Annotated in this window: 107 protein-coding genes, 1 tRNA gene and 2 pseudogenes (1 of these 110 running past the window's edge); 57 read left to right on the forward strand and 53 right to left on the reverse strand. The window is 53.2% G+C overall.

Features of this window, described 5'->3' with window-relative positions; genetic code table 11:
• Positions 1–304: 304 nt before the first annotated feature.
• On the reverse strand, positions 305–850 hold the full coding sequence (gene orn / locus RTX30_RS12525; RefSeq protein ID WP_312690217.1) for an oligoribonuclease: 546 nt from the start codon (positions 848–850) through the stop codon (positions 305–307).
• A 94-nt stretch (positions 851–944) separates the two neighbouring features.
• Between orn and rsgA the strand changes: the two genes are divergently transcribed.
• From rsgA to mscM, 3 genes are all read left to right on the forward strand, one after another.
• A complete protein-coding gene (gene rsgA, locus RTX30_RS12530) occupies positions 945–2000 on the forward strand; it encodes a small ribosomal subunit biogenesis GTPase RsgA (protein ID WP_312690219.1) in 1056 nt (351 codons plus the stop codon).
• A 100-nt stretch (positions 2001–2100) separates the two neighbouring features.
• Complete coding sequence (gene asd, locus RTX30_RS12535; RefSeq protein WP_312690221.1) at positions 2101–3066, forward strand: archaetidylserine decarboxylase; 966 nt, start codon at positions 2101–2103, stop codon at positions 3064–3066.
• Between the two features lie 22 nt (positions 3067–3088).
• On the forward strand, positions 3089–6421 hold the full coding sequence (gene mscM, locus RTX30_RS12540; RefSeq protein WP_312690223.1) for a miniconductance mechanosensitive channel MscM: 3333 nt from the start codon (positions 3089–3091) through the stop codon (positions 6419–6421).
• Between the two features lie 81 nt (positions 6422–6502).
• Here mscM and epmA read toward each other — a convergent pair whose 3' ends face one another.
• On the reverse strand, positions 6503–7480 hold the full coding sequence (gene epmA, locus RTX30_RS12545) for an elongation factor P--(R)-beta-lysine ligase (RefSeq protein ID WP_312690225.1): 978 nt from the start codon (positions 7478–7480) through the stop codon (positions 6503–6505).
• 306 nt (positions 7481–7786) lie between these two features.
• Between epmA and frdA the strand changes: the two genes are divergently transcribed.
• From frdA to RTX30_RS12570, 5 genes are all read left to right on the forward strand, one after another.
• The gene (frdA, locus tag RTX30_RS12550) at positions 7787–9577 is read left to right on the forward strand and encodes a fumarate reductase (quinol) flavoprotein subunit (protein WP_312690227.1); all 1791 of its coding nucleotides are present in this window, start codon (positions 7787–7789) and stop codon (positions 9575–9577) included.
• Positions 9570–10304, forward strand: a complete 735-nt coding sequence (locus RTX30_RS12555; protein ID WP_312690228.1) for a succinate dehydrogenase/fumarate reductase iron-sulfur subunit — start codon at positions 9570–9572, stop codon at positions 10302–10304. Before frdA ends, RTX30_RS12555 begins: the two co-directional genes overlap by 8 nt.
• A gap of 10 nt (positions 10305–10314) precedes the next feature.
• Complete coding sequence (gene frdC / locus RTX30_RS12560) at positions 10315–10710, forward strand: fumarate reductase subunit FrdC (RefSeq protein WP_312690230.1); 396 nt, start codon at positions 10315–10317, stop codon at positions 10708–10710.
• A gap of 10 nt (positions 10711–10720) precedes the next feature.
• Positions 10721–11080 carry a fumarate reductase subunit FrdD gene (gene frdD / locus RTX30_RS12565; protein ID WP_312690232.1) on the forward strand — a complete coding sequence of 120 codons (360 nt, stop codon included), beginning with the start codon at positions 10721–10723 and terminating at the stop codon, positions 11078–11080.
• Positions 11081–11164: 84 nt separating this feature from the next.
• Complete coding sequence (locus RTX30_RS12570) at positions 11165–11695, forward strand: lipocalin family protein (RefSeq protein WP_312690234.1); 531 nt, start codon at positions 11165–11167, stop codon at positions 11693–11695.
• Here RTX30_RS12570 and sugE read toward each other — a convergent pair.
• Positions 11692–12009 carry a quaternary ammonium compound efflux SMR transporter SugE gene (gene sugE, locus RTX30_RS12575; RefSeq protein WP_312690502.1) on the reverse strand — a complete coding sequence of 106 codons (318 nt, stop codon included), beginning with the start codon at positions 12007–12009 and terminating at the stop codon, positions 11692–11694. The genes RTX30_RS12570 and sugE overlap by 4 nt on opposite strands.
• A 265-nt stretch (positions 12010–12274) precedes the next feature.
• On the opposite strand from sugE, the gene RTX30_RS12580 reads away from it, so the two are divergent.
• Positions 12275–12892: a LuxR C-terminal-related transcriptional regulator gene (locus tag RTX30_RS12580; protein WP_312690236.1), complete on the forward strand. Its 618-nt coding sequence runs from the start codon at positions 12275–12277 to the stop codon at positions 12890–12892.
• Between the two features lie 32 nt (positions 12893–12924).
• Here RTX30_RS12580 and ecnB read toward each other — a convergent pair whose 3' ends face one another.
• The 3 genes from ecnB to efp all read right to left on the reverse strand — a co-directional run bounded on the left by ecnB (position 12925) and on the right by efp (position 13931).
• The gene (gene ecnB / locus RTX30_RS12585; protein ID WP_192466363.1) at positions 12925–13068 is read right to left on the reverse strand and encodes a lipoprotein toxin entericidin B; all 144 of its coding nucleotides are present in this window, start codon (positions 13066–13068) and stop codon (positions 12925–12927) included.
• Between the two features lie 107 nt (positions 13069–13175).
• A complete protein-coding gene (locus RTX30_RS12590; protein ID WP_312690504.1) occupies positions 13176–13307 on the reverse strand; it encodes an entericidin A/B family lipoprotein in 132 nt (43 codons plus the stop codon).
• Positions 13308–13364: 57 nt separating this feature from the next.
• Positions 13365–13931, reverse strand: a complete 567-nt coding sequence (gene efp, locus RTX30_RS12595) for an elongation factor P (RefSeq protein WP_312690240.1) — start codon at positions 13929–13931, stop codon at positions 13365–13367.
• Positions 13932–13971: 40 nt separating this feature from the next.
• On the opposite strand from efp, the gene epmB reads away from it, so the two are divergent.
• Positions 13972–15000 (forward strand): EF-P beta-lysylation protein EpmB, encoded by a 1029-nt coding sequence (epmB, locus tag RTX30_RS12600; protein ID WP_312690242.1) that lies wholly within the window; start codon positions 13972–13974, stop codon positions 14998–15000.
• Between the two features lie 79 nt (positions 15001–15079).
• On the opposite strand, the gene RTX30_RS12605 is transcribed toward epmB, so the two are convergent.
• The 4 genes from RTX30_RS12605 to RTX30_RS12620 all read right to left on the reverse strand — a co-directional run bounded on the left by RTX30_RS12605 (position 15080) and on the right by RTX30_RS12620 (position 19664).
• Positions 15080–16717, reverse strand: a complete 1638-nt coding sequence (locus RTX30_RS12605) for a methyl-accepting chemotaxis protein (protein ID WP_312690244.1) — start codon at positions 16715–16717, stop codon at positions 15080–15082.
• Positions 16718–17009: 292 nt separating this feature from the next.
• On the reverse strand, positions 17010–17363 hold the full coding sequence (locus RTX30_RS12610) for a DUF4156 domain-containing protein (RefSeq protein WP_312690246.1): 354 nt from the start codon (positions 17361–17363) through the stop codon (positions 17010–17012).
• Between the two features lie 321 nt (positions 17364–17684).
• Positions 17685–19331 carry a chaperonin GroEL gene (gene groL, locus RTX30_RS12615; protein WP_312690248.1) on the reverse strand — a complete coding sequence of 549 codons (1647 nt, stop codon included), beginning with the start codon at positions 19329–19331 and terminating at the stop codon, positions 17685–17687.
• Positions 19332–19370: 39 nt separating this feature from the next.
• Entirely contained in the window at positions 19371–19664 is a 294-nt protein-coding gene (locus RTX30_RS12620) for a co-chaperone GroES (RefSeq protein WP_007372708.1), read from the reverse strand.
• Positions 19665–19916: 252 nt separating this feature from the next.
• On the opposite strand from RTX30_RS12620, the gene yjeH reads away from it, so the two are divergent.
• Positions 19917–21173 (forward strand): L-methionine/branched-chain amino acid transporter, encoded by a 1257-nt coding sequence (gene yjeH / locus RTX30_RS12625; protein ID WP_312690250.1) that lies wholly within the window; start codon positions 19917–19919, stop codon positions 21171–21173.
• Between the two features lie 25 nt (positions 21174–21198).
• On the opposite strand, the gene RTX30_RS12630 is transcribed toward yjeH, so the two are convergent.
• Entirely contained in the window at positions 21199–21669 is a 471-nt protein-coding gene (locus tag RTX30_RS12630; protein ID WP_312690252.1) for an FxsA family protein, read from the reverse strand.
• A gap of 339 nt (positions 21670–22008) precedes the next feature.
• Between RTX30_RS12630 and aspA the strand changes: the two genes are divergently transcribed.
• From aspA to RTX30_RS12655, 5 genes are all read left to right on the forward strand, one after another.
• A complete protein-coding gene (aspA, locus tag RTX30_RS12635) occupies positions 22009–23445 on the forward strand; it encodes an aspartate ammonia-lyase (RefSeq protein ID WP_312690254.1) in 1437 nt (478 codons plus the stop codon).
• Positions 23446–23563: 118 nt separating this feature from the next.
• The gene (locus RTX30_RS12640; protein ID WP_312690256.1) at positions 23564–24865 is read left to right on the forward strand and encodes an anaerobic C4-dicarboxylate transporter; all 1302 of its coding nucleotides are present in this window, start codon (positions 23564–23566) and stop codon (positions 24863–24865) included.
• A gap of 82 nt (positions 24866–24947) precedes the next feature.
• Entirely contained in the window at positions 24948–25271 is a 324-nt protein-coding gene (gene cutA / locus RTX30_RS12645) for a divalent cation tolerance protein CutA (protein ID WP_312690258.1), read from the forward strand.
• Entirely contained in the window at positions 25247–26938 is a 1692-nt protein-coding gene (locus tag RTX30_RS12650; RefSeq protein WP_312690260.1) for a protein-disulfide reductase DsbD, read from the forward strand. The genes cutA and RTX30_RS12650 overlap by 25 nt, the downstream gene beginning before the upstream one ends.
• A 48-nt stretch (positions 26939–26986) precedes the next feature.
• Complete coding sequence (locus RTX30_RS12655) at positions 26987–27562, forward strand: transcriptional regulator (RefSeq protein ID WP_312690261.1); 576 nt, start codon at positions 26987–26989, stop codon at positions 27560–27562.
• 746 nt (positions 27563–28308) lie between these two features.
• Here the strand turns inward: RTX30_RS12655 and RTX30_RS12660 are convergent.
• The 4 genes from RTX30_RS12660 to RTX30_RS12675 form a co-directional block, all read right to left on the reverse strand.
• Entirely contained in the window at positions 28309–28710 is a 402-nt protein-coding gene (locus RTX30_RS12660; RefSeq protein ID WP_312690262.1) for a hypothetical protein, read from the reverse strand.
• A 1-nt stretch (position 28711) separates the two neighbouring features.
• Positions 28712–29896, reverse strand: coding sequence for a hypothetical protein (locus RTX30_RS12665; protein ID WP_312690264.1), 1185 nt, complete (start codon positions 29894–29896; stop codon positions 28712–28714).
• Positions 29897–29898: 2 nt separating this feature from the next.
• Positions 29899–30249, reverse strand: coding sequence for a hypothetical protein (locus RTX30_RS12670; protein ID WP_312690266.1), 351 nt, complete (start codon positions 30247–30249; stop codon positions 29899–29901).
• Positions 30250–30431: 182 nt separating this feature from the next.
• Positions 30432–30956, reverse strand: coding sequence for a PAAR domain-containing protein (locus RTX30_RS12675; RefSeq protein ID WP_312690267.1), 525 nt, complete (start codon positions 30954–30956; stop codon positions 30432–30434).
• Positions 30957–31282: 326 nt separating this feature from the next.
• Here RTX30_RS12675 and RTX30_RS12680 point away from each other — a divergent pair.
• Positions 31283–31358, forward strand: a tRNA-Phe gene (locus RTX30_RS12680).
• Between the two features lie 276 nt (positions 31359–31634).
• On the opposite strand, the gene RTX30_RS22385 is transcribed toward RTX30_RS12680, so the two are convergent.
• The 3 genes and pseudogenes from RTX30_RS22385 to RTX30_RS12690 form a co-directional block, all read right to left on the reverse strand.
• Positions 31635–31988, reverse strand: a complete 354-nt coding sequence (locus RTX30_RS22385) for a site-specific integrase (RefSeq protein ID WP_409429816.1) — start codon at positions 31986–31988, stop codon at positions 31635–31637.
• A 446-nt stretch (positions 31989–32434) separates the two neighbouring features.
• Positions 32435–32617 (reverse strand): TIGR03758 family integrating conjugative element protein, encoded by a 183-nt coding sequence (locus tag RTX30_RS12685; RefSeq protein WP_409429817.1) that lies wholly within the window; start codon positions 32615–32617, stop codon positions 32435–32437.
• Positions 32608–32911: pseudogene (locus tag RTX30_RS12690) on the reverse strand (RAQPRD family integrative conjugative element protein). The gene RTX30_RS12685 and the pseudogene RTX30_RS12690 overlap by 10 nt, the downstream one beginning before the upstream one ends.
• 284 nt (positions 32912–33195) lie before the next feature.
• Here RTX30_RS12690 and RTX30_RS12695 point away from each other — a divergent pair.
• Together RTX30_RS12695 and RTX30_RS12700 are read left to right on the forward strand one after the other, a co-directional pair.
• Positions 33196–33564, forward strand: a complete 369-nt coding sequence (locus RTX30_RS12695) for a tlde1 domain-containing protein (protein WP_312690269.1) — start codon at positions 33196–33198, stop codon at positions 33562–33564.
• Positions 33561–33899: a hypothetical protein gene (locus tag RTX30_RS12700; RefSeq protein ID WP_312690271.1), complete on the forward strand. Its 339-nt coding sequence runs from the start codon at positions 33561–33563 to the stop codon at positions 33897–33899. The genes RTX30_RS12695 and RTX30_RS12700 overlap by 4 nt, the downstream gene beginning before the upstream one ends.
• A gap of 133 nt (positions 33900–34032) precedes the next feature.
• Here RTX30_RS12700 and RTX30_RS12705 read toward each other — a convergent pair.
• The 3 genes and pseudogenes from RTX30_RS12705 to RTX30_RS12715 all read right to left on the reverse strand — a co-directional run.
• Positions 34033–34569 (reverse strand): annotated as a pseudogene (locus tag RTX30_RS12705) (TIGR03747 family integrating conjugative element membrane protein); the annotation flags it as partial.
• 19 nt (positions 34570–34588) lie between these two features.
• Positions 34589–35221 (reverse strand): helix-turn-helix domain-containing protein, encoded by a 633-nt coding sequence (locus RTX30_RS12710; protein WP_312690273.1) that lies wholly within the window; start codon positions 35219–35221, stop codon positions 34589–34591.
• 114 nt (positions 35222–35335) lie between these two features.
• Positions 35336–36175: an alpha/beta hydrolase gene (locus tag RTX30_RS12715; RefSeq protein WP_312690275.1), complete on the reverse strand. Its 840-nt coding sequence runs from the start codon at positions 36173–36175 to the stop codon at positions 35336–35338.
• A 194-nt stretch (positions 36176–36369) separates the two neighbouring features.
• On the opposite strand from RTX30_RS12715, the gene RTX30_RS12720 reads away from it, so the two are divergent.
• The 3 genes from RTX30_RS12720 (at position 36370) to RTX30_RS12730 (ending at position 42051) form a co-directional block, all read left to right on the forward strand.
• Positions 36370–39018: an autotransporter domain-containing protein gene (locus RTX30_RS12720; RefSeq protein WP_312690277.1), complete on the forward strand. Its 2649-nt coding sequence runs from the start codon at positions 36370–36372 to the stop codon at positions 39016–39018.
• A 53-nt stretch (positions 39019–39071) separates the two neighbouring features.
• Positions 39072–41024, forward strand: a complete 1953-nt coding sequence (locus RTX30_RS12725; protein WP_312690279.1) for a tetratricopeptide repeat protein — start codon at positions 39072–39074, stop codon at positions 41022–41024.
• Between the two features lie 73 nt (positions 41025–41097).
• Positions 41098–42051 (forward strand): nickel/cobalt transporter, encoded by a 954-nt coding sequence (locus tag RTX30_RS12730; protein WP_312690281.1) that lies wholly within the window; start codon positions 41098–41100, stop codon positions 42049–42051.
• A gap of 38 nt (positions 42052–42089) precedes the next feature.
• Here RTX30_RS12730 and proP read toward each other — a convergent pair whose 3' ends face one another.
• Positions 42090–43592 (reverse strand): glycine betaine/L-proline transporter ProP, encoded by a 1503-nt coding sequence (gene proP / locus RTX30_RS12735; protein WP_312690282.1) that lies wholly within the window; start codon positions 43590–43592, stop codon positions 42090–42092.
• A gap of 606 nt (positions 43593–44198) precedes the next feature.
• On the opposite strand from proP, the gene kdgT reads away from it, so the two are divergent.
• Entirely contained in the window at positions 44199–45197 is a 999-nt protein-coding gene (gene kdgT, locus RTX30_RS12740) for a 2-keto-3-deoxygluconate transporter (RefSeq protein WP_312690506.1), read from the forward strand.
• Positions 45198–45289: 92 nt separating this feature from the next.
• Here the strand turns inward: kdgT and RTX30_RS12745 are convergent, their stop codons facing one another.
• Both RTX30_RS12745 and crfC read right to left on the reverse strand, forming a co-directional pair.
• Positions 45290–46168, reverse strand: a complete 879-nt coding sequence (locus RTX30_RS12745; protein ID WP_312690283.1) for a diguanylate cyclase regulator RdcB family protein — start codon at positions 46166–46168, stop codon at positions 45290–45292.
• Positions 46165–48519 carry a clamp-binding protein CrfC gene (gene crfC, locus RTX30_RS12750; protein ID WP_312690284.1) on the reverse strand — a complete coding sequence of 785 codons (2355 nt, stop codon included), beginning with the start codon at positions 48517–48519 and terminating at the stop codon, positions 46165–46167. The genes RTX30_RS12745 and crfC overlap by 4 nt, the downstream gene beginning before the upstream one ends.
• 609 nt (positions 48520–49128) lie before the next feature.
• Between crfC and RTX30_RS12755 the strand changes: the two genes are divergently transcribed.
• From RTX30_RS12755 to RTX30_RS12815, 13 genes are all read left to right on the forward strand, one after another.
• A complete protein-coding gene (locus RTX30_RS12755; RefSeq protein WP_312690286.1) occupies positions 49129–49464 on the forward strand; it encodes a zinc ribbon domain-containing protein YjdM in 336 nt (111 codons plus the stop codon).
• 90 nt (positions 49465–49554) lie between these two features.
• Complete coding sequence (yjdN, locus tag RTX30_RS12760; RefSeq protein WP_312690288.1) at positions 49555–49980, forward strand: VOC family metalloprotein YjdN; 426 nt, start codon at positions 49555–49557, stop codon at positions 49978–49980.
• A gap of 155 nt (positions 49981–50135) precedes the next feature.
• Positions 50136–50861 carry a phosphonate metabolism transcriptional regulator PhnF gene (gene phnF / locus RTX30_RS12765; RefSeq protein WP_312690508.1) on the forward strand — a complete coding sequence of 242 codons (726 nt, stop codon included), beginning with the start codon at positions 50136–50138 and terminating at the stop codon, positions 50859–50861.
• Entirely contained in the window at positions 50862–51314 is a 453-nt protein-coding gene (gene phnG / locus RTX30_RS12770; RefSeq protein ID WP_312690290.1) for a phosphonate C-P lyase system protein PhnG, read from the forward strand.
• A complete protein-coding gene (phnH, locus tag RTX30_RS12775) occupies positions 51311–51895 on the forward strand; it encodes a phosphonate C-P lyase system protein PhnH (protein WP_312690292.1) in 585 nt (194 codons plus the stop codon). Before phnG ends, phnH begins: the two co-directional genes overlap by 4 nt.
• Complete coding sequence (locus RTX30_RS12780) at positions 51895–52962, forward strand: carbon-phosphorus lyase complex subunit PhnI (RefSeq protein WP_312690294.1); 1068 nt, start codon at positions 51895–51897, stop codon at positions 52960–52962. The genes phnH and RTX30_RS12780 overlap by 1 nt, the downstream gene beginning before the upstream one ends.
• On the forward strand, positions 52955–53803 hold the full coding sequence (locus RTX30_RS12785) for an alpha-D-ribose 1-methylphosphonate 5-phosphate C-P-lyase PhnJ (protein WP_312690296.1): 849 nt from the start codon (positions 52955–52957) through the stop codon (positions 53801–53803). The genes RTX30_RS12780 and RTX30_RS12785 overlap by 8 nt, the downstream gene beginning before the upstream one ends.
• Positions 53800–54558, forward strand: a complete 759-nt coding sequence (gene phnK, locus RTX30_RS12790; protein WP_312690298.1) for a phosphonate C-P lyase system protein PhnK — start codon at positions 53800–53802, stop codon at positions 54556–54558. The genes RTX30_RS12785 and phnK overlap by 4 nt, the downstream gene beginning before the upstream one ends.
• 10 nt (positions 54559–54568) lie before the next feature.
• Positions 54569–55255 carry a phosphonate C-P lyase system protein PhnL gene (phnL, locus tag RTX30_RS12795; protein WP_312690300.1) on the forward strand — a complete coding sequence of 229 codons (687 nt, stop codon included), beginning with the start codon at positions 54569–54571 and terminating at the stop codon, positions 55253–55255.
• A complete protein-coding gene (gene phnM / locus RTX30_RS12800; protein ID WP_312690302.1) occupies positions 55252–56388 on the forward strand; it encodes an alpha-D-ribose 1-methylphosphonate 5-triphosphate diphosphatase in 1137 nt (378 codons plus the stop codon). Before phnL ends, phnM begins: the two co-directional genes overlap by 4 nt.
• Positions 56385–56936: a ribose 1,5-bisphosphokinase gene (phnN, locus tag RTX30_RS12805; RefSeq protein ID WP_312690510.1), complete on the forward strand. Its 552-nt coding sequence runs from the start codon at positions 56385–56387 to the stop codon at positions 56934–56936. The genes phnM and phnN overlap by 4 nt, the downstream gene beginning before the upstream one ends.
• 59 nt (positions 56937–56995) lie before the next feature.
• On the forward strand, positions 56996–57754 hold the full coding sequence (gene phnP, locus RTX30_RS12810) for a phosphonate metabolism protein PhnP (protein WP_312690304.1): 759 nt from the start codon (positions 56996–56998) through the stop codon (positions 57752–57754).
• A 204-nt stretch (positions 57755–57958) separates the two neighbouring features.
• The gene (locus RTX30_RS12815) at positions 57959–58300 is read left to right on the forward strand and encodes a phosphotyrosine protein phosphatase (protein WP_312690306.1); all 342 of its coding nucleotides are present in this window, start codon (positions 57959–57961) and stop codon (positions 58298–58300) included.
• A gap of 4 nt (positions 58301–58304) precedes the next feature.
• Here the strand turns inward: RTX30_RS12815 and yjdP are convergent, their stop codons facing one another.
• The 3 genes from yjdP to RTX30_RS12830 all read right to left on the reverse strand — a co-directional run bounded on the left by yjdP (position 58305) and on the right by RTX30_RS12830 (position 63008).
• The gene (gene yjdP, locus RTX30_RS12820; RefSeq protein WP_312690308.1) at positions 58305–58625 is read right to left on the reverse strand and encodes a DDRRRQL repeat protein YjdP; all 321 of its coding nucleotides are present in this window, start codon (positions 58623–58625) and stop codon (positions 58305–58307) included.
• 84 nt (positions 58626–58709) lie between these two features.
• Positions 58710–60173: a 5'-nucleotidase C-terminal domain-containing protein gene (locus tag RTX30_RS12825; protein WP_312690310.1), complete on the reverse strand. Its 1464-nt coding sequence runs from the start codon at positions 60171–60173 to the stop codon at positions 58710–58712.
• Positions 60174–60452: 279 nt separating this feature from the next.
• On the reverse strand, positions 60453–63008 hold the full coding sequence (locus RTX30_RS12830) for an ATP-binding protein (RefSeq protein ID WP_312690312.1): 2556 nt from the start codon (positions 63006–63008) through the stop codon (positions 60453–60455).
• Positions 63009–63134: 126 nt separating this feature from the next.
• On the opposite strand from RTX30_RS12830, the gene RTX30_RS12835 reads away from it, so the two are divergent.
• Genes RTX30_RS12835 through RTX30_RS12860 form a run of 6 tightly spaced genes read left to right on the forward strand, consistent with a single transcriptional unit; the run spans position 63135 to position 69243 of the window.
• Entirely contained in the window at positions 63135–64658 is a 1524-nt protein-coding gene (locus RTX30_RS12835) for a sugar ABC transporter ATP-binding protein (protein ID WP_312690314.1), read from the forward strand.
• Entirely contained in the window at positions 64651–65640 is a 990-nt protein-coding gene (locus RTX30_RS12840; protein ID WP_312690316.1) for an ABC transporter permease subunit, read from the forward strand. The genes RTX30_RS12835 and RTX30_RS12840 overlap by 8 nt, the downstream gene beginning before the upstream one ends.
• A 34-nt stretch (positions 65641–65674) precedes the next feature.
• On the forward strand, positions 65675–66616 hold the full coding sequence (locus RTX30_RS12845) for an ABC transporter substrate-binding protein (protein WP_312690318.1): 942 nt from the start codon (positions 65675–65677) through the stop codon (positions 66614–66616).
• Positions 66617–66668: 52 nt separating this feature from the next.
• The gene (locus tag RTX30_RS12850) at positions 66669–67355 is read left to right on the forward strand and encodes a D-lyxose/D-mannose family sugar isomerase (protein WP_312690320.1); all 687 of its coding nucleotides are present in this window, start codon (positions 66669–66671) and stop codon (positions 67353–67355) included.
• Positions 67356–67378: 23 nt separating this feature from the next.
• Positions 67379–68239, forward strand: coding sequence for a ketose 1,6-bisphosphate aldolase (locus RTX30_RS12855; RefSeq protein WP_312690322.1), 861 nt, complete (start codon positions 67379–67381; stop codon positions 68237–68239).
• Positions 68236–69243, forward strand: coding sequence for a carbohydrate kinase family protein (locus RTX30_RS12860; protein ID WP_312690512.1), 1008 nt, complete (start codon positions 68236–68238; stop codon positions 69241–69243). The genes RTX30_RS12855 and RTX30_RS12860 overlap by 4 nt, the downstream gene beginning before the upstream one ends.
• A gap of 28 nt (positions 69244–69271) precedes the next feature.
• Here the strand turns inward: RTX30_RS12860 and RTX30_RS12865 are convergent, their stop codons facing one another.
• Positions 69272–70003, reverse strand: a complete 732-nt coding sequence (locus RTX30_RS12865) for a response regulator transcription factor (RefSeq protein ID WP_312690324.1) — start codon at positions 70001–70003, stop codon at positions 69272–69274.
• Positions 70004–70258: 255 nt separating this feature from the next.
• Between RTX30_RS12865 and fdhF the strand changes: the two genes are divergently transcribed.
• The gene (fdhF, locus tag RTX30_RS12870) at positions 70259–72406 is read left to right on the forward strand and encodes a formate dehydrogenase subunit alpha (RefSeq protein ID WP_312690326.1); all 2148 of its coding nucleotides are present in this window, start codon (positions 70259–70261) and stop codon (positions 72404–72406) included.
• 328 nt (positions 72407–72734) lie between these two features.
• The gene (locus tag RTX30_RS12875) at positions 72735–72887 is read left to right on the forward strand and encodes a Hok/Gef family protein (RefSeq protein WP_312690328.1); all 153 of its coding nucleotides are present in this window, start codon (positions 72735–72737) and stop codon (positions 72885–72887) included.
• A gap of 263 nt (positions 72888–73150) precedes the next feature.
• Here RTX30_RS12875 and gltP read toward each other — a convergent pair whose 3' ends face one another.
• The 3 genes from gltP to RTX30_RS12890 all read right to left on the reverse strand — a co-directional run bounded on the left by gltP (position 73151) and on the right by RTX30_RS12890 (position 75704).
• On the reverse strand, positions 73151–74464 hold the full coding sequence (gene gltP, locus RTX30_RS12880; protein ID WP_312690330.1) for a glutamate/aspartate:proton symporter GltP: 1314 nt from the start codon (positions 74462–74464) through the stop codon (positions 73151–73153).
• Between the two features lie 413 nt (positions 74465–74877).
• Entirely contained in the window at positions 74878–75249 is a 372-nt protein-coding gene (locus tag RTX30_RS12885) for a DUF3592 domain-containing protein (protein ID WP_312690331.1), read from the reverse strand.
• A gap of 44 nt (positions 75250–75293) precedes the next feature.
• Complete coding sequence (locus RTX30_RS12890) at positions 75294–75704, reverse strand: hypothetical protein (protein ID WP_312690332.1); 411 nt, start codon at positions 75702–75704, stop codon at positions 75294–75296.
• 333 nt (positions 75705–76037) lie between these two features.
• Between RTX30_RS12890 and acs the strand changes: the two genes are divergently transcribed.
• The 5 genes from acs to RTX30_RS12915 all read left to right on the forward strand — a co-directional run bounded on the left by acs (position 76038) and on the right by RTX30_RS12915 (position 82598).
• Positions 76038–77996 carry an acetate--CoA ligase gene (acs, locus tag RTX30_RS12895; protein ID WP_312690333.1) on the forward strand — a complete coding sequence of 653 codons (1959 nt, stop codon included), beginning with the start codon at positions 76038–76040 and terminating at the stop codon, positions 77994–77996.
• A 184-nt stretch (positions 77997–78180) separates the two neighbouring features.
• Positions 78181–78492, forward strand: coding sequence for a DUF485 domain-containing protein (locus RTX30_RS12900; RefSeq protein WP_312690514.1), 312 nt, complete (start codon positions 78181–78183; stop codon positions 78490–78492).
• Positions 78489–80138: a cation/acetate symporter ActP gene (actP, locus tag RTX30_RS12905; RefSeq protein WP_312690335.1), complete on the forward strand. Its 1650-nt coding sequence runs from the start codon at positions 78489–78491 to the stop codon at positions 80136–80138. Before RTX30_RS12900 ends, actP begins: the two co-directional genes overlap by 4 nt.
• Before the next feature lie 152 nt (positions 80139–80290).
• Positions 80291–81586, forward strand: a complete 1296-nt coding sequence (locus RTX30_RS12910) for a Gfo/Idh/MocA family oxidoreductase (RefSeq protein ID WP_312690337.1) — start codon at positions 80291–80293, stop codon at positions 81584–81586.
• Positions 81587–81701: 115 nt separating this feature from the next.
• Positions 81702–82598, forward strand: a complete 897-nt coding sequence (locus RTX30_RS12915) for a LysR family transcriptional regulator (RefSeq protein WP_312690339.1) — start codon at positions 81702–81704, stop codon at positions 82596–82598.
• A 35-nt stretch (positions 82599–82633) separates the two neighbouring features.
• Here RTX30_RS12915 and RTX30_RS12920 read toward each other — a convergent pair whose 3' ends face one another.
• The 4 genes from RTX30_RS12920 to soxR all read right to left on the reverse strand — a co-directional run bounded on the left by RTX30_RS12920 (position 82634) and on the right by soxR (position 87480).
• A complete protein-coding gene (locus RTX30_RS12920; RefSeq protein ID WP_312690341.1) occupies positions 82634–84280 on the reverse strand; it encodes a Na+/H+ antiporter in 1647 nt (548 codons plus the stop codon).
• A gap of 146 nt (positions 84281–84426) precedes the next feature.
• Positions 84427–85776 (reverse strand): guanine/hypoxanthine transporter GhxP, encoded by a 1350-nt coding sequence (ghxP, locus tag RTX30_RS12925; protein WP_312690343.1) that lies wholly within the window; start codon positions 85774–85776, stop codon positions 84427–84429.
• Positions 85777–86075: 299 nt separating this feature from the next.
• Positions 86076–86744 (reverse strand): glutathione S-transferase, encoded by a 669-nt coding sequence (locus tag RTX30_RS12930; protein WP_312690345.1) that lies wholly within the window; start codon positions 86742–86744, stop codon positions 86076–86078.
• Positions 86745–87021: 277 nt separating this feature from the next.
• Positions 87022–87480 carry a redox-sensitive transcriptional activator SoxR gene (soxR, locus tag RTX30_RS12935; protein WP_312690347.1) on the reverse strand — a complete coding sequence of 153 codons (459 nt, stop codon included), beginning with the start codon at positions 87478–87480 and terminating at the stop codon, positions 87022–87024.
• An 81-nt stretch (positions 87481–87561) separates the two neighbouring features.
• Between soxR and soxS the strand changes: the two genes are divergently transcribed.
• A complete protein-coding gene (soxS, locus tag RTX30_RS12940; RefSeq protein WP_061498717.1) occupies positions 87562–87885 on the forward strand; it encodes a superoxide response transcriptional regulator SoxS in 324 nt (107 codons plus the stop codon).
• A gap of 7 nt (positions 87886–87892) precedes the next feature.
• Here the strand turns inward: soxS and RTX30_RS12945 are convergent, their stop codons facing one another.
• A complete protein-coding gene (locus RTX30_RS12945; protein WP_312690352.1) occupies positions 87893–89464 on the reverse strand; it encodes an EAL domain-containing protein in 1572 nt (523 codons plus the stop codon).
• Positions 89465–89803: 339 nt separating this feature from the next.
• Positions 89804–91207 carry a sensor domain-containing diguanylate cyclase gene (locus RTX30_RS12950; RefSeq protein WP_312690354.1) on the reverse strand — a complete coding sequence of 468 codons (1404 nt, stop codon included), beginning with the start codon at positions 91205–91207 and terminating at the stop codon, positions 89804–89806.
• A gap of 544 nt (positions 91208–91751) precedes the next feature.
• Here RTX30_RS12950 and RTX30_RS12955 point away from each other — a divergent pair.
• On the forward strand, positions 91752–92033 hold the full coding sequence (locus RTX30_RS12955) for a YjcB family protein (RefSeq protein WP_312690356.1): 282 nt from the start codon (positions 91752–91754) through the stop codon (positions 92031–92033).
• A 58-nt stretch (positions 92034–92091) separates the two neighbouring features.
• Here the strand turns inward: RTX30_RS12955 and RTX30_RS12960 are convergent, their stop codons facing one another.
• The 4 genes from RTX30_RS12960 to RTX30_RS12975 form a co-directional block, all read right to left on the reverse strand.
• Positions 92092–92913: an ABC transporter permease subunit gene (locus RTX30_RS12960; protein WP_312690358.1), complete on the reverse strand. Its 822-nt coding sequence runs from the start codon at positions 92911–92913 to the stop codon at positions 92092–92094.
• Positions 92910–93743 (reverse strand): sugar ABC transporter permease, encoded by an 834-nt coding sequence (locus RTX30_RS12965; RefSeq protein WP_312690359.1) that lies wholly within the window; start codon positions 93741–93743, stop codon positions 92910–92912. Before RTX30_RS12965 ends, RTX30_RS12960 begins: the two co-directional genes overlap by 4 nt.
• Before the next feature lie 62 nt (positions 93744–93805).
• A complete protein-coding gene (locus RTX30_RS12970; RefSeq protein WP_312690360.1) occupies positions 93806–94954 on the reverse strand; it encodes an extracellular solute-binding protein in 1149 nt (382 codons plus the stop codon).
• Positions 94955–94989: 35 nt separating this feature from the next.
• Entirely contained in the window at positions 94990–95973 is a 984-nt protein-coding gene (locus tag RTX30_RS12975) for an ABC transporter ATP-binding protein (RefSeq protein ID WP_312690361.1), read from the reverse strand.
• A 151-nt stretch (positions 95974–96124) separates the two neighbouring features.
• On the opposite strand from RTX30_RS12975, the gene RTX30_RS12980 reads away from it, so the two are divergent.
• Genes RTX30_RS12980 through RTX30_RS12990 form a run of 3 tightly spaced genes read left to right on the forward strand, consistent with a single transcriptional unit; the run spans position 96125 to position 98680 of the window.
• Positions 96125–96883 carry a ribonuclease Z gene (locus tag RTX30_RS12980; RefSeq protein WP_312690363.1) on the forward strand — a complete coding sequence of 253 codons (759 nt, stop codon included), beginning with the start codon at positions 96125–96127 and terminating at the stop codon, positions 96881–96883.
• On the forward strand, positions 96880–97902 hold the full coding sequence (locus RTX30_RS12985) for a LacI family DNA-binding transcriptional regulator (RefSeq protein ID WP_312690365.1): 1023 nt from the start codon (positions 96880–96882) through the stop codon (positions 97900–97902). Before RTX30_RS12980 ends, RTX30_RS12985 begins: the two co-directional genes overlap by 4 nt.
• 10 nt (positions 97903–97912) lie before the next feature.
• Positions 97913–98680 (forward strand): inositol monophosphatase, encoded by a 768-nt coding sequence (locus RTX30_RS12990; RefSeq protein WP_312690367.1) that lies wholly within the window; start codon positions 97913–97915, stop codon positions 98678–98680.
• A 10-nt stretch (positions 98681–98690) separates the two neighbouring features.
• Here RTX30_RS12990 and RTX30_RS12995 read toward each other — a convergent pair whose 3' ends face one another.
• From RTX30_RS12995 to RTX30_RS13050, 12 genes are all read right to left on the reverse strand, one after another.
• On the reverse strand, positions 98691–99020 hold the full coding sequence (locus RTX30_RS12995) for a cupin domain-containing protein (protein ID WP_312690369.1): 330 nt from the start codon (positions 99018–99020) through the stop codon (positions 98691–98693).
• Between the two features lie 75 nt (positions 99021–99095).
• A complete protein-coding gene (locus RTX30_RS13000) occupies positions 99096–100565 on the reverse strand; it encodes a SulP family inorganic anion transporter (RefSeq protein WP_312690370.1) in 1470 nt (489 codons plus the stop codon).
• Positions 100562–101188 (reverse strand): carbonic anhydrase, encoded by a 627-nt coding sequence (locus RTX30_RS13005; RefSeq protein ID WP_312690372.1) that lies wholly within the window; start codon positions 101186–101188, stop codon positions 100562–100564. Before RTX30_RS13005 ends, RTX30_RS13000 begins: the two co-directional genes overlap by 4 nt.
• Before the next feature lie 374 nt (positions 101189–101562).
• Positions 101563–101898: a hypothetical protein gene (locus RTX30_RS13010; protein WP_312690374.1), complete on the reverse strand. Its 336-nt coding sequence runs from the start codon at positions 101896–101898 to the stop codon at positions 101563–101565.
• Between the two features lie 39 nt (positions 101899–101937).
• The gene (locus RTX30_RS13015) at positions 101938–102381 is read right to left on the reverse strand and encodes a hypothetical protein (RefSeq protein WP_312690376.1); all 444 of its coding nucleotides are present in this window, start codon (positions 102379–102381) and stop codon (positions 101938–101940) included.
• Positions 102382–103008: 627 nt separating this feature from the next.
• Positions 103009–103527, reverse strand: a complete 519-nt coding sequence (locus tag RTX30_RS13020) for a hypothetical protein (RefSeq protein ID WP_312690378.1) — start codon at positions 103525–103527, stop codon at positions 103009–103011.
• A 120-nt stretch (positions 103528–103647) separates the two neighbouring features.
• Entirely contained in the window at positions 103648–104214 is a 567-nt protein-coding gene (locus tag RTX30_RS13025) for a hypothetical protein (protein ID WP_312690380.1), read from the reverse strand.
• A gap of 241 nt (positions 104215–104455) precedes the next feature.
• Positions 104456–104737, reverse strand: coding sequence for a hypothetical protein (locus tag RTX30_RS13030; RefSeq protein ID WP_312690382.1), 282 nt, complete (start codon positions 104735–104737; stop codon positions 104456–104458).
• Positions 104738–104739: 2 nt separating this feature from the next.
• Complete coding sequence (locus tag RTX30_RS13035) at positions 104740–108810, reverse strand: RHS repeat-associated core domain-containing protein (RefSeq protein WP_312690384.1); 4071 nt, start codon at positions 108808–108810, stop codon at positions 104740–104742.
• 10 nt (positions 108811–108820) lie between these two features.
• A complete protein-coding gene (locus tag RTX30_RS13040; protein WP_312690386.1) occupies positions 108821–108949 on the reverse strand; it encodes a hypothetical protein in 129 nt (42 codons plus the stop codon).
• A complete protein-coding gene (locus RTX30_RS13045; protein WP_312690388.1) occupies positions 108946–110499 on the reverse strand; it encodes a hypothetical protein in 1554 nt (517 codons plus the stop codon). Before RTX30_RS13045 ends, RTX30_RS13040 begins: the two co-directional genes overlap by 4 nt.
• A 12-nt stretch (positions 110500–110511) precedes the next feature.
• The gene (locus RTX30_RS13050; protein WP_312690390.1) at positions 110512–112728 is read right to left on the reverse strand and encodes a type VI secretion system tip protein TssI/VgrG; all 2217 of its coding nucleotides are present in this window, start codon (positions 112726–112728) and stop codon (positions 110512–110514) included.
• A 679-nt stretch (positions 112729–113407) separates the two neighbouring features.
• Here RTX30_RS13050 and RTX30_RS13055 point away from each other — a divergent pair.
• The 3 genes in view from RTX30_RS13055 to RTX30_RS13065 are tightly spaced (at most 22 nt apart) and all read left to right on the forward strand, a layout consistent with a single transcriptional unit that may run on beyond the window.
• A complete protein-coding gene (locus RTX30_RS13055; protein WP_312690392.1) occupies positions 113408–114103 on the forward strand; it encodes an amino acid ABC transporter permease in 696 nt (231 codons plus the stop codon).
• Positions 114081–114851 (forward strand): amino acid ABC transporter ATP-binding protein, encoded by a 771-nt coding sequence (locus RTX30_RS13060; RefSeq protein WP_312690394.1) that lies wholly within the window; start codon positions 114081–114083, stop codon positions 114849–114851. Before RTX30_RS13055 ends, RTX30_RS13060 begins: the two co-directional genes overlap by 23 nt.
• Before the next feature lie 22 nt (positions 114852–114873).
• Positions 114874–115343 carry the 5' portion of an amino acid ABC transporter substrate-binding protein gene (locus tag RTX30_RS13065; protein WP_312690396.1) on the forward strand. Its footprint extends 304 nt past the window's final position, so 470 of the gene's 774 nt are visible here — the first part of the coding sequence; its start codon is at positions 114874–114876; its stop codon lies beyond the right edge, outside the window.

Below are 115343 nucleotides of genomic sequence, written 5' to 3' on the forward strand. Positions count from 1 at the left end.
CGACCCCGACCTTGGCAAGGTCGTGCTCTACCAACTGAGCTATTCCCGCTTATCATCGATTTTTCAGCAACTTACAAACATTTTGCACTGAAATTTCGAGATGCCGTGTTTCACATTTCTGTGTCTTCACGGGAGGCGCATTATACGAGAATTCCTTCTTGCTGCAAGCCCCTGAAAGCAAATTTTCTTTTTTTTTGTTCAAGTGACGATTTAATCGACAAAATGAACATTTTTCCAGCAAACCCGCACCAGTACTGGCCTTGCAGGGCAAGGCAAACACATTCCCTGCCCTGCAAGAAACGCATTACAGCTTAATAAAGTGCTCGCGATAATAAGCCAGCTCCGCCACCGATTCGCGAATATCGTCCAGCGCCTGGTGGGTATTCTGCTTTTTCAGCCCGTCCAACACTTCAGGCTTCCAGCGGCGCGCCAGCTCTTTCAGTGTGCTGACATCCAGGTAGCGATAGTGGAAATAGGCCTCCAGTTCCGGCATGTACTTAAACAGAAAGCGACGATCCTGACCGATACTGTTGCCACAAATCGGCGATTTCCCGGCAGGCACCCACGCTTTTAAGAATTCGAGAGTAGCCTGTTCCGCCGCGCGGTCGTCAAGCTGGCTCGCTTTTACCCGGTCAACCAGTCCGCTACCAGTATGGGTGCGCACGTTCCAGTCATCCATTAATGCCAGTTGCGCATCGGATTGATGGACAGCAATCACCGGCCCTTCTGCCAGAATATTAAGATTGGCATCGGTCACCAGCGTCGCGATCTCAATAATGCGATCGCGCTCGGGATCTAACCCCGTCATCTCCAGATCGATCCAAATGAGGTTGTTTTCATTTGCGCTCATGCTATTTTCCACCCTTCTCGCGTCACTATATTCATCTAGAATTGCGTGTATCATAGTCGTTTTGCCCATCCAGGGCGACCAGGAGCCAGCACGATTGAGTAAAAATAAACTCTCCAAAGGGCAGCAGCGCCGCGTTAAAGAGAATCACCAGCGCCGGCTGAAAACCTCTACGGAGAAAGCTGACTACGATGACAACCTCTTCGGCGACCCGTCCGAAGGTGTGGTTATCAGCCGCTTCGGCATGCATGCTGATGTGGAATCCGCCGATGGCGAAGTGCACCGTTGCAATATTCGCCGCACCATTCGTTCGCTGGTCACGGGTGACCGCGTGGTCTGGCGTCCTGGCAAAGAAGCCGCAGAAGGCGTTACTGTCAAAGGCATTGTTGAAGCCGTGCATGAACGCACCACAGTGCTCACACGCCCCGATTTTTACGACGGCGTCAAACCTATTGCTGCCAATATCAATCAGATTGTGGTGGTCTCAGCTATCCTGCCGGAACTGTCGCTGAACATTATCGACAGATATCTGGTGGCGTGCGAAACGTTGCAAGTCGAACCACTGATCGTGCTGAACAAAATCGATCTGCTGGACAATGACGGCATGGCTTTCGTGAATGAGCAAATGGATATCTATCGCAAGATTGGCTATCGCGTATTAATGGTATCCAGCCATGCGCAAAACGGCCTTACCCCGCTGACAGAAGCGTTGACTAACCGCATCAGTATCTTTGCCGGGCAATCGGGCGTGGGTAAATCAAGCTTACTGAACACACTGCTCGGTTTGCAGGAGACGCAGATCCTCACCAATGATGTGTCCGATGTTTCCGGGCTGGGGCAACACACCACCACCGCAGCGCGCCTCTATCACTTTCCGCACGGCGGCGATGTGATTGACTCGCCGGGCGTGCGCGAGTTTGGGCTCTGGCACCTTGAACCGGAACAAATTTTTAACGGCTTTGTCGAATTCCATGATTATCTGGGCCAGTGCAAATATCGTGACTGCAAGCATGATACCGACCCGGGTTGCGCCATCCGCGAAGCGGTGGAGAAAGGCGAAATCGCTGAGAGCCGTTTCGACAACTATCACCGCATTCTGGAAAGCATGTCGCAGGTAAAAACGCGTAAAAGCTTTTCTGAATCAGATGACTGACAACTAAGCTAAGCATCGCTAGAATCGTCCCCCATTTGGAAAAGGATCCGGCGCACAGCGGCGGATCAGGAACGACAAAAACAATGGCCTGGAGGCTGCTTTGTTAAACTCATTTAAACTTTCGCTACAATACATTCTGCCGAAACTGTGGCTCACTCGCCTGGCGGGCTGGGGCGCAAGTAAGCGAGCGGGCTGGCTGACCAAACTGGTTATCGATCTGTTTGTGAAATACTTCAAGGTCGATATGAAAGAGGCACAAAAGCCAGACACCGCCAGCTATCGCACGTTCAATGACTTCTTTGTTCGTGCGTTGCGCGACGAGGTTCGCCCACTGAACACCGACCCGAACGTGCTGGTGATGCCGGCAGACGGCGTGATCAGCCAGCTTGGTGATATTGAAGAAGATAAAATTCTGCAAGCCAAAGGTCATAACTACAGCCTTGAAGCCTTGCTGGCGGGCAACTACCTGATGGCCGATCTGTTCCGCAATGGTAGCTTTGTCACCACCTATCTGTCGCCACGCGATTATCACCGCGTTCATATGCCCTGCAACGGTATCCTGCGTGAAATGATTTATGTGCCGGGGGATCTCTTCTCCGTCAACCATCTGACCGCACAGAACGTACCGAATCTCTTTGCCCGTAACGAACGCGTCATTTGCTTGTTTGATACCGAGTTTGGCCCGATGGCGCAAATCCTTGTCGGTGCAACCATTGTCGGCAGTATCGAGACGGTATGGGCTGGCACCATTACCCCGCCGCGCGAAGGCGTCATCAAACGCTGGACCTGGCCTGCGGGCGAGAGTGAGGGCGCGGTCGCCTTACTGAAAGGTCAGGAAATGGGCCGCTTCAAACTCGGCTCCACCGTCATCAACTTGTTCGCGCCGGGCAAAGTGAAGCTGGCGGAACAACTGCAAAACCTGTCGGTCACTAAAATTGGCCAGCCGCTGGCCGTATCCAACGAGCCTTTCGTCCCCGCCGCTGAACCGGCACCGTTGCCGGAAGCGGAAATTAAAGCAGAACACGACGCCAGCCCGCTGGTTGACGATAAGAAAGACGAAGGCTAATCCCCAACCCAGGAAGACTGACGTGCGCCTGATTATCACTTTTCTGATGGCCTGGTGCCTCAGCCTGGGGGCCGTAGCTGCTACGGCCCCCGATGCCCGACAAATTTCACAAGAACTGGAGCAGGCCAAAGCGGCGAAGAACACGCCGGAGCAGGCCGAAACCATTGAGGTGCTCCAGGCTGCGTTGAATGCACTCGAAGAACGCAAAGGTTCCCTTGAGCGTGCGCAGCAATATCAGCAAGTCATTGATAACTTCCCCAAGCTTTCCAGGACATTACGTTCGCAGTTGGATAACCTGCGCGACGAACCGAAAGCCGTTCCCACCGACATGAGCAGCGATGCGCTAAATCAGGAGATCCTCCAGGTCAGCAGCCAGTTGCTGGAGAAAACACGCCTGGCACAGCAGGAACAGGAACGTGCGCGGGAAATCAGTGACTCCTTAAACCAGTTGCCGCAACAGCAAACTGATGCCCGCCGCCAGGTGACTGAAGTAGAACGTCGCCTCAGTTCGCAAACGGCAGCCACACCGCTGGCGCAAGCGCAAAATCTTGCCGCGCAGGCAGAGTCAGCGAAGCTGAAAGCGCAGGTCGATGAGCTGGAACTGGCGCAACTCTCAGCCAATAACCGCCAGGAGCTGTCGCGCATGCGTTCAGAGCTGGCGCAGAAGCAGAGCCAGCAGTTGGATACGTACCTGCAGGCCTTGCGCAACCAGCTTAACAGCCAGCGCCAGCGCGAAGCGGAACAGGCGCTTGAAAGCACCGAATTGCTGGCGGAAAACAGCGCCAACTTACCGGCAGGTATCGTCGAACAGTTCCGTATTAACCGTGAGTTGTCGCAAGCGTTGAACCAACAAGCGCAGCGGATGGATCTGGTGGCCTCTCAGCAACGCCAGGCCACCAGCCAGACCTTACAGGTGCGCCAGGCGCTTAATACCCTGCGTGAGCAATCACAATGGCTGGGCGCATCCAATATGTTGGGCGAGGCGTTGCGCGCGCAGGTTGCCCGTCTGCCGGAAATGCCCAAGCCACAGCAACTGGATACCGAAATGGCGCAGTTGCGTGTGCACCGCATGCGTTATGAAGATCTGCAAAACAAGCAGCCACAGCTACGGCAAATCCGTCAGGCTGACGGCCAGCAGCTGACTGCCGAGCAAGGGCGTATTCTGGAAGCGCAACTGCGCACGCAGCGTGAGCTTTTGAATTCCCTGTTGCAGGGCGGGGATACGCTCATCCTTGAACTGACCAAACTGAAGGTCGCCAACAGCCAACTGGAAGACGCACTGAAAGAGGTGAATGAGGCAACCCACCGTTATCTATTCTGGACAGCGGATGTCAGCCCGATAACCTTTAGCTGGCCCATTGAAATCGTTCAGGACCTGCGTCGCTTGCTGTCGCTGGATACCGCCAGTCAGTTGGGGAAAGCCAGCGCCATGATGCTGACCAGCAAAGAGACGCTGTTCCCGCTGTTTGGCGCGTTAATTCTGGTTGGCTTCAGCATCTACTCGCGCCGCCATTTTACCCGCTTTCTGGAGCGTTCCAGCGCCAGAGTGGGTAAAGTCACGCAGGATCATTTCTGGCTCACCATGCGCACCGTGTTCTGGTCGATCCTTGTTGCCTCTCCCTTACCGGTACTGTGGGCGACACTGGGGTATGGTTTGCAGGAAGCCTGGCCCTGGCCGCTGGCGGTGGCCATTGGCGATGGCGTAACGGCCACCGTACCGCTGCTTTGGGTTGTGATGATCTGCGCAACCTTTGCCCGTCCAACGGGGCTGTTTGTCGCCCACTTTGGCTGGCCACGCAACCGTGTTGCTCGTAGTATGCGTTACTACCTGATGAGCATTGGCTTGATTGTCCCGCTGATTATGGCGCTGATCATGTTTGATAACCTTAACGACCGCGAATTTTCCGGATCGCTGGGCAGGCTGTGTTTTATTCTGATCTGCGGCGCGCTGGCGCTGGTGACACTGAGCCTGAAACGAGCCGGTATTCCCCTTTATGTGGATAAAGGCGGCAATGGCGATAATATGCCGAACCACCTGCTGTGGAACCTGCTGATGAGCGCGCCGTTGATTGCCATTCTTGCGGCAGCTGTCGGCTACCTTGCCACAGCGCAGGCACTGCTGGCGCGGCTGGAAACGTCGGTGGCTATCTGGTTCCTGCTGCTGGTGGTGTACCATATTATCCGTCGCTGGATGCTGATTCAGCGTCGCCGTCTGGCCTTTGAGCGCGCACGTCATCGCCGTGCGGAAATCCTCGCGCAGCGCGCACGCGGAGAGGATGAACCCGCCCATCAAACCAGCACGGAAGGTGTGGCCGACGTCGATGAAGCCGAAGTTGATCTGGATGCTATTAGTGTCCAGTCGCTGCGGCTGGTGCGCTCGATCCTGATGCTGATTGCGTTGTTGTCGGTCATTGTGCTGTGGTCGGAGATCCACTCTGCATTCGGTTTCCTCGAAAACATCACGCTGTGGGATGTCACATCTACCGTGCAGGGTGTGGAAAGTCTGGAGCCGATTACGCTGGGCGCGGTGCTGATTGCCATTCTGGTCTTTATTATCACTACCCAACTGGTGCGTAACCTTCCGGCTCTGCTGGAACTGGCTTTGCTACAACACCTGGAGCTGGCGCCGGGAACCGGTTACGCCATCACCACCATCACCAAATATCTGCTGATGCTATTTGGCGGGCTGGTGGGTTTCTCCATGATCGGTATTGAATGGTCGAAATTACAGTGGCTGGTGGCAGCACTGGGGGTAGGTCTTGGGTTTGGTCTGCAGGAAATCTTCGCTAACTTTATCTCTGGCCTGATCATCCTATTCGAAAAACCGATCCGCATTGGCGATACCGTAACAATCCGCGATTTGACGGGCAGTATTACCCGCATCAATACCCGCGCCACAACGATCAGCGACTGGGATCGTAAAGAGATCATCGTACCGAACAAAGCGTTCATCACTGAACAGTTTATAAACTGGTCGCTATCAGATTCAGTAACCCGTGTGGTACTGACGGTGCCAGCGCCAGCAGATGCCAACAGTGAAGAAGTGACGCAAATCCTTAACGCCGCAGCCGAACGCTGCTCGCTGGTGCTCGACAATCCCGCACCGGAGGTGTTCCTGGTTGACCTGCAACAAGGGCTACAACTGTTTGAACTGCGTATCTATGCCGCGGAAATGGGGCACCGCATGCCATTGCGCCATGAGATTCATCAGTTGATTCTGGCGGGCTTCCGCGAACACGGTATTGATCTGCCCTTTCCACCGTTCCAGATGCGTCTGGAGAGTCTGGACGGCAGGCGCAGTGCGAGAACGCTCACCTCAGCAGGTAAGAGCTCACGCCCGGCAGGCAGTTTATAAACATGCTGCGCCGGAAGGCGCAGCATGTTACTGGCAGAGAGTAGCCGTCCGGAGGGAAATCAGCTACGGGTGATGAGACACTTATGCCCGATCGACGGTAAAAGCGATCACGTCCGCCAGGCTTTCTGCCTGCAACGCCAGCATGATCAGGCGATCAACGCCTAACGCCACACCGGAGCAGTCGGGAAGCCCGGCCTTCAGTGCTTCCAGCAGGTTCATATCCACCGGTTGCTGCGGTAAACCCCGCGCCGCACGCTTACGGTTGTCCTGCTCGAAACGCTGTTGTTGTTCACGCGCATCGGTCAGCTCGTGGAAACCATTCGCCAGTTCAATGCCCTTGAAATACACCTCGAAGCGCTCCGCCACCCGATGATCTTCCGTACTGATTTGCGCCAGCGATGCCTGGCTTGCCGGAAAATGGTAAACAAACGTTGGACGATCTTTACCGATCTGCGGCTCTACGCCCATGGTGAAAAGCAGTTGCAGCAACGTATCGCGATCTTCTTCGCTATCGGCGATATTGCTCAGATCGAGCTTTGCCGCGACTTCACGCAGTTGGGTTTTATCGGCAGAGAGCGGATCGATTTCCAGATAGCGCTGGAATGCCTGCTGATAGGAGAGCGATTCCGCCGCCGGGCATTCCAGCACCTGCTGCAGTAAATCATCCACCTCGTTCATCAGACGGTACATGTCGTAATGCGGACGATACCACTCCAGCATGGTGAATTCAGGGTTGTGATGACGACCCATCTCTTCATTGCGAAAGCTTCTGCACAGCTGGAACACCGGGCCGCAACCCGCAGCCAGCAGGCGTTTCATGTGGTATTCCGGGCTGGTCATCAAGTAGAGATTCAGACCCTGAGAGTGGCCGGGACCAACAAAACGGGTTTCAAACGGGAACAGGTGAATATCCGTTACCGTCGCCTGGCTCATACAGGGCGTTTCCACCTCAAGTACGCCACGATCGGCAAAGAATCGACGGATCTCCGCCATCATTGCCGCGCGTTTCAATAGGTTGGGGATGGATGCGCTCGGCTGCCAGGTTGCCGTCTCGCTCATGGTACTTTCTCCATATTCAGACAAGGGGACGAAGTCTACCCGCATCGATCCACAGAGACAAATTTTGCACAGAAAATTTTCAGTTATGTCGTCTATAAATAGAGAGGACGGATTAAGTGATGATATCAATCAACTTCAGTGACGCATCACACGACAGAACAGCAAAAAAATCGAACACATCAAATTTCCCTTCGATCCCTACGGTTATACTGCCCTTACCCAAAAAGGAGCAGTGGAACATTTCCGCAATTACCTAAAGCGCTTCAGGCTTATCGTTGCGGAACAACAATAATCTGGAGGAATGTCGTGCAAACCTTTCAAGCCGATATCGCTGTGATTGGCGCAGGCGGAGCAGGATTACGTACCGCGATCGCCGCGGCGCAAGCCCACCCTAACGCCAAAATCGCATTGATTTCAAAAGTCTACCCCATGCGCAGCCATACGGTTGCCGCAGAAGGCGGCTCTGCCGCCGTGGCCCAGGATCATGACAGCTTCGAGTATCATTTCCACGATACCGTCTCTGGCGGTGACTGGCTTTGCGAACAGGATGTCGTTGACTATTTTGTGCACCATTGCCCGACAGAGATGACTCAGCTTGAGCAGTGGGGCTGTCCGTGGAGTCGTCGCCCGGATGGTACAGTCAACGTGCGCCGCTTCGGTGGGATGAAAATCGAACGCACCTGGTTCGCGGCCGATAAAACCGGCTTCCACATGCTGCATACACTGTTTCAAACCTCGCTGCAGTTCCCGCAGATCCAGCGCTTCGACGAACATTTCGTACTCGATATCCTGGTCGACGATAACCACGCTCGCGGCCTGGTCGCAATGAACATGATGGAAGGCACGCTGGTGCAAATCCGCGCCAATGCCGTTGTGATGGCTACCGGTGGCGCCGGCCGTGTTTACCGCTACAACACCAATGGCGGCATTGTGACCGGTGATGGTATGGGCATGGCGCTGGCACACGGCGTTCCGCTGCGCGACATGGAATTTGTTCAGTATCACCCGACCGGCCTGCCAGGTTCCGGTATTCTCATGACGGAAGGTTGTCGTGGCGAAGGCGGGATCCTCGTGAACAAAAACGGCTATCGCTATTTGCAGGATTACGGCATGGGGCCAGAAACACCCCTTGGCGAGCCGAAAAACAAATATATGGAACTTGGCCCGCGCGACAAAGTGTCGCAGGCATTCTGGCACGAGTGGCGCAAAGGCAACACGATCTCAACACCGCGCGGAGATGTAGTGCATCTGGATTTACGCCACCTTGGCGAGAAAAAAATCAAAGAGCGTCTGCCATTTATTTGCGAACTGGCGAAAGCCTACGTGGGTGTCGATCCTATCAAAGAACCGATTCCAGTTCGCCCGACCGCGCATTACACCATGGGCGGTATCGAAACCAATCAGAACTGTGAATCCCGCATTACCGGTCTGTTTGCCGTTGGTGAATGTTCTTCCGTGGGGCTGCATGGCGCCAACCGTCTCGGCTCGAACTCGCTGGCGGAACTGGTGGTGTTTGGCCGCCTCGCGGGCGAACAGGCGATGGAACGCGCCGCCACGGCAAGCCGTGCCAACGACGATGCCCTCAACGCGCAGGCTGCGGACGTTGAGCAACGGCTGAAAGCGCTGGTTAACCAGAATGGCACCGAAAGCTGGGCGAAAATTCGCGATGAAATGGGTGAGTCAATGGAAGAAGGCTGCGGTATTTACCGTACGCCAGAATTGATGCAGAAAACCGTTGATAAGCTGGCGGAGCTGCAGGAACGCTTTAAACGCGTACGTATCACCGATACTTCCAGCGTCTTCAATACGGATGTGCTTTACACCATTGAACTGGGCCATGGCCTGAACGTTGCCGAATGTATGGCGCACTCTGCGCTGGCGCGTAAAGAGTCCCGCGGCGCGCATCAGCGTCTGGATGAAGGCTGCACAGAACGTGATGATGTCAACTTCCTCAAGCACACTCTTGCCTTCCGCGATGCCGACGGCTCAACGCGACTGGAGTACAGCGACGTGAAAATCACGACACTGCCCCCGGCGAAACGCGTCTACGGTGCAGCGGCTGAAGCGCCCGAGAAGAAGGAGACGAACAATGGCTGAGCTGAAGAATCTAAAAATCGAGATCGTGCGCTATAACCCGGAAGTGGACAATGCGCCGCACAGTGCCTTCTACGATGTCCCCTTCGATGAGGCAACGTCGCTGCTCGACGCGCTGAGCTACATCAAAGACAACCTTGCTCCGGATCTGAGCTATCGCTGGTCGTGCCGTATGGCGATCTGTGGTTCCTGCGGGATGATGGTCAATAAAGTGCCGAAGCTGGCCTGTAAGACCTTCCTGCGTGATTACGAGAAAGGGATGAAAGTGGAAGCACTGGCGAACTTCCCGATTGAGCGCGATTTGGTGGTCGATATGACTCACTTTATCGAGAGTCTCGAAGCCATTAAGCCTTACATTATTGGCAATACGCGCACACCCGATCAGGGACCAGGTACGCAGACGCCGGCACAAATGGCGAAATATCACCAGTTTTCTGGCTGTATTAACTGCGGTTTGTGTTATGCCGCCTGCCCGCAATTCGGCCTCAATCCTGAATTTATTGGCCCGGCAGCGATTACGCTGGCGCACCGCTACAATCTGGATAGCCGCGATAAGGGTAAAGCGGAGCGTATGGGGCAACTGAACAGCAAGAACGGCGTATGGAGCTGTACGTTTGTCGGCTACTGCTCGGAAGTCTGTCCGAAGCATGTCGATCCGGCCGCTGCTATTCAGCAGGGCAAGGTAGAAAGTTCGAAAGACTTTCTTATCGCCACCCTGAAACCACGCTAAGGAGCGCATTATGACGACTAAACGTAAAGCCTGGGTTCGTCCTGTTCCCGCAAGCTGGTGGAAACAGCTGCCGTTTTATCGCTTCTATATGCTGCGTGAAGGCACGGCGGTAGCGGCGGTCTGGTTTAGCATTGTGCTGATCTTTGGGTTGTTTTCCCTCAAACATGGCCCGGAAAGCTGGGCCGGTTTTGTCAGTTTCCTGCAAAACCCGGTTGTTGTGATCCTCAACCTTATTTCACTGGCAGCGGCGTTGCTGCATACCAAAACCTGGTTTGAACTTGCGCCAAAAGCATCGATCATCATCGTAAAAGGCGAAAAAATGGGGCCAGAGCCGGTTGTGAAAGGGCTTTGGGCAGTTACAGCTGTGGTCACGGTAGTGATCCTGTTTGTCGCACTGTTCTGGTAAGGAGGCCAAAGTGATTAACCCGAATCCAAAACGTTCCGACGAACCCGTATTCTGGGGCTTGTTTGGCGCAGGTGGTATGTGGAGCGCTATCGTCGCTCCGGTTATCATCGTGCTGGTTGGCGTGCTGTTACCTCTGGGCTGGTATCCCGGAGAAGCGCTGAGTTACGAACGTATCCTGGCGTTTGCACAAAGCTTTGTCGGTCGCGCTTTTCTCTTGTTAATGATTGCGTTGCCGGTGTGGTGTGGTCTGCATCGTATTCACCATATGATGCATGATTTAAAAATTCACGTGCCGAGCGGCAAATGGGTCTTCTACGGCCTGGCCGCTATCCTGACGGTAGTAACGCTTGTCGGCGTAATTTTTATTTGATACCTGTCGCTCTCCTGCATTCGCAGGAGAGCATATTTCTCGCCAGCGTCTATACCTGAAAGAAACAGCTGGAAGGAAAATACCATGCGTCTGCCGCTCATCATCGTTATGCTTGCCGCTGCGTTTTTGGTTTCTGCCTGCAGTTCCCCTACTCCTCCCGACGGCGTGACAGTGGTTCAGAATTTTGAAACCCAACGTTACCTCGGCAAATGGTATGAAATTGCCCGTTTGGATCACCCCTTCGAGAGCGGTCTGGAAAAAGTCACCGCGACTTACAGCCTGCGTGATGATGGCGCGCTGAATATCATCAACCGTGGCTATAACCCGGATCGCGGCATGTGGCAACAAACCACCGGCGAGGCCTGGTTCACCGGTGACCCGCGCACCGCGGCGCTGAAAGTTTCCTTCTTTGGCCCGTTCTACGGGGGTTATAACATCATCGCGCTGGACGATGACTACCGCTACGCGCTGGTTTGCGGGCCAGACCGCAACTACCTCTGGCTCCTGTCGCGCACGCCAACGCTTCCTGAGAAGGTCAAACAACAGATGTTAGCTATCGCGGCGCGACAAGGCTTCGCCGTTGAAAAATTACTCTGGATTAAACAAGCGCCTTAATGGGTGCTGAGTTTCAGACCGATAATACCTGCGACAATAAGACACAGGCTGACGATACGCGCCAGACTTGCGGATTCACCAAGCAGGACAATGCCGGCAATAGCCGCGCCGACCGCGCCAATACCGGTCCAGATAGCGTATGCCGTTCCTACTGGCAAGGTTTTCATTGCCCATGAGAGCAACAGCACGCTGGCGATCATCGCGGTAACAGTAATGATACTCGGGGTTAAGCGTGTAAATCCCTGCGTGTACTTCAGGCCGATAGCCCAAACCACTTCCAGAAGACCTGCAATAAGAAGAATAAACCAGGACATCATTGGCTCCGTTGCGGGGCCGTCCCCAGTGAGAATTGGCGCAAACGGGTCGTCCCGTTTGGCGTTTGAACAGGGAACAGATTTTGACCGTTTCAGAGTATTATTTCAACATTTTTGCTCTTACCCAATTTTAGGGGGTTAAAGCAAGAAATAGCCACTGTTCGCAGCGCAGTTCAGGCATTTATTAAGCAGATATACATCCTATGATGAATCGCTTTCCTGAATACAGGAAGTCGTGCGCCACCTTCTGACTGCGAATAATGATATGTTCAAAATTCTTGTGATTGACCGTTGTTACTTCACCCGTTCAGGGATGGAATCCTGGCTCAATCAAACTGATTTGTTTCCCGCGTCATTCCTTGTGACCGCACTGCATAACTTAATGTTAGCGAAAGAACATATTGTGCAATGGCAACCGGATTTGATCATCGCCGATCTCCATGGATTTAAAAGCGAAATTCATCATAGTCAGCAGCTTGCTTCACTCTTTTCTGTTTGCGGTGAAGACAACCAGCTTATCTTGCTGGAGTCGGGTGAGGATGCACAACTCTCCACGTTTTACGCGCAATTCAAGGTAAAAGCGAAGCTGCAAAAAACGGAATCATTAGAGTCGCTTGCCCGTACCATTGATACAATGGTGCTGGCCCGCCCGTTACGCGCCATTCCACGTATCGTCACGCCGTTACTCACAAAGCAGGAAGAGAAAGTGTTAACTCTGTGGATGGAGGGGAAAAGTAACCAGATGATTGCCAACAAAATGAGCATTAACGGCAAAACGGTTTATACCTACAAGCGCAATATCAGAATGAAATTGGGAATGGGGAACCGCTTTACACCGTTCCTGTCACTGCCCGAGAACCCACTGCCGGAAAACCCAAATTAACGGTACGGCGTAAGCCGTACCGACAGGGATGACTACTGCGCTCGTGTTGCCGCACCAGAAATCGCGCTACCGCCTTCGGAGATATCCTGACCGACGCCACGCGTCGTGTTACAAGCGGTCAGAACCGAAGAAAGGACCAGTACAGAAAAGATCGCAGCAATTGTCTTCTTAACCATAATATCTTCCTTTTGTGACCAATATTGTTTGTGTATAGCCACTTAAGCATAGACAAGATCCCGGCATATGACCGGAACGGAAGCATTTTTAAGAAGATGTGAAGTTTTTAGTTCGCCGCGCGGGAAATAACATGACCAAGACTCTGGATGTCTTCACCGACGCCGCGCGCGGTATTACAGCCAGAAAGAAAGGCACAACTGATAAGCATTAGTGAGAGGAATTTCGCAAAACGTTTCATCATCCCTGCCTGCAAAGTTCTGCGGCGTAGCACTGCGCTACGCCGACATCGCGATGATTATTTCACGCGGGAAACGTATTCGCCAGAGCGGGTATCAACTTTAATCACTTCACCGATCTGCACGAACAGCGGCACTTTCACCACGGCGCCAGTGCTCAGAGTAGCCGGTTTACCGCCAGTACCGGCAGTGTCGCCTTTCAGACCTGGATCGGTTTCAACGATTTCCAGTTCGACGAAGTTCGGCGGCGTTACGGAGATCGGCTGGCCGTTCCACAGGGTCACGATGCATTCAGCCTGATCCAGCAGCCATTTTTCGTTGTCGCCAATTGCTTTAGCATCAGCAGAGAGTTGTTCGAAGGTTTCGTTGTTCATGAAGTGCCAGAACTCACCGTCGTTGTAAAGGTAAGTCAGGTTCATATCGACAACGTCCGCGCCTTCTGCGGAATCAGTAGATTTGAAGGTTTTCTCAACACGTGTACCGGTCAGCAGGCGACGCAGTTTCACGCGCGCAAATGCCTGGCCTTTGCCTGGTTTTACGAATTCGCTGGCTTCAACCGCGTACGGCTCGCCGTCCATCATGATTTTAAGACCGGCACGAAAATCGTTGCTATAGTAAGTCGCCATAAGGCCCTCTGAAATTGTTAACTGGTAGCTAAGCCACAAAATGGCGCATATTGTAACCCTAAAAACCCCGTCCAGAGAAGATTGGTTATTGCAACTTAACGATGTAATCACCGATCCGGATGAACTGTTACGTCTTTTAAAGATAGACAATGACCCTAATTTAATCGCTGGTAGCGCGGCAAAGCGGCTGTTTCCCCTGCGCGTTCCTCGTGCATTTGCTGCGCGCATGCAGCCTGGCGATCCTAATGATCCACTTTTGCGTCAGGTACTTACCACATCGGAAGAGTTTCTCGCTGCGCCAGGTTTTACCACCGATCCACTGGAAGAACAAAGCAGCGTTGTGCCCGGACTGCTACATAAATACCGCAACCGCGCTCTGCTTCTGGTCAAAGGAGGCTGCGCGGTAAATTGCCGTTACTGCTTCCGCCGCCACTTCCCCTATGCCGAGAACCAGGGTAACAAGCGCAACTGGCAAGGTGCGCTGGATTATATTGCTGCCCATCCGGAACTGGATGAGATCATTTTCTCTGGCGGCGATCCGCTGATGGCCAAAGATCATGAACTGGACTGGCTGATCGAGCAGTTGGAAGCGATCCCGCATATCAAACGGCTGCGCATTCACAGCCGTTTGCCGATTGTTATACCGGCTCGCATTACCGATACGCTGGCAGCACGGTTTGCGCGTTCGTCATTGCAGATTTTGTTGGTTAACCATGTGAATCACGCACAAGAAATTGACGGTGATTTCCGGGCTGCTATGGGTAAATTACGCCAGGCTGGTGTGACATTGCTCAATCAAAGTGTGCTGCTGCGCGATGTCAACGATAACGCCCAGGCGCTGGCGGCATTGAGTAATGCCTTATTCGATGCGGGAGTGATGCCGTACTATTTGCACGTGCTGGATAAAGTTCAGGGCGCGGCACATTTTATGGTGAGCGATGAAGAAGCGCGTAAGATCATGCGCGAATTGCTGACGCTGGTTTCCGGTTATATGGTGCCTAAACTGGCTCGTGAGATTGGCGGTGAGCCCAGTAAAACGCCGCTGGATTTGCAACTGCGCCAGCAATAAAAAAACACGGCTGCGCGCCAGGCGGAGCAACACGCAGCCGTGAAAACAAGCCCCTTTACCGGGGATTCGTTATTCCCTGTTAAAATTTCTCCCACCCTTCATCATCAGCGCTGGAAATAGAGACAACAGACCGACTGTTTTTGGCGGAAAGCGAAGAGGCCTTCATTTCCTGCTGGCCTGGCAGACGGAACACATCCACAAGTTGTTGCAGTTTCATCGCCTGATCCTCAAGGCTACCGGCCGCCGCAGAAGACTCCTGTACTAACGAGGCGTTTTGTTGCGTAGTGGTGTCCAGTTCGGACATGGCCTGCGCAATCTGCGTGATCCCGCGATCCTGCTCATCCGAGGCAGCGGCAATTTCCTGCATCAGATCTTTCACTTGCATGACAGAATGTACGATGCCATTCATTGCTTCACCGGCCAGATCAACCTGTCGGGAACCATCTTCAACATAGCTCACCGACTCTTTGATCAGACTTTCGATCTCTTTCGCTGCCTGGGCGCTACGCTGCGCAAGGGAGCGGACTTCCCCGGCAACAACAGCAAACCCTCTTCCCTGATCGCCCGCACGAGCAGCTTCTACCGCGGCGTTGAGCGCCAGGATGTTGGTCTGGAAAGCAATGCCGTTAATGACAGACGTGATTTCAGAAATTTTATTCGAGCTTTCAATAATGTCTTTCATACGGCTAACGGTGGCGCTAACGACTTCGCCCCCTTGCGACGCCGCCTGTGATGCCGCAATCGCCAACTGGCTCGCCTGATGCGAGTTTTCCGCGTTCTGTTTCACCGTCGAGTTGAGTTCTTCCATACTCGCCGCCGTTTCTACAACCGCAGCGGATTGCTGCTCGGTGCGCGCAGAAAGCTCATTGTTGCCCATGGCAATCTCATTCGCTGCCGTATTGACTGAAGAGGACGCGGAACGCACCATCTTCAACGATTCGGCCATCCGGGCGATGAGCTGGTTGAATGCGCTGGCAGCCTGCCCGATTTCATCCATTTTCCCGGTATTCAGTGAGTAGCTGAGATCCAATTTTTCACTGATATTCACCATGCCGTCTTTCATTTCATTCAGTCGGCGACGAATATTAAGCACCGTCACCAATCCAAACAGACCCAGCGAGATCGTGGCAATAAGAGTGGTTGAAATGGATAATACGATTGAGCGGGAAATAAGTGCACTGCTTTGTTGTTGCGCGGCATCGACCAACTGCGTGTTATAGGCCACCTGGTCGGAAAAATCACTTATTAACAAATTAATATTACTTGCAATCATGCCATCGCTCTGCATGGCGTTTGAAACCGCTACGCGATCATTCGCTTCAGACAGTTTAAAATATTCATCCATCAGCCCTCTGAATTTATCCAGATCGGCAAGAGATTTTTTAGACTGTTCTATATCATGGGCATCAACGGTTAACTCTTTCAAATAATATTGATGCATGTTATACAATTTATTGTATGTCTCTAATGCATCTTTTTTTATTTTCGCCATCTCAACAGCGTCGTCAGACAGTGCGTGGAGGAAAAGCTGCCCACGAACGGCCATTATCTGCAGCATCTCAGAATTCATCGCGTCAAGACTGGGTAAGGTATTCTCCTGAAACGTCTCCTCTGATTTACTGATCTCCTGAAGCGAAATCATCGCAATAAGGTTCGTGCCGATAAGACTGATTATCAGCAAAGAAAAAGAAAGCAATAAGCGCTTGGTAATATTCATGCAAAACTCCCAACACCATCTCAATTAAATTATGAAGCATGCGGGAAATCCATTTCGCAATTCTTCCTGCTTGGGGATATCGGCAGATGGTGAAAACACTTTATCTGTTCCTTTAAAAAAAACAAAAAAGTGAGAGGTATAATGGCTTAAATCATTATTTTAAAAAACAACATTCATGGAGATTATTTAGCAGCAAATAAATATAGGGGAATAATATATATAATAATAAAGTTATTTTCTTTTTATTAAATAAATCACTCCCGTCATGGTTAACGGGAGTCGTCATGCATACTCAGTTTTGGCACTTATAAACCTGGCCGGTCATTTCGCTGGCTGTAGGTACAAAGCTGGACAACAGACCTTGCGTCGGACTGGTTACACCATACAGCACGTTACCGCCCATGGCGGCCGCCTGGTTGCGCAGGGCGTTTGCCGCGCCACGCATAGAGCCGCCTTCTTCCCCGTGCTGTCCAGAAAGCCAGTTGCTCTGCTTACCGGTTGCTGTGCCAAGGTACTGGCAATTAGCAGCAGGTTTATCCTCTACCAGGCGCACATTCTGCCCGCCAGAGGACAAATCGCTACTGCTGCTACACCCAGCCAACAACAGCGCAACACCAACCATCCCCACGAAATGTTTTACGTGCATGTTATTCCCCATAATCAATGAGCTGGACGCAAGTCGTCCGTGTGTAAACCTTATACTAAAAAGATGACCAAAAGAAAAATGCCGTCATCGCAGGCCGCACAATTCGGGACAGATAACGGCAAACAGGGTGTGTTTCACTTTCGTGTTGAGCAATGTTGTTTACGTACCACTTCAACATTCATATTGAGATACAGGCAGGCACCACCGACTCTGACCAACCGCGGTGAGTGGCAAAATGCAATAAAAAAAGAGCGGGGATTAACCCGCTCTTTTTCGATGAACTCACATCAGGGCACGCCCTGACTGTGTGTCCGGCAGCAATTACATCATGCCGCCCATACCACCCATGCCGCCCATACCGCCAGCAGCACCTAAGTCCGGCGCGTCGCCTTTAGGCAGGTCAGTAACCATGCACTCGGTGGTGATCATCAGGCCGGCTACGGAAGCCGCGTACTGCAGTGCAGAACGGGTCACTTTAGTCGGATCCAGAATACCCATGTCGATCATGTTGCCGTATTCTTCGGTCGCTGCGTTGTAACCGTAGTTACCGTCGCCACCTTTCACAGTGTTAGCTACAACTGACGGTTCTTCACCGCAGTTCAGCACGATCTGACGCAGCGGAGCTTCCATTGCGCGCAGCGCAACTTTGATACCCACGTTCTGGTCTTCGTTCTGGCCTTTCAGGTCAGCGATTTTGCTTGCTACGCGAATCAGCGCCACGCCGCCGCCAGCAACCACGCCTTCTTCTACCGCAGCACGGGTCGCGTGCAGGGCATCTTCAACGCGGGCTTTTTTCTCTTTCATTTCAACTTCGGTAGCTGCACCGACTTTGATAACTGCCACGCCGCCTGCCAGTTTCGCTACGCGTTCCTGCAGTTTTTCACGGTCGTAATCGGAGGTCGCTTCTTCGATCTGCTGACGGATCTGAGTAACGCGGCCCTGAATTGCGCTCTCTTCACCCACGCCATCGATGATGGTGGTGGTGTCTTTGTTGATCACAACACGTTTAGCCTGACCCAGGTCTTCCAGAGTTGCTTTTTCCAGTTCCATACCGATTTCTTCAGAAATCACGGTACCACCGGTCAGGGTTGCAATGTCCTGCAGCATGGCTTTACGACGGTCGCCAAAGCCCGGCGCTTTAACCGCAGCCACTTTCACGATACCGCGCATGGTGTTAACCACCAGCGTAGCCAGTGCTTCGCCTTCAACATCTTCAGCGATGATCAGCAGCGGTTTACCCGCTTTAGCTACTGCTTCCAGAACCGGCAGCATTTCGCGGATGTTAGAGACTTTTTTATCTGCCAGCAGGATGAACGGGCTTTCCAGTTCTACTGCGCCCGTTTCCGGCTTGTTGATGAAGTACGGAGACAGGTAGCCGCGATCAAACTGCATACCTTCAACCACGTCCAGTTCGTCCTGCAGACCGGTGCCGTCTTCAACGGTGATCACGCCTTCTTTACCCACTTTGTCCATCGCTTCGGCGATGAGCTTACCAACGGTTTCGTCGGAGTTCGCGGAGATGGTACCAACCTGAGCAATTGCTTTAGAGTCAGAGCACGGTACAGACAGCGCTTTCAGTTCTTCAACCGCAGCAGCGACAGCTTTGTCGATACCACGTTTCAGATCCATCGGGTTCATGCCCGCAGCAACAGCTTTCAGGCCTTCAGTAATGATGGATTGCGCCAACACAGTCGCGGTGGTGGTGCCGTCGCCCGCAGCGTCATTCGCTTTAGAGGCTACTTCTTTCACCATCTGCGCGCCCATGTTTTCGAACTTGTCTTCCAGCTCGATTTCGCGTGCTACAGAAACACCATCTTTGGTGATGGTCGGCGCACCGAAAGATTTATCCAGAACCACGTTACGGCCTTTCGGGCCGAGGGTAACTTTCACTGCATCTGCCAGAACGTTAACGCCGCGCAGCATTTTTACACGAGCGTCGTTACCGAATTTTACGTCTTTAGCTGCCATTTTCTCTTTCCTTAAATTCGTTCAGGTTCGCGCGTGAACTTACGCTTCAACAATTGCCAGAATGTCGCTTTCGGACATGATCAGCACTTCTTCATTGTCGATTTTCTCGGCTTTAACACCGTAGCCGTCGTTGAAAATCACGATATCGCCCACTTTCACGTCCAGCGGTTGCACTGTACCGTTTTCCAGGATGCGGCCCTTACCGACAGCGATGATTTCGCCACGAGTTGATTTGCCTGCTGCAGAACCGGTCAGAACGATGCCGCCAGCGGATTTGGATTCAACTTCTTTACGTTTGACGATCACACGATCATGTAACGGACGAATACTCATTGATAGCTCTCCTTTGAGAAAGTCATTATCAGTTATGGATGACGCCGGGCCGCACAGGGTTTCCGGCTGGTGACCTGAGAGATGGGGTTCGATATTTCCCCCTTCAAGGGGGAAGAACAAAAAAAATTTACGAAAGTGCCTGCTACCCCATAACCCTGCGCTATACCCCCATTGCTGGCAGGTGTCATTAAGCCATAAGTAAAATCGATTGTGATAACATCAAGCCTCTTTACAGCAGGCGGACAAAGGTTCATGAGCGGATTAAAACAAGAGCTGGGATTAGCCCAGGGCATCGGGTTGCTTTCCACCTCCCTACTCGGCACCGGCGTTTTTGCGGTACCCGCGTTGGCGGCACTGGCGGCAGGCAATAACAGCCTGTGGGCGTGGCCGTTGTTGATCCTGTTGGTGTTCCCGGTGGCGATCGTCTTCGCCGTGCTGGGACGGCATTTCCCTAGCGCCGGCGGTGTCGCCTACTTTGTCGGCATGGCCTTCGGTCCGCGTCTGGAACGCGTCACCGGTTGGCTATTTCTCTCTGTTATTCCGGTGGGTCTGCCTGCTGCGCTCCATATTGCCGCAGGTTTCTGGCAAGGAATGTTTGGCTGGCAAGGGCCGCAATTATTGATCACTGAACTGGGTACGCTGGCGCTGATCTGGCTGCTTGGGACGCGCGGTGCAGGCTCCAGCGCTAACCTGCAATCGATCATCGCCGGGCTGATTGTTGCGCTGATTGTCGCCATCTGGTGGCGCGGCGGCATTCATTTCAGCGAAATCCTCTTTCCCCCGCTGTCGCAGGTGCCGGTTTCTGCGATGTCGGCATCGCTGGCGGTGATGTTCTGGTGTTTTGTCGGGCTGGAAGCCTTCGCGCACCTGGCTTCTGAGTTCAAAAACCCCGAGCGCGATTTCCCGCGCGCGTTGATCATCGGTTTGCTGCTCGCAGGCTCAGTGTATTGGGCTTGTACCGTGGTGGTGCTGCATTTCGACGTCTGGCGCCACGACGGAGCCGCCGCCTCCCTGCCGTTGATTGTGGTGGAACTCTTCGGTAAGCAGGCACTGTGGATAGCCTGCATTATTGGTTACCTGGCCTGCTTTGCCAGCCTGAATATTTATATCCAGAGTTTCGCCCGACTGGTCTGGTCGCAGGCGGCCTATAAGCCTGATGGCGCGCTGGCGCGACTGTCAAAGCGCCAGCTACCGCAAAATGCCTTAAGTGCGGTGATCCTCTGCTGTATGGTCTGTACCCTTGCGATTTACGCCTTCAGCATCGATCTCGATACGCTGATCATCTATGCAAACGGCATTTTCATCATGATCTATCTGCTGTGTATGCTGGCAGGATGCCGGCTGTTGAAAGGGCGTTATAAAGGGCTGGCTGTATTGGGTAGCGCGCTGTGTTTGCTGCTGCTGATCGTACCCGGGTGGAAAAGCCTGTATGCGGTGGTGATGTTAGCGGCGCTCTGGATCCTGTTACCCAAACGCCGCTCAACAACTATTCGTTCAGTACAGCCTTAGAACAGGCCCGGCGCCGGGCCTTATATCAGCGATCGTCTTTGTCTTCGAGGCGATTACGTGGATCATCCTTGCGCTGGTACTCCCCTTCAAAAGTGTCTCCACCGCCGCTTCCCGCGCTAAACCCCCCCCCCGGCATGCGCGAGAAGCGCAAATGCGGCATCAGTTTCAGCGTGAGATGTTTTTGCACTGGCGGTAATAATAAGAGCAGCCCGAGGAAATCGGTAAAGAAACCGGGCAGTACCAGCAACAGGCCTGCGATGATCAACGACACGCTTTTGATCATTTCTGCCGCCGGGCTTTCACCTTCCGCCATTTTCTGCTGCATCAGCATAAAATTCTTGAAGCCCTGGTTACGCACCAGCGACATGCCAATCACCGAGGTAAAGATCACCAGAATCAGCGTCATCAGCACCCCAAAGACATGCGCGACCTGAATGAAGATCGAAATCTCAATGTAAACGTATAAAAAAACAGCAATAAAAGGTATCCAGCGCACTGGGGTCTCCTGTCTGCGGACAGACGCCCTGTGGCGTCGTTCTGAATGAGTTTGCGAATTGCGTAATTACTCAGATGGAGACAAATCAGAAAAATTCAATTTCACAAGGGATGAAAATTTTTCTGGCGTCGCGAAGCGGTGACTCAATTCACATATTATTAATTCTGATGTCACGGCGAAGATAATAAGTGATCAAGATTACGGCATTTCGCTATCATCAGCATATCATTCCGGGTATCCGGCCGATTAAGGGGATAATCGTCGGTCGGAAAAGACACATAACCATATTAATACTGTGGTTTTGGTGTATTCATTCGTAGCTTGAAAAAGAAGGTTCACATGTTAAACAACATTCGTATCGAAGAAGACTTGTTAGGTACCAGGGAAGTGCCAGCGGATGCCTACTACGGCGTGCATACTCTGAGAGCGATTGAAAACTTTTATATCAGCAACAGCAAAATCAGCGACATACCTGAATTTGTGCGTGGCATGGTAATGGTGAAAAAAGCGGCGGCGCTGGCGAATAAAGAGCTGCAAACCATCCCTAAAAGTATCGCGAACGCTATCGTTGCCGCATGTGATGAGGTCCTGAACAATGGCAAATGCATGGATCAGTTCCCGGTAGATGTTTACCAGGGCGGCGCAGGCACCTCCGTGAACATGAACACCAACGAAGTGTTGGCTAACATTGGCCTGGAGCTACTGGGTCACCAAAAAGGCGAATACCAGTTCCTTAACCCGAACGATCATGTGAACAAATGCCAGTCCACTAACGATGCCTACCCGACCGGTTTCCGCATTGCGGTCTATACCTCGGTGGTCAAGCTGGTCGACGCGATCAAACAGCTCGGCGAAGGCTTTGAAAATAAAGCCGTTGAGTTCAAAGATATCCTGAAAATGGGCCGCACCCAGTTACAAGACGCGGTACCGATGACGCTCGGTCAGGAGTTCCATGCTTTTAACGTGCTACTGAATGAAGAAACCAAAAACCTGCTGCGTACGTCAGAACTGCTGCTGGAAGTGAACCTCGGCGCGACCGCTATCGGCACCCGCCTCAATACGCCGGATGGCTACCAACAACTGGCGGTACAGAAACTGGCGGAAGTGAGCAACTTGCCGGTCGTCCCGGCGGAAGACCTGATTGAAGCCACCTCTGACTGCGGTGCATATGTCATGGTCCATAGTTCGCTGAAACGCCTGGCAGTGAAGCTCTCCAAAATCTGTAATGACCTGCGTCTGCTCTCCTCCGGTCCGCGCGCCGGGCTGAACGAAATCAACCTGCCGGAATTGCAGGCAGGCTCCTCCATCATGCCGGCCAAAGTGAACCCCGTGGTGCCGGAAGTCGTGAACCAGGTGTGCTTTAAAGTGATCGGTAACGACACCACCGTTACGATGGCCTCTGAAGCGGGCCAGTTGCAGCTTAACGTGATGGAGCCGGTTATCGGTCAGGCGATGTTTGAGTCAATCCATATCCTGACCAACGCCTGCTACAACCTGCTGGAAAAATGCATTAACGGCATTACCGCCAACAAAGAAGTGTGCGAAGGCTACGTCTACAACTCTATCGGCATCGTGACCTACCTCAACCCGTTTATCGGCCATCATAACGGCGATATCGTCGGCAAGATTTGCGCCGAAACCGGCAAGAGCGTGCGTGAAGTCGTGTTGGAGCGCGGTCTGCTGACCGAAGCGGAGCTGGACGATATTTTCTCCGCGCAGAACCTGATGCACCCGGCATATAAAGCGAAACGGTTTACCGATGAAAGCGAACAGTAACAGTAACCCCTACGGTTAACCCGATAAAAGGCACGTCCAATGCGACGTGCCTTTTCTTTTGGATGGTTACTAAAATATAACAAACCGATATCACTTAATTAAACAAGGAAGCCTGATTATGTTTGCTGCAGAACTTGTTCTCGTCCTGCTCGCGATTTATCTGGGAGCCAGACTTGGCGGCATCGGCATTGGTTTTGCCGGTGGATTCGGCGTGCTTGTGCTGACGCTCTTTTTTCAAATCAAACCCGGCGCAATCCCTTTTGATGTCATTGAAATCATTATGGCGGTCATCGCCGCTATCGCCGCGATGCAAGTGGCAGGCGGTATGGACTACCTGGTCAGTCTGGCGGAGCGCATGTTACGCCGTCATCCAAAATACATTACCTTTCTCGCGCCGCTGGTGACCTGGTTTATGACCATTCTGGCGGGAACAGGGCATACGGCATTTTCAACGCTGCCGGTGATCACCGAAGTCGCCAAAGAGCAAGGCATCCGCCCCTCCCGCCCGTTATCGATTGCCGTGGTAGCATCGCAAATTGCCATCACCGCCTCGCCCATTTCGGCGGCAGTAGTCTTTTTTGCCGGAATTCTTGAACCGCTGGGCGTAAGTTACCTGACGTTGCTGGCTATCTGTATTCCGGTCACGCTGATTGCCGTTATGATCACCGCAGTACTGTGTAACTTCCTCGGGTGCGAATTAAAAGATGATCCGGTTTACCAGGAACGTCTGGCCAAAGGCGAAGTGAAGCTGCGTGGTAGCCAGGTGTTTACGCTGAAGCCGCATGCCAGACGCTCGGTGATGCTGTTTCTGATTGGCATTATTGCAGTCATGCTGTATGCCACCGCGATTAGCCCGACTGTGGGGCTGATTGCCAACCCGGTGCTGCCGCGTAACGAAGCGATTGTGGTCTTTATGCTGACCATCGCCACACTGATCTGCCTGACCTGTAAAGTCGATACCGGCGAGATCCTTAACGCCGGTACCTTTAAGTCCGGAATGAGTGCCTGCGTCTGTGTACTGGGCGTAGCATGGCTCGGCGACACCTTTGTTAAGCATCATATTGAAGATATTCAAATGGTTGCTGGTGATTTGCTGCACAGCTACCCGTGGCTGCTGGCGGTGGTGCTGTTCTTCGCGGCGACACTGCTCTACTCTCAGGCGGCAACCACCAAAGCGTTGATGCCTGCGGCGCTGCTGCTTGGCGTGACACCGCTGACGGCCATCGCCTCGTTTGCTGCGGTCTCTGCGCTGTTCGTGCTGCCCACCTACCCGACTCTGCTGGCAGCAGTCGAAATGGATGACACCGGCTCAACACGCATCGGTAAATTTGTCTTTAACCACCCGTTCCTGATACCCGGCGTGATCGCCATTGCCCTGTGCGTGATCCTGGGCTTCGTGTTTGGCGGCATCCTGTTGTAAAAGTGCTTAAAATCGGGCCGCCTGGCGGCCCGATCCGTCTGCGCGTGGTATAGTCCTTGTTTTCGCTGATACGAGGTTGACGATGAACACGCCTGACGCTGTTGTTGTACTCTGTACCGCCCCGGATGAAGCCACCGCCCAGGAGCTGGCGGCAACAGTGCTGGCGGAGAAGCTCGCAGCCTGCGTCACTATTTTGCCCGGCGCAACCTCGCTCTATTACTGGGAAGGCAAGCTGGAACAAGAGTACGAAGTGCAACTGCTGTTGAAAACCGACGTCACGCATCTCGAAGATCTCTTCGCCAGCATCAAAGCTCATCACCCCTATCAAACCCCGGAATTACTGGCTCTACCCGTCACCCACGGAGATTACGACTACCTCACATGGCTCAACGCATCTTTACGCTGATCCTGCTGCTGTGCAGCACATCCGCCTTCGGTGGCCTCTTTGACGCGCCCGGTCGCTCTGACTTTGTGCCTGCAGACCAGGCCTTTGTCTTCGACTTTCAGCAACATCAGCATGATTTAACGCTTAACTGGCAGGTCAAAAAAGGCTACTACCTTTACCGCCAGCAGGTTCACATCACTCCGGCACAAGCCAGCATCGGCTCGCTTTCATTACCCAAAGGGGAGCAGCACAAAGATGAGTTTTACGGCGAAACGGAAATCTATCGCCAGCGGCTGATAGTACCGCTCACGGTGAATCAGGCGGCCAAAGGCGCAACACTCACCGTCACTTACCAGGGCTGCGCCGACGCCGGGTTCTGCTACCCGCCAGAAACTAAAGTGGTTCCGCTGATGGAGGTAGCGTCAGCGCAGGCAGCGCCGGTCCCCCCTGCCGAAAAGCAGAGCGCAGAGCGCGCGCCATTGCCCTTTTCTGCACTATGGGCGCTGTTGATCGGCATTGGCATCGCCTTTACCCCGTGCGTGCTGCCTATGTACCCACTGATTTCCGGTATCGTGCTGGGCGGTAAACAACGCCTCTCTACAGCACGTGCATTGCTGCTGGCGTTTGTCTACGTGCAGGGCATGGCGCTGACGTATACCGCGCTGGGGCTGATTGTCGCCGCTGCGGGATTATCGTTCCAGGCTGCGCTGCAACACCCCTATGTGTTGATCGGTCTGTCTGTGGTGTTTAGTTTGCTGGCGTTGTCGATGTTTGGCCTGTTTACACTGCAATTGCCCTCTGCTTTACAAACCCGCCTGACACTGTGGAGCAATCGCCAGCAAGGCGGCTCGCCAGGCGGCGTATTTGCCATGGGCGCGATTGCCGGGTTGATTTGTTCCCCCTGCACCACCGCGCCGCTCAGCGCTATCCTGCTGTATATCGCCCAAAGCGGTAATCTGTGGCTCGGTGGCGGCACGCTTTATCTTTACGCGCTGGGCATGGGCCTGCCGCTGATTCTGGTTACCGTTTTTGGCAACCGCCTGCTGCCGAAAAGCGGGCCGTGGATGGAGCAGGTCAAAATCGCCTTTGGCTTTGTGATCCTCGCGCTGCCTGTGTTCCTGCTGGAACGTGTACTCGGCGAGAACTGGGGCTTACGCTTGTGGTCGCTGTTAGGCGTGGCGTTTTTCGCCTGGGCGTTTATTACCAGTCTTGCCGCAAAACGCCCTCTGGTACGGGTACTGCAAATTGCGCTGCTCGGCGCTGCGCTGGTTTGCGCACGCCCGTTACAGGACTGGGCCTTTGGCACACCGGCTACGCAGCCCCGCACGCAGCTCCACTTCACGACGGTAAAAACCGTAGACGAGTTAAATCAGGCGCTGGCACAGGCTAACGGGCGACCCGTCATGCTGGATCTGTATGCTGAATGGTGTGTGGCCTGTAAAGAGTTTGAGAAATATACCTTTAGCGATCCGCAGGTGCAGGCGGCGCTGAAAAATACGCTGTTATTGCAGGCCGATGTTACCGCCAATAACGCCGGGGATGCCGCGCTGCTGCAGCATCTGAACGTACTCGGTCTGCCGACCATTCTGTTTTTCGATACGCAGGGGCAGGAGCAGCCCGCAGCCCGGGTGACCGGATTTATGGATGCCGCCGCCTTTACCTCGCATTTGCGCAATCAAGCCAGGTAAACAACACTTGATTGGGGTAATACGCTTCACATAACGGAGGAGAACGCCGTGCAACGCGAAGACGTTTTGAACCAAACTTTACAGTTGCTTGAGTTAAAAGGGATCGCAGAGACCTCGCTGGAGATGGTAGCCGAACGCATTGATTACCCCATTGATGAGTTCCGCCGTTTCTGGCCTGACAAAGAAGCTCTGCTGTATGACGCCCTGCGTTATCTGAGCCAGCAGGTGGATATCTGGCGCCGTCAGTTACTACTGAATGAAGAGCTGAGCAGCGAGCAGAAGCTGCTGGCGCGTTATGGCGCGCTGACTGAGTGCGTCAGCAATAATCGCTACCCCGGCTGCCTGTTTATTGCTGCCTGTACCTTCTTCCCGGACCCGGGCCACCCCATCCATCAACTGGCGGACCAGCAGAAAAAAGAGGCCCACGATTTCACCCATACACTGCTGAGCAAACTGGAAGTGGATGATCCGGCGATGGTGGCGAAACAGATGGAACTGGTACTGGAGGGCTGCCTGAGCAGGATGCTGGTGAACCGCAGCCAGGCGGATGTGGATACCGCGCAGCGGCTGGCGGAAGATATTCTGCGTTTTGCCCGTTGCCGCCAGGGCGGCGCACTGACGTAAACATCGGGAAACACTGCCCATTTAATGTGCCCCATTGCCCGGATAACTCAGTCACCAGAGCTGGGGATATTAAAAGTCCTCGTGTTGTTTAAAGAAAGACAACGCTGCAACCCGTATTTACAAGGCCTCGCTGCAAAGTGGGGCTTTTTCCTTTTATGGCTACGGTAGATTTCTGGTCGTTGCAATACGTTCCTTGTTTGCCAGATCCTTTGTCGTTTTCTTCGTTATTCTTTGCTTTTAAAGACATCTCTACCCTCTGGCAAGCCTCATTCTTACTTCTCAGCTACGGTCTTACCACAGTCAGTTACGGTTGCTCTCATTTATCACTGTTCATAATGATGCAAAAGCATGGGGAACGGGAGAATTAGCATTTAACCTTCATCTGCTGGTCTTAAATGGAATGCTGGCGCGGGGAAAATGGAAAGGAAACCAGACAGGCGGCTGAAAAAGATATGCGTTAAGCAGTTTAGTTTTACCCTCAGAATCGCCTCCCCAACAAAAGGATAAAACATGGATTGCTGATAAATTTTGGCAGGTGTAGAACCAGACAGCTGTCAGGGATTTGTGCAACAGCCTTCAAAATATATCCAACCATTAAACATAAACCAAGCCGACAGCTTTTTAAATGTAAAAGCAACAACGTGTGCTAACTAAACATAAAACAGAAAGCACGGGTTAAATTTATAAGATAACCGCTTTCTAAGTGGTTTTTCATACCCTTGATATGATTTTCAAATCAAACGGTTTTAATAAGGACTGTCTGAATCCTTGATTGTAATAGTATAGATTTTATCGAATTCGCTAGATTTTTGAAACATTGCCACATTGAAAAACCCCGAAACGCTAACTTTAATTACTCCTGTTTTAGTAGGCACCCCTCTAATTTGAAGGCAATTATTATCATATTTATCATTATCACAATAAGTCAAGTATAATCCCATATCACCTGGTGAAATACTACCTAATAACTCCCGATCACCATAAGAGTTTGTCAACGTAGCGACATTCCCACCAAAAATATTTATCTGCGCATAGTAAGATTGACCAACCAATCCATCATTAAGTTCGTTTATTTCTGGAGAAAATTCAGCATGTAATGTACATCCTGAAACAATTAACAAACAAAAAACAGCTAACGATTTCTTCATGCTATTTTAATGGTTTAAAAACCATCCCTCCAAAAAACCTGGAAACAAAGAAAGAAATATCTTTCTTATGTTTTATTTGATCGTAAACATTACCCCATGAGAATAAATTCAAATGCATATAACCGTTGGGATCCTGTGTTGCAGGACTCTCCCAAACAACCCAATGTGTTGGTACTGTTAGATTCGAGTCACTTCTACCTAAAAGTCCGTCATTAATTAATGTAATGACTTTGTATCCATTTTTTGCATATTCATTTAAATCCCGAATGCCTCGAATACCGGCCTGTACAGGGCCTACGTTACTGAACACTTTTTCATAACCGGCTTTTTCAAACCACTCCGTTAGTGTTTGCCACATAGTGATCCCCGCAACTGGAGAATCAAGAGTATCAAAACTTAAAACAGTATTCTCTGAATCTCTAAGCCCAGCCAATGTCATCCAGTCAAGACCTAATATCCTTGGCCGACCATTCTTTGTATAAAAAAAACCTGAAGGATGCTTACATCCTTCTCCAGGAGAAATTGTCAATGCACCTATTTTTGTCTTTCCATATCGCCAGAGTTCCCTGGCAGCCTGTGCATATACATCAGGGCGATCTATTTGGACACAGTAAAAAAATGCGGCAGGCCCACAAGCGCTTGCCGCATTTTGATCTGGAAAAGCATCTGGACAATGATTATATCTTTGATTTATTTGGTGTTCTATTATAACGTTTTCAAAAGGATCCAGAGGATCACCAATTGGATATTCTTTCGCAATAAATGGACGCTCGGGCACGGTGATTTGTATGAGTTTTGTTTCACCCCCCTGACTTTCAGGCTTCATTGTCCCTTTTGACTCAAAATAACAGGGGTTCTCACGCTTCACTGGAGACCTGGCGTTACCTGATGCAAATTCTTCAAGCGTGTACATTTTAGTAAAGGGTACAGGCGTCACGCAGTGTGTATGCAACATGGTTTTACGGTAAAGTCTGACTTCCATAATATAAATGGTGGAGAGAGGCTCATTTATATTTCCTGTCATGTGACTGTGCGTTTCGTAATTACTCTGAAAAGGATGTTGCTTCACATCAATCAGGGTATATTTATTCCTTTCAGAATCCATGCGATAAATGCACAGATCGTACAACAAACAATCGGTCGGAACATTAGAATTTATACGGGTACTAAGATGATACACAGCCATAATTAATCCATTAATATATGCAGTTTAATATTTTCAGCAGATTCAGCAAAATGCCATTCTGCGATTCCCTCGTTATCCGTGCTCCCCTTCTCTGTGTGACCATCCGGGAACATCAGCACATACCGACAGGCGATTATCATTCTGCCATCATCATAATCAGCACACTGAAGAAGTGTGTGATGTGAAGAAAGTTGTTCTGCAGGCTGGCTCTGCGCACAGATAATTTTTGCCGTTAACGGATTGTCTGCAGCAATGGCATCGTTCGTTCCATCGGCACCGTACTGCTGCACCAAAGAAAACCACCGCTCTCCCCTGCGTATTGCTCTGCCAGAGATCGCCTGAAACAATGACACCGGGCTTACCACATCCTGGGCCGGGCGAAATTTTTATCTCCCACCCGGAGCTTTCGCCTTCCGTTTACTGACCAGCCCTGACTCCCGGCATAACAGACAGCTCATGTTGATGTTTTATCACCAACCAGCCCGGAGTTTGTGTCATCTACACCGCTCTAACGATTGTCGGACAGTCGTTTTCCTCAGTCGGTAAGAATATGCATACTGACATCGTCTGCCGATTCGGCATAATGCCACCCTGTAATCCCATGCTCATCAGTAACGCCATCTTCAGAACGTCCGTCCGGGAAAATCAAGGTGTAACGACAACCAGCCATCAGGTGTTCATCGTCATCGGTACACTGAAAGCGAATACAGTTCCTGACGCTGGAACCCTGATCCTGCTGCGCAGACAGGGGGGCCTGGCTCGTATTGCGGGAAGCAAGGGTTCCCGGCATCGTACGGGTATACTGTGTGGCAGAGCCGAAAACATAGTGCTCCGGGCAGCGACATAACACTCTGTCACCTGTGGCAGCATACGTTTTGCCTTCTTCTGCCCAGTCTTGTGCAGAGGCAAGAATATCAAAACACCCGTTACATTTGCTGCAAGAAGCCTTGTCGCCAGTTCTGGCTATTGCTTTATTACCCTCAAACCAAGCCGCTGTAGCGGAAATGATTTGCCCATAACTCGTTTTGTCACCAAGGCAGGCCAGTGCCCTTGCCATCATTAATCCCTTAATAGAAAGTTAGGTTTGAGCATATCCATGCATTTACCAAGGTAATTGTCTTTTAGTTAACCAGCAATAACAAGCCTTTTGCTACCTACAGTTCATTGATAAATCGTCGACTTCCAGTAACTAAACCAAACGCCAGAAATCATATGAAAGTCTTTCAGCAGAACCCTGTTCTTCAATGTCGAAGAGTTTTGGCAGAAGCAAATAGACTAATATTTGAGCTGTTTCACTGTTTTTTGCCGAAAAAACACGCTCCTGAACGATGCAATGAAGATTTTGCATTGACGAGGCCAAGGTAATCCAGTTTAATACGCCCCGTTGCCCGGATAGCTCAGTCGGTAGAGCAGGGGATTGAAAATCCCCGTGTCCTTGGTTCGATTCCGAGTCCGGGCACCACTATTCAGAGCCTGTTCGTTAAGAGATGAAATCCTTAACGGGCATGACAGTAGTCCCCAGCATGATGAAGGTACTTTGCTTACCACATCATTGTTGAACGCGGGACTTAAATCCGGAGGATACTCTAGTATCGTCCGGATTTCTTATGCACATAAAATGACCACGGAGAAGGTATTTCCTCTCAGATGATTCCTGGGTCAATCTTCTGTAAATAAACTGCCCATAAGTTCTCCTCTTTTTGATCCCTTCCGGCTGTATTTCACTTAATTCACTGGTTTAAGCTGCCTCCATCTGTTCCGGCATCTTCCTCACTTTATTCAGATCCGTTTCTACGTACTTTAGTGTTACTGTCGGCGTTGAATGTCCAAGAAGCTCCTGTGCCATTTTGATATTACGATCCGGCATGCTCATCAAATTCGTGTCAATCGTATGTCTGAAACGATGCAGGCTAACACTAAATCCACGCTCTTTTGAAAGACGCCGGAAAAAAGCGCACAGCGGAGGATGATCCATGTTGTCCGAGGTTTCTTTCAGTGCCCCCGTAAAACGCGAAATATTGAAAAGCTGGTCGCCCGGACCGGCAACATGTTCAACAGATTTGTTATAAAGAAATTCGAGACATGGTCGCAATTTCGCCGTGACAGGGTCCCTGTGCTGCTTATGATTTTGGAGCCTTAAGGCCTCAGGCTTATCCAGCCCTTTTCCAATTCAACATCCCGAAGACGAATATGAAGCATCTGATTCTGCCTCATGCCAGTCCTCTGTAGTGCATCCAGTATCGTGAGCCAGAACCATGCTGGCATGAGGGCATAGCGCTGCTTCTCTTTGTTCCATCAGCAGGTGAGAATCACCGAAAGGTGCAAGTGAAATAGCTTTGCCTGGCTTGATACTGACCCGGTTGCTGAACTGGCGGGAGATCTGCCAGAACCTGCCCGGTATAGCAGGACATCAGCCTCATACTGTTGCAACATTGCCGGAAAGCGTTCACAGGAATCGATTTCATAGAGACATATCCTTAACTGAAGAAGAAAAAAGCGTCACGAGGATGGGCACAACGAGGCGTATTGCAAGTTCGGTTAACGGCGCATGCTCACTGAGCGGGAACCGAGTCCGCGATAGGCCTGTACAATGGCCCAGGCAGCAAAAAGGAAGATGACGATGGCTAACGCACCAAGAATGAGGATATTTAACTGCTCGGGCGTCAGGGAAGAAACTGTCCCGGCGCTCCAGCCATTCTGTTGTTGGCCATTCATCGCCATGACGGTTCCTCGGCACGGTATTGCCCGGCAACGGATGCCGGTACGGCTGGCTTCGCCCGGGATGGTTCAAGGTAGGTTGAAATACCCTGCTTCATCGTCGAAATATCGCGGGTCGCCTGCAGAAAATCAAAATAAAACCGGTCATTCTGATTCTGGTTGGCAACCACACAGGCCAGCCTGAACCTGATCCAGTTGCCTCATAACCAGCGCCAGTTCGTCTTTCTCGGAAGCGTTGCACTGAAAAACTGGCAGAATAGCCAGTATCAGCACACAGGTTATTTTTAAATGCTGCATCTATAGCTCTCTCCTTTAACGTTCGTCGTGAGAGTGACGCAAAGCAGAAGTTCAGACAGCATGAAACTCTTTGCGCGTCATCGATAAAAAAGTCGGAGAAATCCTAGGGAATGCGGCATAAACAAAGAGGTTAATATCTCTTAATGGTTGTTTCCAAAGTAATTAAAACAGCCAGTCAGAGACGAATCAAACAACTACGGTCAGGGTCAAAAAACTCTCCGCCACATGAACATACGGGATTCGGCAGAAAGATGCCCGTTTTTTTACGCGATGAAGGATTATGTATGACGTGGGTGTATGAACAAAGCACCGGTAATTTAAGCCACAATGGCAAATTTATAGGCAAGGGTTACGCAGGAAAAGGCACGGGAAAAAACAATGCACAGATGGAAGGGACTCCTGACATGGGTCCTCTACCAAAAGGTAAATATTCAATTACAGGTCATCCCTTTCATCACCCCCATACCGGTGCGTACTCGCTTAGGTTGCATCCAAATGCTGAAAATACCATGTATGGACGCTCTGGCTTCCTGATTCATGGTGATAGCGTAAAGCATCCCGGTACAGCTTCTAATGGTTGTATCATTCTGCCGCTGTTTATTCGCCAGAAAATCTGGAGCAGCGGAGATAAGTCACTTGAGGTTGTAAAATGAACAAATACATCATAGGCCTGATATCTTTATTCCCGCTCGCTGCCATTGCAGCGTCTCCGGATTGTCATTCATGGCCAATGAATATGGCTGAAGCCTGGATGAAGAATGCCGGCATCGTTGACATCGCAAATCTGGATGAATCGAAAACGGAAATAAAACGACTGGCATCAGAAAAAAAGGGAAAGGACCTCTACACTCAAGTTTATCACTTTGTCTTCCATGATAAATCAGGCAGTCGCTATGAAGTTATCACCCAAAGCGATGCATCCAGTACTGAGTGTTCTATAAGCGAAGTGAACAGTTTTTTGGTATCAAAAAAAGACATCACTCACTGAATTGTCTCTGATACAAAGACATTTGACCTACAAAACCATTAACGTAAAAGTATCGTTACTGGTTGTACTAAAAAAGCCCGCGGCATATCCCGCGGGCCAGGCAAAACGCCCAAATCTGACAGAATAAAAATCCTTATAAATATTTTTTAAATGTCGAAGTCACGATTGTCAGAACACCACCAATTAACAGCGCAGAGGGCACTATCAGAAGATTTGTCCATACAGCAGTTGGCCAGGCCAGATAAAGCATGCAGGGACCATAGAGCGCGGGTTTGATTAAACGTTTGGCGTGGTGATAAACGAAACTCGAGTCATAACCTGCTCCGTAACGGCGTAGATCGCGCCTGACCAGGCCTTCCACGATACCGGTGATCGCAACCAGCCCGAAAAGCGGCAGGCTCAAGAACAGAATCTGCACGCGAATAAAGAAAATCAGCGTGACCCAGACCGTAGCCTGCAGATATTCACCGAGCCAGTTCGCGAGCGTGGCACCGGAGCCATTGAGAGCCGGAAGAATACCCGTGCCTTGTTGGTTTTTCAGCCGGAATGACTGTAACCAGTTGTTGAATCCACTGTCGATAAACAACCATTGCCGGGCGGTATGCACCCACCGGCTGGCGGTTTCAACCGGTGCCGACATCAAAAGGCTCTGTGTATATCCTTCTGCCAGCCGATAACCAGCATATGCCCTAATTCACTTCTCGCCGGTAGACTGGAACCCGTCGTGTTGTACCGGTCAGGTTATCGAAGACATCGACTTCTGCAGTGGCAATGCGCAGGCCGGATTTTCTGAGCCGCTGTATATCAGCGGCGATACGCTGGCTACCAAACCAGAACAAGGCATCCAGCGCGGTGACTGGTAATCCCTGCTCCAGCGCCAGTTTCAGGCGTTCGCGTGGCGCGCGTACCTCTTTAGCGATTTGCTGGTAAGGTGCCGCAGTCGTTCCTGAGGCATCAACCCGCCGGATTCGGGTCGACAGACGGTACTGGAAGGCATCCGGGACATCGCTCAGCGTGTTTTTCAGGCTGTACACGCAGCCAAAGCGCTTACCGTTGAAGATGACGTTTTTCTGGCTGATTTGCAGTTCATCGCGCAGGCTGGCAATCAATTGCGGTGCTCTGATCAACAACAAACGGAAGGGCAATTCAAAGCTGGTTACGTAATCCACATTCAGTAATGCAATCCGTAACCGCTCTTCCGCTCCGGCGTGCTGTTGCAGGCACTCTTGCGCTACCTCCGCCCACTGCTGCGTCAGACGCGGTGTTTCAGCGGCTTCCGCAAAGCTGTATTTTTCAATTTGATAATCAATGCGTTCACTCACGCTGAGTGCCCCTCTGCTCGCTTATCCGTACCGGTTGTTTACTGTACCAACACTCGAATATAACCGGAAGATAGCGCGCGGAGAGAAAACAGAAGCCAACCAGACAGGCTACATTTACCGGCACATTGGTGTTTTAGCCAGCAACCCCGGCCACAGCGCGGCCCAGTCACTGCCATGCTTCATGCCCGACACCGTCTCAATTTGTGCACAGCGAGCCCCCGTCGCCTGTTGAAAACGCACCGCCACCGCCTGCGGCACCGTCGCGTCTTCACTACCGCTAAAGTGGATTTGTGGCACGCTGGCCAGCTTCGCTGCAACATCTATCGCGCTCATCGCATCCGGCATTGGCGTAACCTGATGGATCTGATTAACGTAAGCGACATCAAGATTCCCCGCCACGGTGCGCAGAGATCGCACATCGTGGCGCCGTGCCGCCAGTTGCGCAGCAATATTCGCCCCGCCGGAGTAGCCCACCAGTTCGAGCTCAACGCCCGGCATACGGCTAACAACGCGTGTCAGGGCTTCATCCATCGCATCGATTACCACGGGCGAAAAGCGCTGATCGGTCCACCACTTCACCGAACAATCAGCAGGCAGCGGTGGGCCAATGAACTGGCACGGTCGCGCCAGGTAGAGCACGTTGGGCGAGGGATCGGCGGCGGCCAGCTTCAGCCCAACGGGGTTATGCGGCGTGGGATCGCGGGAAGGTTGCGTACGGCTCACCCAGGCAAAACCGTCTCCTTCTATATAGACGCGCAGCACTTTCGCCTGCGGTGACGTTTTACTTAGGGCGCTTAACAGAAACGTTTTTGTTTGCAATGCTTCCTGGGTAAAACCGGCATGTTGAGTCAACTCAACGGCAGAAGTTCGCGCATCGTGCTCGGCGCATCCGGAGAAGCAAAAGACCAACGCAATCAAAGTCCCGGCGAGAAACTGTTTATCGTTCCTAATCATTATCTGTCTCTTTATTAGCAGGTTACGTGTTTTATTTCGCCGTTGAATCGCGTCGCAATTAAGAAATAATTAAGCAGGACTTATTGTTTTTTGCAACCGGATGTATATTCTGCGCATAAATATCATTAGGAAAAATCTTAATGGTATTTACACGCGATCTGTAAAGCATCACGCCTCTATCTCAACGGTAAATCATGACAAAATCACGCCTTAACCAGCATGGGTCTTTGCTGGTGGCTATTACCTCTGCGCAAGGATTGCTCGCCCCCTACGCTCACGCGGTTCCAACAAGCGAAACAATCAGCACAGCGGTAACATCCGGGCGCGTATATACCACAGGTTTTGACACACTGGAGATTACCTCTCAGGGCACATTGACTGCAGCCAGCAACACCGCAGCGCTACAGATAGCCTCTTCCGGCAATCTGGCCTCGCTGGCTAACCACGGACTCCTGTTCGCCACGGGCAATTTCGGCGTGGTGAGCACCGGCACTCTCGGCACCCTAACGAATACGGGCATGATTAACGCGCCAGGCTTTAGCGGTATTTACCTTGATTTAGGCAGTGCCACCAGCGCCATTATTAACAGCGGGACTATCGGTAATACCAGTAGCAACAGCTATGTCGGCTCCGGGATCACCACCGCTGGCGTGCTGGGTACCCTGACTAACACTGCCAGTGGCGTTATCAGCGGCCGCACCGGGGTCTATAACCGGGGTACACTCACTCTGCTGAATAACGCAGGCACAATCACCAATCAGAACAACCTTGGTGTCAGCGATCTCGGTGCGATTTTTAATAATGCTGGCACCATTACAACACTCGTGAACACCGGCACAGTGATTTATGACCATACCGGCACCAATCAGACCGGCGGTGCAGCAGTGCGTAACTTAGGCGTGATCGGCGAGCTGACAAACGCCGGTACGATCCTCAGCGATACCTTTGGTATTCGCAGTGATGACTTTATGAGTACGATCGGCACGATCACCAACAGCGGGTTAATTCAGGCCCCGCAGGCGATTTCGCTGGAAAATTACTTTGCCGCCTCAGAGCCAACGTTGATTAACAGCGGAACCATCGCAGGGGATATTGCTAACCTCACCAATCTGCCGTTCACGATCACAGGTGGGACAGTGACCACCGGTACACTGACAGGCTATGCAAATAGCATCGGTACGCTGCAGACCAACGGCAATGCCCTGACCTTCGCATCAGGATCGCTGCTGCTGAATGACAACATCACCTCACACAATGCGACCATTCTCAACGATGCCGCACAACTGCGGGTGGTGAACCCGATAACGATAACGGGCAACTACCATCAAAACGCCGCCGCAACGTTGCTCCTCGGTGTGGCTGATGGCACCAGTGCCGCCGGCAGTACCCAGAGCGATTACGGTTATGGCCGACTAATCATCAACGGTACCGCCACGCTCGACCAGGGCTCTCATATCTCCCTGGCACGCACGGGCAACACTTACCAGTTTGCGCCGGGCCAGCGTTATGTGGTTATCGACGCCAGCAGCACCGGTACGAATTACAACGCCAGCACACTGAATTACAACGCCGCGGGTTACACAGGCGCAGTATCAGGCACAACAGTCAATGACGGAAGCCGCAGCGCCCTGGTCGTCAGCCTGGCGCGCACCGAGCCTGACGTGACCACTCGCCCGACACCGGGAACTGTCACACCACCGGAACGTGGTCGGGCGACCCGGCCTGGTGCCGCCGCCGCGCTGGGTGGCCTCGGCAATTATGCTGGGATCTCGCCGCAGTTGCTGGAGCTGTACAACGCCTCGCTGGCCATTACTCATACCCAGGAAGCGAACCGTGTCGGCGAAGGGCTCTCCTCCAGCCAGAACATTAACGCCAGTGCGGCGACCGCCACGGCAATTAACAAAGCAATGACTGTCGTTGCCACGCATATGAACAGCGTGCGCAACCCGCACACTGCAGGCGCAAGCGGCGTTGCAACAGGAGATGACTACAGCAGCAACTGGATCTTATGGGGTCAACCGTTTGGTGGGTTTGCCCATCAGGGAACCACTGACAGCGTCAGCGGTTATCATGCAAAATTCGGCGGGATACTGCTTGGCGCGGATCGGGCGCTGGGAAGCCGCTGGCGCGCGGGCGCAGCCGTCAACATCAGTAATACATCGGTACACGGTCAGGACAGCCTGAAGGGCAGCACCTCCACGGCAGATAACTACGGGGTGATTGGCTATGCAGCCTACAGTGGGGAACCCTGGTATCTGAACCTTTCTGCTGGCCTGAACCGCCAGAATTATCACTCGCGGCGCCAGGTGGACTTTACCGGTTTTTCAGGCACCGCACAGAGCACGTTCAATGGTCAGTCCGTTACGCTGCAAAGTGAAGCTGGCTATCCGTTTACTCTGCCGCATGAAGTGGTGCTGACCCCGTTGGCGAGTTTCACTTATGGCTATCAGCACATTGAGGGTTACCAGGAGACAGGCGGTAACGGTATGGCGCTGAACGTGGGCAGTACCCATGGGAAGTCGCTGCAAAGCGATATTGGTCTGCGTGTAGAAAAGAGCGTAGCAACGCGACTCGGCAACCTGACGCCGTTCGCACAAATTACCTGGCTGCACCAGTATGGCAACCGTCAGATGAGCAGCACGGCGAATTACGCGGCAGACACCGTTGGCGAGACGCAATTCACGACCAAAGGTGCGTCACCGGTAAAAGATATGGCGGGTGTCGCCATCGGCAGCACGCTGTATGAAGCCAACGATATGAGTCTGGATGCCCGTTACGATTTACAGGCAGGCCAGCAATATCAGGCCCATACTTTTAGTCTGCGCTTACGAAAAACATTCTAACGAACATCGCAACGGGGGCCGCTACGGCCCCCGTTTTTGCATGGAGGGTTACTATGACGACGTCCCTTTCTTTGCAGCAGGCGCTGGATCTCGCCAGGCAACACTGGAACGCCGGGCAAGCGCCGCAGGCGGAACACTATTGCCGTCTGATCCTCAACCAACTGCCGGGGCAACCGGATGCCCTGCATTTGCTTGGCCTTATCGCACACACCTTCGGTCATATTGATCAAGCTATTGCACATCTGCGTGAAGCCTGCTCTGCCCCGAAATTTCCCGCACTCTATGCCAGCAATCTCGCTGAGATGTGCAGGCAAAAAGGGGCGCTTGAGGAAGGGGAGCGCTGGGCGCGCAAAGCCATCAGCCTCGATGCCACATTGGTGAATGCCTGGAATAACCTCGGCATTTTGCTGCAGGAGCAAAACAAGCTGGTGGAGAGTGTGCTCTGCCTGGAAAAAGTGCAGTCACTGACCCCGCATTCGGCCTGTGCACACGGTAATCTCGCGAATACCCTGCGCCGCCTTGGCCGCTTTGATGAGGCGCTGGCCCACTACCAACACGCCCTGATCCTGGCACCTGATGACGCCGCGATTAATAATAATGTCGCCGGTCTTTTGCTGGAAGCCGGGCGGCTGGACGATGCCCTCGCCCAGTGCCAGCAGGCGCTGCGAATCAACCCCAAGTTTGCAGAAGGCTGGCTCAACCTGGTCACCATTCACATTGCGCGCGGCGATCTCACCCCAGCCGCACAAGCACTCGTACGCCTGCAGGGGTTGGCCCCCTTGCACCCGGCAACCCGGCAAAAACAAGCCCAACTGCAGCAACTCCAGGGATCCGGCAGTACGGAACTCAGTGCGGCAGAATATGCGCCAATTCTGCAACAAGCCTTACAACTATTACAGCAAGGGCGCTTTGCAGATGCCGAAACGCTTCTGCGCCCGCTCGTTGCCTCCGGCAGTGGTCCGCTGGCTGTCTGGCATATGCTCGCCACGGTCCTGCGCGTTCAGGGTAAGCTGAGTGAAACGCTGGCCATTCAGCATATGCTGGTCGACCATCTTCCCGGCGATGCTGTTAGCCGCTTCGACCTGGCAGAAACGCTACTGCTGACTGGCGATTTTGACCGCGGCTGGCAGGAATATCGTCACCGCTATGACATGGCGCACACAAGGCAAATTGCCCGTCATATCAACGCAACCCGCTGGGCGGGGCAGCCGCTGCCCGATAAAACCTTGCTGATTTTTGATGAACAGGGGTTTGGCGACACACTGCAATTTATCCGTTTTGTGCACCAGGCAAAGCGGCAAAGCCAGGCGCGGATTGTCCTTGACGTTACCCCGGAGTTGCTGGCTCTGGTGCGCCGCGCCTTTCCGGAAGAACAGGTCATCGGGCGCGGTGAGCTGCCCCCCGTCTTTGACGCTTACTGTGAATTAATGGATTTACCGCGCCTGTTTCGTCTGCAACCTGGCGATCTGCCGATGGCAACGGGCTATTTGCATGCCGATCCTGAGCGTGTCTCGCAGTGGCAACAACGCCTCGCCAGTGTACCGCGCCCGTGGGTGGCGCTGGTGTGGGCAGGTCGCCCGACACATACCAACGATCACCGTCGCTCCCTGCAGTTGCAACAACTGGCACCGCTGGCGCGCGCAGAGGCCACATTTTTACTGATCCAAAAAGGCGATGCCGCATCGCAATCACCGCCGGAAGGGATGCGTACCGTCGCGCTCAGTCAGGCGATTGCAGACTTTGACGACACCGCGGCGATCCTGACGCTGGCGGATCTGCTTATCTCGGTCGACTCCTCGCCAGTACATCTGGCCGGGGCTCTACAGCGCCCGTGCTGGACGCTGCTACCGTTTATTCCGGATTGGCGCTGGCTGATGACGCGGGACGACTCGCCGTGGTACCCGGGCATGCGCCTGTTCCGCCAGCCTGCCATGGATGACTGGTCGACGACGCTCGACACCGTTGCCGATGCGCTGGTCGCCCGCTTCCCTCCAGCGGGAGATTAACCGACGCGGGGGCTGGAGTCCCCTCTTGCCCCGGCCTATACTTCGGGCATGTTCTGTTCATGCCCGTAGGCCTATGACCACGCAAACCCTCTCCCGCGACTGGCGACTGCCGCTCGTGTTTATCCTTCTGGCCGTGGTGTTGGCGCTCGCTTTTACACTGCACACCCACTGGGGCGCATTTCTGCAATGGTGCCTGGCAACGCAAATTACCCTGCACCGTTATCTGGTGATGTACCTGCTACAACTCAATAATCATCAGTACAGCGGCGGATTATGGCTGCTGACTGGCGCATTTTTTTATGGTGTGTTGCATGCTATCGGGCCTGGACATGGCAAGTTTATTGTTACTACCTGGCTCAGCACTAGCCACGAAAGCCAGATGGCGTCCCGCGTGGTCCCTGTGCTCGGCAGCCTGATGCAGGGCGTCAGTGCCATTCTGTTTGTCTTTATTCTGGCGGTCGGTTTTAACCTTGCCGCAGGCGATCTCAGCGAAAGCCGCTGGTATGTCGAGAAAGCCAGTGCCGTAATGATTGGCAGCTTCGGCGCGTATATCGCATGGCAGGCCATCAACAGTCTGCGCCCACCTAAGCTGACCATTACCGCCCTTTCGCCACTGCATCAGCACAACGGTAACTGCGGCTGCGGCCATCATGGGGTGGGTGCCCGTGTGGGCGGCGACTGGAAGACACGCCTTGGCGTCATTCTCGCCATCGGCGCGCGCCCGTGCAGTGGGGCAATCATGATTTTGCTGTTCTCGAATGCGCTGGGCATTGTGACGTGGGGTATTGCAGCTGTGATGACGATGGCCGTTGGCACTGCGCTGTCGATTGCGGGCTTGTCGCTGGCAGTGCGATATGCTCGTAACACCACGGCGGCGCTGTTTGGCCGTGATAAGCGTCAACTTAGCTGGTTCGTGCCTGTACTAAAGATCGCAGGCGGCGTGGCGCTAGTGTTGTTTGCTGTGGTGCTGTTTTTGACCGTGATCCCGGTCAGTGCTAACGGGGATTATATTGCGGCGGGATGTTGAAAAAATCCCGGAGGGCGTTGCCATCCGGGCTTTCAGGCTTACTCGTTAATCTTCGGATGTTGCTGCACCAGACGGGCTCGTTTTTCCTGCAATTGCGCAATTTCTTCATCGAGATCTTCGATTTTCTGCTCAATATTGTCGTGATGCTCCTGCAAGATTTCCCGCGCTTCCTGAATGTCCGAAGCCGCAGGCGTTGCCCCTTTAAGCGGCAGGTTCGCAGTCTCTTTCATGGTCAGACCGGTGATCAGGCCAATGACAGCCACCACCATCAGGTAGTAAGCCGGCATTAACAGATCTTCTGAGCTTTCCACCAGCCACGCGGCAAGGGTCGGCGTAATACCGGCAATCAGAATCGAGATATTAAACGCGCTCGCCAGCGCACTGTAGCGGATGTGCGTCGGGAACATGGCGGGCAATGTCGAAGCCATCACGCCGGTAAAGCAGTTAAGCACTACCGCGAGCATCAGCAGCCCCGCGAAAATCAGGCCAATAATGTTGCTGTTAATCATGATAAAGGCCGGGATAGCCAGCGCAAACAGCGCCACACTGCCCATCAACACAAACGGACGGCGACCAAAGCGGTCACTCAGCAGCCCCATGACCGGCTGGACAAACAGCATACCAATCATGATAGCGATGATGATCAACACACCATGATCTTCCGAGTAATGCAGGTTATGTGACAGGTAGCTTGGCATGTAGGTCAGCAACATGTAATAGGTCACGTTGGTGGAAATCACCAGACCAATACAGGTCAGCAGGCTACGCCAGTGTTTCGTGGCGATCTCTTTAAAGGAGATCTTCGGCCCATCCTGTAATCCTTCGCGATCGCCCTGCTCCAGCTTATCAACATGCTGCTGAAATGCGGGTGTCTCTTCTAAGGCGTGACGCAGGTACAAGCCGATAATGCCCAGCGGCAGCGCCAGGAAGAACGGAATTCGCCAGCCCCATTCCAGGAAGTTATCTTCGCCGACGACCGTGGAGAGTAGCACCACGACGCCTGCGCCCAGGACAAAACCGGCAATCGAACCGAAGTCCAGCCAGCTGCCCATAAAGCCGCGTTTACGGTCCGGAGAGTACTCGGCAACGAAAATAGACGCGCCGGTATATTCCCCACCGACTGAGAAGCCCTGCGCCATCTTACACAGCAACAGCAGTATCGGCGCCCAGATGCCAATGGACGCATACGAGGGAATAAGCCCGATACAGAAGGTACTGACGGACATAATTACAATGGTAATGGCGAGGATTTTCTGCCGACCGTATTTGTCGCCCAGCATGCCGAAGAACAGGCCACCCAGTGGACGAATAAGGAAAGGTACGGAGAAGGTCCCAAGCGCAGCGATCATCTGTACGCTGGGATTTGCCTCAGGGAAGAAGACCTTACCCAGTGCGTAAGCCACAAAGCCATAAACACCAAAATCAAACCACTCCATGGCATTACCCAGCGACGCTGCGGTAATCGCTTTACGCAATTTGGCATCATCAATGATGGTCACATCACGAAGCGTAATAGGTTTTATTTTTTTCCTTTTTAGCATGCCTGTTTTCCTCTTTAGACTCTCGCCCTGACCGCCCGACTATCCTTTCCCTGCCGGGCGTTTTTACAGTGTTTCCCACTGATATATTCAAGCGTAGCAGGTTTACTTACACTGGCAGCGACTGCCTGTACAACCGAACCTGTTGACGCCTGTTGGGCAGTGAATGACCTTTTTACCCTAACAGGGTTTCAAAAAGTGATCAAATTCACATAATTCTCTCCAGTGATAATCAACCCCCTCTTCTGGCCCAAAATAATCACCCACGAAATCATTAGCATACAACTGGTATTTTGCCGTTTTTTTACAACCCATTTACAGGCCTTTTCATTACGGAATGGCTCAGAAAATCTTTACATAAAATATGTGACGAAGATAACTAAAACGATGTTTTATTCTTATTGAATCGATATTCCAAAGATCGGATTATACGCGCAGAAACAGCGGTACAGAAAACGGTTATGCCCTTGTTCCGGCCAGCCATGCCGGGCAATAACCGCAGACTGGAAAGTACCTCCTGACGTCATACCATTCTAATTAATTGAAAATATTACATATTAATCTTTGGGTTTCCTCGCTCATGTTAATGACGAGAAATGAGGGTTCATGATGAAAATTAAGGCCACAATTGAACGTATTCCCGGCGGGATGATGCTAATCCCTCTGATCTTAGGGGCAGTTTTGAATACACTCGCACCAGACACCGGCGCTTATTTTGGTTCCTTTACCAAAGGAATGATCACCGGCACGGTGCCCATTCTGGCGGTGTGGTTTTTTTGTATTGGCGCGTCAATTGATTTACGCGCTACCGGCACGGTATTACGCAAATCCGGTACGCTGGTACTGACCAAAATCGCTGTCGCATGGCTGGTGGCGATGATTGCCGCCTCGTTTATTCCGGACACCGGTATCCAGACCGGGTTCTTTGCCGGCCTTTCCGTACTGGCTATCGTTTCCGCAATGGATATGACCAACGGCGGTCTGTATGCCAGCCTGATGAACCAGTACGGCAGTAAAGAAGAGTCTGGCGCGTTTGTCCTGATGTCGCTGGAATCCGGCCCGTTGATGACGATGGTGATCCTCGGATCTGCCGGGCTGGCCTCATTCGAGCCGCACCATTTTGTGGGCGCTGTACTGCCGTTCCTGATTGGTTTTACGCTCGGTAACCTCGATCATGACCTGCGGGCATTTTTCAGCAAAGCCACGCCGGTACTGATCCCCTTCTTCGGCTTTGCGTTAGGTAACACGATCAATCTGCGTGTGATTATGGATACCGGCCTGTTGGGGATCGTCCTCGGCGTGGCGGTAATCATCATTACGGGTATTCCGCTGATTATTGCCGACCGTTTGATCGGCGGTGGCAACGGCACCGCGGGTGTGGCAGCCTCTTCCGCTGCCGGTGCAGCAGTCGCTAACCCGGTGATCATCGCGCAGATTAATCCGGCGTTTGAACCAGTCGCCGCCTCTGCCACGGCGCTGGTCGCCGCCAGTGTGATTGTCACTGCGATTCTGGTGCCTATCATCACCGCACTGTATGCAAAACGCTTCGGCGCAATCCCGGCTGCCGCCAGCGAAGCGGAAAAAACGGTCGAATCCGCCAGCCATTAAACGTGATAAAAAAGCCCCTTTCGGGGCTTTTGCTGTCCGCTATGTCCTGCAATTGACGACCGCTCCGGCCAGACCATTGCAGGGCATACCGCTTAGTCGCCGAAAATCTCTTCTACCATGGCAGTGGCTATACGCGTTGCTGAACAGAGCCGCGGCATGCCAAGCGCCACCGTTTGCCAGCTCTGCGTGACCGACCAGCAAATGGGGTGCTGCTCAACGTCACACCAGTCACCCAGCCAGCCAAGGAGATCTTTGTAGTCCATCAGCCCTGGCGTAGAAGGCGTCGCCAGCCATTGATGATAGAAGTGGCGCGTGGTGGGCGCAGCGTTGATCTCCTGCGCCAGAAAATCCGCCGCCATGACACGCACATTATCTTTCAGCATTTTTGCCACGTCGGCATTCGCCAGCCGGCAGGCATCGCCAAAAGCCCCCCAGCGCAACTCCTCCAGAGCGACATAGCAGCGTCCGGCCATCGACCAGCCGTTATAATTCCCGGCGCGCCACTGGGTAAAGACGTGCTCGCTATGGTTCCCTGCCTGCACTGCCAGCCCGCGCTGCGTCAATGCTTTCTCTTTCCACGCGGTACGCTGGCTAAAATGCTCTACCAGTTCATCATACTGTTGATGTAAACCCGGCGTCGTATTGGCAGGGCGGCGTTCAGCCTGTTGCATTGCCGTCAGGCGCTGGGTAATACGGCTTAATGCCAGGTGGCCAGGATCAAGCATGCTGGCGAGTTTCTCGGCCAGGCCAAGCCGCAACGCATCATTCTCGTTTAGCACGCCCGACATCGCCCACGGGCGCAGTTGCGTTTGTGCCATGACTTCCTGCGTCAGACGTTCACGAAATAGCTGCTGTTGCGGCACAATAGCGCTCTGGCGCGAGGCATCGCCGCCCTGCACCAAATCCACGATAAATTTCGGATGAATACATTCCAGTACTCGTCCCGGCCCATCCAGTAGTCGATTTTTCATGGTTGATCTGCTGCGAATAGAGTTTGTATGTCATCGCGTAACAGACGTGCGTCCTCATGGATCCAATTCGCCGTCTTGATGCAGTGTTGCAAATGTTGCTGCAACGCTAGCACTGACGACTCGTTTTGCTGCCGTATCGTCAGGCTGTCACGCAAACTTTCCTGCAGTCCCGCCAGACTTAACGAGAACTCGGCGAAAAATGTTGCCATCCCTGCCGTAACAGAAACATCGACCTGCGCGGCTAAAGCTTTACGGATTTGTGCGCAAAAATGGGCAATATGATCAATCAATTTGGCGTGTAACGTTGCGATATCGATAACATAACGGGTACGGGTTACCACATAATCTTCCCAACCCCAGCTGGGATTATTTAGCCAGCGCGAGACCGTTTCCCGCACGCTGTTGCCACGCATCGCCTGCCCGGCAGGCACATCTTCCGATGCGATTGCATTGCTGAACAACGCGCGAGTATTAAAATTCAGCGTACTGGGCTGAAAAGCCGGAAAACTGATACGCGCCCGGAAGCCGGCATGACTCAGTTCTTCTTTTATGCGCATCTCGATAGGACGCATGGCGTCGTTCAGCGAACGGCCCAGCGTATTTTCCAGTTCGTCAAAACGCAGTGCCAGCTCGCGGCTGATACGATCCTGGGCCGCCAGTAAAATTGTCTCGCATGCCGAGCGGATTTTGCTGAGCACGCTTTGCGCCTGACCTTCATCTTCCAGTATCAGTTGATGAGGGTTCAGCGCATCATCCAGCCGCAAGTCCGCTTTACTCTCGCGAGCGATACGCGCCAGTTTTCCATCGTGGAACCAGCCATCAATGGCCTCAACAATTTCAAACTGCTGACCATGAATAAAGGTTTCCGCCGCCGCCAGCGCCCCTTCAACCTCATGCTGGATTTCATCACTGACGCCTTCCTGGCAAGTGTGAAGCAGCGCCATATCCTCTTCCAGCCGCGTAATATTGTGTTCCAGTTGCTCATAGGCAACGGTCAGTCCCTGATAACGGAAATCGAGGTATTCACGAGCGCTTTGGGTGTAATTCAGTAATTTGTGCGAAGCCGAACGCAGCGCATAGAGTGACGCGTTGGCATAGGCGGCATGCAGCAGTTTGCGGATCGGCTGTTCAAACAGAGAGTCCTGCCACAGCAATTCAGCTGCATGGTGAATGTGCTCTATATCGTCTAAGTCGGCAGTACGCCAGCGACGTCCCAGCGCCGCCTCGGCAAAGTCCTGCACCCAGCGCTGATCCTGGGGATCCGGTAACCGACCCTGGTGTTTGATCTCGTTGCGAGCCCGGTTCGCCAGATAGCCCCACATGGAAGAAACAGGAAATATCTGCGAAGGATTGATATGGCCTTTCATCAGCGTGCCGGAAATCAGCGCCCGAACCTGATCTTCATCGTCGCTGTTACGATCTTTTTGATCGAACTTATTGACCAGCGCATACAGCGGAACCGAACGACCCACTGCAGAAACCGCGCGACGCACTTCTTCATCGGATATCGATTTAAGCTGCGTATAGTCCATGACCGCCAGTACCGCAGAGGCCCGCGCTAGCTGTTCATTAAGCATTTTCTGCAGATGGGGCTGACCGGCTTCGTTTGGGCCGGGGGTGTCCAGCAGCGTCAACTGGCCCAGCTCTTTCTCCAGCCCCGCCAGATGGACAAATTCCACTTCAATGACCGGAATATGCTCAATAGCGGCATACGCCGAAAAGGGGAAATCCACATCCAGCGCTTTCGACAGGCGAACTAAATCATTCAGGCTCTTCAGGCAGTGAAAGATCGGCTCAGCACCCAGATAGTGTTTATCGAACGCATTACCCTGAGCGATACGGTCCAGCAAACCGGCCATGTCTTTATCGATTTCGATTTTTTGCGCCAGTTTGTCACGATCGTAATTAAATAGGCGGGTTTGTAATTGCTGTGACAGCGCGTCAATCGGCCCGACATGCGAAAAATGAAGAATAGGCTCTTTCTGGCCCGGAGTATGCCGAATAAGTGTCGGCAGCGCCGTCATTGGCCGATTACGATTAGGCAAAACCTCAGTACCCACTATCGCATTGATGGTGGTTGATTTGCCTGCCTTCATGGTGCCGACAATAGCCAGCACCATTTCCAGGCGAGTTATTTTGCGGAATTCGTTATGCAGTGTGGCCTGCTGAGCCTCAACGCCACGAGCGCTGAAATGTAAAGGAAGCACATTGGCGTTATCCGCCATGCCGGGAATCGCCGCCTCATCAAGCGTCGCCACCGGCATTTTTTTCAGGGCCTGGAGATTATGCAAAGAAAGTTGTAACAATCTCTCTGCTTCCTGGCTTAACTCAAAAATTGTTTGTGTGTGCATGTCAAAAGTCTTTCCTTAACGCAAATTTTCTTACTTTTATTTAGCCGCGATCTTTTATTAGTGAAGTTTCGGCTTTTATAATTACGTGTGGAAAATATCTTCAAAAAGATAAATACCTGATGGGACTCAGGAAAGTATATTTTTTCTCTCAAAAAGTGACAGCAATACGCCCCCGGTCATAAAAAACCGGAGAGTTAGAGCGTAGCTCATTTTCAAGAACAACCTGGATATATCGTCATTTATTTACCCACCCAATTTGAGAGGTAATTATCTGCCAATGGCGGCAGACACAGCAGGTATGACAGTTTGTGGCGAATTACACCGGATACTAACTGCCACAATATATGAATTAGTAAATGGTGGCAATTTCCACCCTAAAATATTCTAAATGTTCGCATCAGTTTTTCCTTAGTGGCTTATCCGGGATTAGCATCGCTTAAGCGAATGACAGGTTATGTCAGCCACATCACCTTTTTATCTTTTATGTGAAAAAATAATAACAACGTCAACTATACGGTTTTGCTGTATAATTGCGGCCTTTTCAGGCAATACGCCTTTTTTGCACCCGCTAAGTGCCTGTGCTTTATGTATTTTTTGAGGAAAAACCCTATGCAACTGCCCCACTGCCCACAATGTGACTCCGAATACACTTACGAGGATAACGGCCTGTTCATTTGCCCGGAATGCGCGCACGAGTGGAGCGACGCAGCCCCCAGCTCCGATGTCGACGAATTAATCGTCAAGGATGCTAACGGCAATCTGTTAGCCGATGGCGACAGCGTAACTGTTATTAAGGACTTGAAAGTAAAAGGCAGTTCTTCAATGTTAAAAATTGGCACCAAAGTGAAGAATATTCGTCTGGTAGAAGGCGATCATAATATCGATTGTAAAATCGACGGTTTTGGGCCAATGAAACTGAAATCAGAATTCGTTAAAAAGAACTAATGAATGACGGGGAGTTTTTGCTCCCCGCCTGGTTTACCTTTACCGGCACCTCTACACTTATCCGCAGACTCGTTACCCGAGGTAATGATTATGCCCCTCAGTCCCTACATCTCTTTTTCTGGTCAATGTCATCAGGCCATACAGTTCTATCAAAACGCGTTAAATGCTGAATTAACTTATAAAATAACTTTCGGCGAAATGCCTGAACCCGACGCCGATGAAGGCTGTGCCGCTGGCCAAACATTTAACGATAGCGATATTGCTCACGCCAACCTGCGTATAGCAGGCAGCGAGATCATGATGAGCGATGGTAAACAGAACGATGCCGCCTGCAATGGCTTTACATTGAGCCTCGCCACCCAGGATCTGGCACAAGGTAAAGCCTGGTTCGATGCCCTTGCCGACAGCGGGCACGTCACCCTGCCCTGGCAGGAGACATTCTGGGCGGAGGGTTTTGGTATGGTGACCGACAAATTCGGCATCCCATGGATGGTAAACGTCGCCAAACCCCAGTAACGTCTCATCCTGCCTGAACGGTAGCCACCCGCGTCTGCCGTTTTTTTCTTACGCTTGCAAGATTCATCCCCGCGCAATCCACGCATAACCCAAATGCAACATTTCCCCCTCAGCATAAGGGCACACTTTCTGTGGCCTGCGGGGCTTTGATGACCATGCACTTATCCAGACATCCGACCAGTTACCCAACACGCTACCAGGAGATCGCCGCCAGGCTCGAGCAAGAACTGCGCAGCCACTATCGCTGCGGCGACTGGCTTCCCGCTGAGCAGCAACTGGCCGCACGCTTTGAGGTTAACCGCCACACCTTACGCCGCGCCATTGATCAACTGGTGGAAAAAGGCTGGGTCCAGCGCCGTCAGGGCGTGGGCGTTATGGTGCTTACGCGCCCGTTCGATTACCCGCTCAATGCACAGGCGCGTTTCAGCCAGAACTTACTCGATCAGGGAAGCCATCCCACCAGCGAACGTCTGCTGGCAGTGTTGCGCCCGGCCTCCAGTCACGTCGCCGACGCGCTGGGAGTGCAGGAGGGCGATAACGTTATTCATTTGCGCACCCGCCGCCGGGTCAATGGCATCGCCCTGTGTCTGATTGACCACTACTTCTCCGACATGGCGCTGTGGCCGCTGCTGCAACAGTTCGACAGCGGCTCGCTGCACGACTTTCTGCGCGAGCACGCCGCCATTGACCTGAAACGCACCCAGACGCGCATTAGCGCACGACGCGCACAGGCGAAAGAGAGCCGCTGGCTGGAGATCCCGAATATGGCGCCGCTGCTTTGCGTGCGGACGCTTAATCATCGTGAAGGCGAGATCAATGCCACGGAATACTCCGTAAGCCTGACGCGTGCCGACATGATCGAATTCACCATGGAGCACTGAATGCATTTTGATACCTCCACTCGCCAGCGCTGGATGGCGGCGCTCGCCCAGTCCACTCCGGAGATGCTGCGGGCACGAATGCGCACGCTCGGGCTGGCTCCGGACTATGAGTTTGTTCGCGCGCCGCAAACCGGGCTGGTGCAGATCCAGGCACGTATGGGCGCGACCGGCGATCGTTTTTTCCCTGGCGATGCCACATTAACCCGCGCTGTCGTCCAACTCGGTAGCGGTCAGCTCGGCTTCAGTTGGGTGCTTGGCCGCGATAAAGGTCATGCCGAACGCTGCGCGGTGTGCGATGCATTGCTACAGGAACCCGAGCATTACCCAACCCTGATGGAAACCCTTATTGTCCCGCTGGAAGCGGACCGAGCCGCGCGCCTTCAGGCACGCCAGGCCGAAGTCAACGCCAGCCGGGTCGACTTTTTTACCCTGGTTCGCGGAGATAACGCATGACCTTACAACCCGCATTCGCATCCGCTGTTCATGATGCTCAACACTGTTTTCGCCGTCTGCTAAAAGCCATGAGCGAGCCTGGCGTTATCGTCTCGCTGCCGCAATTGAAACATGGCTGGCCGCCGCTGGGTGCGGCTTCCACCAGCGTACTGCTGACGCTGGTGGATAACGACACGCCAATCTGGATCTCCGGCGCGCTGAGTCATGATTTGGTGCGCCAGAATCTGCGCTTTCATACCAACGCGCCCCTGGTGGATCAACCGCAGCAGTCGCTCTTTGCCGTCGCCGATCACACCCTGAGCGCCGGGCAACTAAGCGCACTGCCGACCGGCACCGCCTTCAGCCCCGAAACCAGCGCCACGCTAATTTTGCAACTTCAGGGATTAAGCGGCGGGCGCATGCTGCGCCTGACTGGCCCGGGCATTCTTGAGGAGCGCATGATTGCGCCGCAACTGCCGGAATGCATTACCGATGAGTTTACCGACCGCCCGCATTCGTTCCCGACCGGTATTGATGTGATCCTGACCTGCGGCGACCGGGCGCTGGCCATCCCCAGAACCACACTTGTGGAGGTGTGCTGATGTACGTTGCTGTCAAGGGGGGCGAAAAGGCGATAGCTGCCGCCCACGCTCTGCAGGAACATAAACGCCGTGGCGACAGTGAACTGCCCGAACTTAGCGTCGGGCAAGTCGCCGGACAGTTGCATCTGGCAGTCGATCGGGTGATGACCGAAGGTGGCATCGCCGATCGTGAGCTAGCCGCACTGGCGCTAAAACAGGCCAGCGGCGATAACGTCGAAGCCATCTTTCTGCTGCGCGCTTACCGCACGACGTTACCGCGTCTGGCTGTGAGTGAACCCGTCGACAGCGCCAACATGCGTTTAGAACGCCGTATTTCCGCCGTTTATAAAGATATTCCCGGCGGCCAGTTACTTGGCCCTACCTATGATTACACCCATCGGTTGCTGGACTTTGCCCTGCTCGCCGAAGGTGAAACGCCGCCGCTGAAGAAAGCCGCACCATGCCCGCAAGAGAGCACACCACATGTGTTTAGCCTGCTGGTCAATGAAGGGCTGGCGAAAGCGGAGCACGACAGCGGTGCCACACCGGATGACGTAACCCGTCAACCGCCAGTGTATCCCTGCTCACGCGCCTCGCGGTTACAACAACTGGCGCGTGGCGATGAAGGGTACCTGCTGGCGCTGGCCTACTCCACGCAACGCGGCTACGGGCGCAACCACCCTTTTGCAGGGGAGATCCGCAGTGGCTATGTCGATGTCCATATCGTGCCGGAAGAACTGGGTTTTGCAGTCAACATCGGCGAATTGCTGATAACCGAGTGCGAAATGGTCAACGGTTTCGTCGCACCTGAGGATGAAAAGCCGCATTTTACCCGTGGCTACGGGTTTGTCTTCGGCATGAGCGAGCGTAAAGCGATGGCAATGGCGCTGGTTGACCGCGCCCTGCAAACCGCCGAATACAGCGAACCGGTGCGCAGCCCGGCACAGGACGAAGAGTTCGTGCTGGCACATGCCGATAATGTCGAAGCGGCCGGTTTTGTCTCACACCTCAAACTTCCCCATTACGTTGATTTCCAGGCTGAACTGGACTTACTGCGCCAACTGCAACAGGAGAAGCACCGTGGCTAACGCGCTGACTGGCTATAACTTCGCCTTCCTTGATGAGCAGACCAAACGCATGATCCGCCGTGCGCTGCTGAAAGCGGTGGCGATACCCGGTTATCAGGTGCCGTTCGGCGGGCGGGAAATGCCCATGCCCTATGGCTGGGGCACGGGCGGTATTCAGCTCACAGCCAGCGTGATCGGTGAAGACGACGTGTTGAAGGTGATCGATCAGGGCGCGGATGACACCACCAACGCGGTTTCCATTCGCCAGTTCTTCAGTCGCGTAACGGGGGTGGAAACCACCGAACGCACCACCGACGCCACGCTGATCCAGACCCGACACCGCATTCCGGAAACGCCGTTGGTCAATGATCAAATCCTCATTTATCAGGTACCTATCCCGGATCCGCTGCGCTTTATCGAGCCTCGCGAAACCGAAACCCGCACCATGCACGCACTGGAAGAGTACGGTGTTATGCAGGTGAAGCTGTATGAAGATATCGCCCGCTTTGGCAACTTCACCACCCGCTACGCCTGGCCCGTTAAAGTGAACGACCGCTACGTCATGGATCCGTCCCCCATTCCGGCATTTGATAACCCCAAAATGCATATGATGCCTGCCCTGCAGCTGTTTGGTGCCGGGCGCGAAAAACGCATTTATGCCGTGCCACCTTATACCCCCGTCGTCAGTCTCGACTTTGAAGATCACCCCTTTGCGCCGCAAAAATGGGATCAGCCCTGCGCTATTTGCGGATCGATCCACAGCTATCTGGACGAAGTGGTGCTGGATGATACCGGAAAACGGATGTTCGTCTGCTCGGATACTGACTACTGCCGCCAACAGAGCGAGGCTTTACGTAAATGATCCAACCGCTGCTTTCGGTGCACCAACTTTCACATCTGTACGCCCCGGGTAAAGGTTTTACTGATGTGTCGTTTGATTTATGGCCAGGCGAAGTACTGGGCATTGTCGGCGAGTCCGGTTCCGGTAAAACCACGCTGCTGAATGCTCTCTCAGCCCGCCTGCCGCCCCAGCAGGGTGATGTTATCTATCAGGGCCGTTCACTCTATGCGATGAGTGAGGCCGAGCGCCGTCGCCTGTTGCGTACCGAGTGGGGCGTCGTCCATCAGCACCCACTCGATGGTCTGCGTCGGCAGGTTTCCGCTGGTGGCAATATTGGCGAGCGCCTTATGGCGAAAGGGGCCCGGCATTACGGCGCGATCCGCGCCACGGCGGAGCAGTGGCTGAGCGATGTCGAGATCCCCCCCTCCCGTATAGATGATTTGCCCACCACTTTTTCCGGCGGCATGCAGCAGCGCCTGCAGATCGCTCGCAACCTCGTCACCCAGCCCAAACTGGTGTTCATGGATGAACCGACTGGCGGGCTGGATGTGTCCGTACAGGCGCGACTGCTGGATCTGCTGCGCAGTCTGGTGGTGGAAATGAACCTTGCGGTGGTAATGGTCACCCATGATCTCGGCGTGGCACGCCTGCTGGCAAATCGCCTGCTGGTGATGAAACAGGGTCAGGTGGTGGAAAGTGGGTTAACCGACCGCGTGCTCGACGATCCTCATCATCCTTATACCCAATTGCTGGTCTCCTCGGTCTTACAAAATTAAGGAGCGTCCGATGACTGTTTTGCGTGTGGAAAATGTCAGCAAGACCTTTGTCCTGCACCATCAACACGGCGTACGTTTGCCGGTACTGCATGAAACTTCGCTGAGTGTAGAAGCAGGAGAATGCGTGGTGCTGCATGGTCACTCCGGCAGCGGCAAGTCGACGCTGTTGCGCTCGCTGTATGCCAACTATTTACCCGACGCCGGGCATATTCATGTCCGGCATGGCGAGGAATGGGTCGACCTGGTACACGCGCCGGCGCGCAAAGTGCAGGAAGTGCGCCGCCACACCATTGGCTGGGTCAGCCAATTTTTACGGGTCATTCCCCGGGTCAGCGCACTGGATGTGGTGATGCAGCCACTGCTTGAACAGGGCGTGCCTCGTGAGGTCTGTGCTCAGAAAGCCGGGCAGCTACTCACCCGACTGAATGTACCAGAACGTTTATGGCATCTCGCCCCGGCAACGTTTTCCGGCGGAGAGCAGCAGCGCGTCAATATCGCCCGTGGTTTCATTGTCGACTACCCCATTTTACTGCTTGATGAGCCTACTGCCTCGCTGGACGAAAAAAACAGCGCCGCTGTGGTGGAACTGATCGCACAGGCGAAAGCGCGCGGGGCGGCAATTGTGGGCATTTTTCACGATGGCACGGTGCGGGAACGCGTTGCTGACCGTCTGTATCCGATGGGAACTCACGCATGATCATCAACAACGTACAACTTATCCTGGAAGACGAGGTCGTGAAGGGATCGCTGGAAGTCCGCGAGGGTGTGATCCGCGCGTTCGCCGAAACGCAGAGCCGCCAGCCGGGCGCGCACGATGGCGACGGCGGCTGGTTGCTGCCAGGGCTAATAGAGCTGCATACCGATAATCTGGATAAGTTCTTCACTCCGCGTCCAAAAGTGGACTGGCCCGCGCACTCGGCGATGAGCAGCCATGATGCGCTGATGGTCGCCAGTGGGATCACTACCGTGCTGGACGCGGTGGCCATTGGCGATGTACGCGACGGCGGCGATCGGCTGGAGAGTCTGGAAAAGATGATCAACGCGGTAGAAGAGACGCAAAAACGCGGCCTGAACCGCGCGGAACACCGCCTGCATTTGCGCTGCGAACTCCCCCATCACACCACACTGCCGCTGTTTGAAAAGCTGGTCGACCGTGAACCGGTCACGCTGGTATCGCTGATGGATCACTCACCAGGCCAGCGTCAGTACGCCAGTTACGCGAAGTACCGTGAATATTATCAAGGCAAATATCACCTGACGGATGCGCAGATGGACCTCTTTGAGCAAGAGCAGCTGGCGTTGGCAGCACAGTGGTCGCAGCCCAACCGCATGGCCATTGCTGCCCATTGTCGTGAACGCAATCTGCCGCTGGCGAGCCATGATGATGCCACCCGCGAACACGTTGTGGAATCACATCAGCTAGGCACACTTATCGCCGAGTTCCCGACCACCTTTGCGGCGGCGGAGGCGTCCCGTGAGCATGGAATGCGTATTCTGATGGGCGCGCCAAACATCGTGCGCGGTGGCTCTCATTCCGGCAACGTGGCGGCGCATAAGCTGGCGGAGCTTGGCCTGCTGGATGTGCTGTCGTCCGATTACTACCCTGCCAGCCTGCTGGATGCAGCGTTTCGCATTGCTGCTGACGAGCAGAACAGTTTCACGTTGCCGCAGGCGATCCGTCTGGTGACGAAAAACCCGGCGCAGGCGTTGAGCCTCCACGATCGCGGTGTGATTGGCGAAGGGAAACGGGCTGACCTGGTACTCGCGCATCACAAAGGCGATCATGTGCATATCGACCATGTCTGGCGCCAGGGAATAAGGGTGTTCTGATGAGCAGATTGATCTGGCTGATGGGGCCGTCCGGCGCGGGAAAGGATTCACTGCTGGCGGCGCTACGCAGTCGTGAACACCCGCAATTGTTGGTCGCGCACCGTTATATTACGCGCCCGGCCAGCGCAGGCAGTGAAAACCATATCGCGCTGAGCGAAAAAGAGTTTTTTACGCGCGCCGAGCAGCATCTGTTTACCCTTAGCTGGCATGCCAATGGCTTTTACTATGGCATTGGCGCAGAGATCGATCTCTGGCTGCAAACGGGTTTTGATGTGGTGGTCAATGGCTCGCGCGGGCATCTGCCACAGGCGCTGGCACAGTACGGAGATCGGTTAATGCCGGTGAACGTGCAAGTGTCGCCGGACATTTTGCGACAGCGGCTGCAGCAGCGCGGTCGGGAAAATGCAACGGAAATCGCCGCCCGCCTGGAGCGCGCCGCGCGTTATCATCCTTCAGGCTGCCTGACGCTTAACAATGATGGAAGTTTGCTACAGTCAGTCGAAGGACTGATTACGATGATACGCGCGCAACAAGGGAAAAGTGCGTAATGACACCGACGCAGTGACGCTGCGTTGATGACGTTTTCTCAACCGTTGTAAGAGGTCGTATGAGCTTAACCATCACCCTTACCGGCACTGGCGGCGCACAGCTGGTGCCGGTGTTTGGTTGCGACTGCGCCGCCTGCCACCGTGCGCGCCAGAACGTCGCACATCGCCGTAAGCCCTGCAGCGCCGCCGTGCAGTTCAATGACGCGATCACTTTGCTTGATGCGGGGATCCCCGACCTGATGGATAACTTTCCTGCGGGTCACTTTCAGCAATTCCTGCTGACCCACTACCATATGGACCATGTTCAGGGCTTATTCCCACTGCGCTGGGGTGTGGGCGATAAAATCCCGGTGTATGGCCCTCCGGACGAACAGGGTTGCGACGATCTGTTCAGGCACCCTGGTTTGCTGGATTTCAGCCACACCGTCGAACCTTTTGTGGTCTTTGATCTGCAAGGCTTGCAGGTGACCCCCCTGCCGTTAAACCACTCAAAACTCACGTTTGGCTATTTGCTGGAATCCGCGCACAGCAGGGTCGCATGGTTAACCGACACGGCGGGCTTGCCGAATAAGACATTGACGTTCCTGCTCAATAATCGTCCGCAGGTGGTCATCATAGATTGTAGTTATGAACCACGCCCGGAAACGCCGAAAAATCACAGCGATTTAACCACCGTTCTGGCGCTGAATGCGGTTATTGGCTGCCCGCGTGTGATCCTAACGCATATCAGTCATGTCTTTGATCAATGGATGATGCAAAACCCGCTGCCGACGGGGGTTGAAGCAGGTTATGATGGCATGCGGATTGTGCTGGATTAGACCGCACAATATGGATATATTCATTCCGGTTATTTCCCGCAGGAACCGGGACAAGAAGACGCAGCCTGTAAAGAGGTAGTTTGAGGGATAAAGCGTACAGACTCGCACTAAAAATTGTTGCGCATAACGCAACGGGGTCTTTAATACCCGCGTGTGATCAGGCAGTTATTTGCACTACGCGGCATAAATGAGTATCGACTTGCCATGAATGTGCTTTTTATTTGTAGCCGAAACCAGTGGCGCAGCCCAACGGCTGAGCAGGTTTTTCGTCGCTATCCAGGGCTGAATGCCCGCTCCGCTGGCACACAACGCCAGGCAAGAAAAACCGTCTCGCCCGCTATTCTCTCCTGGGCTGACGTAATTTGTGTGATGGAAGAACATCACAAAAGCCGGATTATGGCCGACTTTGGCCGCCTGATGCAGCATAAGCCGGTACACGTGCTGGATATTCCCGACGAATACCACTTTATGGATCCGCAACTGGTTGCGATTCTGGAAGATGTCGTTCCGGCACGTTTGGGTTTGCGCGTTCGCGTTCCGGCATAAGCGGTTAGCGATCGTCATCGTCTTCCAGTCTGCGCTGTTCATCATCAAGCTGGCGTCGCTCCTGATCGAGCTGGCGCTGACGATCGTCAAGCTGCTGGCGGCGGTCTTCCAGCTGCCTGCGACGTTCCTCATACCGCCGCTCGCGATTGTCGCGACGCAGACTATCTTCCCGATAACTGTCGTCACGGTTGCTGTTATCGGTATTGTAAGCATCGCCAATCGCCCGCTGAATATTGCCAATAGCATCATCAATCATATCGGCATGGGCCAACTGAGCGCTGAGAGAGAGTGCGCCGAATAACAGCGCTGTCGCGTAACGTTTCATAAAACCCGTCTCAAAAGGGGACTGGCGCTACGGTAATTCACCACTCAGCGGGCGAGTAGCGGAGGATTCTCAAATCCCTGACGGCTAACGCGCCACGTGAATGCGCGCCGCCGGCGGCTGTAGCGCGGTGTGACGGTTCACGTAATCGGCCAGCAGCGAGGCCATCGTCACCTCGTAACGATCGCGGACTGGCACCTGCCGGATACCGTAGTCGCTCACCTGCTCATTGCAGGCGACCCGGTAGATTTTGCTGCTCTCCAGCGGTGCGCCATTCACCTGAATCTGCGTCATTCTGTCGCCAACTGGTCGACTGAAATCCACCGTAAACGTCATACCGCTAACGTGTGCATACGCGCCAGAAATCACCTGCCGATCAGTGTAATTATGCTCGATAAAATCTTTGATCTGCTGCCCGCTCATGTCACGCGTTACGAGCGGAAGGGTGAATGGCAGTGCATTGCGTAACTGCCCTAACGAAACTGGGCCGGCCTGAATGCTGTCTCGCAAGAAAGCCCCGACGGTAAAAGCAATGTCAGCGCGGGCATGTTCCCGCTGCGCATCGGCCAGCAACATACCAAGATTAGTTTGCCCTGAACGGACATGTTCACGCTGCCCGTCCAGCGTAAAAGGCAATGTCATGACGACCTCGCTCAGCGTTGCCGCACTTTTCGCCCGCTGCTGCTGAATAAATGCCTCTACATGGCTCTCTGTAGTCACTGCGGCCAGTGCTGTCCTATCCAGCAGTCGTTCGCGCCAGGCCACTATTTTTTTATCTTTCAGGGTAAGGGTTAGCTCGCCAAGAAAGCGGCCATACTGCCCGACATTCACCATTATGGTGTTACCGATTCGCGTGCCGTCGGGCACTTCAATGTGATCGTGGCCATCAACAAGCACATCAATGCCCGGTACCGCGGCCAGCAATTTGCCGATATTGACATCAGGATCAACCTTGCCCAAATGCGCCATCACAATAATCACATCCACTTTATTTTTGATAAGGGCAACGGTGGTCTTAATTGCCGCTATTGGATCGCTCACCTCGAATCCGGTTAATTTATTGTCTGTTGTCGCCACCATTGCATTGAGGGGAGTAACGCCAATAATTCCTACATTCACTCCGGAAATATTCTTAATGACAAAAGGGTTAAATATTTGTTGACCTTGATAATAAACATTTGCCGAGACAAAAGGAAAATTCGCTTTTTTATCTAATGTCCGCAACACTTCACCGCCGAAGATAAAATCCGCATTACCTGGTGTAAATGCATCATAGCGCATGTAATTCATGGCGGTAATATTTGCAACGCCCAGGGATAAATCTGTCATCGCGATTCCGCTGACCGCATCGCCGACATCCAGCAACAGTACAGGGTGATTATTTTTTCTCATCGCCTCTGCATAAGCGCTGATTTTTCCATAGCCTATTCCCTCTTCACTCATGCCCCGCCCGTGCGTATCGCCCGTATGCAGAAGCGTGAGTGTTGTCTCGCGGGCAAAGTTGGAGAATGAAGTCAAAATAAGCATTCCGCAGCACAACCACTTTTTCATAGTGAATTCCCTTTATATTCCCGTTTAATAATTCTCTTCTAAATATATTTATTCATGATGAATAAAAACAAAAAAAACCTGAAATCCAAATCTCTCAAAAAAGAGAGATATGCGGATTTCAGGTTTAGCCTTAAATAAGTAGCAATCCTTTCAATCTAATTTATCGGCCGTTAGAGAAATGAGCAAGAACATTACGCTCAGGTCTGTGAAGATCATCACCAGAAATAACTACCGCTCTTATTTTTTCCGGCTGTAACCACAATTAAAGGTGTGCGTATTTTATGCGGCGATTCGCCGCAATGCCTGCGCCAGTTGGCCACGGGTAAAAGGTTTACGTAGCAGTTCCACATCTGGCAACGCAGGGTTCTGCGCCGGGCGCAGATCCTGGCCACTGATCAACAACAACGGCAAGTGTGGATAGCGCTGACGCGCAACCGCAATCACCTCTGCGCCGCTTAAACGCCCCGGCAGCATCAGGTCGCTGATTAACATGCCGATCTCCTGTGAGGCCTCCAGCAGTTGCAACGCCTGTTCGCCGGTTTCCGCTTCCAGTGTTAAATACCCCAACTCGTGCAATTGTTCACAGAGCGTCTGTCGCACATCAGCTTCATCTTCCAGCACCAGTACCAGCGTGTCGCGGGTATCGTGTGCCTGCATTGGTAAAGCCTCAACATGGCCGACTGCCTGCACGGCAGCGCGCGGCAGTTGTAATCGTACAGTAGTGCCCTGCCCCGGTGCGCTTTCGATCTCTACCCGGCCACCAGACTGGCGCACAAAACCGTAGACCATCGACAGCCCCAGACCGCTGCCGCTACCGGTTTGCTTGGTGGTAAAGAAGGGTTCAAATACTTGCGCCTTCACCTCCTGCGACATTCCGCAGCCATGATCGATAACCTCCAGCGCCACCATATCCTGCTTGCGTCCATCGCTACGGGTCACGCGTTGATTCCAGGTGCGTACTTTCACCGTCCCGCTTTGCCCTTCCATCGCGTCACGGGCATTCATCACCAGATTGATAATGGCGTTTTCCAGTTGCCCCACGTCGATCCACGCAGGCCAGGCCGGATGCTGAGCTTCAATGTCCAACGTTAACGTCGCAGGCAGCGAGTGGCGCAATAATTCCCCCAGATTCTCCAGCAATGGCTGCATCTCTACTGCATGCGGATGCAGTGACTGTTTACGGGAAAATGCCAGCAAGCGCTGCGTAAGCAATGCACCGCGTTCCGCTGCTTTCAGCGCGCGAGAAATCCGCGGCGAACCTGGCTGCTCCAGTTCGAGGCTGCCGATGATCACCGCCAGCAAATTGTTGAAATCATGCGCCAGTCCACCGGTCAGTTGCCCGACCGCTTTCATTTTCTGGCTATGCAGCAACGCTTCTTCCAGGCTTTTACGTTCCGTTCTGTCCAGGACCACATTGACCATGCCGCGTCCCGGAACCGGGCTGAAACGCAGTTCAATAGTGCGATTATCCACCAGGCGAAGTTCCTGGGTTTTAGGTAACGGGCGGGCAAGATTATCCTGTACATGCGCTGGCAGAGGAGCAAGCTGCTGGAGCAGGCTTTGATAATGCTGACCGCGCTGCAACGCGTGCGCCGTTAACCCCAATAACAAGGGATATTGCGGGTTCCATACCACCAGGCATCCCTGATTATCGAACAAGGCAAACCCGTCTCGCATGGCGAGGAAGGTGGTTTCGAGCTGCGTGCTTTTCTCTTTGAGCAGCTTTGAGGTGTGCTCCAGTGACGCAGTGTTACGGGCAAAAACGTTGAACGCGCGAGCCAGCTGGCCCAGTTCATCGCGCCGCTGCAAGGCCGGCACGGAGACATCCTGCTCGCCGCGCGCCAGTTGCGACATTGCGCGCGAGATCGCCGTCAGGTTAGACCCCAGATTGCGGTAGATATACCATCCGGCGAAACCGGTGATCACCAGCGCCAACAGCGCAAACACGCTGATAAAAATGATGATGGAGCGCATCTCCTGATGACTTTGCGCCGTGCGCTGTTCAGAGGCCTGTGCCACGGCAAAAACATAGCGGTTGATATCGCTATTCAGCAGTGCCACCAGCGCTTTGATATGAAACATTGACCAGCTGATCGCTAAATCACTCTCTTCCAGCTGGCGCGACAGCGGCTCCAGCTTCCGCAACTCGGCGCTGAAATCCGGCAAAATAAATGCCACTGCCGGCTCGCTCGCCTCATTGGGCAACTGACCCATAATGTCGCTCAGTTGCCTGATCGTCGGCCGTGGCGAGGGTGTCTGGATCGCCGCAATCATTAACCGGTCCATCTCCTCCAGCAGCCGCTTGTCGGGTACGTTGCGACCATTAAGGGCATTCAGATCCTGTAAATGACGTAAATAACTCTGGTTCTGATACAGCGAACTGAGCAACGCGTTGCGCTCAAGGTGGCGGCGCTGCCCGCGTTGTAGCATGTCGGTTACGCTCTGTTGTAGTTCATGGCTACGCCGGGTGATTTGCGCCACCAGTTGCGGTTCCAGCGAGGCCAGTGGCGCATTCGCCAGTTGGCTCAACGCGTGCTGGAGTGCGCCTTGCGTCGCCTTCAGTTGCTCCGCTTCCCCTTTATATTCCAGCGCCCCCACAACCTGGGACAGCCGAACCGCGGCCGTGGCGACGCTGGCGGTATCACGCGCCAGATTCATACTGGCGGTCATATCATCCAGTGTTTGCTGTTGTACCTGCTCCTGTAACTGGCTGGCGTGGCGAAACCCCAGTACCGCCACCCCGCAGACCATTAACGTGACCGCGACCACCAGCAAATTGAAGAACAACAGCCGCCCTCGGGCGCTGACGAAAAAGGGGCTTGCACGATACGGCATGAGGGCTCCGGATAGGGTTCAGCACGGTTGCGTAACATCACTATGACAAATATGAACAGCTTCTGACATTTTGCATTTACCAACGTGTGATGAAGTGCGGATATCGTTCTTCTGAGGAGCCAGGACATGAGCAACATGCCCGTGCTGGAGATGCGCAATATTGCCAAAGCGTTCGGCAAGTTTTACGCACTCAAAGGGGTGGATTTGACGGTCTGGCCCGGAGAAATCCACGCGTTAATGGGTGAGAACGGCGCCGGTAAAAGCACGCTGATGAAGATCCTTGCCGGTGCGTATAGCGCCACCAGTGGCGAGATCCTGATTGACGGTCAGCCCTATGTGATCAAGGGGCCAAAAGATGCGCTGGCAGCAGGCATTACCTTGATCTACCAGGAGATGCAGCTGGCCCCCAACCTCACCGTCGCCGAAAACATTTTCCTCGGCAGCGAACTCTCCCGTGGCGGCCTGGTGCAGCGTAAAGAGATGACCGCGCAGGCGCAGGCGGTGATCGATCGCCTCGGCGCGCATTTTAAAGCCACCGACCGGGTGAGGAAGCTGACCATTGCGGAGCAACAGCAGGTGGAAATCGCCCGTGCACTGCATCGCAAGAGTCGTATCCTGGTCATGGACGAACCCACTGCCGCGCTCTCTTCCCGCGAAACCCATCGCCTGTTTGAACTCATTTTGCGCCTGCGCGATGAAGGAATGGCGATCATCTATATCAGCCACCGCATGGCTGAAGTGTATGAGCTGTCTGACCGCGTGAGCGTACTGCGCGACGGGCAGTACGTTGGCGGCCTGACCCGCGACAAGCTGAACGCGTCCGAGCTGGTGCGAATGATGGTCGGTCGCCCGCTCAGCGACCTGTTTAATAAAGAGCGCGATATTCCTCTCGGCAGCCCGCGGCTGACAGTGCATAACCTGACCGATGGCGAAAAGATCTCGCCGGTCAGTTTGCAGGTACGTTCCGGCGAGATAGTCGGCCTTGCCGGTCTGGTCGGGGCGGGTCGTTCGGAGCTGGCGCAGTTGATCTTTGGCGTGCGCAAAGCAACGGGCGGGATGATCGAAGTGGATGGCGAACCGGTGGTGATCCATTCCCCGCGCGCCGCCATCGATCTTGGCATTGGTTTCCTGACAGAGAACCGCAAAGAGCAGGGCTTATTTCTGGAACTGGCAGCGCAGGAAAACATCACCATGGCGACGCTGGAGCGTGATGCCGCATGGGGCATGCTCAACCGTAAAAAGGCGCAGACCATTTCGGATGATGCCATCAAATTACTGAATATTCGCGTGCCGCATGCACAGGTTCGGGCGGGTGGATTGTCGGGCGGTAACCAGCAAAAATTGCTGATTTCCCGCTGGGTGGCTATTGGCCCACGCATCCTGATCCTGGATGAACCAACACGCGGCGTCGATGTCGGCGCAAAAAGTGAAATCTACCGCATCATGAACCAGATGGCGCGCCAGGGCGTAGCCATCCTGATGATCTCCAGCGAACTGCCGGAAATTGTGGGCATGAGCGACCGTGTCTATGTCATGCGTGAAGGCAGCATTGCGGGCGAACTGCACCACGGCGACATCACCCAGGAAAACATTATGACGCTGGCAACCGGCGTAAACGAATCTCATCACCAGGCGGTATCGCATGACTGACTCCAAAGACACGACAGCCGTAGAGGCCTCCGCCAAAAAGATGCTGATGGGCGATCTGATGCAAACGGTCGGCATCCTGCCGATTTTGATCCTGATTGTCGCCGTTTTCGGCTTTGTTGCGCCGAACTTTTTTACCGAAAGCAACCTGTTGAATATTACCCGCCAGGCATCGATCAACATCGTGCTGGCAGCGGGGATGACATTCATCATTCTGACAGGCGGTATCGATCTCTCCGTCGGCTCGATCCTCGGCACCACGGCCGTGGCGGCCATGGTGGTGTCGCTGATCCCCGAATTCGCCATGCTCTCGGTGCCAGCGGCGCTGATGCTCGGTCTGCTGCTTGGCACATTTAACGGCGCACTGGTGGCGTTTGCCGGGTTGCCACCCTTTATTGTCACACTCGGCACTTACACGGCGCTACGTGGTGCGGCCTACCTGCTGGCCGACGGCACGACGGTGATCAATTCAGATATCAGCTTCGAGTGGGTGGGCAACGACTATCTTGGCCCGGTTCCCTGGCTGGTGGTGATTGCTCTGGCGGTGGTGGCGTTGTGCTGGTTTATTCTGCGCCGCACCACGCTCGGGGTACATATCTATGCAGTGGGCGGCAACATGCAGGCCGCGCGCCTTACCGGCATCAAGGTATGGCTGGTACTGCTTTTTGTCTACGGCATGAGCGGCTTGCTGTCCGGACTGGGTGGGGTGATGAGCGCCTCGCGCCTGTACAGTGCCAACGGCAACCTTGGCATGGGCTATGAGCTGGATGCTATCGCAGCCGTGATCCTCGGCGGCACCAGCTTTGTGGGCGGCATTGGCACCATCACCGGCACGCTGGTGGGGGCGCTGATTATCGCCACGCTGAATAACGGGATGACGCTGATGGGCGTCTCCTACTTCTGGCAATTGGTGATCAAAGGGGCGGTGATCATCATTGCGGTGCTGATCGACAAATACCGTACCCGGCATCATCAGGCAGCATAACAATACCCTACAAAACAGAAGCGAGGATTACAGCATGCGTCTTAAACCTCTTGTCACTGCGCTTTGCGCTGGCGCGTTACTGGCCAGTGCGCCATTTGCGCAGGCCAAAGATTTGAAATCCATCGGCGTCACGGTGGGCGATCTGGCGAACCCGTTCTTCGTGCAGATCACCAAAGGCGCGGAGCTGGAAGCACGGAAACTGGCGGGCGATAAGGTCAAAGTCACGCTGGTTTCCAGCGGCTACGATCTCGGTCAGCAAGTGGCGCAAATCGATAACTTTATTGCCGCGAAAGTCGACATGATCATCCTCAATGCTGCCGACTCGAAAGGCATCGGCCCGGCGGTAAAACGCGCGAAAGAGGCTGGCATTGTGGTTGTCGCAGTCGATGTGGCGGCAGAAGGGGCTGATGCGACCATCACCTCCGACAACACCCAGGCGGGTGAAATGGCGTGCAAATACATTACCGATCGTCTGAAAGGCAAAGGCAATGTGGTGATCATCAACGGGCCGCCGGTTTCCGCTGTACAGAACCGCGTTGAAGGCTGCCAGACCGAGTTTAAGCGCCACCCGGATATTAAAGTGCTTTCGGATAACCAGAACGCCAAAGGCAGCCGTGAAGGCGGACTGGAAGTTATGACCTCGTTGCTGGCTGCTAATCCGAAAATCGATGGTGTATTTGCGATTAACGATCCCACTGCGATCGGCGCCGATCTGGCGGCAAAACAGGCACAACGTAATGAGTTCTTTATTGTTGGCGTTGACGGCAGCCCGGACGGTGAAGAAGCGCTGAAACGTAAAAACTCACTGTTTGTTGCGACCCCGGCACAGGATCCTCAGGTGATGGCGGCCCGCGCGGTGGAAATCGGTTATGACATTTTGCAGGGCAAAGCCGCGCCAAAAGAGCCGGTGTTGATCCCGGTCACTCTGATCGATAAACAAAATGTCGGCACTTATAAAGGCTGGACGGTGAAATAAGGTCTTTCGCCCTCTTTCGTCAGGGAGAGGGCGTGCCAACACAGGGGAAACCATGAAACGCTCTGCGATTAATGAAATTCTCGGGCATACGCGGCAGTTCTTCTCCATGCATGATGTGCATTTGCCGCCTTTCGCCAGTTTTCCGCCAACCAAATGGCAGCAACTGGACCGGGACGCCTGGCGCGAAGTTTTTGATCTGAAACTGGGGTGGGATGTCACCGCTTTTGGCGGATCGAACTTCGACGCGCAAGGGCTAACGCTCTTCACCTTACGCAACGGCTCACCCGATGGTGCGCCCTATGAAAAATGCTACGCGGAAAAGATCATGCACGTGCGCGACACGCAGATTACACCCATGCATTTCCACTGGCGTAAACGGGAAGACATCATTAATCGCGGCGGCGGCAATTTAATTATCGAACTGTGGAACGCCGATGCGCAGGAACAAACCGACAGCAACGACGTTACCGTAGTCATTGATGGCTGCATTCAGACTCACGCGGCAGGCAGCCAGTTGCGCCTCTCACCAGGGGAAAGCATCACACTCACACCAGGGTTGTATCACAGCTTCTGGGGCGAACCGGGCTTCGGCGATGTGCTGGTCGGCGAAGTCTCCTCGGTCAACGATGACGAGCATGACAACCGTTTCTTGCAACAGTTTGATCGCTTCAACAACGTTCTGGAAGACGAACCAGCACAACTGGTGCTGTGTAACGAATATCACCTGTTTCTGAGATAAGTTTCAGGTTAAAGGGGACAGCTATGCCGATGATTTCTCTCGCCGACGGGCTGGCGCATGCGCGCGAGCACCACTATGCCTTAGGTGCCTTCAACGTGCTCGACACCCACTTTTTACGCGCGCTGTTTGCCGCTGCAAAACAGGAGCGGTCGCCTTTTATCATCAATATTGCCGAAGTCCATTTTAAATATATCTCGCTGGAGTCCCTGGTGGAGGCGGTGAAGTATGAAGCCGCGCACCATGATATTCCGGTGGTACTGAACCTCGATCACGGCCTGCATTTTGAATCAGTGGTGCGCGCATTGCGTCTCGGTTTTAGCTCTGTCATGTTCGACGGCTCCACGCTGGAGTACGAAGAGAATATTCGCCAGACCCGCGAAGTGGTGAAAATGTGCCATGCCGTCGGCGTTTCGGTCGAGGCAGAACTGGGCGCGGTAGGTGGCGATGAAGGTGGTGCACTCTATGGTCACGCTGATGAGGCCTATTTTACCGACCCTCAACTGGCGCGGGACTTTGTGGATCGCACCGGTATCGACACGCTTGCGGTAGCCATTGGCAATGCGCATGGCAAGTACAAGGGCGAACCGAAACTCGACTTTGAGCGACTGGACGCGATTCGCCAGCAGACCGGGCTGCCACTTGTGCTGCATGGCGGTTCCGGTATCAGCGATGCCGATTTCCGGCGCGCGATTTCGCTGGGCATCCATAAAATCAACTTCTACACCGGCATGTCGCAGGCGGCGCTGGGCGCTATTGAACGGCAAATGGCAAACCGCCAGCCGCTGTATGATGAGTTCGCGCAGTTGTTGCTGGGGGTTGAAGAGGCCATTACGGACACGGTTGCCGGGCAAATGCGCATTTTTGGCAGTGCGGGGCAACTCTGATGGAACGCAAAGGGATTATCGCCGCGGGTAATATGCTGGTCGATCATGTTCACCAAATTGTGCAATGGCCGGAGCGCGGCTGGCTGGCGGAAATCACACATAGCGAGCGTTCTACCGGCGGCGCGCCGCTGAATGTGCTGCTGACGCTGGCGAAAATGCATACGGGCATGCCGCTACAGGCGGTGGGGCTGGTGGGTGAAGACAGCGATGGCGACTACATTATGGCGATGCTGGAGCAGTACCATATCAACCGCCAGCATGTCCAGCGCACGCACGTTGCGCCGACATCAATGTCACAAGTAATGACCGATCCCTCCGGGCAGCGCACCTTTTTTCACTCGCCTGGCGCTAACCGCCTGTTGGATCTCCCCGCCTTTGATAGCCTTGATAGCAGCATGAAAATCTTCCATCTCGGCTATTTACTGCTGCTCGACAGCCTGGATATGCCGGATGAAGAATTTGGCACCCGCAGCGCGCGATTACTGGCACAGATGCGCGAACAGGGTTATGAAACCTCGCTGGATTTGGTATCACGCAAGGGTGATCCGCGCTATCAGCCGCTGGTGTTGCCGTGCCTGACGCACCTGGATTATCTGGTGATTAATGAACTGGAAGCCGGCGAATTCAGCGGGCTTGCCATGCGCACCACAGACGACAAACCCCATATTGACCATATTGCGTTAGCGGCGGCAAAGCTGTTGGCGGCAGGCGTAAAACAGCGGGTGGTGATCCACTGCCCGGAAGGTGCCTGGGGTGAAGCCGCCGGGCAGGCCGGAGAGTGGATCCCTTCGCGTATGTTAAGCCAGGCGGAAATTATCGGCAGTGTCGGTGCGGGTGATGCGTTCTGCGCCGGGTTTTTATACGGATGCCATGAACACTGGACACTGCATGCCAGCGTCCAGTTAGCCCATACCTGCGCCCGCGCCAGCCTGCTGTGCGCTAACGCCATTGACGGCGCCAAAACACTGGAGGCGTTGCAGGCGGAGATCGCCGCCGCAACCTAACGGCCCGATAATGCGCAAGGCAAGGCAACTAGGCTGCTTTCGCGTTATCAATAACATCAGCCGCGAAGACGTAACCCAGCCCGCGCAGCGTTTTGATAAAAGCAGGCTGGTGCGGATTGAGCTCGATTTTGCGCCGCAGGCGCATAATCAGCACATCAATGGTACGGTCAAAAACCTCGACGCTTTCGCTATGGGTTAACGTGAGCAGTTGTTCGCGGCTCAGCACTCGCCGGGCGTTTTGCACCAGTGCCAGCAGCAAACTGTATTCCCCCTGCGTCAGGGCAATATTCTGCTGCTGCGGGTTAAACAATTCGCATCGCACAGGATCGAGATGCCAGCCGTTAAACAGGAAACCTGCCGTTTTCACGCCAGCGGTGTCGGCCGCCAGCACGCCAGTGCGGCGCAATACCGCATTAACCCGCGCCACCAACACGCGCGCGTTGAAAGGCTTGCCAATATAATCGTCTGCGCCCATTTCCAGCCCGACCACCACATCCGACTCACTGCCTAAACCGGTTAGCATCACGACCGGCAGTTCAGGCCGCTGTTTTTGCAACTGCTGTAAAACACGCAATCCGTTGATATCCGGCAGCATCATATCCAGCAGCACCAGCGCGATATCGGGTTTCTGCCCGGCAAGCGCTATCGCATCCAGCCCGTTATGGCAGACGTAGACCGTAAAGACATGCTCACTGAGCACCTCTTCCAGCAGTTCGCATACCGCCGTATCGTCATCTACCACCAGAATTGCAGGTTTCATCGGTCGCATCCGCAGGCGTTGTTGGGCTAAGTGTGATCCATTCTGTAAGCAGCCAACGATAAATGCAGTGAATTAATGCCGGTTTTTTAATCGGGGTCACATCCCCTCGCCTTTCGACACGTCACTTTTGACGATGACCTGCGTTTCGTCAGTATTTTGACCAAATTTGCGCCGTAATATCCGTTAATAGCCCCAATAACGCTATGGCATAGAAGATGCATAATGGGGAAGACAATTTTAACTGGAGCGAAAGTGATGAAAAAAGTCGTCACGGTTTGCCCGTATTGCGCCTCGGGATGCAAAATCCATCTGGTGGTCGATAACGGCAAAATCGTTCGGGCTGAAGCAGCGCAGGGGAAGACCAATCAGGGTACCCTTTGCCTGAAGGGGTATTACGGTTGGGACTTCATTAACGATACCCAAATCCTGACGCCTCGTCTGAAAACCCCGATGATCCGCCGCCAGCGTGGCGGCAAACTGGAGTCTGTGTCCTGGGATGAAGCCCTCGACTATGTCGCCGGGCGTTTAAGCGCGATCAAAGAGAAATATGGCCCGGATGCTATCCAGACCACCGGCTCATCCCGCGGTACGGGTAATGAAACCAACTACATAATGCAAAAATTCGCGCGCGCCGTTATTGGTACCAATAACGTCGATTGCTGCGCTCGTGTCTGACACGGCCCCTCGGTTGCAGGTCTGCACCAATCGGTCGGTAATGGCGCGATGAGTAATGCCATTAATGAAATCGATAACACGGATTTAGTGTTTATCTTTGGTTACAACCCCGCAGATTCTCACCCTATCGTCGCCAATCATGTTCTTAGGGCGAAACAAAACGGGGCGAAAATCATTGTCTGCGATCCGCGCAAAATTGAAACCGCGCGCATTGCCGATATGCACGTTGCGTTGAAAAACGGGTCGAACATCGCCCTGCTTAACGCTATGGGACAGGTGATTATCGAAGAAAACCTGTACGACCAGGCGTTTGTTGCCAGCCGTACGGAAGGCTTTGAAGAATATAAAAAAATCGTTGAAGGCTATACCCCGGAATCGGTTGAAGATGTCACGGGTGTAAGCGCCCAGGAGATCCGTCAGGCAGCACGTATGTATGCCGGGGCAAAAACAGCCGCGATCCTGTGGGGTATGGGCGTCACCCAGTTCTACCAGGGTGTGGAAACCGTGCGCTCGCTGACCAGTCTCGCGATGCTGACCGGAAATCTGGGTAAAGCTCACGTGGGCGTTAACCCGGTACGCGGCCAGAACAACGTTCAGGGTGCCTGCGATATGGGTGCGCTACCGGACACGTTCCCGGGCTATCAGTACGTGAAAGAAGAGGCGCACCGCGAGAAATTCGCTAAAGCCTGGGGCGTGGACAGCCTGCCTGCGCACACCGGTTATCGCATTAGCGAGTTACCGCACCGCGTCGCGCATGGCGAAGTGCGCGCGGCGTACATTATGGGTGAAGATCCTCTGCAAACCGATGCCGAGCTTTCGGCAGTGCGTAAAGCGTTTGAAGAGCTTGAGCTGGTGATTGTGCAGGACATTTTCATGACCAAAACCGCGTCTGCGGCGGATGTTATTTTGCCGTCTACGTCGTGGGGTGAGCATGAAGGTGTGTACACCGCTGCGGATCGCGGTTTCCAGCGCTTCTTTAAAGCGGTTGAGCCGAAGTGGGACTTGAAAACGGACTGGCAAATTATCAGTGAGATTGCCACCCGTATGGGTTACCCGATGCATTACAACAACACGCAGGAAATCTGGGACGAATTGCGTCATCTGTGCCCGGACTTCTACGGCGCTACCTACGATAAGATGGGTGAGCTGGGCTACATTCAGTGGCCGTGTCGCGACACATCGGAGGCCGATCAGGGTACCTCTTATCTGTTTAAAGAGAAGTTCGATACCCCGAATGGACTGGCGAAGTTCTTTACCTGCGACTGGGTCGCGCCAATGGATAAACTGACCGAAGAGTATCCGATGGTGTTGTCCACCGTGCGTGAAGTGGGTCACTACTCCTGCCGCTCCATGACCGGTAACTGCGCCGCGCTTGCCGCGCTGGCGGATGAACCGGGCTACGCGCAAATCAACACTGCCGATGCCGCAAGGCTGGGCATTGAAGATGAGGCGCTGGTGTGGGTGAACTCGCGTAAAGGGCGGATTATCACCCGTGCGCAGGTCAGCGAGCGTCCTAACAAAGGCGCGGTGTATATGACCTACCAGTGGTGGATTGGTGCCTGTAATGAGCTGGTCACAGAGAACCTCAGCCCAATTACCAAGACGCCGGAGTATAAGTATTGTGCCGTGCGCGTGGAGCCGATCGCCGATCAGCGCACCGCCGAGCAATATGTTATTGATGAATACAATAAGTTAAAAACCCGACTGCGTGAAAGCGCGCTGGGTTAATAACCGAACATAGTCATCTTATTAAAGCGGAGTGATTAATTCACTCCGCTTTTTCTTTATTGAGGCACATAAATAAATTACAGATGATATTTGAGAGCAAGCCCGAATAAAAATCTAATTTAACGCAAAGGAAATTACATACTTCATTTTAGACGTGAAGGAATAGTATATCAGGCAGCCACGTAATCCTTTTAAATTTAACCATGTTAGTATTTATGAATAGGAGAAGTCAGCCCCGGATCTGTTTCCATAACCCAGGGCTACTCCTCAACTCCTACATCGGTTGAAAGTTCGCTTCTTATTCTTTTCTTTAAAAAGAGTAAAAGGCATGACGCCATTAAGATACTTGTTAAGCATTCTATTAATTCTTTGTGTATCAATCCTGCTGCTCACCTTTATTCATCGTGGGAGCCTCTGGGAATTAACAATAAAGCGTCAACACCAGGGAGTGGCGGAAAAATTAACCTGTCTCTCTGGCTAAACCTGGCAGGGGGAAAGTTTTCCTGGCCGTGATCCGCAAAAGCGTTACCCGCGCACGTTAAATATCGCTCAACAGGCCCCGCGCCGAGCGATTACAGGGCAACACACCTGAGAGGCGCATCAGCGGATCTTCGCTATTCACCAGCATGGCAGTTAGATAAGCGGTGTTAACAAGTTAGGTAAACGGAAGGGAAGGAATGAGAAGCGTAACGGGATAACGAAAAACCCTGTCGGCGCGAGCGCGCTAACAGGGTTTCAGCAAGCTTACTGATCGGCGGTTTTGTCGAATTTGCCCAGCACTTCGCGCTCATACGCCAGCGCTTTTTTGCGGTCAAATTTGTGTTCCCACTTGGCGATAACCAACACTGCCAGTGCATTACCCACCACGTTCAGCGCGGTACGGCCCATATCGAGAATACGGTCAACACCGGCAATAAACGCCAGACCTTCCAGCGGAATACCGACGCTACCCAGCGTTGCCAGCAGTACCACAAACGAAACGCCAGGCACACCGGCGATACCTTTCGAGGTCACCATCAGCGTCAGCACCAGAATAATCTCCTGACCAATCGACAGGTCGATGCCATACAGCTGTGCAATAAAGATGGCAGCAATACTCTGGTACAGCGTAGATCCATCAAGGTTAAAGGAGTAGCCGGTCGGTACCACAAAGCTGGTGATTGACGCAGGTGCGCCGTAGGCTTCCATCTTTTCAATGATACGCGGCAGCACGCTTTCAGAGCTGGCCGTTGAGTACGCCAGGATTAGCTCTTCTTTGAGAATGCGGATCAAAATCCAGATGCTGAGACCGCAAATACGCGCCACGATGCCCAACACCACCAGCGCAAAAAACAGAATGGCGAAATAGACCAGGATCACCAGTTTAGCCAGTGGCCACAGCGAGGCAAAACCGAAGTTCGCGACCGTCACCGAGATGAGTGCGAAAACCCCTACCGGTGCATAACGCATCACCATATGAGTAACTTTGAACATGGTTTCAGAGATCGAACGGAACACCGTAACCAGCGGCTCGCGGTGCGTTGCCGGCAGGGAAGAAAGCCCCAGGCCAAACAATACGGAGAAGAAGATGATCGGCAGCATGTCACCCTTCGCCATCGACGCAATGATATTGGTCGGTACCAGCGATAAAATCGTCCCCATCAGGCCGTGAGCGTGGCTTTGCACTTCTGCGGTGGTGCTTTGGTATTTCGAAATATCCACCGCCGCCAGTTGTGACATATCAATACCTGAACCCGGCTGGAAAACATTCGCCAGCGTGATGCCCAGAACGATAGCAACCGTAGTGATCACTTCGAAATAAATGATGGTCTTCGCACCGATACGACCAAGTTGTTTTGCATCGCCAACACCTGCAATCCCAACAACCAGCGTGGAGATAACGATTGGCACCACAATCATTTTAATCAAATGAATAAAGATATCGCCTGCCGGAGACAGGAGGTTCGCAATCAGCCACTCGCGGCTGTCGCTGTGATAATGCAGGTAACTACCCAGAAGAATACCCAGCACCAGGGCCAGCAAAATTTGCCAGGCCAGGCTGACTTTCATGTTTTTCATAATTACAGACATCCTCAATGAAGCACCATTCCATGGTCAGGAACGACACATACTGAAAGGGTATGATTCGCATCGCACGGTATTGCGGGGTTTTTTAAAGCGCATTATCAGTATCATTTGCAGGGTGTAATACGCAACCCTATACCGTAAGGGGGTTTGACTGAATTTTCTCATAAAAATGGCTTTTTATTTCAATTATCACTTATAACTTGCTGTTATATAAAAGTTTTCTATAAGACCATTTACAATATTTACTTTTGGAAATTATTCACCGAATGATGTTCATTTGCGTATTTTTTGACCGGCAATAATGCCACACCGGTCATCGAACATGGAAATTTCGACTGCTTTTTATCCATCAGCCAGTCATTCGCTCAGCGGTGAGTCGTTAACATACACATAACATTCCGAGGTTAATTTCCGACATCGCCCATGATAACAAGCTGCGTCGGGTCAGCGTCCCGATAACGGATTACGACCGTATTCCCGCGGCGGTATTTGTCGGCGTCAAAAACCTTAACAATGATCTCTCGCTGGGTGGCGATCGGCCTGGTGCCAGCAGTAAATTCCAGCGTCAATTGCAGGAATATCCCCCCTTCGGTAGTGCGGCCGTCAGGTTGTCGGGCATCGGTAATTCGCGCCACTGTCTCAATGCCGGTGCGTTTAATCGCTTCATTTTCCCGCGAAGAAATAACAGAGTTTCGGACGCCAATAAAGACGATTACAAGCCCCCCGGAACAGAGAATAATACAGAGCCACATCGCGAGTGTTGGCAGCAAATCCATAACATCCTTTTCCTTCTTTCATGTATAAACCGGCTCGTGGCGACTCACGTGTTTTCAGCTTGCCAGGCACCTATTTGCATCACTGCGATACGACCTCGCTTGCCGGTTTTCACCACCAGCGGCAGCCCTTTTCGCAGCAAGTGAACCTGCCCCAATGTAATTAATGCCTTAGCGCTATAAAGCTGCTGAGAGTGGCCGAGGTAGAAAGAGATATCAAAAAACAGGTTGCCGCCGTAGAGAATATTGCTCTGCTGCCAGCTTTCGATACGGGTATTGTGCAATTCCCCTGGCCAGCTATCGCGTTTCAGAAATACCTTTGCAGCCCTTTCGCTGGCAGCGCTGCCTCTGAACGTAAGCCAGGTGGCGATCATAAATACGCACGGCGTCGCAATACCAATGCACAGCGAAGTCATCTCAAGGGTGGACATAGAAGTGAGCCAGTGTGGAAGCGTCATCGCTTTCTCCGTTGCGATTATCCCGTCGGTACTCTAGCACCGGCGCATGCACACGCTGCCCTGACGGGCATTTTTTTAAGAATGTTCTCAACCGGGCCTGCGTCAAAGTGTAATCGAATCGTCATTTTCCATAACCTACTGTTATGAAGCTTATTTATCTCCGCTGGATGTTTTTCGCCCGCTTTTTGCAGCTAGCGCATTTATTTTGCTGGTTTTTCATCCCATGCAATTAATGCGTGATCTGTCGCGCAAATAATAAACAAACCGGGCAACGCATCTTCAATTAACGTTTGCGTGACATATCATTAACATCCTACAAGGAGAGCAAATGCCATGAGCCAGATACATAAACATGATATTCCCGCAAACATTGCGGAACATTGCCTGATTAATCCGGAGCAGTATGCAGAGAAGTATCAGCAATCGGTGACCGATCCTGAAGCGTTCTGGGGCGAACAAGGCAAAATCCTTGACTGGATCACACCTTATAGCAAGGTAAAAAACACCTCCTTTGCGCCTGGCAATGTGTCGATCAAATGGTATGAAGACGGCACGCTTAACCTGGCGGCCAACTGCCTGGATCGCCATCTGGCTGAGCGCGGCGATCAGCCAGCGATCATTTGGGAAGGGGATGACGCCAGCCAGAGCAAAACCCTCACCTACCGTGAATTGCACCGGGATGTCTGCCGTTTTGCCAATGTACTGGTCTCACTGGGCATTAAAAAAGGCGATGTGGTGGCTATTTATATGCCAATGGTGCCAGAAGCCGCTGTTGCGATGCTGGCTTGCGCACGCATTGGTGCCGTGCATTCTGTCATTTTTGGCGGCTTTTCACCGGAAGCCGTCGCCGGACGAATTGTTGACTCCAGCTCCCGGCTGGTGATCACCGCCGATGAGGGTGTGCGCGCAGGGCGTAGCATTCCGCTGAAAAAGAACGTCGACGATGCGCTGAAAAACCCCGCCGTGACCAGTGTGGAACATGTAGTGGTACTGAAACGCACCGGCGGCAACGTTGACTGGCATGAGGGCCGCGACCTGTGGTGGAGCGACCTGACCGAAAAAGCCAGCGATCAGCACCAGCCGGTGGAAGTCGGTGCCGAAGATCCGCTGTTTATTCTTTACACCTCTGGCTCTACCGGTAAACCCAAGGGCGTGCTGCATACCACCGGGGGCTACCTGGTCTATGCCGCCTCAACCTTTAAATATGTTTTTGACTATCATCCGGGCGATGTTTACTGGTGCACCGCCGATGTGGGCTGGGTGACAGGCCACAGTTATTTGCTATACGGCCCGCTGGCTTGCGGCGCTATTACGCTGATGTTTGAAGGTGTGCCGAACTGGCCAACCCCGGCACGCATGAGCCAGGTGGTCGACAAGCATAAGGTGAATATCCTCTATACCGCGCCGACCGCTATCCGTGCGCTGATGGCAGAAGGTGACAAAGCGATTGCCGGTACGGATCGCTCATCACTGCGTATTCTTGGATCTGTCGGCGAGCCGATTAATCCGGAAGCCTGGGAGTGGTACTGGTCGAAGATTGGCAATGGCAAATGCCCGGTGATGGATACCTGGTGGCAGACCGAAACTGGCGGATTTATGATCACCCCGCTGCCTGGCGCAACCCAACTGAAAGCCGGCTCCGCCACGCACCCGTTCTTTGGCGTTCAGCCTGCGCTGGTCGATAACGAAGGGAACCCGCAGGAAGGCGCAACAGAAGGGAACCTGGTGATCACTGATTCCTGGCCGGGCCAGGCGCGCACGCTGTTTGGCGATCATGAACGCTTTGAACAAACCTACTTTTCCACGTTTAAAAATTGCTACTTCAGCGGCGACGGCGCACGCCGTGATGAAGATGGTTACTACTGGATCACCGGTCGTGTGGATGATGTGCTCAACGTCTCTGGCCACCGGCTCGGTACGGCTGAGATTGAATCTGCACTGGTGTCACATCCGAAGATCGCCGAAGCCGCCGTTGTGGGTATCCCGCACAATATTAAAGGCCAGGCGATTTATGCCTACGTTACTCTGAATCATGGCGAAGAGCCCTCCCCGGAACTGTATACCGAGGTGCGCAACTGGGTTCGCAAAGAGATCGGGCCGCTGGCAACACCGGATGTGCTGCACTGGACCGACTCACTGCCGAAAACCCGTTCTGGCAAAATCATGCGCCGTATTTTGCGCAAGATCGCCGCTGGTGATACCAGTAACCTGGGTGATACCTCCACACTCGCCGATCCTGGCGTGGTAGACAAACTGCTCGAAGAGAAGCAGGCCATTACCATGCCATCGTAATTCTGTCCTCAGCTCAACCCTCTCCCTTTCCGGGAGAGGGAATAATAAAAAACCCTACCCCCCAACGGATTTCGTGTTGCAGGCAGGCGGCAACGGCGCTTATCCCCAGGCGCATGGGCTAAGCGAGTGCAGCCAGCACACCTGCGGCGTAAAAGACGAAGGGGAAACTTCTGGAGAATCTGCGATGAATAACATCTATCAACAGATTGAAGACAGTGCGCATTTCAGGGAGTTAGTTGAAAAACGGCAACGGTTTGCCTTTACCCTTTCCATCATCATGCTGATCATTTACGTCGGCTTTATTGTGTTAATTGCGTTTGCGCCAGCCTGGCTTGGGACACCGCTGCATGCGGGCACCAGTGTGACGCGGGGCATTCCCATCGGCATTGGCGTGATTGTTATTTCGTTTTTGCTGACCGGCGTATACGTCTGGCGGGCGAACGGGGAGTTTGACCGCCTGACAAAAGCAGTGATGAGTGAGGTAAAAGCATCATGATGAGAGTCCTGACGGCGCTTGCCGCCACACTTCCTTTTACCGCCAGTGCCGCCGATGCCATTACCGGCGCGGTACAACGCCAGCCTACCAATTGGCAGGCGATCATCATGTTTCTGATTTTCGTGGTGCTGACGCTCTATATCACCTACTGGGCCTCCAAACGCGTCCGTTCGCGTAGCGATTACTACACCGCGGGAGGCAACATTACCGGTTTTCAAAACGGGCTGGCCATTGCCGGGGACTTTATGTCCGCCGCGTCATTCCTCGGGATATCCGCGCTGGTTTACACCTCCGGCTACGATGGGCTGATTTACTCGCTTGGTTTCCTCGTCGGCTGGCCGATTATTCTGTTCCTGATTGCAGAACGTCTGCGTAATCTTGGACGCTATACTTTCGCAGATGTCGCCTCTTATCGTCTGAAGCAAGGCCCTATTCGCATCCTCTCGGCCTGCGGTTCGCTGGTGGTAGTGGCGCTCTATCTCATCGCTCAGATGGTGGGTGCCGGCAAACTGATCCAACTGCTGTTTGGCCTGAACTACCATGTTGCCGTTGTACTGGTCGGCGTGCTGATGGTGATGTATGTGCTGTTCGGCGGCATGCTGGCCACCACATGGGTGCAAATTATCAAAGCCGTGCTGCTGCTGTTCGGTGCCAGTTTTATGGCCTTTATGGTAATGAAGCATGTTGGCTTTAGCTTCAATAACCTGTTTACCGAAGCCATGGCCGTGCACCCGAAAGGCAGCGCTATTATGAGCCCCGGCGGACTGGTGAAAGATCCCATTTCCGCCCTCTCGCTTGGCCTGGGGCTGATGTTCGGTACCGCTGGCTTGCCGCATATCCTGATGCGCTTCTTCACCGTCAGCGACGCACGGGAAGCCCGTAAGAGTGTGTTCTACGCCACCGGTTTTATGGGTTATTTCTATATTCTGACCTTTATCATTGGCTTCGGCGCGATCATGCTGGTGGGGGCAAATCCGGCATTTAAAGATGCAGCGGGCGCGCTGATTGGCGGCAATAACATGGCGGCGGTACATCTGGCAGATGCCGTTGGCGGCAACCTGTTCCTGGGCTTTATCTCCGCCGTGGCTTTCGCCACTATTCTCGCGGTGGTCGCCGGGCTGACACTGGCGGGGGCATCGGCGGTGTCTCACGATCTCTACGCCAACGTGTTCCGTAAAGGCGCAACCGAACGGCAGGAGCTGAAGGTGTCCAAAATCACCGTACTGGTGCTGGGCGTGGTGGCCATCCTGCTGGGGATCCTGTTTGAGAAACAGAATATCGCGTTTATGGTCGGGCTGGCTTTCTCCATCGCTGCCAGCTGTAACTTCCCGATTATTTTGCTCTCAATGTACTGGTCGAAGCTGACAACGCGTGGCGCAATGATCGGCGGCTGGCTGGGTTTACTGACGGCGGTGATCCTGATGGTCCTCGGCCCCACCATCTGGGTACAGATCCTCGGTCATGCCGCACCGGTATTCCCGTATGAATACCCGGCACTGTTCTCCATTGCCGTGGCGTTTATCGGCATCTGGATCTTCTCTGCCACCGACAATTCCGAAGAGGGTAAACGTGAACGCGAGCTGTTCCGCGCGCAGTTTATCCGTTCACAAACCGGCATTGGTATCGAACAAGGCCGCGCTCATTAATCGCCTTCCCCGGTCAGTAATGGCCGGGGATCACATTTTCCTCGCTTGCCAGTACCTCTCTCCCGCTATCGCGCTACAGTACAAAAATCACAATTGAAACACCGTTTTTAATACATCAACACGTTAATTCATTTATCACTTGCGAGGGTGCAATGAAAAAATATGCGCTAGTAGGTACGGGCGGGCGGGCCGGATTGTATATCTCTGCCATTGGCGGGCAATGGCGAGAAACAGCCCGTATGGTGGCTTTTTGCGATACCAACCAAACGCGTATGGACTACGCTAACCGGTTGCTGAAAAACGAAGGGGCCGCGCCGGTTTCAACCTGGCACGCGGGGCAATTTGAAGCCATGATCGCCGAAACCCGCCCCGATACGGTCATCGTAACCACGATGGATCGCACACATGATGATTACATTGTGCGGGCGCTACACGCCGGCTGTGACGTGATCACCGAAAAACCGATGACCATCGACGAGCACCGCGCGCTGCGTATTCTTGATGCGATTGAACAGACCGGGCATACCGTGCGCGTTGCCTTCAACTACCGCTATGCACCACACCACAGCAAAGTGCGCGAGCTGCTGATGAATAACACCATTGGCGAGGTCTATTCCGTGCACTTTGAATGGCTGCTGAATACCGAACATGGCGCAGACTATTTCCGTCGCTGGCACCGGGAAAAACGCAACAGCGGCGGGCTGCTGGTGCATAAATCGACCCATCATTTCGATTTGATGAATTTCTGGCTTGATAGCTACCCACAGCGAGTATACGCCGAAGGTGGATTGCGTTTTTACGGCAAAGAGAATGCGGAAAAACGGGGCATTAACGCTTTTTATCCCCGTGCGCACGGTTATGCCGCCGCCAAAGACGACCCTTTTGCCCTGCATATGGCCGACAATCCCCAACTCAAAGCGCTGTATCTCGATGCGGAACACGAAGATAACTACTGGCGCGATCAGAGCGTGTTCAGCGATGGCATTACCATTGAAGACACGCTCTCTGTCCTTGTGAAGTATCAAAACCAGTGTCAGCTCAGTTACTCACTTAACGCCTGGTTACCGTGGGAAGGATTAAACGTCGTCTTTAATGGCAGCCAGGGAAGACTGGAGATGAAAATCGTTGAGAAATCCTATGTCAACGCCGGGGGCGAGCGCGCCAGTGAAGGGAGCCTGGAATCGTGCGATATCACTATTTTCCCGATGTTTGCCGAACCCTGGAAAGCGGACTTTACTCTGGGTGAAGGCGGACACGGTGGTGGTGATAACGCCATGCTGGCGGATCTGTTTGGTGAACCGACTGATGACCCGCTGAAGCGTGCTGCGGATCATCGCGCCGGGGCAATGTCCATTCTTACCGGTATCGCCGGGAACCTCTCCATGCAACAGCAGCGCCCGGTTAATTTTAGCGAATTTGAACTCATTACCCGCCTGAAAAAACAGTAGCCTCCCCGCCCCGCGACCACAGGCGGGGCATTTTCCTCTTATTGCGCTAGCAAGCGCCACAAGCGGGTGCAGAAATGCATTACACTCAACGCGGGCAAAATCTAAAGGCATAACTATGGACATCAGAACGCTGCGTTATTTTGTGGAAGTGGTGCGCCAGCAAAGCTTCACTCGCGCCGCGGAACGTCTTTTTGTTACCCAACCGACCATCAGCAAGATGCTGAAAAATCTGGAAGATGAGCTTAACTGCACCCTTCTGATCCGCCACGGGCGCAAGTTATTGCTTACCGATACCGGGCGAGTAGTGTTTGAGCGCGGCGTGGCTATCCTCGCGGAATTTCGCCAGCTTGAAGCAGAGCTCAGCGATATTAACCAGCTCAATAAAGGGGTGTTGCGCCTCGGCATTCCTCCGATGGTCGGCATGCTGATGGCCGGGCCAATCAGCCTGTTTCGCCAGCGTTTTCCGGGTGTGGAACTGAAAATCGCGGAGTTTGGCAGCCTGACGGTACAACAGGCGGTGCTCAACAGCGAGCTGGACCTGGCGATGACGGCACTGCCAGTGGAAGAAGAGAGCAGCCTCACGGTTATGCCGCTGTTCAGCCACCCCCTGTGCGTGCTGGTTCCGCGCGAGGAGAGCTGGCTTCAACGCGATGCCGTTACACCGGAGGAACTTGGCAAGCATCCGCTGCTAATCTACAACGAAGATTTCGCCCTCAGCCGCCAGTTAATGCAACTCTTTAACCAACACAATGTTAAACCGCGCATCGCGGTACGTAGCGGGCAGTGGGACTTTCTGGCGGCGATGGTGCAGGCCGGCGTCGGAGTTGCCATTCTGCCTGAACCCATTTGTCAGCGGCTCGATCAGCAAACGTTGCTCTGGCTGCCGCTCCAGAGTGATTTACGCTGGGAACTGGGGATGATTTGGCGTGAAGGAAGCTACCTTTCACACAGTGCGCAGGCCTGGCTGACGTGTTGCGAAGGGTACTGGCTGGAAGCCCGCGGAAGCCAATAGCAGCCGGATAACATCGCGATATCCGGCCCGGTGATTTATTTGTTTTCCAGCAGCAGGGCTTCCAGCAAATCGAGGTCGTGCAGCAATTTTTGCAGCGTCTCGTTGCTGATCTGCCGGGTAGCGCGCAGATGATAAAGTTCGGCGCGCTCAGAACGCAGTGCCGCAAGGCGGAAGCGGCGTTCCAGATTCTCTTCCTGCAGGGAACTTTCCACATTGTTACGCCCATCGGCGCGGCGTCGCAGATTACCAATAACCCGTGAACTGACTTCCGTCAGTAGCTGATTATCAATATTCTCCTCGGTGTCTGCCGCCAGACGTTCTTCCATTTTCTGAATCGCGACAATCGCCACATCCGCCGTGGCTGCACGCGCCATCCGCTCCTCTTTGTGCTGCTGCGCGTGGTCGCGCACTTCAACATGCTGCAACAGCGCAGGCAGGGCGATGACGCCGACAAAGAGCGAAAACAGGATCACCCCGGCAGCAAGGAACACCAGTTCATAGCGTGCGGGAAAGACATCACCCGTCGGCAGCAACAGCGGAATAGAGAGGACACCTGCGAGGGTGATCGCCCCGCGCACGCCGGCGAAGGTAGCAATCAGCAGCTCGCGATCGCTCCAGGATGCGAACTCCATCGGTTTTTTGCGCAGGAAACGGCGGCTGAATCTCTTCATCGTCCACAACCAGCCAAAACGCACCAGCATCAGCGCCAGGTAGATCAGCACGATATCAGTAAACAACATCCAGGTTTCAACGTTCGGATCCGCCTCTGCCGCCACCAGCGAAGACTCCAAGATGCCCGGTAACTGCAGCCCCAACAGCAAAAACACCATGCCGTTAAAGACAAACTCCAGCATCGCCCAGGTGCTGTTGGCACGCAGACGCATCGCCAGCGGCGCAGTGCGCATGACGCCCGAGCGGGTGATTGTCATCCCGGCTGCGACAGCAGCAAGGATGCCGGAGAAACCAATATGTTCAGCAATCAGATAGGACGCGAACGGCAACAGAAACAGCAGCACGATTTGCGTTGCAGGCTCATCGCCGCCCCAGCGGCTAAGAAAACGCAGCGAACGACCATACAACCAGCTAACAACAAAGCCCGCCAGCAAGCCGCCAATGGCAACTTTTAAAAATTCTACCGTTGCGCCGCCCACGGTAAACACCATCGTTCCCATGGCGACAGCAACAGCAAACTTCAGCGATACCAGGCCGGAGGCGTCGTTCATCAGCGCCTCCCCCTGCAAAATACCCATGATTTTCTTTGGAATGCGCCCTTCACCGACAATGCCAGAAAGCGCCACCGCATCGGTTGGCGACAGCACTGCGGCCAGCGCAAAAGCTGGCACCAGCGGAATACCCGGCACCATCCAGTAAATTAAGAAGCCGATGCCGACTACCGTCACCACCACCAGCGCCAGCGCCAGGCCAAAAATTTCGCGCCCATGTTCGAGAAACTCTCGCGTGGGGGTTTTCCAGCCATCGGCAAACAGCAGCGGAGGAATAAACAACACCAGGAAGAGTTCCGGGTCGAACTCCACATGCAAACCGAAGGTTGGAAAGGCCAGCAGTGCGCCAATGGCGATTTGCATCAGCGGTAGTGGAATTTGAAACGGTAAAACACGGGTGACTACGCCCGAGAGCGAAACCACGAGGGTCATGATGAGAATGGTAAAGAATATTTCCATGCGTTCCCTGTTTGCGATGTCTTGTTATAAAGGCCTCAGACCTTGATGCCAGAACATCCAGCTTAACGCAAAGAAACCGGGCTGTGGGCAAAAAAATGGGCAACCGAAGTCGCCCATTGTGCTTATGTTAAGGTGCGCAAGCGCGGTCAGATAGCCCAACCGCCAGCGTAGAACACCACCAGAGCGACAGCAATCACCACGGTGCCGATATTCAGTTTGCGCCATTCGCCGGATACCACGCGGCCAATCACCAGCGAAGCAAAGCCAATCATAATGCCGGTAACAATGTTACAGGTCAGGACGATAAATACCGCCGTGATCAGGCCAGACATCGCATCAACAAAGTCAGCGAAGTCGATTTTCGCCACGTTGCTCAGCATCAGCAGCCCGACATACATCAGCGCCGGTGCAGTAGCATAGGCGGGCACCAGGTAAGAGAGCGGGGAGAGGAACAGGATCAGCATAAACAGCACGCCAACCGTCACCGCCGTCAGGCCGGTTTTACCGCCCGCCGCAGTACCTGCCGCAGATTCAATATACACAGCCGCCGGCGCAGCACCCACCAGACCGGAGAAGACGCTGCTCAGGGAGTCGGTGGTCAGCGCTTTGCCGCCATCGATAATCTGGCCGTCTTTATCCAGCAGGTTTGCCTGCCCTGCCACTGCGCGGATGGTCCCGGTGGCATCGAACACCGCCGTCATCACCAGCGCCAGCACGCTTGGCAGCACGACCGGGTTCAGCGCGCCGACAATGTCGAGACTACCGATCAGCGAGTTGCCTTTGTCATCGCTCAGCGACGGCATGGCAAAAATACCGGAGAAGTGCACGCTCGGGTCGAAAATCAGCCCGACAATAGACACGCCGATAATGGTCAGCAGAATGCCACCCGGCACTTTTAGTTTTTCTAGACCGATAATCACCGCCAGACCAATCAGCGACATGATCACCGGGAAGCTGGCGAAGTGACCCAGCGCAACCGGCAGGCCGTCCAGCGGGTTTTTGATGACCAGGCCAACACCGTTGGCGGCAATCAGCAGCAGGAACAGGCCAATACCAATACCGGTACCGTGCGCAACGCCCTGCGGCAGGTTGCGCAGGATCCAGCTACGAATGCCTGTCGCGGAAATCACCGTAAACAGCACACCCATCAGGAACACGGCACCCAGCGCAACCGGTACACTAATGTGCTGGCCCAGCACAAGGCTGAAAGCAGTAAATGCCGTGAGCGAGATTGCGCAGCCGATAGCCAGCGGGAGATTCGCCCACAGCCCCATCACGATGGAGCCAACACCTGCCACCAGACACGTGGCAACAAATACGGCTGCAGGTGGGAAACCTGCTTTACCGAGCATGCCGGGTACAACGATGACGGAGTAAACCATCGCCAGGAAGGTGGTTAAACCGGCAACGATTTCCTGACGGACAGTACTGCCGCGGGCAGAAATTTTAAACAGTGCGTCAAGCGAACCGCCAGTACGCGCAGAAGGCGTAGACATAGAAAACATCCCCTGAGAATTTTATTGTTCATTGGTATGCGTGGTAACAGTCCACTGCAGGTTAAACGTCATCTCCCTGTGCTGCGTTGTGGCAAGGGGGCCACAAAAAAGCAAACGTTTAACTCCGCGCAAACAATGGGTGGTCAAAAAAAGGCAAACGATTATCCAGCGTTTAGATACCGCTTTTCAACTGAACTTTGCCGCTTTTTGCTAAATTTCGCTTATGACGGCGAAGAAGTGAACGGCAGATGCGCAAACGTTATCGTCGCTGCGCAACTTTGCAACATTTTGGGATCATTTTAGCCGCCGGGAAGTTCGAACGGCCCTCCCTGGACAATCGCCCGTTGCCACGCTGGACGCATTTCGATGCGCTTTTTCCACGCGCGTAAATTGGGCAGGTTGTCCACGCCGCCCCGCGCAAGCAGTGCAAAGACCGGGAAACTCATCTGGATATCCGCCATGCTGAGTTTTTCACCGGCAAACCAGCTACGGTGCGCCAGCTGTTCTTCAATAAAACGCGCATGCGTGTCGATTTGCGGGTTAAGCCAGGCTTTCTGCACACCCTGGCTCAATACTTTGCCAATATGGCGCACGCCAAACGGCACCGGCGGTTTGCCGAGGCTGGCAAAAACCAGTTTCATTAACAGTAAGGGCATTAACGATCCTTCTGCGTAATGCAGCCAGAAGCGGTAATCCAGTTTCTGTTGTAATGCGTCTGGTTTAAAGCTCTGCCCGGTATCGTAGGTTTCCTGCAAATATTCGAGGATCGCGCCGGATTCAGCGAGGATCAGACCATTATCTTCTACCACTGGCGATTTACCCAGCGGGTGGATCTTTTTGAGTGAGTCCGGCGCCAACATGGTTTTTTCACGCTCGTAACGCACAATTTGGTACGGCACGCCAAGTTCTTCCAGCGCCCAGAGCACGCGCTGTGAGCGCGACTGATTAAGGTGATGCACCGTTAGCATGTATTTCTCCCGAGGATCTTTATGAATTAACTATAGAAAAGCGCCGCAGTTGCGTATGGAAAAGTGCGCATAAAAAAGCCAAAAAAAAGTGCTCAAAAAAGTAGCAATTTTACCCACCGCGCCTACACTAAAAGTGTCAGCACAATCCGGAACCTCCAACATACATGAGGGGTGCTGATGTCGGGGGAAACCCTCCTGCAACAGAGCGGGATAGAGAGAAAGACAAAGACCGGGAAACGACTAAAGCGCCCCAATGGGCGCTTTAGTTTTTCTATGCTCAGTCATCTTCAAGCAGGCGCGCGCCGGTTCCCTGCTGGCCCAGTTGATCGCCGGGGTTACGCAGTGGGCAGTCGCTGCGCGACAGGCAACCGCAACCAATGCACCCGTCCAGTTCATCGCGTAGCGCCACCAGGGTATGAATACGCCGGTCTAACTCCTCCCGCCACTGCGAAGAAAGCTGCCTCCACTCTTTTTTACTCAGCGTATGCCCTTCCGGCAGAACGCCGAACGCATCGCCTATGGTCGCTAGCGGAATGCCAATGCGCTGCGCAATCTTAATGATCGCCACGTAGCGCAGCACATCACGGGTATAGCGCCGCTGATTGCCGGTATTTCGGGTGCTTTTGATCAGGCCTTTGCTCTCGTAAAAGTGCAAAGCAGAGACGGCCACCCCGCTACGCTTCGCCACTTCACCGGGGCTGAGCAGGGCTTTGATACGCGGCATTCTCTTTTCCATAAAACCTCTTTACCTCAAGTTAACTTGAGGAATTATACTCGCTTCCAGACAAAACGACGAATCGGGAAATGAGGAAGCTTTATGTCCCATCAGCAGATAATTCAGACCCTTATTGAATGGATTGATGAACATATCGACCAACCAATGAACATTGATGTAGTCGCCAGAAAGTCCGGTTATTCAAAATGGTATTTACAGAGAATGTTCCGCACCGTGATGCATCAAACGTTGGGGGACTATATCCGTCAGCGCCGTTTGCTACTCGCAGCAGAAGCGCTGCGCACGACGCAGCGCCCTATTTTTGATATCGCAATGGATTTAGGCTATGTCTCGCAGCAGACTTTCTCGCGCGTGTTCCGCCGGGAATTTGACCGCACACCGAGCGATTATCGACATCATGCCTGATGAGAGATCATTTTAACGAAGGCGGCTGTTTCACCCAGTTTTTGAATTCCTGCGGTGGCAGCGCCTTCGCAAAGAACCACCCCTGACAGAATTGTACCCCACGCTTCAACAACCAGGTCACCTGCTCCGCTGTTTCGACCCCTTCGGCAATAATCTTCAGACGCAAGCTCTGCGCCATCTCAATAATATGCTCGGCAATTAAATGGCTGGTGCTATTAGTAGTAAGGGTATCAATGAAAGATTTGTCGATTTTCAGGATATCGACATTCAGTGAATAGAGGTTGTGCAGATTGGAGTAACCGGTACCAAAATCATCAATCGCCACTTCATAGCCCGCCTGGCGAAACGCCTGAATAACGGGGGTGGTTTTCGGCACATCAATAAAGCCGCGTTCGGTCACTTCTATTTTAATTTGCTCGGCGCGCACCGCGTGCATCTTGGCTTTGCTGGCTATCAACGAGATCAGGCGCGACGAGTGGAAATCGGCAGCGGATAAATTGATGGATATATAAAGACCTGGCGTTTGAGCGAGAAAATCACCCAAATCGCTAAACACCTCGTCAACGACATAATCGGTAATGCGCTCGATCATGCCCTCTTTCTCCGCCAGCGGGATAAACTCCGCCGGACTCATCACCTGGCCGTTAAAACCCGGCCAGCGTAGCAATGCTTCCGCGCCGACGCATGTGCCATTTTTGATGTCGATAATCGGTTGATAATGAAGCCGAAGTTGTCGCTTCGTTAACGCACGGTGCAGCATACGCCGTGGGGAGTTAAACTCCTGCCGTGTTCGCGACCATATTAATAGAATGATCACGCTGCATATCATTCCCAACGGCAACGTGATCATTGCCTGGTGATAAAAGAACTGGAAATAACGATCTTTGGAGGTTGAAACAATAATCGCAATCGGCCGTTTATCGGCGTGCGCGATGGTATAAAAACGCTGGCCTTGCTGGAAGGTGAAGTCGTTAATACCAATCAGTTTCGATAATGTCGCGATATCTGCCTGGCGACTCACAGAGAAGAATAAATGCGTAACAGTATCGTAAACGCCATACGCCAGTTCGTTGTCTTCCGACATCACATCACTATAGGCAAGCGGGTTTACCACCGCCACATAATTGCCACGCTGCATATAGACCATTTTATAACCAGCGTAAAACGGCGTATCACGATAGTAATAAATAGCGATATTCGGGTTGCGTTTGTACTCCGCAGGCGAAATAACATACGGCTTGTCGGGCGTTATTACGCTCGAGCACAAAAACTGATCACCACGGGCATAAATTAAATCTGAAACATACAAACTGCCGCGCACGATATTGAGCATGGATGCCCGGTGTTCTGCGGAGCAAATTTTTCCATCATATTTTTCGGCTTTAGAACGGAGGATATCGACTTGATGAACAACCGCTTCCGTTTTATTTAACGCAAGTTGCGCAAAAGAACGAAGTTGGATTCCAGTTTCTTTTACTGCACGGATATGCGCAAACCATAGCGACAACATCACCGGCAGGAGCACTACCATGATGATCCCGACAATTCTGAGCATCTTGCGACGCACGCTATGATTCATGTCCGCCTATATCCCTGCATTTAATGTGCCTTTCAATGTACGGCAGGATGCTTTGATAAACAGGTGATTACGTTGCATGAATCATACGACATTAGCAACTGACTTTTGCCATTAAAAACCTAATATTTGGTTATGACGATAATATTCGACCGTAAGCCAAACTAAAAGTAGAGCCAATCTTTATTTAGGGAAAAATATTAATCCATTGATCAGGTGAGTTTTTACTTAATGCAACAGAGTATCGTTGATTAAGCCAAACTTACCACAGGATAAAAAAGAACTGACGTCACAAGGTTTTTTTCACCTTAAAAATGCAATTCCTTCATAATTCCTCCTTTATTATAAAAAGGCGTCGGCAATGACGGTTTTGCTACGTCCCGCGCGCTTTGCCTCGTACAGTGCGTTGTCGGCAAGCGTAAGCAGCACTGAAGTATCGACTCGATCGTCAGTCACCGATACTAAACCTGCGCTAAAGGATAAGATGATCTTTTCATCAATACTAAACAAGGGGGTTCGCACCAAAGAGGCGCGAATTTTTTGGCTAAATCGCAGCGCAGATTTGCTGCTGGTATAAGGCATTAAAATCAGAAATTCCTCACCACCGAGTCGCCCAAAAAACCATGAGGGATCGCTATGCTCGCGGATATGATCGCAAAAATGGATCAGCGCGGCATCACCTGTTGGGTGGCCCCAACGATCGTTAATGCTTTTAAAATGGTCGAGATCCAACATTAACAGACTGAAATGACTGCGCGGATCGGCCATGTTACAGCTCCGCAGCGACGCGTTAAGCTGCTGCAAAATAGCGAAACGGTTATAACACCCCGTCAGATCATCAATCGTGGCTTTCCTCTCTAGTTGCCGCTCAGCCTTTTTACGCTCGGTGATATCAAGACCAATACTGAGGATAGAATGGTCAGGCAGCAGAATGTTTGACCACAGCACGGTCAGAACCTGACCATCCCGTCGTATCGGGTGCCATTCATCCATATCCACACCAGGTGAAGCATTAACCGAAGCGCGAACTTTTTGGCGTACCAGCGGATCGGGGAAAAACAACGCTAATGGATCGGGTTGCTGATTGAGCTGTTCCAGAGTCCAGCCAAAGAGACGTTCACACTCGCCGTTCCATAATGTGCAGCGGTTATTTTTATCAAACGAGTTCATTAATACCGGAGCTCGATCGAATAACACCTTATATTGCGCAACTATATGTTGCATCTCTTTCTCAACACGATCGCGAACAATAATCTCCGCAAGAAAATCTTTTAATTTTTCGACTAATATAACGACCATGTTTTTCATGATCGATAATGAAGGGGCAACTTGAGAAAATGCCAGAAAAAAATATCCATTAATGCCAGCATCTTTAGCATTCAATTTACAGAGGATACCGCTTTTTAATTTATTGCTGGCCTCTTTGTCGCCAGGGAATAGTAATGTTGCCACCTGCCGCCGCCAGCAAATAACGCGCCAGGCGCGCTGGTGCCGCCGTAATTGTGAGTGTGCCAGTAAGGCCTGCGCGTCCTGCAAGGTACAGCCGACCTCGCCGACGCTGGTGAGCTGCTGCTCTGCTCCCTGCTCGATCAGCACCCATGCCAGGCTTGCGCCCAGGGCTGCATTAATACTCCCGAGGATCTCTTCCATTGAGCGTTTCCCTGTCAGCCACGGCATCAGCTTCGCCAGAAGCGTCAGCGCCGCTGCTCCGTCTCCTAAAAGTGCGGCGGAAATCTCTGTTTTCATATTTCATCAATCGCAGGTTATTAAGTACAGACCGACCCACAATGATTTAATCAGGAAGAAAATAACATACAAAATTAGCCCGGATAACAGGCGAAAAATTCATACCGGACGGCGTTGTAACATCCTACCAGCGAAGAATATATCGATTGAAATCAAGTCCCCTGAATAATCACTAACAGGCAAATTAAGCTGTTCAATGAAGCATAATAGATGTTCTGCGAACTGTAAATGTTGTACCAATTAGCCGGTATAATAATTCCGTACCGGTAGTAATAAATTTAAGTTAAATCATCTCATCGCGCGGGATATAGATCCGTAAAGAGCATAACGTTATTACTTGTTGTAGAAAATCGATGATAAAAACAGCAAAAAGCCGCTTTTTCGCACTGGCGAATAAAAGAACAAGTGTGATATAGTTCACACATTCCTGAAACAGGAAACAAAGTTTCATTTTGTTGTGCTACTCCGCGGACCTCAGCGTTAACGCTGCCACGCGTGCATCACGCCAGTCCGCCCGGTATTCGATTCTTTTGAGGATGGTTTGATGGCTACCTTTACCACCAGCGTCGTGCTCTTTCGCTGGCAGTTGTTGAGCGCAGTATTAATGTTTATGGCCAGTACGCTGAACATTCGTTTCCGCCGGGCGGATTACATTGGTCTGGCGGTTATCAGTAGCGGCATGGGACTGGTAGCGGCATGCTGGTTTGCCACTGGCCTGCTCGGCATTACGATGGTAGACGCTGCCAAAGTCTGGCATAACCTGGTGCTGGTGATGGAAGAGGTCGCCCGTCAGGCACCGCCAGAGTGGCCGATGGTGATTACGTGATTAAAAAAGCGCCTGCGGGCGCTTTTTTGTTGTTACGACCAGGCCATACAGCGGTGGATTATTTCCCCAGTTTTGACAGCATCTCCGGACGCATAAATTTATGAATGACCAGCATAAACAGCACCGACGGTACCAGCAGGATCAGCGCAGTGATTGACGACACCTGGTAATTGCCAGACATACTGGCGGTATACAGCAGGATAGGCAGGGTGGTGATATCCGGCGCGCCGACAAAAAATGTGGCGGTAAACTCATCCAGCGACTCCAGAAAGACAAAGATACTGGCGGCAATTAACCCTGGCGCAGCCTGCGGCAACACAATATGGAAAAAGGTATAAACCGGCCCGGCACCCAGATTACGCGACGCGCGCGCCAGCAGCGGATCGACAGCGGAGAACGCCGCCACGCTGATCCAGATGGAATACATCAAACCGTGCACGCTGTGCACTATCACCACGCCGGCCACCGTTCCGTTTAATCCCCACTGATAAAACAGCCGCGCCACGTTCATATAGACCGTCAGATTCGGAAACGCCTGCGGAATGAGAAACAGCAGCATAAAAAAGACGCGCAGCGGCATGGATCGTTGCGCCAGCGCATACCCTGCCGGTACGGAAATGACCAGACAAACAGCCACCGCCAACACCGCGATCGCCACACTGACCGACAAGGATCCGGACACATCACTGTAAGGGCTAAACACCTGGCTCCAGTATTTCATACCCCACTGGCCCGGTAGCGCATGCGGGAAAAACCAGCTCTCCGCAACCGTCCAGATCAGCAGGTTAAGCAACGGGCCAAACAGTGCCAGCACCAGAAAAGTCAGCAGCAAGGTTTGCAAGACCAAACTGGCTCGGATCTTGTGCAGAATGGCACTCATGATTGTGCTCCTTTAGCATGCAGGCTATGGCGCAAATAGAACCAGGACAACAGCGCGCAAATCAAATAGGAAATGACACCCATGGCATTCGCCACCGGGTAATCACCATACGAATTCACGCGAAAGGCCATATCGACGGTCATCATCGTTGGCGTACCTGTACCAATCATCAGCGGCACCGAAAGCACAGACATCATCGTCACGGTGGACAGCACCAGCGCGACGCCGATGGTTGGCAACACCTGCGGCAGAATAATGTCGAACAAAATGCGCAGACGTGAGGCACCCAGATTTTTCGCAGCCAGAATATGCGAGGCATCCACCGCCGACATTGCGCCACAAATCAGGAGGGTGGAAAACGCCATCTGCTTCCAGACAAAGGTAATAATGATCCCGCTCCAGCCGAGTAGCGAGGTGGTATCCATCGGCGTAAGCACCCCGGCCGCCACCAGAGCGTTATTCATCAGCCCATTTTTCGCCAGGAAGGTCCGCATCATTTGCGCAGTGACGATAAAAGGAATAAACAGCGGCAGGCGGTAGAGAAAACTCAACGCTTTTACGATCCCGCGATAAGGAGAAAGCACAATCACTGCTGAAATGCTTATCGACAACAGTGCGAGGATCGCCAGCGAAACCAGCACGATAACAACCGTAAACAGGATGTCGTTTGAATAGAGCGTCAGGACCTTTTCAAAATGCACCAGCGTAAATTGCCGGGTATCGCTGGTAAACGCTGAAACCAACGAGAAACCTAATGGCCAGAGGAAAAACAGCGCTATCATCAGCGTTGCCGGGGCAACCAGCAGTAAATATTTTGTCGCGTGTCGCATGGTAAACCTGAGTCGTCACAAAAAAAATGCCCGGCCATAAAGTGACCGGGCACCCACGCTAATCAGTTAGATACCTGGCTCTCGTAGCCTTCTTTGATATCGTTAAAATACTGATTAATTGGGAAGCTTTTACCATTTTTCGCCAAATCATCCGGCGAAATTTCAGCAAACAGCTTCTGCCATGTTGCAGCATCCAGCTTGTCTTTTACGTACTGAGCATCGATACCTGGATACCAGTTAAATTGTTTGACGATCCCCTGAGCCTGAACTTCCGGACTGGTGGCCAGCGCAATAAAGTCCTGCGCCAGTTTTGCCTGGGCCGCATGTGCTGGCACCACGTAATACATCGGCTGGCCAGGCATGCCGGGGGAGATCAGCGTCAGTTTAATCGACGGCGGCAACTTGCCCTGGTCTTTCCAGCTGTAGAACATATCCACCCATACTGGCCCCATCGTGATTTCACCCCGGCTCAGCATATCGAGCGTTCCGGCATTACCCGGCGTAAAGGTGACATTCTGATTAAAGGCTTTCAGTTTGCTCCATGCCTGATCCCATGTTTTTTCCACGCTTTTATCGTAAGGCAACGCCGACAAACGCGCCGCGTCCGTGCCGTAGGCATATATCCAGCCCACGACAAAGCTCACCCCGGACATGCCATTCTTAATGCCGTTGTAACCAAAAGCTTTTGGGTTTTTCTGCGCCCACTGCACCAGTTCGTCATAGGATTTCGGCGGCGTTTTGATCAGGTCACTGTTAAAGGCGATCGCCGTCTGGCTTAAAAACATGGGCATCACATAACCGTCAACATTCACGCCGAGGGCATTTTTGGCATTATCCGCAGTGACCATTGACCCGGTATTAATCGTCTGGCGGTACTTCTCCAGCAGCCCTTTCTCTACCAACTGCCCACCCGCAGCCTGATGTACAACCGCCACATCAATGTCCCAGCTTTTGGCACCGCTCTGCTGCTGCGCTGTTAACTTCTCGATAATTTTATTCGACCCGGCATCCCCGGGCCCAGTTCCTACTACCTGCACTTTCACCCCTGGATGGGTGGCTTCAAATTTCGGCCCCAGCCAGGTTTTGACATAATCCACCATATTCTGATCGCCCGCCGTTGCGACGTTAAGTACCGTTTCGGCGCTGGCGGCCGTCACGCCATAACCCAGACAGAGCGCGGTTATTGCAGCAAGTTTCTTATTTACGGACATGATGTATCCCCAGGAAAAGTGTGTGTCAGTTGGCATTACAAAGCGGTTTCAAAAACATGCAAAGCAGGCTCAGGCACATGCAGCACTACCGGCGCGTTCGCCGGGCGGAACTGCGGTGAATCAGCCAGTAAAATGTGTCCATCGCAGCGCACGCTATGGCGATATTGATGCCCCAGGAAAGCGCTCTCCAGCACCACGCCCTGCAGCAATAGTCCCGAGGCTTCCGGCTGCGGTAAGCCATGCAAAGTGACATCCGAACTGCGAAACCAAATCGTTTTATTCGGTGCGTCCGGGTGGGTAATGCAGTTATCAGCGCCCATAAAATCCGCCACAAACGGCGTTGCAGGGCGATGGTAAATATCCTCCGGCGTGCCGATTTGCTCGATTCGGCCGTGATTCAACACGGCGATCCGATCGGCCATTACCAGCGCTTCTTGCTGATCGTGCGTCACAATCAGCGAGGTAAAACCGAGACGTTTTTGCAGGGCTTTGATTTCATGGCGAACGTTAAGGCGGACTTTGGCGTCCAAATTCGATAACGGCTCATCCAGCACCAGCACATCTGGTTCAATTGCCAGCGCACGTGCCAGCGCCACACGTTGACGTTGGCCCCCGGAAAGCGCGGTAACTTTTTTATCCGCATATCCCTCGAGGTTGACGATTTTTAATAATTCCTGCACCCGTTGTTGGATAGCATCTTTTTTCCAGCGGCGAACTTTCAAGCCATAGCCGATATTTTGCGCGACAGTGAAGTGCGGCCATAGTGCATAACTTTGAAATACCATGGTGATATTTCGCTGCTCTGGTGTGAGCCGGGTAATATCACGACCATCAATCGCAACATTACCCGATCGTACGTCTATGAACCCACATAACGCGTTGAGTAATGTGGTTTTTCCGCAACCTGACGGGCCAAGAAGAGCGATCATTTCCCCCTTCGCGACCGCTAAATCAATACCGTGCAGGACGATATTTTCGCCATAGCCAATTTTTAGCTTTTCAATTTGCAAATAACTCACAGGCGATCCTTTTTCCGGCATTTTTTCACCGATGAACACGTGTTCATTTATTTGTAAAAAAAATGCAACTTTGCGCCGACATTATGTGAGCCTACTTTGTCGTCTATTTGTGACAATTTGATTAAGTCATCAATAAATTTGGTGAGGCCAAATGAAAATAGATGTTTTGGGCTGCGGCAGTGCGTTCTCATTGCAACACAACACCTCGGCTATCTGTGTGACCGACAACCATCAGCAGCGGTGGTTAATCGACTGTGGCCCAACCATACCCCGCACACTCTGGCAACGGCGCGGTGACGTTAACGATATTGATGCCATCTACTTCACCCACGTTCACCCGGATCACTGCACCGGCCTGACCGCTCTGCTGAATCACTGGAAGAGCTTCGGTCGCCGTAAGCCCCTGATAATTTGGTCGCAGCGCGAACAGCGCGCCGTACTGATGCAGCTGGCCAGGCTTGCCAACTGGCCCAACAGCGATCTCTGTTTTGGTATTGAGTGGCGCGACAGTGAGCCCGACTTTCACTGGCAGGGCTGGCGCATCCGCACGGCTTTTACGCACCATGAAATACCCAACCTTGCGCTGCGCATTGACGCGGATGAACGCACGCTGTTCTACAGTGGTGATGGCCGCCCGACCCCGGAAAGCATTGCGCTGATGCACCGCGCAGATGTGGCGTTTCAGGAGTGTACCTCGCTGACCGCACTGCCTGCTGATGCCTCGCACGGCGATCTTCCAGGCTGCCTGGCGTTGCGTGACCAGCTTCATTTGCCGCGCCTTGGCCTCTACCACTGCAATGACGCGGCACGCGAAGCCCTGGCGCAGGCATGTGCGGTATACCCGGGGTTATTTCTCTGCCAGGATGGGATGGTGATTGATCTCAGCCATTGCACGGAGGAGCACGCGTGAGCCCCACGACACGCAAGGCCGCTGTCACCGCCGAAGACGTCGCCAGGCGCGCCGGGGTATCGCGCGCGGTCGTCTCCCGCGCGTTAAGCAGCAACGGCAGCATCTCCCCGGCGACGAAAGAGAAAGTCCTGCGCGCGGCACAAGAGCTGGGCTACCAGGTCAATTTTCTCGCTCAGGGGCTTAATCGTCAGCGCAGCCATTTGATCGGCGTGATCGTTTCGCGTATTGGCGATCCGTTTCGTAGCAGCCTGCTGGAAGGGTTACTGCACGAGATCCAACGCCGTGGTTACCAGGCGCTGGTGACGGAAATCACCGGCGAACAGGATCTGGCCCCTACCCTGCGCCGCTTTACTCAGTTTCGTGTTTCCGGGGTCGTCGTCACTTCCGGCAAACCCCCCGAAGCGCTGGTTAACGAATGCGTTAGCCAGCAGATCCCGGTTGTGGGCATTAACCGCCATCCGGATATCCCATTGGTTGATTTTGTCTGCTCGGACAACGATGCTGGCGCGCGCCTGGCCGCCGAACAGCTTTTTCGCTCAGGCTGCCGGCGATTTGGCTGGCTGAACAATCAGGGCTCGACCTGGGCAGGGATAATGCGTGGCGAGGCGTTTTACCAGGCGCTGCAACAGCTGGGCGTTGATACCGCGTTACATGTGCACGCCATTACCGCCTGCGAAGAGGGTTACGAAGGGGGTTTTCAGGCAGCGCAGGAGTGCGACGAGGCTCTTCCGCATGGCATCTTCTGCGCTAATGCGCAGCTTGCCTGCGGCTTCCTCGACGGTATGCGCCAGCGCGGTAAAAAGGCGCCGCAGGATTTTCATTTGATTGGCTTTGACAATACACCGCAAAGCGGTCAGTTCAGTTACCAGCTTACGACGCTGCATCAGGACGTTGCAGAAATCTCCCGCCGGGCGCTCACGCGTCTGCTGGAGCGGGCGAAAAACCCACTGCAGCCTTCCCGCGTGGAGTGGGTTAAGGTAGAGCTGGTTCATCGACAAACATCACCACGCATTGGCTAAGAGTCCGGATATGACAGAACAGTTTACCCACGCGCTTTGTGCGTTGATTCGACGTCTCGGTCAGGAGGCGAAACAGCTTCGCGATAGCGGGCTGACCATCGAACAAAAAGGCCGCCAGGATTTTGTTTCCCAGGCGGATGTGTATGTCGAAACAGAACTGCGCGCGTGGCTGAAAACCCAACGCCCGCAGGACGGTTTGCTCGGTGAAGAGCGCGGGCTGGAGCCCGGCAGCGAGGGGGTGTGGGTCATCGATCCGATTGATGGCACTACAAACTTTATTCTCGGTATGGATTACTGGTGCATTTCCGTGGCGTATGTCAGAAACAATGACATTGTCCTGGGCGTGATTTATGCCCCCGATCGCAACGAGTTTTTCTTTGCCGAAGCCGGAAAAGGGGCGTTTTTAAACGACGAGCGATTAACAATCCGCGATCCTGAACCGGACGCGATCGTGCTCGGGCTGGGGCGCTCCAGCCGTACCGCGCCGCGGGACTATACCCGTACCATTGAAATGCTGTTTGAACAGGGTGTCGAACATCGTCGTTTTGGCGCTGGCGCGCTGATGCTGGCCCACGTTGCCGCAGGCCAGGTGCATGGCTACTTTGAGGCACATCTGCACAGCTGGGATGCGCTGGCCGGGCTGGCCATCATTAAAGCCGCCGGCGGAATGCATAATGACTTTCTTGCCAATAACGGGCTGACGCAGGGCAATAATGCCTGGGCCGCCAGTCCGGCTGTCTGGCGGCGTTTACAGCCGCTATTGCTGCCAGACGAGTGAGGTGATCCGCTCAGGCATAATGTACCGCCAGCCAGAGGGTTGGCGGTTCGGCCTGTGTCCAGTTAACCCGGTGGCGGCACTGCGCCGGGATATTCACAAAATCCCCAACCTGCAACACACGCTCTGTGGTTTCCCCTTCCAGTTGTAAACCCGCAGCTCCCTGAACAATCAGCACCCACTCCGCCTGCGGCTGGCAGTACCAAAAATCGGGCGGACTGGCCTGCCCGGTAGAGATAATGCGCTCGATTTTCACCCCAGGGCGCGATAACAGATCGTCAAAAACCTCCGCGTCCTCCGCCTGTCCGGCATCCGGAAGCTGTTGGAAAAAGTTGCTCAGCATACGCCGCCCTCCCCTGTGATACAGGTTTAAGCATGGCAGGTTGCGCCCGCCGCAGCGAGCGCTTGCCCGACAGTTTTACGTCGCGGGCCACTGATTCAGGTGAATACCGCGCTGCGGCGCGCTTTCGGCGAAGTCGCGCAAGACCGCTTTCACATCCGGGTCGAAATAGTCAGCATTGTCATGCTCCACAATCACCACGCTGCGCTCGGGGATCCTGGCCAGTAACGTCTGCAAACGTGGGTTGTGCAGAAAGGTCAGGTTCTGGTGAATGCGCAGCACATAGTGATCGTCAAAACGGGCGAGTTGCAATGCATTGCGGTGACTGTGGTAAATACTCAGTGCAATTTGCATCACCAGCCCCAGACCGATACCGACCAGCATGCCAAACGCAATGATCCCGACCACTGTAGTGAGGAAAGGCACATATTGCTGCGGCCCGGCGCGAAACTGCGCAATAAACAGGCGCGGTGTCGCCAGCTTATAACCGGTGTAAATGAGCACGGCGGCAAGACTTGCCAGCGGGATCACCGACAAAAAGCCGCCAAACCACAACCCGCATACCAGCAACAGCACACCGTGCAACAAGACGGAGAATTTCGATTGCGCCCCGTTGCTGACATTCACCGAACTTCGCACAATCACTGCGGTGATCGGCATAGCCCCAACCAGACCGGAAAGCAGGTTGCCCGCACCTTGCGCGACCAGCTCTTTGTCAGGCGAGGGCGCCGGGTTCTGTGGACGCAGTTTTTTCAGCGCTTCCTGGCTCAACAGCGTTTCGAGGCTGGCTACCAGCGCCAGCGTAATGGCGACGGTGTAAACCCCCGGGTTCTGCCACGCCTGCCAGTCCGGCCCTTCCAGCTCGGCCAGCAGATCGCCAAAGGAGCCGAACGCAGGCAACGTAATACGCGGCAGCGACGGTAGCAGGTGCGGGGCGGCAACGATCAGCGTTAACACCACGGCGCTGCCCAGCACCACGGCTACCAGCGGTCCCGGGATCCAGCTCAGAATTTTGAGCCCCTTAATGGCTGTTGAGTCCCAACACCACAGCAGTAGCAAGCCCGCCGCCGCCACGGCAAACGAGGTCATCGAGAAGGTGAAATCGCCGCTGAACAACACACGCAAACTGCTCTCCTCTACCGCGCCGAAGGCCACCGGGATCTGCTGCATAATCAGCAGCAAACCAATGGCTGCCAGCATTCCCTTGATCACACTACCCGGCACCAGAGCAATAAAGCGACCGGCACGCAGCAGGCCCATCGCGAATTGCAACACGCCTGCCAGTACCAGCGCGAACAAAAAGGCTGAGAACGATCCCAGTGTTTCTACCGAAGCCACAACAATGGTGACTAACCCTGCCGCAGGGCCGCTTACCGCAAAGCGGGATGGGCTAAGGGCCGTTACCAGTAATCCGCCAATGATGCCGGTCAGCAGGCCGACAAAGGGAGGTAAACCGCTGGCCTGAGCGATCCCCAGACACAACGGTAAGGCCACAAGGAAGACGACGACACCTGCCAGCGTGTCCTGGCGTAACGTATTGTTCTTCATGTGCTTGCCTCCGCAGTTTTCTCCACAAGGGTCTTCAGATGACCGGTGGCCAGGTCATAAACACAGCCATAAATATTGAGTTCTCGCTGGCTACGCCAGACATCCAGCACCGGCGCTGTTTGCACCAGGCGTGAAAACTGGATTTTTACGTTGTCTTCGACCAGCTGGTTCAACGTTTCTGCGTCAGGCGTACTGGGGAATGCGGCACCATCGATTTTCTGGCCGAGGACGTCGCGCAACAACGTAATGCGCCGCGCCAGCGCGGAAGACTCCTGTGCGAGAGGCATTTGCGGCAGTTGCAGGGCCGCCTGAACGCCGCCGCAACCGTAATGACCGCACAGCACGATGCGGTGCACCTTCAGGTAATGCAGAGCGTATTGCAACACGCTCATAAAGTTATCGTCCGTTGGGTCGACCATATTGGCGATATTGCGATGAACAAATAATTCACCGGGATGTGAGCCGGTGAGCACTTCTGCAGGAACACGGCTATCAGAACAACCAATCCATAAAGAGTGCGGCTGTTGTTGATGAAGATGTTGTTCAAAATAGTGTGGATCGCTTTGAAGTTTCAACAGCGCCCAACTTCGGTTTCTGGCCAGCAGCGGTTTTAATGTGTTCACAGTGCGACTCCCTTATTGTCAGTGGTTGGCCTGGCAGGTTTTATGCGGGAACTTTTACTACTAGCACTGTCTGGAAAAATACATACTTAAGGAAATTCCTATTGTGGAATTAAAATAGTAAAAAAAGTCCAAATGTAAAAAAACGAAAATACGTAATGGCACGCATATACAGATATAGAGATTTTATTGAGCTTATTGATATGTACGCTAATAGTCACCCATACAAGGCTAAATAACTGTGAGGTTTCTGAGAAAGGATATATTGCGTCGCCAGCAGAGAGCTGTTGCAGTAATTAACACGTCATCACCAGGCAATACACTTACGATAGAAAATATTGCCGGCGTTATTATAAGGACAAACAAGACGTTCTTGTTTAGTTTACATCGAGAAAATTATCATTTTCGTAATAATAGTTTAGCGCCCGGATATACTCGTCCAGCGAGGCACCCGGTTTCTGGCAGTTAACCAACATAATGACACTGGTGGCATCTTCACCTGAATAAAGGTACTCCAGTTCATTTTCGATTACCGCCGGGGGGTAAATTTCCGTATCGTCCTCCACCTGCGGGTAACCAGCAAACAGATAGATCCCCTCTGCCGTCAGTTTCTCCCCGGTGCCATAAAGACAAAAGTTGTCATCCTGGCAGTCAGTCTCGTTTATCCAATCGATAATCTCCGCCAGGCTGTATTGGCGATTTTTCGTCAACATATCGTCTCACTCGTCAGCGTATAACACGGTTTATCAACGTCATAGCTTACTTTTTTTGCGCTCCGCCTGGTAAAAGGCGAGGTATTTTTTATCACGTCCCAAAAACGCCTGCGTTTTTGCGTAACCGTAAGCCGCGTGGAAATGAGCGTAAGCTTCCTCGTACTGTTGAAGCTCATAACACACCATGCCCATGATGACCGCCGGCGCCGTGTCCCTGTCGCTTTTCAGCCCCAGCAGCATTTCTGCCCAGACTTTGGCTTTTTCAAAATCACCTTTATCGAACCAGGCAGAGCAAAAGCTTGAGATGATCCACAAAGAGGGCATCATCCAGTCGGTTTTCGGTTCCGGCACTAACGCCCAGGCTTTCTGATATAAAGAAACCGCCCCATCCATGTCACCGCCCTGCCGTGCGTCATCCCCTTCTTCAACAATCTTATCGATTGCACTGCCTAAGGCAGGGTCTATGTCGTATAAATCTCGCACAGGAGCGACTCCTTATTAATTGAATGATAGGGGTAAATCAGCAAGTCATATTGTCGGTTGTCAGGGGTGAATGAAATCAGGCAAATTCTTATTTGCACCCACGTCGTTAAAACGTAAAAATCACTTATCCTAAATTAGACAGCGCAACATGTTACGCATCAACACGGTCTGCCTGAAGTTATATCGACCGCAACGCGTTACGACAACATGTAATATTTCAGGGAAAGGATTAACAGCCTATAATAGGGCATTTAACGATTATTCAAGATAACGCATCCCACCTGAGCCAACCTTGCTAATTATTTAGCATCATTTGCTGAAATAATCAAAAAAATGACACAGGGAAAGGTAGTCATGAAATAAGACTTAAGATAAATTAACCTGCCAATACAAAGTACACAGTAAGCAAGAGTTCTTTAACTACGCTGTTGTCAGTTGTCCTCTCTTGCTCTCGCCGCCGGATTTATTCTGTTCAACGCACCGGGTCTGAACCAGTAATAAACATTTCACTCAGATATTTTTTAATAGCATCATCATATTGGGTTCAATCGCTCCACTATCATTCCTGATAAGAATAAAAGTTTACTCTTTTCACAATAAAGAAAAAAATATCCCATAAATAACCCTTTATCCTTTTGCGATTATCCGCTGTCGGTGATCCTTATCCCCTTTGACCCAGAACATCTCGCTCGGCGGTAACAACCCGGAAGAACAGAAATCGATTATCGTGCCCGACCAGCCCTCCGGGACATAGCGCTCATAATGCATATTTTCAACAAATTGCGCATACAGCGTTCTGGTATCAAAATCGATAAACAGGTCGGGCATCAGATCATGAATGTCCCACCAGGTCGTATTCGGTGAGAGCCTTCTGTAAAATTCGTCACTTAATACGTCTTTGTCTATTAAATAGCCGTCATTGATGAGTAATGACATAAATTTATCTGCGTTATCTTCATTAACAATGGGCAGATGGTAACGCTCCTGGTGATCATAGGTTTTTACGCCAAAAACCCCGTGTTTTATAAAGTCATTAACCCAGTTTATTCGGTCTAATACCCAACACGTTTTGAAAGCCGCAAACCAGTATATTTGGTTCTTTCTTTTAATAAGGACAACACTATTTTCGTCTTTATCGATTGGCATAGTAAGCATCCATTAATTTCTGTAAAACATTAACACACTTCAATATTGACATCCAGAAAGGCAATAAGCCACCTCACCTTGCCAGCTACCGGACGATAGTTTGGTTTGCAAAGGCGTTGATTATGAATATTGCCAGAAACCGGCTACGATAGATTCATCCGTTTTATTTTTATATAAGTATAAGGCACCATAGCCAAATATATAATCACCGTCGATGACATCGGGTGGATAAAAGTCTTCATCGATCTGCACGAAGAACTGATAATCATCGTGTTTAAGATTCGTATAATAATACTCTTCATCCTGAATCAATTTTGGATGTTCGCTTTTGGTGATAAATCCGAAGTCGTCTGTTTCTCTTTCATTAAAACCAATAATATATGATTGATTAATACGTTCTATTGTATAGTTTTTATTGGTACTTTCACCGGTATAGGGATGAACAAAAACTTTTACTGCGCAGGCAGGGTAAATATTATTCTCCAACAATACACCATATTCTTGCGGAACAAAAATAGAAATAAACAACTGCGAATCATCCGGATGTTGGAAATTGATGTAAAATTTAAGCCCTTCGATTTCAGAGAGTTTATCCGTAAAGTATTGAGGAATATTTCCACCAATTCGGCCAATAATACATTCACTTTGAGAATTATCAATATGAGCCAGTATGTTTACTTTTTTCATTCAGATTTCCTGTTATCGAATAAACTCGCGTAAAAGCCATGCAAGGCATTGATATGTAAGTTATTTTCATTTAAATCGCAACACGCATCAGATATATAATAACAAATTGATATTTAACAATTTTTACATACCTTACCCACCTGAAAGTCTGTCAGATGAAGCAATCCATAAAAGAAACCACTGGTGATATTTCTGGATAATTAAAAAATAATACCGGGAGATTACGACTCCCGGCAGTAGATTACTTCTTCATTTCATTATATCGCTTGAAAAAATTATTTAGCGCATCATGTTCATCTTGTGAAAATAATAAAATAATCTTATCCCATGAGTGCCCTGTCACTTCATAATACTCTTCAATATACGATTGAAAGTTTACTAACGTTTCAATATTGACGATTCCCGTCGGTTCTCTCATTTGCCAACCATCCAGGAAAGCTTTTAACGCCGAAATCGTATGCCGACTTAAATATAAAGCAGGCCTTTTCTCTATCATATCAATCAGTTTAATAATATCGTTCATAATCAAAACCTTAATGGAGTAACATCCAAATCACCGCCAGGAGAGAACAGATCATTTCGCCAATCTTCATATTTTACACCCGTTGGGTTCATATTATCAAAAACTGTATCTCCGACTCTGATTGCTTCGTGGTGACCATTGGTGGCAATATTGGTACCGGCTCTATCACTCCAGATATTACCAAAGAAACCTTGTTTATTCGGCGTTTCGACGATCAGATGCTCACCATGTATTCCTGCTTGTTGCATTTTGGTTTTTAACGCTTTGGCAAATTTATCGCATTTAAAGATCGCTTTAAATTTATCGCTGACTGTCGCAGCCAGATCTCTGGTTTTTGCGACATCACATTCCGTTAATCCTAAAGGATCGATATAACCAAAGGGGTTATGAACATAAGCATAGGTGTTTATTCCGCCTTTTAGCCCTATCGGATCCTGGCTGATGTAGGCGGCAATTGCCGGATCATAATAGCGGTAACGGTTATAGTGCAGCCCGGTTTCCGCATCATAATACTGGCCCTGGAAGCGCAGCGGGTTATCAATGCGGTTAGCATAAACCTGCCCCTTTTCGCCCCAGGCACCCGTGTTCTCTGCCCAGACGATGTCCCCGGCAGGCGAGGTCAACCGGACTGGCGCACCGTTCGGGTCGCAGTGATAGTGCCAGCTCTGTTTTGCCCCTCCTTCCTGTGTCAACAGCGCCAGCGGCCGGAAGCTGCCGGGGTAGTAGATGTATTCACGCATGCGGCTGAACAAGGGCGCCTGCGCTTTCTGCCGTTTTAACCTGCCGCCGGTATCGAAAATGCTCAACGCCGCCAGCGGTTCTTGCGTAGTGGTAACGGTTTCGCCCGCCAGCGCATCACCCTGCCAGTAGAACCAGTGCGTTGATGTGGCGGTCTGTTTAAATACTCGCCGCCCAAGCCCGTCATAACCATAGCGCACCAGGCTGTCACCTTTGCGCACCGCAATAAGCTGGCGGTGATCATCCCAGGTAAAATCTTCTTTTTCGCCCTCGTCCTGCACAGGACGACGCTGGCGCAGTTCTCCTGCGCGGTCAAACACATAACGGACGCCATGACGGGTGCCTTCGCGGAACCAGCCGCCTGCACTGTCGTTGACACTGCGTGTTTTGGTCTGCAACGGGCTCCCTGTTGCCTCCTGCACAAACTGCCGCAGCACGCCATCCGGTGAGGTATGCGCCGTTAACCGGCCAATCGGATCATACGCGTACCGATCGTTTCCCCACTGGCTATCTTCGCGCAACGTCAGGTTGTTCGCGCGATCGTAGGAAAAACCGCGGGAAAACAGCGGCAAGGCGTTTTGCAGTACCTGCTGCGAGGTAAGCCGACCAAAGCGATCGTAATTGAAATGACGCGTCACCTGTCCGGACAGTTGCTCGCTGATCCTACGCCCGCTCGCATCGTAGGCGAAAATAATGGGCGCATCATCGTTGAGTTGCACCTGCGCCAGGCGGTCATACTCATCACGCTCATAACGCACCTGATGGCCGCTGTCACTGTCGCGTGAGACCAGCAGCCCGCGCGCGTTGTAACCGTAACGCAGCTGGAAACCGTCCTGCTCTTCCTGCAACAACCGCCCGGCATCGTCATAACGCCATGCCAGCCGTCGCCAGGGGTTTTCGCATAACACCATGCGCCCACAAGGATCATAGTGATATTTCGCCTGTAGCGTATCGCCGCTGCGCCGTTCACTTAATCGCCCGGCTTTATCATAGCCATAGCGTACTTCACGTCCGAGCGCGTCTTCACGGCTGACCAGGCGACCTGCCTTGTCCCAGCCGTAACGCGTCAGTTGCCCCCAGTAATCGCATTCCGAGGTTACCCGTCCAAGGGCATCGCGGGTCAGTTGCCAGCGCTGACCGTTTTGATTAATCACCGCCAGTAGCCGATCTTCCGGGTCATAGTGGTAACCAAACGTCGCCCCATCCGGCGTTTCACTGGCGGTCAGCATGCCGGTGCCGTTATAACGAAAACGGGTCACGTTGCCCTGTTCATCGGTCACGTGGAGTGGATTGTCTTCCCTGTCGTAGACGATACGCACTTCACCGCCCGCCGGATTAACCGTCGCCACCAGCCGGTCTTTGCTATCCCAGTGGTAGCGGGTGCTTCCTCCGTCCGCGTCAATACGCTCAAGCAGTGTGCCGCGCACCGAATAGCGGAAACGGATGGTGCCCGCGCCGCCGGGGCTTGCCGATTGTACAAAACCGAAACGGTCATAGTGATAGCAACCCGACAGCGAGCCCGGTTCCTGCGCCTCAATAAGCTGCCCGTAGCGATCATAGAGATAACGCGCCGTGACACCCGTCGGGTCCGTACTGGCAACCTGATTCCCGTTCGCATCGTACTCGGAACGCCAGATGGCCCCTTTCTCATCGGTCAACGCCAGTAGCTCGCCAAACGCATCATACGCCGCCTGAATCACGCTTCCGTCCGGCATATACTCGGCGGTCATACGTCCCAGCTCGTCATATTCCCAACGATGGGTGCTGCCGTCCGGCTCAATCAGTTCAAGCGTACGACCGAACTCGTCATACCTAAACACAGTGTTGCCACCCAGTGGATCGATTTCCGACACCGGCAGGCCGTTTTCGTCAAAGGTGATGCGTGAGATATTGCCCAGCGAATCCGTCACTTCCACTTCGTTGAGCAGATCGTGATACGCAAAGTGATAATCCCACACGCCGCCATCGCCCCACGCATGCACCACCTGCCAGGCGTCGTTGTACTGATAGTGAAAACCCTGCCCGTTACGATCAATATGACTGACCATATGATGCTGCTGGTAAGAGAAATGGCGCGGATGCGACAGGGCATCAATCTCCGCACTCAGTTGCCCTTCGTCGTCATACTCGTAGCGGGTCAGCGGTGTGACTTCACCCTCCAGCGCATTCCGCAGGCGCAGCGCGAGCAGGCGTTGGTTTTCCTGGGTAACGAGGATTTCACGGCCGGTCAATCCCTGGCAGGTAAATTCGCGAATTTGCAGCAGTTCGCTGCCGTTCCACTCAAAGCGCCAGCCATTACCGTTACGATCGGCAAGTTGGCGGATCGGTAATGCCCCGTATTTGCCGCTAAACTGCAGTTGTGGGCCGCTCTCCTGTGCAACCTGCCACAGTACTTCACCATTGACGGTTTCCCGCCACAAACGGCTGCCGTCCGGCAGGCCGGAAATACCCTGCTCACGTCCGTCTGCCTGTGGCAGCCCGGCAAACAATGTTATGCCCTCCGGTTGCGTCAGTATGGCAATGCCATCCTCCGCCATTACCTGCAGACGGATATCCGCTGGCGTCGACCAGCCATGGCCGCACATCCCCTCTTCGTGCAGGTCGGCTGAGGAGTAAGTGCGGGTCCATGCCAGTGGCAGGCGCCCCGGTAGCAAAAAGTCCTGTTGCTCCAGGCTGACACTGCCATCACGAATATCGACCGGTTCAGCGCGCAATACCCGGCATTTTAAGAAGCCGGGATCCATGTTGCGGAACAGTTTTTGGCGAAGTTTACGGAAACGGCGCATAAAGAGTCGCCATTGCGGCGTTTTCTTCAGCTTTTTAAAGCCCTTTCCCAGACCGCTTAACCCGGCGCGCAGCAGCAGCGCCATCAGGTTAATGGTTGGTGGCCCACCGACAATCACATTGTTGGGGATAGCCAGGTTAAAGGTCAGCGGCAATGTCAGGGAAAGCGGTTTCGGCCTGGCGGCGCGTTTCAGCCGAAACGGCGGGATCAGGCCGAGAATATTACAGCTCAGCACCGGCATGCCGATGCGGGAGAAAGGCTCACCGTCTACAGAAACGGTTTTACTGCCCATAAACAACTCATCTTCAAGCTGCGGGCCGCCCGGCGCACGCAGCGGCGGGATCCACGCTCCCCCCACCGGAATATGCACCGCAATGCCACCGGTTCCCGCGCTGGCGCGTTTAATGCTATTGACATGCACCGTTGTACCCAGCAGCGGCAAATAATCGAACACGTCAAAAACAATGCCGATATGTGGCGTTGGCAGCGGCCACGGGTAGGTATGGATATCCAGCCCTAGCTGCGGATCGAAGTGAGCGCCGGAGTGCATCAGTCTCGCCTCAGAACATGGCACGCAACAAGGCGCGCAGGAAAGTGCGGATCTCGGTGGCGAGATCGCTATCGGAGATGCTCAAAAACAGCAGCGCGAGCAGCGTGACAACAACAATGATAATAATGCGGGTCTTCATAACGGGTTGCTTCCTGCATTTTCAGATAACGAGGTATCGGTGTCGCTCCACGCAGGCAGGCTTTGCCACTCACCTGGGGGCGCATCGAAGGGATGAGCGATATCCGGCAGACCATTCCAGTGCGGGTGCAATTTCTCCCGTGCCAGCCGGATAACGCGGCGAAAACTCTCATCTCCGCGGCGGATCAAGTTTTCACGCTCTTCGCGGATAACAGTAAAAGCAGCTTCAAGCTGCAATTGCAGGCGGCTCTCGACCTGTTTCACCTGCTCAATTCCAGGCCTCGGGGGCAAACATGTTTCCGCGTGTTGGACGAGGCGCTGTTTTTCGCTCTGCCAGCGCATGGCACAGGCTTCAATAGCCTCCGTGCGCCGTTTATCATGGATGCGCAACAAATCCTGCAACACCAGCGGTAAAGTCGTCTGCCCGCGTTCAGGGAGCGGCACTCTCTCCGCCGCCTTCACTGCGCGGGCGTACTCTTCCATCGCCGTGGGACGGTGGCCAGCCAGCCACAGGCAGAACCCGGACATGCGCCACCCTTCTGTCTCAAAGACAGGATGCGGGATCGCCTGCGCCTCCAGCGCCGCCTGACGATAGCTTTTTGCCGCCTGCAGATACGCTTTTTTCGCAAACCAGGCGCCGGCCTCGCCAAAGGTACTCTGCGTACGCAACTGCCCTTTCAGCACCGGGTCAGCTATCTCACCCGAGACGTTTTGCGCCTGCCGGTAGTGTTCTACCGCCTGCGCGTGGTCATGGCCTTTCAGCCAGCCGCCGGCGATCAGGTTATGCATCATCGCTTGCTGATCGGCCCAGCCGCGCCGCCGGGCCAGCGCCAGCGCCAGGCTTCCGCGCTCAGCCACCTGTGCGGCAGTGCCTTTTTCCAGCAGGAGCATGGCGTCTGCCAGGTAGCGGCGGAACAGTAAACGATCGCCATCCGGATCGGTTTGTTGCTGCGCGGTCTGGTGCATCACTTTCATGCCATCGATCTCATCGACAATCAGTTTCACCCGCTGCGGGTGCGCCTCGTATAAGGGCTGCCACACTGGTTGTTCAACGGTATCAATTAACAGCAGACGCGGCGCACTTTCTCCCTGCTCCAGCCAGCCGTTAAACCAGCGCATCAGGGCGCTTTCATCACTCACGCCGGAGGGTTTCAGCACCAGCACCAGATAGCGAAGATCATCGGCAAAGCTGTCGGTAAATCCTTGCAAAAGCTGGCTCAGTTGGCCGGGGGAATAACACGGCAGGTATGCGTCGGCATGCCAGGGCGCGGCACCTTCCGTCGCTTCGTAATGTTCGACAAATTCACGCCCCAGCGCCTCGCTGTAACCGAACCCCGTTTCGAAAGGCGTATGCAACCCGAGGAACAAATCCGGCAATGTGCGTCCTTGTGGATGCTGTTGCAGCGCGATAAAACCATCCAGCAGGGACTCCCCCTGGGCCGGAACCCTCCAGATAAACAGCCGGGTTTGCGCCGCCTGCTCGCTGGCATCCAGCCAACTTAACTCCAGCTCTGCCATCACTTTTTCGGTTGGGTTTTTCGCTTTGCTCATCGGCATTCTCTGTCAGGCGTTAAGCTCAATTTTCTTGCCATTGACCATTACCCCGGCGGCATTGATCGTGATCGTCGATCCGCCTGCGGTGATTTCAACGCTGCCATTACCAATCAGAATGCCGCTTTCGCCCACATTAATGCGGAACGTATCGGTGGCGCTGTCCGCCACGCTGCCTTGGGTAAAACGGGTATCGCCGCCGGTAATACTCAGCGTACGCCCGGCACCAATGCTCACATCCTGCTTTTGCGTCACGGTGCGTACTTCGCTGCTGTGCACCGTTACATTGCGATTGCCGGTAACGTCAAGCGTCTGGTTACCCGTGACATTCACAGTCCGGTTCTGCTGAATGTTGACCGTTTCGTTCCCTTGCACGGTACGGGTACGATCCTGCACCACCGTTAACGTCTGGTTCCCCTGCACCGTGCCGGTATTGTTACTTTTCACCGTGGTGGTGTGATTACCGGTAATGGTTTCGTCGCGGTTTTGCTCCACGCTGAGAGTTTCATTGCCTTTCACGCTTTCGGTACGGTTTAACTGCACCGTGGTGGTTTCATTGCCATTAATGGTTTTGCTGCGATCCTGCCCCACGGTAACTGTCTCGTTGCCATCTACCGTGCGGGTGCGGTTCTGTTTGATATGGCTGGTTTCGTCTTTACCAACGGTTTTGGTGCGGTTGCTGCCCACATCATGCGTTTCGTCATTTTCGACTTCAGTGTCCATATTGCGCTCAGCGTGCAGCCACAATTGCTCTTCGCCGGGTTTATCTTCAAAACGCAGGGCGTTGGCATTATCCGGCGAGCCATCTTTCGAGCGGCTCATAAACCCCATTTGTGTAGCCGCGGCCGGTAGCGCCCAGGGCGGCATGCTGGCTTCGTTATATACCCGGCCAATAATGATTGGGCGGTCCGGCTCACCGTTAATAAAATCCACCACCACTTCATCACCCACACGTGGGATCTGCACCCCGCCATATCCTTGACCTGCCCACGCGCTGGAGACGCGTACCCAGCAAGAGCTATTCTCGTCACCCTGGCTTTCGCGATCCCAGTGGAATTTCACCTTCACGCGACCGTATTTATCCGTCCAGATCGATTCCCCTTTCGGCCCGACAACCCGCGCCGTCTGCGGCCCATAAGTGCGTGGCCAGTCGGTGGACATTGCCGGGCGGAACGGCGTTGTCGCCGGGATCACGGTAAAATCGATACGGTGTTTCGCCGTGGCGGCATCGCCCGATGCATACTGATTTTCTTCAAACTCATAGCGTGCGCCGACAACAAGCCACTTTGCGTTGTCGGCGGCGTTGGGAGACTGTGTCAACGTGAAGGTATGCCCTGGCGCAATCCCGGTGGCCGTCGCCGTTCCCTGCGTTTGCTGCTGCTCTGCCTGCCAGGACTGCTGGCGGATGCGTGCATACGATTCGCCGTCGCCATGTTCAACAAAGCGCCCTGGCCAGTCATAGACATCGATTTTCCCTGGTGTGGGGGAAACCGGGTTTTGTAGCGTTTGCAGCATCCAGGCATGGGGTTTGCGGAAGTCATAATCATCGGTGCTGTAAAGCCCCGGCGTCACGACATGCCGCGCCATCAACTGGCTGATGCCCTCTTCATTGACTGCGCCGCCGCTCGCTTGCGCATGCCAGGGAATCGTTTCATATCCGGGGAACGCTTCCGCCTGCGAGTAATCATCCATCAGCACCAGCGTGTGGCCGTCCTTACTGTGACGAAACACATAACTGATGCCTTCCAGTTCCAGCAGGCGGCTTATAAAGTGGAAACTGCTTTCCGCATACTGCACGCTGTAATCCCACTGCCGATAGCTGCGGGTGAGTTTGTCTTCAATCTTGACGTTGTACTCAGAAAACAGTTTCTTTGCGATATCCGGCACGCGCTGCTGCTGGAAGATACGAAAGTTACGGTCACGCATCATCGGCCAGAAATCCGGCTCGAGCGTCGTTTGATACACCGCGTAGCGTGTACCTTCCAGCGCTTCGGAACGCACTGAAACCGCCGTAATTTTGCCGGTGAGATAGCGTTCAGTGCCCAGCACACCGGGGATGACCACGGTCATGTCCTGGCCGAGCAACGCTTGCCGATCGAGGCTGAAGTCTTTGCTCAGCAAATCGACCTGAAAACGAAATGGCGTAGAGAGCTGCTCTTCTCCTTTAAACATCCAGAATAAGAGAGCATCACTCCCGGCGGATGACTGAACGGTTATCCGGTTAACCATACGAGTTCCTTTATAGCAGAGGCGAATAATCCGGGAGAAAAGCAGTCTCCACGCGTAAGCAGCGCAGGGTATTATGAAAAAGAAAAGTTAAATGCGGGGGTATTATTCCCGGGCGCTGATTTTTAAAAGTAATATTACCCGCATGGCATTGAAATCTGTACTTGATGATAGATGAGATTTATCTTATTTTCCTGGATAAATAATAACTTATTGCAAATCAAAGCAGTGATTATTACCACGCTCGTTTTATGGTTTCCAGGTTATTCGATTCAGCCGACATACTTTCAACGCATGATATATTCTGTGGTTTGTCGTTATATTTCGCCGAACAGTTAAATAATTACTCACGTTATTTTAGAAGCGATGAAGGGTTAGCATTATTTATTTGCCAAAAATAAACGTATATAAACAAGCGCAATGACTTGCCACTCCAACACTCATCCTCAGCGGTGGCCGGTGATATGCCGCTTTTCACCGCCCGGGTCATCACAACGTGTCGCTTGTAGCAAAAAAGTATTGCTTAGCGCATTTTAGTATATGGTTATTCAGATATATTCGTTTTCGCCCACGGTGCAGGGCATATAATCCGCACTAATGCGAGACCAGAATTATTAACTGGGCTTATAATGAACACTTTGCCAGCGACTTCTGGCAACACGCTCTGTTCGGAAGGTGTGCAGTGCCAACATGGTTACCCTTAGCGATTGATTCATTCTGGCCAATGCTTTCCGCTGGTCTGAAGTTCACCATTCCCCTCACCCTGATTTCGTTTGTCCTTGGCCTCACGCTCGGGTTTGTGGTGGCGCTGCTGCGCCTGTACGGGCCGGGTTTTTTGAAGCCGATCGTTCGGTTTTACGTTTGGCTGATCCGCGGTACGCCGCTGCTGGTGCAGTTGTTCCTGATTTTTTATGCCCTGCCCAGTGCCGGCATCACCATTGATGCTTTTCCGGCTGCGGTGATTGGTTTCACCGTCAACATCGGCGCTTATACCTCTGAAGTGATCAGGGCGACGCTGCTGGCCGTGCCTAAGGCGCAATGGGAAGCGGCGCACTCAATCAGCATGACCTGGGCACAATCTTTACGCCGTATCATCCTCCCGCAGGCCGCGCGTATTGCCGTTCCGCCACTCTCTAACACCTTTATCTCTTTGGTGAAAGATACCTCACTGGCATCCGTGATTACGGTACCGGAGATGTTCCTTTCCGCGCAGCAGATTGCCGCCGTCACCTATGAACCGTTGATCCTTTATAGCGAAGCCGCCGTCATCTATTTGTTCTTCAGTTCGGTGCTGTCTCATTTGCAAAACAAGCTTGAGCAGAAATTAGCGGGTACGACACCTAAAGGAGCCGTCAGTGATAACACTCTCCCACATTGAAAAAAGCTTTGACGGCCACCGTGTCCTGAAGGATATCAATTTGACCATTCAGGAAGGCACAGTGACCACGCTGATTGGGCCTTCCGGCAGCGGCAAAAGCACGCTTTTACGTTGCATTAATTTGCTGGAAATCCCGCAGTCTGGCGAGCTGACCATCGGTGCTGAACGCATCGCCTTTACGCCGAATGCGCGTATCAAAGGTCAGGATATTCGCCGTATCAGTCGTCAGACAGGTATGGTGTTTCAGAACTTCGCGCTGTTTCCGCATATGACCGTCCTCGACAATATTACGGAGGGGCTGATCACCGTGCACAAGTGGGAGCGAGAACGCGCGCGCCAGCGTGGCGAGGAGTTGCTGACCAAAGTGGATATGCTGCATAAACGTGACGCATTGCCCAATACCTTATCCGGCGGTCAACAACAACGCGTAGCCATCGCCCGCGCCCTTGCGCCTTCACCGGCGGTGCTGTTATGTGATGAACCCACCTCCGCGCTCGATCCGGAGTTATCCGGCGAAGTGGTGGCCGTTTTACGCCAGCTGGCGCAGGAAGGTACGACCATGATCACGGCGACCCACGATCTGCGCCTGGCGTCCAATATCGCCAGCCAAGTCGTGTTCCTGGAAGCCGGGGAAATTGTCGAATCCGGCACGGCCAACGATCTTTTTTCTCATGCGAAAAAGCCGCGTACCGCGGAATTTATCGCCTCTTTAAGCACAGCGCTCCCGGAAATCGGGGCCAACCAATAACAATCAATAGGGGTAGATTTAGATGAAAGCACTCGCAACACTCGTTATTGCCGGGGTTATGCAGCTTGGTTTTGCCCACGCGGCGCTGGCGCAGGACGATCTGGCAAAAATCCAGTCCGCCGGGGTTCTGAAAATAGGTACCGAAGGCACTTATCCTCCGTTCACCTTCCATAACGCGTCCGGCACGCTGGAAGGGTTTGACGTTGAAATCGGCCAGGAAGTGGCTAAGCGCCTGAAAGTGAAAGCCCAGTTTATTGAAGGCAAATGGGATGGACTGATTGCAGGTATTGACGCCAACCGTTATGACGCAGTGATTAACCAGGTCGGTATTACGGAAGCGCGCCAGAAAAAATATGACTTCTCCGAGCCGTACATTGCCTCCAAAGCCGTACTGATCGTCAACGACAAAAACAGCAGCATCAAGAGCTTTGACGATCTGAAAGGCAAAAAATCTGCCCATTCGCTGACCAGTAATTACGCGCAGATCGCCCG

The organism is Kosakonia sp., assembly GCF_032052965.1.
In the GTDB taxonomy this organism is placed as follows: domain Bacteria; phylum Pseudomonadota; class Gammaproteobacteria; order Enterobacterales; family Enterobacteriaceae; genus Kosakonia.

Bases quoted from the DNA above. Each gene is read 5' to 3' on its own strand.
- RTX30_RS13030 (WP_312690382.1), bottom strand. From the start codon at position 104,737: ATGAACGATATTATTAAACTGATTGATATGATAGAGAAAAGGCCTGCT.
- RTX30_RS12780 (WP_312690294.1), top strand. From the start codon at position 51,895: ATGTACGTTGCTGTCAAGGGGGGCGAAAAGGCGATAGCTGCCGCCCAC.
- soxS (WP_061498717.1), top strand. From the start codon at position 87,562: ATGTCCCATCAGCAGATAATTCAGACCCTTATTGAATGGATTGATGAA.
- acs (WP_312690333.1), top strand. From the start codon at position 76,038: ATGAGCCAGATACATAAACATGATATTCCCGCAAACATTGCGGAACAT.
- phnP (WP_312690304.1), top strand. From the start codon at position 56,996: ATGAGCTTAACCATCACCCTTACCGGCACTGGCGGCGCACAGCTGGTG.
- RTX30_RS12915 (WP_312690339.1), top strand. From the start codon at position 81,702: ATGGACATCAGAACGCTGCGTTATTTTGTGGAAGTGGTGCGCCAGCAA.
- epmB (WP_312690242.1), top strand. From the start codon at position 13,972: ATGGCGCATATTGTAACCCTAAAAACCCCGTCCAGAGAAGATTGGTTA.
- kdgT (WP_312690506.1), top strand. From the start codon at position 44,199: ATGAAAATTAAGGCCACAATTGAACGTATTCCCGGCGGGATGATGCTA.
- RTX30_RS13050 (WP_312690390.1), bottom strand. From the start codon at position 112,728: ATGGTTAACCGGATAACCGTTCAGTCATCCGCCGGGAGTGATGCTCTC.
- RTX30_RS12715 (WP_312690275.1), bottom strand. From the start codon at position 36,175: ATGATTAGGAACGATAAACAGTTTCTCGCCGGGACTTTGATTGCGTTG.
- gltP (WP_312690330.1), bottom strand. From the start codon at position 74,464: ATGAAAAACATGAAAGTCAGCCTGGCCTGGCAAATTTTGCTGGCCCTG.
- RTX30_RS12980 (WP_312690363.1), top strand. From the start codon at position 96,125: ATGAAAATAGATGTTTTGGGCTGCGGCAGTGCGTTCTCATTGCAACAC.
- RTX30_RS12840 (WP_312690316.1), top strand. From the start codon at position 64,651: ATGACTGACTCCAAAGACACGACAGCCGTAGAGGCCTCCGCCAAAAAG.
- RTX30_RS12955 (WP_312690356.1), top strand. From the start codon at position 91,752: ATGGCTACCTTTACCACCAGCGTCGTGCTCTTTCGCTGGCAGTTGTTG.
- RTX30_RS13040 (WP_312690386.1), bottom strand. From the start codon at position 108,949: ATGAAGACCCGCATTATTATCATTGTTGTTGTCACGCTGCTCGCGCTG.
- soxR (WP_312690347.1), bottom strand. From the start codon at position 87,480: ATGGAAAAGAGAATGCCGCGTATCAAAGCCCTGCTCAGCCCCGGTGAA.
- RTX30_RS12960 (WP_312690358.1), bottom strand. From the start codon at position 92,913: ATGAGTGCCATTCTGCACAAGATCCGAGCCAGTTTGGTCTTGCAAACC.
- RTX30_RS12570 (WP_312690234.1), top strand. From the start codon at position 11,165: ATGCGTCTGCCGCTCATCATCGTTATGCTTGCCGCTGCGTTTTTGGTT.
- proP (WP_312690282.1), bottom strand. From the start codon at position 43,592: ATGCTAAAAAGGAAAAAAATAAAACCTATTACGCTTCGTGATGTGACC.
- sugE (WP_312690502.1), bottom strand. From the start codon at position 12,009: ATGTCCTGGTTTATTCTTCTTATTGCAGGTCTTCTGGAAGTGGTTTGG.
- phnK (WP_312690298.1), top strand. From the start codon at position 53,800: ATGATCCAACCGCTGCTTTCGGTGCACCAACTTTCACATCTGTACGCC.
- RTX30_RS12920 (WP_312690341.1), bottom strand. From the start codon at position 84,280: ATGGAAATATTCTTTACCATTCTCATCATGACCCTCGTGGTTTCGCTC.
- RTX30_RS12725 (WP_312690279.1), top strand. From the start codon at position 39,072: ATGACGACGTCCCTTTCTTTGCAGCAGGCGCTGGATCTCGCCAGGCAA.
- RTX30_RS12675 (WP_312690267.1), bottom strand. From the start codon at position 30,956: ATGATGGCAAGGGCACTGGCCTGCCTTGGTGACAAAACGAGTTATGGG.
- phnL (WP_312690300.1), top strand. From the start codon at position 54,569: ATGACTGTTTTGCGTGTGGAAAATGTCAGCAAGACCTTTGTCCTGCAC.
- epmA (WP_312690225.1), bottom strand. From the start codon at position 7,480: ATGAGCGAGACGGCAACCTGGCAGCCGAGCGCATCCATCCCCAACCTA.
- RTX30_RS12965 (WP_312690359.1), bottom strand. From the start codon at position 93,743: ATGCGACACGCGACAAAATATTTACTGCTGGTTGCCCCGGCAACGCTG.
- RTX30_RS12685 (WP_409429817.1), bottom strand. From the start codon at position 32,617: ATGGCGATGAATGGCCAACAACAGAATGGCTGGAGCGCCGGGACAGTT.
- ghxP (WP_312690343.1), bottom strand. From the start codon at position 85,776: ATGTCTACGCCTTCTGCGCGTACTGGCGGTTCGCTTGACGCACTGTTT.
- RTX30_RS12580 (WP_312690236.1), top strand. From the start codon at position 12,275: ATGTTCAAAATTCTTGTGATTGACCGTTGTTACTTCACCCGTTCAGGG.
- RTX30_RS12755 (WP_312690286.1), top strand. From the start codon at position 49,129: ATGCAACTGCCCCACTGCCCACAATGTGACTCCGAATACACTTACGAG.
- RTX30_RS12825 (WP_312690310.1), bottom strand. From the start codon at position 60,173: ATGAAAAAGTGGTTGTGCTGCGGAATGCTTATTTTGACTTCATTCTCC.
- RTX30_RS12885 (WP_312690331.1), bottom strand. From the start codon at position 75,249: ATGGATTTGCTGCCAACACTCGCGATGTGGCTCTGTATTATTCTCTGT.
- yjdP (WP_312690308.1), bottom strand. From the start codon at position 58,625: ATGAAACGTTACGCGACAGCGCTGTTATTCGGCGCACTCTCTCTCAGC.
- RTX30_RS12890 (WP_312690332.1), bottom strand. From the start codon at position 75,704: ATGACGCTTCCACACTGGCTCACTTCTATGTCCACCCTTGAGATGACT.
- RTX30_RS12845 (WP_312690318.1), top strand. From the start codon at position 65,675: ATGCGTCTTAAACCTCTTGTCACTGCGCTTTGCGCTGGCGCGTTACTG.
- yjeH (WP_312690250.1), top strand. From the start codon at position 19,917: ATGAGCGGATTAAAACAAGAGCTGGGATTAGCCCAGGGCATCGGGTTG.
- RTX30_RS12605 (WP_312690244.1), bottom strand. From the start codon at position 16,717: ATGAATATTACCAAGCGCTTATTGCTTTCTTTTTCTTTGCTGATAATC.
- RTX30_RS12700 (WP_312690271.1), top strand. From the start codon at position 33,561: ATGAACAAATACATCATAGGCCTGATATCTTTATTCCCGCTCGCTGCC.
- RTX30_RS12910 (WP_312690337.1), top strand. From the start codon at position 80,291: ATGAAAAAATATGCGCTAGTAGGTACGGGCGGGCGGGCCGGATTGTAT.
- groL (WP_312690248.1), bottom strand. From the start codon at position 19,331: ATGGCAGCTAAAGACGTAAAATTCGGTAACGACGCTCGTGTAAAAATG.
- phnG (WP_312690290.1), top strand. From the start codon at position 50,862: ATGCATTTTGATACCTCCACTCGCCAGCGCTGGATGGCGGCGCTCGCC.
- RTX30_RS12835 (WP_312690314.1), top strand. From the start codon at position 63,135: ATGAGCAACATGCCCGTGCTGGAGATGCGCAATATTGCCAAAGCGTTC.
- RTX30_RS12850 (WP_312690320.1), top strand. From the start codon at position 66,669: ATGAAACGCTCTGCGATTAATGAAATTCTCGGGCATACGCGGCAGTTC.
- RTX30_RS12640 (WP_312690256.1), top strand. From the start codon at position 23,564: ATGTTTGCTGCAGAACTTGTTCTCGTCCTGCTCGCGATTTATCTGGGA.
- RTX30_RS12815 (WP_312690306.1), top strand. From the start codon at position 57,959: ATGAATGTGCTTTTTATTTGTAGCCGAAACCAGTGGCGCAGCCCAACG.
- RTX30_RS13045 (WP_312690388.1), bottom strand. From the start codon at position 110,499: ATGAGCAAAGCGAAAAACCCAACCGAAAAAGTGATGGCAGAGCTGGAG.
- RTX30_RS12730 (WP_312690281.1), top strand. From the start codon at position 41,098: ATGACCACGCAAACCCTCTCCCGCGACTGGCGACTGCCGCTCGTGTTT.
- RTX30_RS12665 (WP_312690264.1), bottom strand. From the start codon at position 29,896: ATGGCTGTGTATCATCTTAGTACCCGTATAAATTCTAATGTTCCGACC.
- RTX30_RS12830 (WP_312690312.1), bottom strand. From the start codon at position 63,008: ATGCCGTATCGTGCAAGCCCCTTTTTCGTCAGCGCCCGAGGGCGGCTG.
- RTX30_RS13020 (WP_312690378.1), bottom strand. From the start codon at position 103,527: ATGCCAATCGATAAAGACGAAAATAGTGTTGTCCTTATTAAAAGAAAG.
- RTX30_RS13000 (WP_312690370.1), bottom strand. From the start codon at position 100,565: ATGAAGAACAATACGTTACGCCAGGACACGCTGGCAGGTGTCGTCGTC.
- phnH (WP_312690292.1), top strand. From the start codon at position 51,311: ATGACCTTACAACCCGCATTCGCATCCGCTGTTCATGATGCTCAACAC.
- RTX30_RS13025 (WP_312690380.1), bottom strand. From the start codon at position 104,214: ATGAAAAAAGTAAACATACTGGCTCATATTGATAATTCTCAAAGTGAA.
- phnF (WP_312690508.1), top strand. From the start codon at position 50,136: ATGCACTTATCCAGACATCCGACCAGTTACCCAACACGCTACCAGGAG.
- RTX30_RS12930 (WP_312690345.1), bottom strand. From the start codon at position 86,744: ATGCTAACGGTGCATCACCTTAATCAGTCGCGCTCACAGCGCGTGCTC.
- RTX30_RS12990 (WP_312690367.1), top strand. From the start codon at position 97,913: ATGACAGAACAGTTTACCCACGCGCTTTGTGCGTTGATTCGACGTCTC.
- RTX30_RS12945 (WP_312690352.1), bottom strand. From the start codon at position 89,464: ATGAATCATAGCGTGCGTCGCAAGATGCTCAGAATTGTCGGGATCATC.
- actP (WP_312690335.1), top strand. From the start codon at position 78,489: ATGATGAGAGTCCTGACGGCGCTTGCCGCCACACTTCCTTTTACCGCC.
- RTX30_RS12650 (WP_312690260.1), top strand. From the start codon at position 25,247: ATGGCTCAACGCATCTTTACGCTGATCCTGCTGCTGTGCAGCACATCC.
- RTX30_RS12720 (WP_312690277.1), top strand. From the start codon at position 36,370: ATGACAAAATCACGCCTTAACCAGCATGGGTCTTTGCTGGTGGCTATT.
- yjdN (WP_312690288.1), top strand. From the start codon at position 49,555: ATGCCCCTCAGTCCCTACATCTCTTTTTCTGGTCAATGTCATCAGGCC.
- RTX30_RS12950 (WP_312690354.1), bottom strand. From the start codon at position 91,207: ATGAAAACAGAGATTTCCGCCGCACTTTTAGGAGACGGAGCAGCGGCG.
- RTX30_RS13010 (WP_312690374.1), bottom strand. From the start codon at position 101,898: ATGTTGACGAAAAATCGCCAATACAGCCTGGCGGAGATTATCGATTGG.
- RTX30_RS13035 (WP_312690384.1), bottom strand. From the start codon at position 108,810: ATGCACTCCGGCGCTCACTTCGATCCGCAGCTAGGGCTGGATATCCAT.
- aspA (WP_312690254.1), top strand. From the start codon at position 22,009: ATGTTAAACAACATTCGTATCGAAGAAGACTTGTTAGGTACCAGGGAA.
- orn (WP_312690217.1), bottom strand. From the start codon at position 850: ATGAGCGCAAATGAAAACAACCTCATTTGGATCGATCTGGAGATGACG.
- ecnB (WP_192466363.1), bottom strand. From the start codon at position 13,068: ATGGTTAAGAAGACAATTGCTGCGATCTTTTCTGTACTGGTCCTTTCT.
- RTX30_RS12555 (WP_312690228.1), top strand. From the start codon at position 9,570: ATGGCTGAGCTGAAGAATCTAAAAATCGAGATCGTGCGCTATAACCCG.
- RTX30_RS12995 (WP_312690369.1), bottom strand. From the start codon at position 99,020: ATGCTGAGCAACTTTTTCCAACAGCTTCCGGATGCCGGACAGGCGGAG.
- RTX30_RS12660 (WP_312690262.1), bottom strand. From the start codon at position 28,710: ATGAAGAAATCGTTAGCTGTTTTTTGTTTGTTAATTGTTTCAGGATGT.
- RTX30_RS12745 (WP_312690283.1), bottom strand. From the start codon at position 46,168: ATGAAAAATCGACTACTGGATGGGCCGGGACGAGTACTGGAATGTATT.
- RTX30_RS12620 (WP_007372708.1), bottom strand. From the start codon at position 19,664: ATGAGTATTCGTCCGTTACATGATCGTGTGATCGTCAAACGTAAAGAA.
- RTX30_RS12855 (WP_312690322.1), top strand. From the start codon at position 67,379: ATGCCGATGATTTCTCTCGCCGACGGGCTGGCGCATGCGCGCGAGCAC.
- frdC (WP_312690230.1), top strand. From the start codon at position 10,315: ATGACGACTAAACGTAAAGCCTGGGTTCGTCCTGTTCCCGCAAGCTGG.
- RTX30_RS12875 (WP_312690328.1), top strand. From the start codon at position 72,735: ATGACGCCATTAAGATACTTGTTAAGCATTCTATTAATTCTTTGTGTA.
- crfC (WP_312690284.1), bottom strand. From the start codon at position 48,519: ATGCACACACAAACAATTTTTGAGTTAAGCCAGGAAGCAGAGAGATTG.
- RTX30_RS12970 (WP_312690360.1), bottom strand. From the start codon at position 94,954: ATGTCCGTAAATAAGAAACTTGCTGCAATAACCGCGCTCTGTCTGGGT.
- RTX30_RS12590 (WP_312690504.1), bottom strand. From the start codon at position 13,307: ATGAAACGTTTTGCGAAATTCCTCTCACTAATGCTTATCAGTTGTGCC.
- RTX30_RS12865 (WP_312690324.1), bottom strand. From the start codon at position 70,003: ATGAAACCTGCAATTCTGGTGGTAGATGACGATACGGCGGTATGCGAA.
- RTX30_RS12695 (WP_312690269.1), top strand. From the start codon at position 33,196: ATGACGTGGGTGTATGAACAAAGCACCGGTAATTTAAGCCACAATGGC.
- cutA (WP_312690258.1), top strand. From the start codon at position 24,948: ATGAACACGCCTGACGCTGTTGTTGTACTCTGTACCGCCCCGGATGAA.
- RTX30_RS12900 (WP_312690514.1), top strand. From the start codon at position 78,181: ATGAATAACATCTATCAACAGATTGAAGACAGTGCGCATTTCAGGGAG.
- RTX30_RS12610 (WP_312690246.1), bottom strand. From the start codon at position 17,363: ATGCACGTAAAACATTTCGTGGGGATGGTTGGTGTTGCGCTGTTGTTG.
- efp (WP_312690240.1), bottom strand. From the start codon at position 13,931: ATGGCGACTTACTATAGCAACGATTTTCGTGCCGGTCTTAAAATCATG.
- phnM (WP_312690302.1), top strand. From the start codon at position 55,252: ATGATCATCAACAACGTACAACTTATCCTGGAAGACGAGGTCGTGAAG.